Source organism: Flavivirga aquatica (assembly GCF_001747085.1).
Classification (GTDB): domain Bacteria; phylum Bacteroidota; class Bacteroidia; order Flavobacteriales; family Flavobacteriaceae; genus Algibacter_C; species Algibacter_C aquatica.
Map to the genome: position 1 here is coordinate 57,672 of NZ_MDJD01000034.1, position 115,343 is coordinate 173,014.

Annotated in this window: 94 protein-coding genes and 2 pseudogenes (1 of these 96 only partly in view); 68 read left to right on the forward strand and 28 right to left on the reverse strand. The window is 31.8% G+C overall.

Translation table 11 applies throughout. The features are described 5' to 3' along the window. Positions 1–366: 366 nt before the first annotated feature. A complete protein-coding gene (locus A8C32_RS06585; RefSeq protein WP_069829654.1) occupies positions 367–2,409 on the reverse strand; it encodes a sulfatase-like hydrolase/transferase in 2,043 nt (680 codons plus the stop codon). Positions 2,410–3,087: 678 nt separating this feature from the next. On the opposite strand from A8C32_RS06585, the gene A8C32_RS06590 reads away from it, so the two are divergent. From A8C32_RS06590 to A8C32_RS06635, 10 genes are all read left to right on the forward strand, one after another. Further along, positions 3,088–4,515 (forward strand): MFS transporter, encoded by a 1,428-nt coding sequence (locus tag A8C32_RS06590; protein ID WP_069829655.1) that lies wholly within the window; start codon positions 3,088–3,090, stop codon positions 4,513–4,515. A 127-nt stretch (positions 4,516–4,642) separates the two neighbouring features. After that, the gene (locus tag A8C32_RS06595; protein WP_069829656.1) at positions 4,643–8,164 is read left to right on the forward strand and encodes a nitrate reductase; all 3,522 of its coding nucleotides are present in this window, start codon (positions 4,643–4,645) and stop codon (positions 8,162–8,164) included. After that, a complete protein-coding gene (locus A8C32_RS06600) occupies positions 8,164–9,591 on the forward strand; it encodes a rubredoxin (RefSeq protein ID WP_069829657.1) in 1,428 nt (475 codons plus the stop codon). Before A8C32_RS06595 ends, A8C32_RS06600 begins: the two co-directional genes overlap by 1 nt. Before the next feature lie 234 nt (positions 9,592–9,825). Further along, positions 9,826–10,239, forward strand: a complete 414-nt coding sequence (locus tag A8C32_RS06605; RefSeq protein WP_069830175.1) for a response regulator — start codon at positions 9,826–9,828, stop codon at positions 10,237–10,239. A gap of 378 nt (positions 10,240–10,617) precedes the next feature. Then, positions 10,618–11,157 carry a heme NO-binding domain-containing protein gene (locus A8C32_RS06610; RefSeq protein WP_069829658.1) on the forward strand — a complete coding sequence of 180 codons (540 nt, stop codon included), beginning with the start codon at positions 10,618–10,620 and terminating at the stop codon, positions 11,155–11,157. After that, positions 11,157–13,253 (forward strand): PAS domain-containing sensor histidine kinase, encoded by a 2,097-nt coding sequence (locus A8C32_RS06615; RefSeq protein WP_069829659.1) that lies wholly within the window; start codon positions 11,157–11,159, stop codon positions 13,251–13,253. The genes A8C32_RS06610 and A8C32_RS06615 overlap by 1 nt, the downstream gene beginning before the upstream one ends. Before the next feature lie 4 nt (positions 13,254–13,257). Next, positions 13,258–14,391, forward strand: a complete 1,134-nt coding sequence (locus A8C32_RS06620; protein WP_069829660.1) for an FIST signal transduction protein — start codon at positions 13,258–13,260, stop codon at positions 14,389–14,391. Beyond that, positions 14,391–15,455, forward strand: coding sequence for a sensor histidine kinase (locus tag A8C32_RS06625; protein ID WP_069829661.1), 1,065 nt, complete (start codon positions 14,391–14,393; stop codon positions 15,453–15,455). Before A8C32_RS06620 ends, A8C32_RS06625 begins: the two co-directional genes overlap by 1 nt. Then, complete coding sequence (locus A8C32_RS06630; RefSeq protein WP_069829662.1) at positions 15,442–15,759, forward strand: histidine kinase; 318 nt, start codon at positions 15,442–15,444, stop codon at positions 15,757–15,759. The genes A8C32_RS06625 and A8C32_RS06630 overlap by 14 nt, the downstream gene beginning before the upstream one ends. Before the next feature lie 9 nt (positions 15,760–15,768). Next, positions 15,769–16,479, forward strand: coding sequence for a LytR/AlgR family response regulator transcription factor (locus tag A8C32_RS06635; RefSeq protein WP_069829663.1), 711 nt, complete (start codon positions 15,769–15,771; stop codon positions 16,477–16,479). A 370-nt stretch (positions 16,480–16,849) separates the two neighbouring features. On the opposite strand, the gene A8C32_RS06640 is transcribed toward A8C32_RS06635, so the two are convergent. Beyond that, on the reverse strand, positions 16,850–18,100 hold the full coding sequence (locus tag A8C32_RS06640; RefSeq protein ID WP_165605803.1) for a T9SS type A sorting domain-containing protein: 1,251 nt from the start codon (positions 18,098–18,100) through the stop codon (positions 16,850–16,852). A 386-nt stretch (positions 18,101–18,486) separates the two neighbouring features. On the opposite strand from A8C32_RS06640, the gene A8C32_RS06645 reads away from it, so the two are divergent. After that, positions 18,487–21,069, forward strand: coding sequence for a DUF6923 family protein (locus A8C32_RS06645; protein WP_069829665.1), 2,583 nt, complete (start codon positions 18,487–18,489; stop codon positions 21,067–21,069). A gap of 549 nt (positions 21,070–21,618) precedes the next feature. Continuing rightward, entirely contained in the window at positions 21,619–22,527 is a 909-nt protein-coding gene (locus A8C32_RS06650) for an IS1595-like element ISAlg2 family transposase (protein ID WP_069828596.1), read from the forward strand. Positions 22,528–22,942: 415 nt separating this feature from the next. Here A8C32_RS06650 and katG read toward each other — a convergent pair whose 3' ends face one another. The 3 genes from katG to A8C32_RS06665 all read right to left on the reverse strand — a co-directional run bounded on the left by katG (position 22,943) and on the right by A8C32_RS06665 (position 28,334). Continuing rightward, positions 22,943–25,219 carry a catalase/peroxidase HPI gene (gene katG / locus A8C32_RS06655; protein ID WP_069829666.1) on the reverse strand — a complete coding sequence of 759 codons (2,277 nt, stop codon included), beginning with the start codon at positions 25,217–25,219 and terminating at the stop codon, positions 22,943–22,945. 134 nt (positions 25,220–25,353) lie between these two features. After that, on the reverse strand, positions 25,354–25,854 hold the full coding sequence (locus A8C32_RS06660) for a hypothetical protein (protein WP_069829667.1): 501 nt from the start codon (positions 25,852–25,854) through the stop codon (positions 25,354–25,356). A gap of 422 nt (positions 25,855–26,276) precedes the next feature. Then, a complete protein-coding gene (locus A8C32_RS06665; protein ID WP_069829668.1) occupies positions 26,277–28,334 on the reverse strand; it encodes a tetratricopeptide repeat protein in 2,058 nt (685 codons plus the stop codon). Positions 28,335–28,485: 151 nt separating this feature from the next. On the opposite strand from A8C32_RS06665, the gene A8C32_RS06670 reads away from it, so the two are divergent. The 4 genes from A8C32_RS06670 (at position 28,486) to A8C32_RS06685 (ending at position 31,821) form a co-directional block, all read left to right on the forward strand. Continuing rightward, entirely contained in the window at positions 28,486–28,764 is a 279-nt protein-coding gene (locus A8C32_RS06670; protein WP_069829669.1) for an STAS domain-containing protein, read from the forward strand. Positions 28,765–28,790: 26 nt separating this feature from the next. After that, positions 28,791–29,093, forward strand: coding sequence for an STAS domain-containing protein (locus A8C32_RS06675; protein ID WP_069829670.1), 303 nt, complete (start codon positions 28,791–28,793; stop codon positions 29,091–29,093). Then, entirely contained in the window at positions 29,077–30,327 is a 1,251-nt protein-coding gene (locus A8C32_RS06680) for an oligosaccharide flippase family protein (RefSeq protein ID WP_069829671.1), read from the forward strand. The genes A8C32_RS06675 and A8C32_RS06680 overlap by 17 nt, the downstream gene beginning before the upstream one ends. Before the next feature lie 276 nt (positions 30,328–30,603). Continuing rightward, entirely contained in the window at positions 30,604–31,821 is a 1,218-nt protein-coding gene (locus A8C32_RS06685) for a glycosyltransferase (protein ID WP_069829672.1), read from the forward strand. A 245-nt stretch (positions 31,822–32,066) separates the two neighbouring features. Here A8C32_RS06685 and A8C32_RS06690 read toward each other — a convergent pair whose 3' ends face one another. Genes A8C32_RS06690 through A8C32_RS06700 form a run of 3 tightly spaced genes read right to left on the reverse strand, consistent with a single transcriptional unit; the run spans position 32,067 to position 37,884 of the window. Continuing rightward, positions 32,067–33,584, reverse strand: coding sequence for a glycoside hydrolase family 2 TIM barrel-domain containing protein (locus A8C32_RS06690; protein ID WP_069829673.1), 1,518 nt, complete (start codon positions 33,582–33,584; stop codon positions 32,067–32,069). Continuing rightward, positions 33,581–34,795, reverse strand: a complete 1,215-nt coding sequence (locus tag A8C32_RS06695) for a hypothetical protein (protein WP_069829674.1) — start codon at positions 34,793–34,795, stop codon at positions 33,581–33,583. The genes A8C32_RS06690 and A8C32_RS06695 overlap by 4 nt, the downstream gene beginning before the upstream one ends. After that, positions 34,795–37,884, reverse strand: coding sequence for a hypothetical protein (locus A8C32_RS06700; protein WP_069829675.1), 3,090 nt, complete (start codon positions 37,882–37,884; stop codon positions 34,795–34,797). The genes A8C32_RS06695 and A8C32_RS06700 overlap by 1 nt, the downstream gene beginning before the upstream one ends. Before the next feature lie 178 nt (positions 37,885–38,062). Here A8C32_RS06700 and A8C32_RS06705 point away from each other — a divergent pair, with 178 nt between their 5' ends. Continuing rightward, entirely contained in the window at positions 38,063–39,256 is a 1,194-nt protein-coding gene (locus A8C32_RS06705) for a response regulator (RefSeq protein WP_069829676.1), read from the forward strand. A gap of 93 nt (positions 39,257–39,349) precedes the next feature. Beyond that, positions 39,350–39,838: a glycosyltransferase gene (locus tag A8C32_RS06710; RefSeq protein ID WP_069829677.1), complete on the forward strand. Its 489-nt coding sequence runs from the start codon at positions 39,350–39,352 to the stop codon at positions 39,836–39,838. A gap of 66 nt (positions 39,839–39,904) precedes the next feature. Here A8C32_RS06710 and A8C32_RS06715 read toward each other — a convergent pair whose 3' ends face one another. The 13 genes from A8C32_RS06715 to A8C32_RS06775 all read right to left on the reverse strand — a co-directional run bounded on the left by A8C32_RS06715 (position 39,905) and on the right by A8C32_RS06775 (position 51,293). Next, a complete protein-coding gene (locus A8C32_RS06715; protein ID WP_069829678.1) occupies positions 39,905–40,159 on the reverse strand; it encodes a hypothetical protein in 255 nt (84 codons plus the stop codon). Positions 40,160–40,287: 128 nt separating this feature from the next. Beyond that, the gene (locus A8C32_RS06720; protein WP_069829679.1) at positions 40,288–41,814 is read right to left on the reverse strand and encodes a hypothetical protein; all 1,527 of its coding nucleotides are present in this window, start codon (positions 41,812–41,814) and stop codon (positions 40,288–40,290) included. 371 nt (positions 41,815–42,185) lie between these two features. Then, entirely contained in the window at positions 42,186–42,851 is a 666-nt protein-coding gene (locus A8C32_RS06725; protein WP_069829680.1) for a hypothetical protein, read from the reverse strand. 633 nt (positions 42,852–43,484) lie between these two features. Then, the gene (gene moaA, locus A8C32_RS06730; protein ID WP_069829681.1) at positions 43,485–44,492 is read right to left on the reverse strand and encodes a GTP 3',8-cyclase MoaA; all 1,008 of its coding nucleotides are present in this window, start codon (positions 44,490–44,492) and stop codon (positions 43,485–43,487) included. Positions 44,493–44,536: 44 nt separating this feature from the next. Beyond that, the gene (moaCB, locus tag A8C32_RS06735) at positions 44,537–45,448 is read right to left on the reverse strand and encodes a bifunctional molybdenum cofactor biosynthesis protein MoaC/MoaB (RefSeq protein ID WP_069829682.1); all 912 of its coding nucleotides are present in this window, start codon (positions 45,446–45,448) and stop codon (positions 44,537–44,539) included. Between the two features lie 99 nt (positions 45,449–45,547). Next, positions 45,548–46,342 carry a cation efflux transmembrane domain-containing protein gene (locus A8C32_RS06740; protein ID WP_205635376.1) on the reverse strand — a complete coding sequence of 265 codons (795 nt, stop codon included), beginning with the start codon at positions 46,340–46,342 and terminating at the stop codon, positions 45,548–45,550. Between the two features lie 133 nt (positions 46,343–46,475). Next, positions 46,476–46,919 carry a molybdenum cofactor biosynthesis protein MoaE gene (locus A8C32_RS06745; protein ID WP_069829684.1) on the reverse strand — a complete coding sequence of 148 codons (444 nt, stop codon included), beginning with the start codon at positions 46,917–46,919 and terminating at the stop codon, positions 46,476–46,478. Positions 46,920–46,966: 47 nt separating this feature from the next. Beyond that, entirely contained in the window at positions 46,967–48,076 is a 1,110-nt protein-coding gene (moeB, locus tag A8C32_RS06750; RefSeq protein ID WP_069829685.1) for a molybdopterin-synthase adenylyltransferase MoeB, read from the reverse strand. Between the two features lie 67 nt (positions 48,077–48,143). Further along, positions 48,144–48,377, reverse strand: a complete 234-nt coding sequence (locus A8C32_RS06755; RefSeq protein ID WP_069829686.1) for a MoaD/ThiS family protein — start codon at positions 48,375–48,377, stop codon at positions 48,144–48,146. Continuing rightward, positions 48,361–48,945, reverse strand: coding sequence for a molybdenum cofactor guanylyltransferase (gene mobA, locus A8C32_RS06760; protein ID WP_069829687.1), 585 nt, complete (start codon positions 48,943–48,945; stop codon positions 48,361–48,363). Before mobA ends, A8C32_RS06755 begins: the two co-directional genes overlap by 17 nt. Positions 48,946–48,949: 4 nt before the next feature. After that, positions 48,950–49,690 carry a sulfite exporter TauE/SafE family protein gene (locus A8C32_RS06765; RefSeq protein ID WP_069829688.1) on the reverse strand — a complete coding sequence of 247 codons (741 nt, stop codon included), beginning with the start codon at positions 49,688–49,690 and terminating at the stop codon, positions 48,950–48,952. A 74-nt stretch (positions 49,691–49,764) separates the two neighbouring features. Beyond that, positions 49,765–50,103, reverse strand: a complete 339-nt coding sequence (locus A8C32_RS06770; protein WP_069829689.1) for a winged helix-turn-helix domain-containing protein — start codon at positions 50,101–50,103, stop codon at positions 49,765–49,767. A gap of 11 nt (positions 50,104–50,114) precedes the next feature. After that, positions 50,115–51,293, reverse strand: coding sequence for a molybdopterin molybdotransferase MoeA (locus tag A8C32_RS06775; protein ID WP_069829690.1), 1,179 nt, complete (start codon positions 51,291–51,293; stop codon positions 50,115–50,117). A 128-nt stretch (positions 51,294–51,421) separates the two neighbouring features. Here A8C32_RS06775 and A8C32_RS06780 point away from each other — a divergent pair, with 128 nt between their 5' ends. From A8C32_RS06780 to A8C32_RS06890, 24 genes are all read left to right on the forward strand, one after another. Beyond that, positions 51,422–51,652, forward strand: a complete 231-nt coding sequence (locus A8C32_RS06780) for a hypothetical protein (RefSeq protein WP_069829691.1) — start codon at positions 51,422–51,424, stop codon at positions 51,650–51,652. Positions 51,653–51,664: 12 nt separating this feature from the next. After that, the gene (locus A8C32_RS06785) at positions 51,665–53,992 is read left to right on the forward strand and encodes a molybdopterin-dependent oxidoreductase (RefSeq protein ID WP_069829692.1); all 2,328 of its coding nucleotides are present in this window, start codon (positions 51,665–51,667) and stop codon (positions 53,990–53,992) included. 187 nt (positions 53,993–54,179) lie between these two features. Beyond that, positions 54,180–54,872, forward strand: coding sequence for a nitrate reductase cytochrome c-type subunit (locus A8C32_RS06790; RefSeq protein WP_069829693.1), 693 nt, complete (start codon positions 54,180–54,182; stop codon positions 54,870–54,872). After that, positions 54,862–55,488 (forward strand): cytochrome c3 family protein, encoded by a 627-nt coding sequence (locus A8C32_RS06795; RefSeq protein ID WP_069829694.1) that lies wholly within the window; start codon positions 54,862–54,864, stop codon positions 55,486–55,488. The genes A8C32_RS06790 and A8C32_RS06795 overlap by 11 nt, the downstream gene beginning before the upstream one ends. Positions 55,489–55,526: 38 nt before the next feature. After that, complete coding sequence (locus tag A8C32_RS06800; RefSeq protein WP_069829695.1) at positions 55,527–56,651, forward strand: 4Fe-4S dicluster domain-containing protein; 1,125 nt, start codon at positions 55,527–55,529, stop codon at positions 56,649–56,651. A gap of 330 nt (positions 56,652–56,981) precedes the next feature. Next, positions 56,982–58,199 (forward strand): sulfate reduction electron transfer complex DsrMKJOP subunit DsrP, encoded by a 1,218-nt coding sequence (gene dsrP, locus A8C32_RS06805; RefSeq protein ID WP_069829696.1) that lies wholly within the window; start codon positions 56,982–56,984, stop codon positions 58,197–58,199. 231 nt (positions 58,200–58,430) lie between these two features. After that, on the forward strand, positions 58,431–59,096 hold the full coding sequence (locus A8C32_RS06810) for a Crp/Fnr family transcriptional regulator (protein WP_240491704.1): 666 nt from the start codon (positions 58,431–58,433) through the stop codon (positions 59,094–59,096). Between the two features lie 209 nt (positions 59,097–59,305). Then, positions 59,306–59,734 (forward strand): globin family protein, encoded by a 429-nt coding sequence (locus tag A8C32_RS06815; RefSeq protein WP_069829698.1) that lies wholly within the window; start codon positions 59,306–59,308, stop codon positions 59,732–59,734. Between the two features lie 2 nt (positions 59,735–59,736). After that, complete coding sequence (locus tag A8C32_RS06820) at positions 59,737–60,546, forward strand: c-type heme family protein (protein ID WP_069829699.1); 810 nt, start codon at positions 59,737–59,739, stop codon at positions 60,544–60,546. Positions 60,547–60,638: 92 nt separating this feature from the next. Beyond that, on the forward strand, positions 60,639–61,118 hold the full coding sequence (locus A8C32_RS06825; protein WP_069829700.1) for a hypothetical protein: 480 nt from the start codon (positions 60,639–60,641) through the stop codon (positions 61,116–61,118). 8 nt (positions 61,119–61,126) lie between these two features. Next, on the forward strand, positions 61,127–62,155 hold the full coding sequence (locus tag A8C32_RS06830; protein WP_069829701.1) for a ferredoxin--NADP reductase: 1,029 nt from the start codon (positions 61,127–61,129) through the stop codon (positions 62,153–62,155). A gap of 21 nt (positions 62,156–62,176) precedes the next feature. After that, positions 62,177–62,884 carry a cytochrome c3 family protein gene (locus tag A8C32_RS06835; RefSeq protein ID WP_069829702.1) on the forward strand — a complete coding sequence of 236 codons (708 nt, stop codon included), beginning with the start codon at positions 62,177–62,179 and terminating at the stop codon, positions 62,882–62,884. Between the two features lie 172 nt (positions 62,885–63,056). Further along, positions 63,057–63,449 carry a hypothetical protein gene (locus A8C32_RS06840; RefSeq protein ID WP_069829703.1) on the forward strand — a complete coding sequence of 131 codons (393 nt, stop codon included), beginning with the start codon at positions 63,057–63,059 and terminating at the stop codon, positions 63,447–63,449. 434 nt (positions 63,450–63,883) lie between these two features. Next, positions 63,884–63,976 carry a hypothetical protein gene (locus A8C32_RS21440; RefSeq protein WP_432416491.1) on the forward strand — a complete coding sequence of 31 codons (93 nt, stop codon included), beginning with the start codon at positions 63,884–63,886 and terminating at the stop codon, positions 63,974–63,976. A 528-nt stretch (positions 63,977–64,504) separates the two neighbouring features. Then, on the forward strand, positions 64,505–65,899 hold the full coding sequence (locus tag A8C32_RS06845; protein WP_069829704.1) for a CmpA/NrtA family ABC transporter substrate-binding protein: 1,395 nt from the start codon (positions 64,505–64,507) through the stop codon (positions 65,897–65,899). A gap of 24 nt (positions 65,900–65,923) precedes the next feature. Continuing rightward, positions 65,924–67,030 (forward strand): ABC transporter permease, encoded by a 1,107-nt coding sequence (locus tag A8C32_RS06850; RefSeq protein ID WP_069829705.1) that lies wholly within the window; start codon positions 65,924–65,926, stop codon positions 67,028–67,030. 269 nt (positions 67,031–67,299) lie between these two features. Continuing rightward, positions 67,300–68,145 (forward strand): ABC transporter ATP-binding protein, encoded by an 846-nt coding sequence (locus tag A8C32_RS06855; RefSeq protein WP_069829706.1) that lies wholly within the window; start codon positions 67,300–67,302, stop codon positions 68,143–68,145. 12 nt (positions 68,146–68,157) lie between these two features. Next, a complete protein-coding gene (locus A8C32_RS06860; RefSeq protein WP_069829707.1) occupies positions 68,158–68,982 on the forward strand; it encodes an ABC transporter ATP-binding protein in 825 nt (274 codons plus the stop codon). 170 nt (positions 68,983–69,152) lie between these two features. Then, a complete protein-coding gene (locus A8C32_RS06865; protein ID WP_069829708.1) occupies positions 69,153–70,430 on the forward strand; it encodes an alginate export family protein in 1,278 nt (425 codons plus the stop codon). A 402-nt stretch (positions 70,431–70,832) separates the two neighbouring features. Beyond that, positions 70,833–71,486 carry a hypothetical protein gene (locus A8C32_RS06870; protein ID WP_069829709.1) on the forward strand — a complete coding sequence of 218 codons (654 nt, stop codon included), beginning with the start codon at positions 70,833–70,835 and terminating at the stop codon, positions 71,484–71,486. A 385-nt stretch (positions 71,487–71,871) separates the two neighbouring features. Further along, on the forward strand, positions 71,872–73,599 hold the full coding sequence (locus tag A8C32_RS06875; protein WP_069829710.1) for a type VI secretion system Vgr family protein: 1,728 nt from the start codon (positions 71,872–71,874) through the stop codon (positions 73,597–73,599). A gap of 10 nt (positions 73,600–73,609) precedes the next feature. Then, a complete protein-coding gene (locus tag A8C32_RS06880) occupies positions 73,610–74,968 on the forward strand; it encodes a hypothetical protein (protein WP_069829711.1) in 1,359 nt (452 codons plus the stop codon). Positions 74,969–74,981: 13 nt separating this feature from the next. Then, positions 74,982–79,223, forward strand: a complete 4,242-nt coding sequence (locus A8C32_RS06885; RefSeq protein ID WP_069829712.1) for an HYD1 signature containing ADP-ribosyltransferase family protein — start codon at positions 74,982–74,984, stop codon at positions 79,221–79,223. A gap of 1 nt (position 79,224) precedes the next feature. Continuing rightward, positions 79,225–79,509, forward strand: a complete 285-nt coding sequence (locus A8C32_RS06890; RefSeq protein WP_123803347.1) for a DUF6881 domain-containing protein — start codon at positions 79,225–79,227, stop codon at positions 79,507–79,509. Positions 79,510–79,750: 241 nt separating this feature from the next. On the opposite strand, the gene A8C32_RS06895 is transcribed toward A8C32_RS06890, so the two are convergent. Next, positions 79,751–80,092 carry a helix-turn-helix transcriptional regulator gene (locus A8C32_RS06895; RefSeq protein WP_069829714.1) on the reverse strand — a complete coding sequence of 114 codons (342 nt, stop codon included), beginning with the start codon at positions 80,090–80,092 and terminating at the stop codon, positions 79,751–79,753. A 163-nt stretch (positions 80,093–80,255) separates the two neighbouring features. On the opposite strand from A8C32_RS06895, the gene A8C32_RS06900 reads away from it, so the two are divergent. From A8C32_RS06900 to A8C32_RS06930, 8 genes are all read left to right on the forward strand, one after another. Next, complete coding sequence (locus tag A8C32_RS06900; RefSeq protein ID WP_123803349.1) at positions 80,256–80,441, forward strand: SymE family type I addiction module toxin; 186 nt, start codon at positions 80,256–80,258, stop codon at positions 80,439–80,441. A gap of 4 nt (positions 80,442–80,445) precedes the next feature. Continuing rightward, the gene (locus A8C32_RS06905; protein WP_069829716.1) at positions 80,446–82,863 is read left to right on the forward strand and encodes a CHC2 zinc finger domain-containing protein; all 2,418 of its coding nucleotides are present in this window, start codon (positions 80,446–80,448) and stop codon (positions 82,861–82,863) included. Positions 82,864–83,035: 172 nt separating this feature from the next. Then, positions 83,036–83,914, forward strand: a complete 879-nt coding sequence (locus A8C32_RS06910; protein WP_069829717.1) for a tyrosine-type recombinase/integrase — start codon at positions 83,036–83,038, stop codon at positions 83,912–83,914. Further along, positions 83,856–84,692, forward strand: coding sequence for a tyrosine-type recombinase/integrase (locus A8C32_RS06915; RefSeq protein WP_069829718.1), 837 nt, complete (start codon positions 83,856–83,858; stop codon positions 84,690–84,692). The genes A8C32_RS06910 and A8C32_RS06915 overlap by 59 nt, the downstream gene beginning before the upstream one ends. 845 nt (positions 84,693–85,537) lie before the next feature. Beyond that, positions 85,538–85,909 carry an RHS repeat-associated core domain-containing protein gene (locus tag A8C32_RS19850; RefSeq protein ID WP_083253304.1) on the forward strand — a complete coding sequence of 124 codons (372 nt, stop codon included), beginning with the start codon at positions 85,538–85,540 and terminating at the stop codon, positions 85,907–85,909. Further along, positions 85,890–86,309, forward strand: coding sequence for a hypothetical protein (locus A8C32_RS06920; RefSeq protein WP_205635377.1), 420 nt, complete (start codon positions 85,890–85,892; stop codon positions 86,307–86,309). Before A8C32_RS19850 ends, A8C32_RS06920 begins: the two co-directional genes overlap by 20 nt. A gap of 11 nt (positions 86,310–86,320) precedes the next feature. Beyond that, positions 86,321–87,004 carry a hypothetical protein gene (locus A8C32_RS06925; RefSeq protein WP_069829720.1) on the forward strand — a complete coding sequence of 228 codons (684 nt, stop codon included), beginning with the start codon at positions 86,321–86,323 and terminating at the stop codon, positions 87,002–87,004. 60 nt (positions 87,005–87,064) lie between these two features. Next, positions 87,065–87,526 carry a DUF2947 family protein gene (locus tag A8C32_RS06930; RefSeq protein WP_069829721.1) on the forward strand — a complete coding sequence of 154 codons (462 nt, stop codon included), beginning with the start codon at positions 87,065–87,067 and terminating at the stop codon, positions 87,524–87,526. Positions 87,527–87,815: 289 nt separating this feature from the next. On the opposite strand, the pseudogene A8C32_RS06935 reads toward A8C32_RS06930, so the two are convergent. Continuing rightward, positions 87,816–88,379: pseudogene (locus tag A8C32_RS06935) on the reverse strand (IS1595-like element ISAlg2 family transposase); the annotation flags it as partial. Positions 88,380–89,079: 700 nt separating this feature from the next. Here A8C32_RS06935 and ltrA point away from each other — a divergent pair. Further along, positions 89,080–90,288: a group II intron reverse transcriptase/maturase gene (gene ltrA / locus A8C32_RS06940; RefSeq protein ID WP_165605804.1), complete on the forward strand. Its 1,209-nt coding sequence runs from the start codon at positions 89,080–89,082 to the stop codon at positions 90,286–90,288. Between the two features lie 88 nt (positions 90,289–90,376). Here ltrA and A8C32_RS06945 read toward each other — a convergent pair. Beyond that, a pseudogene (locus A8C32_RS06945) lies at positions 90,377–90,724 on the reverse strand (transposase); the annotation flags it as partial. 441 nt (positions 90,725–91,165) lie between these two features. Beyond that, complete coding sequence (locus A8C32_RS20905) at positions 91,166–91,336, reverse strand: hypothetical protein (protein ID WP_205635378.1); 171 nt, start codon at positions 91,334–91,336, stop codon at positions 91,166–91,168. Between the two features lie 49 nt (positions 91,337–91,385). Between A8C32_RS20905 and A8C32_RS20910 the strand changes: the two genes are divergently transcribed. Continuing rightward, positions 91,386–91,532: a hypothetical protein gene (locus tag A8C32_RS20910; protein ID WP_205635379.1), complete on the forward strand. Its 147-nt coding sequence runs from the start codon at positions 91,386–91,388 to the stop codon at positions 91,530–91,532. 651 nt (positions 91,533–92,183) lie between these two features. Here the strand turns inward: A8C32_RS20910 and A8C32_RS06955 are convergent. Further along, a complete protein-coding gene (locus tag A8C32_RS06955) occupies positions 92,184–93,944 on the reverse strand; it encodes a fascin domain-containing protein (protein WP_069829724.1) in 1,761 nt (586 codons plus the stop codon). A gap of 602 nt (positions 93,945–94,546) precedes the next feature. Here A8C32_RS06955 and A8C32_RS06960 point away from each other — a divergent pair. Then, complete coding sequence (locus A8C32_RS06960; protein ID WP_069829725.1) at positions 94,547–96,265, forward strand: T9SS type A sorting domain-containing protein; 1,719 nt, start codon at positions 94,547–94,549, stop codon at positions 96,263–96,265. Positions 96,266–96,385: 120 nt separating this feature from the next. Here the strand turns inward: A8C32_RS06960 and A8C32_RS06965 are convergent, their stop codons facing one another. Further along, on the reverse strand, positions 96,386–96,784 hold the full coding sequence (locus A8C32_RS06965) for a hypothetical protein (RefSeq protein WP_069829726.1): 399 nt from the start codon (positions 96,782–96,784) through the stop codon (positions 96,386–96,388). Between the two features lie 542 nt (positions 96,785–97,326). On the opposite strand from A8C32_RS06965, the gene A8C32_RS06970 reads away from it, so the two are divergent. From A8C32_RS06970 to A8C32_RS07030, 13 genes are all read left to right on the forward strand, one after another. Then, positions 97,327–98,094 carry a helix-turn-helix domain-containing protein gene (locus A8C32_RS06970; protein WP_069829727.1) on the forward strand — a complete coding sequence of 256 codons (768 nt, stop codon included), beginning with the start codon at positions 97,327–97,329 and terminating at the stop codon, positions 98,092–98,094. Positions 98,095–98,119: 25 nt separating this feature from the next. Further along, a complete protein-coding gene (locus A8C32_RS06975) occupies positions 98,120–99,415 on the forward strand; it encodes a S8 family peptidase (RefSeq protein WP_069829728.1) in 1,296 nt (431 codons plus the stop codon). Between the two features lie 10 nt (positions 99,416–99,425). Continuing rightward, positions 99,426–100,529: a helix-hairpin-helix domain-containing protein gene (locus A8C32_RS06980; protein ID WP_069829729.1), complete on the forward strand. Its 1,104-nt coding sequence runs from the start codon at positions 99,426–99,428 to the stop codon at positions 100,527–100,529. Positions 100,530–100,543: 14 nt separating this feature from the next. Further along, complete coding sequence (locus A8C32_RS06985) at positions 100,544–101,527, forward strand: hypothetical protein (protein WP_069829730.1); 984 nt, start codon at positions 100,544–100,546, stop codon at positions 101,525–101,527. A 23-nt stretch (positions 101,528–101,550) separates the two neighbouring features. Further along, positions 101,551–102,561 (forward strand): hypothetical protein, encoded by a 1,011-nt coding sequence (locus tag A8C32_RS06990; protein ID WP_069829731.1) that lies wholly within the window; start codon positions 101,551–101,553, stop codon positions 102,559–102,561. An 18-nt stretch (positions 102,562–102,579) separates the two neighbouring features. Then, on the forward strand, positions 102,580–104,784 hold the full coding sequence (locus A8C32_RS06995; protein ID WP_069829732.1) for a hypothetical protein: 2,205 nt from the start codon (positions 102,580–102,582) through the stop codon (positions 104,782–104,784). Between the two features lie 144 nt (positions 104,785–104,928). Further along, complete coding sequence (locus A8C32_RS07000) at positions 104,929–105,207, forward strand: hypothetical protein (RefSeq protein ID WP_069829733.1); 279 nt, start codon at positions 104,929–104,931, stop codon at positions 105,205–105,207. Then, positions 105,208–105,951, forward strand: a complete 744-nt coding sequence (locus A8C32_RS07005; RefSeq protein ID WP_069829734.1) for a hypothetical protein — start codon at positions 105,208–105,210, stop codon at positions 105,949–105,951. A 34-nt stretch (positions 105,952–105,985) separates the two neighbouring features. Then, positions 105,986–107,374, forward strand: a complete 1,389-nt coding sequence (locus A8C32_RS07010) for a hypothetical protein (protein WP_069829735.1) — start codon at positions 105,986–105,988, stop codon at positions 107,372–107,374. Between the two features lie 15 nt (positions 107,375–107,389). Further along, positions 107,390–107,992, forward strand: coding sequence for a hypothetical protein (locus tag A8C32_RS07015; RefSeq protein ID WP_069829736.1), 603 nt, complete (start codon positions 107,390–107,392; stop codon positions 107,990–107,992). A gap of 6 nt (positions 107,993–107,998) precedes the next feature. Continuing rightward, entirely contained in the window at positions 107,999–108,670 is a 672-nt protein-coding gene (locus A8C32_RS07020) for a lysozyme (protein WP_069829737.1), read from the forward strand. Between the two features lie 59 nt (positions 108,671–108,729). Beyond that, a complete protein-coding gene (locus tag A8C32_RS07025; protein WP_069829738.1) occupies positions 108,730–110,037 on the forward strand; it encodes a D-alanyl-D-alanine carboxypeptidase family protein in 1,308 nt (435 codons plus the stop codon). 124 nt (positions 110,038–110,161) lie between these two features. Beyond that, entirely contained in the window at positions 110,162–111,697 is a 1,536-nt protein-coding gene (locus A8C32_RS07030) for a YifB family Mg chelatase-like AAA ATPase (protein WP_069830176.1), read from the forward strand. A gap of 587 nt (positions 111,698–112,284) precedes the next feature. Here A8C32_RS07030 and A8C32_RS07035 read toward each other — a convergent pair. After that, a complete protein-coding gene (locus A8C32_RS07035) occupies positions 112,285–113,193 on the reverse strand; it encodes an IS1595-like element ISAlg2 family transposase (RefSeq protein ID WP_069830177.1) in 909 nt (302 codons plus the stop codon). 147 nt (positions 113,194–113,340) lie between these two features. On the opposite strand from A8C32_RS07035, the gene A8C32_RS07040 reads away from it, so the two are divergent. Both A8C32_RS07040 and A8C32_RS07045 read left to right on the forward strand, forming a co-directional pair. Further along, positions 113,341–114,474, forward strand: coding sequence for a DUF2891 domain-containing protein (locus A8C32_RS07040; RefSeq protein ID WP_069829739.1), 1,134 nt, complete (start codon positions 113,341–113,343; stop codon positions 114,472–114,474). After that, positions 114,471–115,343, forward strand: partial view of an Nramp family divalent metal transporter gene (locus A8C32_RS07045; RefSeq protein WP_069829740.1) — the 5' portion only. The gene runs 360 nt beyond the window's last position; only the first 873 of its 1,233 coding nucleotides appear in the window; it begins with the start codon at positions 114,471–114,473; its stop codon lies off the right edge, out of view. The genes A8C32_RS07040 and A8C32_RS07045 overlap by 4 nt, the downstream gene beginning before the upstream one ends.

Consider the following 115,343-nt stretch of genomic DNA (forward strand, 5'->3'; position numbering starts at 1 on the left):
TCATTTTTGCTTTCAATATTTTAAGTAGTTAAGATTGTTCATTTGTTTTTCATGCCAGATGAGGTTTTTTAATAGTTTCATTTAGTTCTTTTCAATTGGCTGTTAAATAGTTTTTTTTCAATATTTTCCTTTTATAATGATATTGTGTTATGCCTTTAAAATTATGAAGAAAATCATGAGTAGAAGACATTTTTCAGTAAAAACAGCAAAAAAAGATTAAAAAGAGGAAACCTTATAATTGTATAATTATAATTAATACTGGAGTTGATCTTTATATTATTTTAAAAGATATACAAAAAAAGTGGTTGGAATTTCTTCCAACCACTTTTACCTACTTTGAAGGTAACCTTTTTATAGTTAAAAAAATTATTTTTTAACTATTTTTCTTGGTTTTTGAGGGTTTCCATCTACACTAGTCTTAATAATATAAAGACCATTAGAAAGACCTGAAAGATCAATTTTAGATGCTTTAACATCAGAGAAAACAGCTTGTTTAACAACTTTACCATCTAATGCCATAATTTCAATGTCTAATTCAGCAACTTCCTTAGTGAAATTGAAATTAATGAAGTTATATGCAGGAACAGGAGAAATTGTTAATTTGTTACCGTTAGCTAAAAGCTCATCTGTAGCAGAAAATTTAGTATCGTTTTTAGCAGTAGAAATTTTTCCTAAAGAAAAAGTATTGTCTTTTATAGCATTACCTTGTGCATTAGTACGTGATGCATCTTGGTATCTAGGCATGTTTTGGTTATCCCATTTGTCTTGTATACCTCTACAGTTATCAAAAAATTGCGGTTGTTTATGTTGTTTTGCTAATTCTTGAACTTGAGGAACTAATCTGTTGATTAATTGTGTAGCTTCAGTTCTACGAGAACTTCTTAAGTTTGTTGATTCACTAATATCTGTAGATAAATCATAATATTGCCAATCAGCTCTACTTTTACGAACTAACTTTTTGTTGTGATTTCCTGGAGTGTTATCGTAAATAGATAGGTTACTAAATCCATTAAAGTGACGTAAAACGTATAATGGTTGATCTCTAGCTATTAATTTGTTTTGACGTAAACCAGGTAATGCATTTTCTCCATCTAATCTTGCGGGTATAGGTCTTCCAGCTGCAGCTAATAAAGTTGGATAGATGTCTAAAGCAGAAATAGGGAAGTTATATTTTCTTCCTCCTCTAATATTTCCTCTTGGCCAGCTAATAGCAAAAGGTACACGGAATCCACCTTCATTTAAACTTCCCTTTCCTTCGTCTAATGGATAGTTTACACCACCAGCACTAAATCTTTTCCCACCATTGTCACTTAAAAAAATAACGATCGTGTTGTTTTTAGCACTTCCACCATCTCTGTTGCTGTTAATTTCATCTAAAATCCTACCAACACCTTGATCCATAACATCTACCATGGTAGCGTAAGTAATACGGTTTTCTATTAATTTGTTGATTTCAGTATTTCTATTAGCAGGGCTTGCATCTCTTACGCTTTTTGCTTTTAAAATATCTGAACTGTTGCGCAAAGCATTTCTAAAGCCAGGGTGTCTGCTTAAAAATGAGTTTTTTTGAGCTACAGAAGCTTGTAATGGTGTATGTGGCGCGTTATAAGCTACATAGGCTAAGAATGGGTTGTTGCTTCTTTTTCCTTTACGAATAAATTCGATAGCTTCATCAGAGATAGCATCTGTGATATAACGACTTTCATTAGGTAGACCAACTCCGTTTTTTTCTACGTATGTTAGGTATTCATTAACAGAACCTTCTCTTTTGTTTTTTATAGCATTTCTATATATAGCGTTAGAGCTAGTAATATCTTCTGGGTTATCTCTTAAGCTACCACTATTATCGTAGTCAAGTCCAGCTGGAAAATATTGGTGTCCACCTCCACGGAATCCATAATATTCATCAAATCCACGGCCTTGAGGACTGAAACGTTCAGCTTCACCTAAATGCCATTTTCCTAACATATAAGTGTTGTAGTTTGCTTTTTTTAAGGCTTCACTAAAAAATTCAGCATTGTTAGCATTAGAAACACCAGTATGTTCACCATCACAATTAACACTACGTACAGGAAGATTAAATTGAGAACCAATCTCGTGGGGGTAACGTCCTGTTAATAAACCGGCTCTACTTGGTCCACAAAACGGGTGGATAGCGTAAGCTTGTGTACAAATAACACCGTTAGCTGCAATTCTGTCAATATTTGGTGTTTTAATAACACCTAGGCTTGCAGGAGCAACAGCACCACCGCCACTTCTGTTCATACGATTAAAACCTATATCGTAATAACCTAAGTCATCTGCTAAAATTATTACTACATTAGGTTTTTGAGCATAACTACTAAAGCATAGTAGGCATGCACAAAAAAATAAAACTTTAGGGAGTTGTTTTTTTAATTTTGTTTTCATTGTTTAAATTTTTTATTATACAAATTTTAAAGTAACAAATATATTAACTTTTGTAAGTTTAGTATTATTTTAACAGTAGTATTATTATTTGTTTTTAAATGAAAGATCCTAACTTGCTTATTTTTAAAGAATTATGTTTATTGAAGGAGATTATTTATTCTTGTTTGGGTTTTTCGGTCTAGTATTAATTTTTTTGAATAGTATTTTGCAAATAAATTTAAACGTTTTTAAAGTATTTAATATGCTGTTTTTTATCCAAGGGTCTTTAAATACAGGATATTAAAGAAGTATGGTTATAAATATTATATATACTAAAAGTTATATTTATAGAGAGAACTGTATGTAATTATAGTAAATAAAAGATGATGTATATTAAAAAGTAAGGCTTATAATGTAAATTGAAACTTGATAGCTTCTAGACATTAATATTTGTTGTTATTTCCAATTTTAGGCTTTAAAAATATGATTTTTATACAAAATAGGATGCTTATTTTAGATATAGGTATATTAAAATATTTTTGTTTTTACATCAATTTGCATTTTTTTTCCTGTAATTTATCATATCCTCAAAATCACTATTATGTAATTATCAATCTAATATTTATTAAGTATTACGTATTTTTTATACTTCTAAATTAAGTATTTATACTTAGTTTTGTGCATATAAAAGTATGTATTATGAAAAATTCAACACAAGCAAAAGCTACAAAATTAAGTTTATTAGATTTTAAAAATGTATCCACTCGTACGTTTTGGATTACATCTATATCTTTCTTTATGTGTTTTTTCGCATGGTTTGGTATTGTTCCATTTATGCCAGACGTAGTTAAAGATTTAGGTTTAACTCCAGATCAAAAGTGGAACTCAATTATTTTAGCGGTTTCGGGAACTGTATTTGCGCGTTTGCTTATAGGTAAATTGTGTGACAAATATGGACCAAGATTATGTTATACATGGTTATTAATGTTAGGAGCGATTCCTGTTATTCTTTGTGGTTTAGTACAAACACCATTACAGTTTTTAGTATGTAGATTATTTATAGGTTTTATAGGAGCATCATTTGTGATAACACAAGTTCATACCTCTTTAATGTTTGCACCTAATATAGTTGGTACTGCAAATGCAACATCTGCAGGTTGGGGTAATTTAGGTGGTGGAGCTAATCGTTTAGGAATGCCTATAATAGCAGCAGCAGTTATAGCTTTTGGAGTAGCAGATGCAGAAGCTTGGAGATATTCGATGGTGGTAGCAGGTATTATTTGTTTTTTAATGGGTATTGTATATTTCTTTTTTACACAAGATACGCCTAAAGGTAATTTAAAGGATTTAAAAGCTTCTGGAGAAATTATAGAAGGTAATAAAGATCAAATTGGATTTTTAACAGTAATTAAAGATTATAGAATTTGGATTTTATTTTTAGTATATGCTGCTAGTTTTGGAATTGAATTAACGGTTTATGGTACTATGGACGATTATCTTCAAAATACATTTCAATTAGAGCGAGTTACTGCTGGTAATATTGTATTATCTTTTGCATTAATGAACATATTTGCTAGAACTTTAGGAGGCTTTTTTGGTGATAAATTTGGGAAATTAAAGGGCTTACGTGGTCGTGTTTTGTTTTTATCATTTATATTAACAGTACAAGGAATTATGTTAGTTACATTTTCTTTAATGACAAGTATTATAGTAGGGTTCATCTTTTTAATACTATTTAGTTTAAGTGTTCAAATGGCTGAAGGTGCTACGTTTTCGGTAGTGCCATTTATAAATAAAAAAGCAATTGGGGCTGTATCAGGGATAGTCGGAGCTGGAGGCAATGTAGGGGCCTTTATAGCTGCTATTTTGTTAAAGTCAAAATCGGCAGTAGCAGAGAAATCAGCAATTGTTGCTAGTGAAGGTTTAGGAGAAGAAGTTATTAAAAATGCACAAGCAGTGGCATCATCGGCGGCTGTTTCTCAAGGTTATTTGTTAATTGGTTGTGTAGTGCTTTTAACAGGAGTAATAGCTTTAGCAATTAAGTTTTCTAGTGAAGATGAAAAAATAGCAGATATAGAATTGAAAAAATCATTAGAAGATTTAATTCCTGTGCCTGTAAAAAGTTAGTTAAATAGATCCTGTAATTATCAATTTCATATTATATGGTTGGTTTTTTACAGTATTCAGAATAATAAAAAACACACTTGTTTAGTGTTAAAAAAATAGTTTAATTCGGTACAAAACGCTGTTGGAAATGATTAAAAAAGAAGTAAAAACAACTTGTTCCTACTGTGGTGTTGGATGCGGTATTATTATTAAAAAGGACAATAATAATAAAGTATTTGTCGAAGGAGATAAGGATCATCCAGTAAACAAAGGGATGTTATGTTCTAAAGGTATGAATTTGCATTATGTTGCAAATGATACATCAGATAGAATTCTTTATCCAGAAATGAGATGGAGTAGATCACACCCAAGAGAGCGTGTAAGTTGGAATGATGCATTAGATAGAGCAGCAAGTGTTTTTAAATCTATTATAAAAAAGCATGGGCCAGATAGTGTTGGTTTTTACGTGTCTGGACAAAGTTTAACAGAAGAATATTATATAGCAAACAAGCTAACTAAAGGCTTTTTAGGAACCAATAATATTGATACGAATTCACGTTTATGTATGAGTTCTGCAGTGGTTGGTTATAAAAAAACATTTGGAGAAGATAGTGTACCTATTTCTTATGCAGATATTGAGTTAGCAGATTGTTTTCTTATTACAGGAGCAAATCCAGCATGGTGTCATCCTATATTATTTAGAAGATTAGAAAAGCATAAAGAAGAAAACCCAGATGTAAAAGTGATTGTTGTAGATCCTCGTAAAACGGATTCTGCAAACTTTGCAGATATACATCTTCAATTATTACCTGGAACAGATATAATTCTTTATAATGCGATTGGACGATGCCTTTATGAGCGTGGTTTAATTGATGAAGATTTTATAAAAAATCATACAGAAGGTTTTTCTGCATATAAAGAACAAGTTTTTGATACCTCTATAAAGAAAGCATCAAAACTTTGTGGAGTACCAGAAAAAGATATTAGAAAAGCAGCAGATGTTATAGGGCTTTCAAAAGGTTTTATAAGTATGTGGGCTATGGGGTTAAACCAAAGTGTTGTAGGAGTTAATAAAAACTATGCACTTTTAAATTTGTCTCTAATTACAGGGCAAGTAGGGAAGCCAGGAGCTGGGCCATTTTCTTTAACAGGACAGCCTAATGCAATGGGAGGTCGTGAAGTAGGAGGGATGGCAAATTTATTAGCAGTTCATAAAGATTTACAAAATGAAGAGCATCGTCGTGAAGTCGCTCAGTTTTGGGGGGTAGATAAAATATCTCCTAAACCAGGGTTAACGGCTACCGAAATGTTTGATGCACTTGAAAGTGGAAAATTAAAAGCCATTTGGGTTGCTTGTACAAATCCATTAGTGAGTATGCCTAATGCGCATCGTATTGAAAAAGCGATGGAAAATGCAAAGTTTGTAGTTGTTCAAGATATTTCTCATAAATCTGATACCGTTGCATTTGCAGATTTAGTATTGCCAGCAGCAGGTTGGTTAGAAAAAGAGGGTACTATGACGAATTCAGAGCGTAGAGTTTCTTATTTACCAAAGGAAATTGAAGCTCCAGGAGAAGCAAGACCAGATGTTGAAATATTCTGTGATTTTGCAGAGCGTATGGGTTTTCGTGGTTTCAGTTATGCAAATGCAAGAGAGATTTATGATGAGTATGCATCAATGACAAAAGGAACCAATATAGATGTGTCTTTTTTGAATTATGAAAGATTAAAAAACGAAGGAACATTTCAATGGCCAGTTCCAGAATATCGTCATTCGGGAACTCCAAGATTATTTGAAGATAAACAGTTTTACACGCCATCTAAAAAGGCTATTTTTAATGTGCCAGATCATATTGAAAACACATCTGTTCTATCAAGTGAGGCATATCCTTTAATATTAACAACAGGACGTGTTAGAGATCAATGGCACACCATGACTAAAACAGGAAAAGTATCGCGTTTAAAAACGCATTACCCAACACCTGTATTAGAAATTAACCCTATAGATGCTAGCTTATATAAAATAAAAGATGGTGATGTTACCGAAATTAAGGGAGAAAACGGCATAGTACGTGTAAGAGCAAAAATAACAGAGAACATAAAAAAAGGTGTGGTGTTTTTACCTATGCACTGGGGGAAACAATTACAAAGTAATTTAAATCGTACTAACAATTTAACCAATACACATGTAGATCCTTTATCTAAAGAACCTGATTATAAATACACAGCAGTTTCTGTGTCTAAGTATAAAAAATCAGTTGAAAAAATTATTATAGCAGGAGCAGGAGCAGCATCATTTAGGTTTATTCAAAATTACAGAGAATATAATGAAAGTGATGAAATTCATGTTTTTTCAAAAGAATCAAATCTCTTTTATAACCGTGTTTTATTACCAGAATATATTACAGAAGAGTTAAGTTGGGAACAGCTTCTTAAAGTTAAAAAGTTAGAATTAGATAAGCTTAACATTAATATTCATCCAGAAACACTTATTTCTAAGATAGATTCTGATGCTAAATTTATTACAGATAGTAATGGAGATAAGCATACATTCGATAAGCTTATTTTAGCTACAGGTAGTAGAGCCTTTATACCAAAGGATGTTCAAATTGATTTGCCAGGTAGGTTTACTATGCGAGATAAAGGTGATGCAGATAAGTTTAAAGCTTATTTAGATGCGACTAACTTACCGCCAGAAGAACAACATGTTGTTATAGTTGGTGGTGGTCTATTAGGTCTAGAGTTAGCTGCAGCTATGAAGCATAAAAATGTAAAAATTACTATAATTCAACGTGCTTCTAGGTTAATGGAACGCCAATTAGATAAAATATCAAGTAAACTATTGGCTTTAGATGTGCAAGAAAGAGGGATTCAAATTTATTTTGATAATGAAGTAAGTACTGTTTTCGATGATGAAGATACAGGAGAATTAACAATCAATTTAAAAAGTGGAAAGTTTATTACCGCCAACGCAATAGTTTACGCAATAGGTACCAGACCAAACATAGAAGTAGCTAAAGATAACGGTATTAAATGTAGTCGAGGTGTTATTGTGAATCAACATTTACAATCATCTCATCCAGATATTTTTGCTATTGGTGAAATAGCAGAATTTAAAAATCAATTATTTGGAATTACATCTGCAGCAGAAGAACAAGCTGGAATTTTAGCAAATTTTATTGCGGGAGACATTAGCTGTGCTTATAATGGATCAGTTTTAATGAATATTTTAAAATTTAATGATCTTAACTTATGTAGTATAGGAGAAATTAATGTTCCGGAGAATGATGATAGTTATGAAGAAGTTGTTTTTACAGATATTTCTAAGCGTTATTACAAGAAGTGTATCGTAAAAGATGATTTACTCATTGGAGCGGTTTTAATGGGCGATAAAAATGAATTTGCCGAGTTTAAAACTATGATTGAGAGTAAAATTGAAATGTCCGATAAAAGGGAAACTTTACTTAGAGGAGCTTCAAATGATGAACCAGTTTTAGGAAAATTAGTCTGTTCATGTAGTCAGGTTGGTACAGGAAATATTGAAGATGCAATAGCAAAAGGCTGTACAGATTTCACAGAGCTTTGTAATAAAACAGGAGCAGGCTTAGGTTGTGGAAGTTGTAAAACAGAAGTAAAAGAAATACTTAATAATACAAAAGTATTAGCATAATGAAAGAACCATATAGATTAAGAATAAATGGAGGTGTATTGTCTCCTGGTGAATTAAAATATATTTGTGAAGCAGCAGAAGGTTTAGGTTTAGATGCTATTTCTTTTGGTTCTCGTCAAGATATTATTTTTCCTGAAAAAATAGATAAAAGTAAGTTTGATGAGTTTAGTAAAATTCAATTTATTAAGCCTAAAAGAGACGGTATAGAAAATATTGTGTCTTCTTATGTTTCGGCAGATATTTTACCTAGTACTTCATGGCTTACAAGTGATAGATATTTATATGTTATAGAACAATTTAAGCATAAACTTAAATTAAGGTTAAATATTACAGATCCTAAGCAGCGTTTAGTACCATTATTTACAGGAAATATTAATTTTATTGCTTCAGAGCATGAAGATTATTGGTATTTATATGTTAGACTTCCAGAATGGAAAAAAACGCAAATGTATCCTGCACTCATATATAGTTGGGATATGGATAAGATAGAATTGGCTATTGAAAATATTTTACAAGAAGAGCCAGAAACTATTGAGACCGTTTTCGAATTAGTAAGTGATGCTGTAGATACTAATAATCGAACAGTAGATAAGCCTCTTGAAGTCCCATTTTATCCATTTCCATATTATGAAGGCATGAATCGTTTTGGAGATAAATATTGGTTGGGTTTATATTGGAGAAATAATAGATACGATTTATCCTTTTTAAAAGCGATGTGTGATTTATGTGCCGAAAATAAAATAGGAAAAATATCAATTACTCCATGGAAATCTTTTATAGTAAAAGGGATTCCAATAAGTTTTAAATTGCAATGGGAGAAGTTTTTAGGAAGCTTTGGTATAAATGTTCGTCATTCAATGTTAGAGTTAAACTGGCATTTACCAGTTAACGATAAAGAGGCATTAAACCTAAAAAAATATTTAGTAACAAACTTTGATCAAAACGATATTAGTACTTATGGTCTTACTTTTGGAATTGCAAATTATGAAAGTAAATCTTATTACTTTACATCAGTAGTAATTGAAAAAAATAAACAACCTGAGCTTTTAGGTGATTTTGTTATTCGTGATACATATAATTTGTTATATGCTAAAGATTTTGATCCTAATACACGTGAGTATATCATGCATGTGCAAGATGTGGATAAAGTAGAATTACCAGGCTTACTAATGGAATTAAGTAAGTTGTATTTTGAACAACTAGGAACTGAAAGGGAAGAAGTAAGGCTTTCAGAAATTAAAAAAGAAAGTATTGAAGAAGAAGTTTATCAATGTACAGATTGTTTAACAGTTTATAATGAAAAATATGGTGATATTACTCAAAATATAGCGCCTAATTCATCTTTTGAGAGTCTACTAGAAACTTATGAGTGTTCACTTTGTGAAGCACCTAAAAGTAGCTTTAAGAAAAAAGTTTTGGTTAAATAGTAAGTTGTAAGAATAATAAATAAAAGGTTATATTACGACATTTAATGTAGTAATAGCTAAAGAATAAATGGTTAAAAACATATTCTAAGTCAGCTAAAAAATACTTAAACCATTAATCGATACATAACAGCTATTGAGCTACACTTAAATTCAGGTTAACGAAGTCTATTTAAAGTCTTTATTATTTGTTTTATTTTCATGTCAAAATTAGATATCCTCTCAAACAAAATAGTCATGGAAAAAAAATTAAATATTCTTTTAATAGAAGACGATATGATTGAAATTATGAAATTGAATAGAACAATTTCATCATTAGACCTTAAGCATAAGATCATAGAAGCCAATAACGGAGAAGATGCTTTAAAAATTCTACAAAAAAAAGATGAATTACCACATATTATTTTATTAGATTTAAATATGCCAAAAATAAATGGTATAGAGTTTTTAAAAATACTTAAGAACGATGATGTTCTAAAATACCTTCCAACCATTGTTTTAACGACATCTAGTAATCAAAACGATTTATTAGAGTGTTATAAAATTGGTATTGCAGGTTATGTTTTAAAACCTTTAAAATATGAAGATTACGTATCTAAACTAGAAAAACTACTAGCTTATTGGAGTATTAACGAACTGAAACAAATTTAAATAAAGGCATAGTTTAATAGCATTCTTATACTTAATTTCAAATAAATATAATCTCGAATGGTTTGTAAAATTACTAGTTAATTTAAAACCTAAAGGATTTGTATTTCTCTCCTTACTTGTAAATTTTCAAATTTTCACATAATTAAGAATTTACTTACAATTTTTTATTAAATTTACACAAGCATAAAATAAATTAAGGACAGAGTTTTTTTAATATTTTCAGAGAATATGTATTAAAGAAACATTTTTCAATAATTATTTCAATTAACAAAAAATATTTGGATCACTATGAATATAGTGTTTTTTAATTATTTAAAAGGAGTCTTTTAGATACTTTGTATATATGTGGAATTAACTTGATAATAAAAATAAATTTGAATGAAGGGTATAGTTTTTACAGAATTTTTAGATTTAGTTGAGGATAAATTTGGTTTAGAAATGGTTGATAAAATTATTAATGAATCTAATTTAGAATCAGAAGGCATTTATACTTCTGTTGGCACTTATAAGTTTTCAGAAATGCTCCAATTATTACAACACTTAAGTGCAAATACAAATATTACTATTGATGATTTATTATTGGTTTATGCTGAGCATTTTTTTAATGTCTTAAAAGATAGTTACCCTGGGCTTTTAGCATCTTATAAAGATCCTATTGAGATGCTGGCCTCCATAGAAAATCACATACATGTTGAGGTAAGAAAAATTTATCCAGATGCAGAACTCCCAACATTTGAAATTTTAGAAAAAGAAGAACATTCGTTAATAATGATTTATAAATCCAGTAGAGCTATGCATCATTTTGGATTGGGTTTAATGAATAAAACTTTCGAGCATTTTAATTCGACAGCAACTATAGTTATAGAAAAGATAAAAGAAGACGGAACAGAAGTTAAGTTTATTATTAATAAAAATTAATGAGGCAAGAACATACAGATATACTGCAACGTGCTTTAAAAAGGGAGAAGGCTGCTAGAAAACAAGCAGAGAAAATTTTAGAGGATAAATCTCTAAAACTTTTTAATATTTCTCAAGAGTTAAAAGAAGCTAACGGGAAATTAGAATATCTTCTAGAAGAGAAAACATCACAATTGAAAGGTGTTTTCGAAAATATTAATGATGCTTATTTAATAATGGATCTTTGGGGTAATGTATTAAAAATGAATGATATCGCTATAGATCTTTTTGGATATGATATAACTACTGAAAAATTAAATGTCACAAGTCTTATTTATAAAGAAGATGCAGATTACGCATTTGTGTCATTTAAAAAATTAAGAGATACAGGCTTTTTTTCTAACTATGTGGCTCGAGTTATAACAAAAAATGAAGTTATTAAATGGGTGCATATTAATGCGAGTGTAATATATAATAAAGATAAAAAACCTATAGCAGCTCAAGGAATTATAAGAGATATTACAGACAAAAGACATACTGCAGAACTAATAAAAGAGCAAAAAAAGGAGTTAGATGTTATTGTAGAAAACTCTTCTTTAGGAATTGTGCTTACTCAGGGAGGAAATATACTAAGAACCAATGAAGCTATGCAAAAATTATTGGGGTATACAGAACAAGAACTTTCAAAATTTAGTATTAAAAATATTACATTTAGGGAAGACTTTATAGGATCAAAAGATTCTATAGAAAGGATGGAATCTGGAGAAATAGATAATTTTGTAGTTAATAAACGCTATAAAAAGAAAGATGGCTCTGTGCTTTGGGCAAAAACAAATGTAAATGCGGTTAGAGATAATTTTGGAAACATTAAATATGAAGTAAAACTTATAGAAGATATTACAGTAGAGCGAGAGCGATCGTTAATTATAGATATTATTAATGATGTTGCAAAAGCAATACTTGGTAAAATAGATATTTTCGAAATAGCTTGGGAAATAACTAATAATATCGCAGAATATTTAAATACTAAAGATTGTGTGATTTATTTAGTAGATCAAGATAAACAAGTTTTAGAACAAATTGCAGCTTATGGAAAAAAGGTTAATAGTAGTAAGCAGATTATTAATAAAATTAGTTTGCCTATAGGCAAAGGTGTTGTGGGAGCGGTAGCAAAAACCGGAAAAGCAGAACTTATAAAAAATACAGAACTCGATAATAGATATATAGAAGATGAAGTAAAACGATTCTCGGAAATAACAGTGCCTATTATTAGTGACGGATGTGTTATTGGCGTTATTGATTCTGAGCATATTGAGAAAAACTATTATACAGAAGAGCACCTGCATACACTTGAGAGTATAGCTAACTTGGTAGCCATGCAACTAAAAAGTGCTATTAATTTAAGGGAAAGGAAAAAGGTCGAATCTAAAAATAAAGAACTTTTAAATAAATTAGCGAAAAGCAATGATGAGCTTCAGGAATATGCTCACATTGTATCACATGATTTAAAATCACCATTAAGAAGTATTAATGCTATAGTAAGTTGGATTAAAGAAGATAATAAAGGTAAAATCGATACTGTTAGTTTACAGAATTTTGGATTGATTGAAACCACTTTAGAAAAAATGGAGCAACTTATTTCGGATATTCTATTGTATTCAAGCGTCGGAGCAGATTTTACAGAAAAGCAAGAAATAGATTTAAATATTCTTTTAGAAGATTTGAAGAAAATCCTCTTTGTCCCAGAAAATATTAGTATTAATATCTTAAATAAAATGCCTGTTTTATATGGAGATAGAGTGAAGCTTCAACAATTATTTCAAAATTTAATTAGTAATGCTGTGAAATTTAATGATAAAGAAAACGGATTAATAGAGGTAGATGTACAAGATCAAAAATTGTTTTATTTATTTTCAATAAAAGACAATGGAATAGGAATAGAAAAAGAATATCACGATAAGATATTTAAAATTTTTAATGTATTAAATAAAAGTAAAGAGTCTACAGGTATAGGTTTATCTATTGTAAAGAAAATAGTTGACTTACATGAAGGCGAAATTTGGTTAGAGAGCGAACCCGAAAATGGAACAATATTCTTTTTTACCCTAAAAAAATGAAAAGATGAAAACAGTACAATTAAAAAGAAATAAAACTAACGATTGGAAATATGTAACAGAGGATATGCCATTAATAAAACCATTGGTTTTAGTTTTAGGAAATAGGTATATGCTAGAAAATAATATGATTTATGAAGATATTAAAGCATTATATCCAGATGGGCATATTGTTTTTGGTTCTACAAGTGGAGATATTACTTCAAATAGAGTTGATGATGAAAGTATTACTATAACAGCTATAGAATTTGAAAGGAGCCAATTTTTAATCAAAACGACTAATACTTTAAATTCAGATTTAGATAGTTATAAAACAGGAGTGAATTTATTAAATCAGTTTCCTGAAGAAGGATTGAAATATGTTTTTGTTTTGTCTGAAGGTAGTTTTGTTAATGGAAGTGAACTAACAAGGGGGATGAATGATTCAGTAAAAAAAAATATACTAATTACAGGAGGACTTTGTGGTGATGCAGCTCGATTCGAAAAGACTATAGCTTCATATAATGAAAGCCCCAAAGCAGGTGAAATTGTTGCTATAGGTTTTTATGGAGAATCATTAGAAATATCATTTTCTATACGTGGAGGATGGACTCCTTTTGGTCCAAGGCGTATAGTTACAAAATCTAAAGCAAATGTACTTTACGAATTAGATAATCAACCCGCTCTAGATTTGTATAAAAAGTATTTAGGAGATAAATCTAATGATCTGCCTGCAGCAGCATTATTATATCCGCTTAATGTAAAATCAACTAAAGAGAAACAATCATTTGTTAGGACTATATTAAATATAAATGAAGAAGAAAATACTATGATTCTTGCTGGCGATATTCCTGAGAATTCTAAAGTACAACTCATGATGACTAATATCGACAATATAGCAAACGCATCAGAGCAAGCAGCAAGACAAGCATTAGAGTTGAGAACAAATAAACCACAATTAGCATTACTAGTAAGTTGCATTGGGAGGAAATTGGTTTTAGACCAACGCGTAGAAGAAGAAATAGAAGAAGTTGTTGCTGTTGTTGGTAAGGATACAGCTATCTGTGGTTTTTATTCTTATGGAGAAATAGCCCCTTTTTATGGCGAAAATAATTGCCAATTGCATAACCAAACGATGACTATAACACTAATTAGTGAATAATGAACTCTTTACTCAAACGACAAATTAGGAAATATCTACCAGAAGAATTAAAGTTGTCTAAAGATTTAGATCCGTTTTTAGATGCTTTAAATAGATCATATAATAATTTTGATGAACAGTTTGTGATGCAACAACGTGCTATGACTATAAGTTCAGATGAATTATTTGATGCTAATAAACAACTTAAACAAGAAACGATAGCTCAAGAAGAAGTTATTGATAAACTAAAAAATGTTATAGAAAAGCTTAAGTTTTATGAGTTGCCAGAGCGAGAAAGGTTAGAAACAGTTGATTTAGATGGCTTGAAATTAGTAGAATTTATAGACAACCAAACAAAAGAAATAATTGAAATAAATAGACAACGAGATAAGCTTTTAGAGGAGTTAGCATACCAAAATCAAGAATTAAGTGATTATGCTCATATGGTATCTCATGATTTAAAATCTCCATTAAGAAATATAGATACATTAACAAGTTGGTTAAGAGATGATTATAAAGATAAGTTAGATAGTCATGCTAATGTAAGTATTAATCTAATAAGGAATAATGTAGAGAAAATGGATTCTTTAATTAGTGGTATTTTAGATTATTCAACAATAAGTAAAAATCAAACAGAGTTTTATGATGTAAATACTAAAAAATTATTTGATGATATTATTGCTATGATAGATATTCCATCTCATATTACTATAAAGCAATTATCAAATTTACCAGTAGTAACTGGAGATAAGTATAGATTACAACAACTTTTTCAAAACCTAATAGATAATGCTATTAGGTATAATGATAAAGAGGAAGGTATTGTAGAAATTGGTGCTAAAGATGTAATTGATCACTGGGAGTTTTATATAAAGGACAATGGTAAAGGTATAGATAAAATCTATTTCGATAAAATATTTAAAACATTTCAAAAATTAGAAAATGATCCAAAATCTTCAGGAATAGGATTATCTATAGTAAAAAAAATAGTTAATCTTTATGGCGGAGAAATTTGGTTAGAGTCTGAACTGGATAAAGGAACTATATTTTATTTTACACTAAAAAAAGAATATGGAAACACCTAACCTATCTTATATTAATAGTTTGTCTGGGGGTGATAAAGCCTTTGAAAAACAGTTAATTACTATTATAAAATCTGAATTCCCAAAAGAAAAGGATGTCTATTTTAAAAACATAGAATCAGATAATTTTACAGAAGCATCAGAAAATGTACACAAAATTAAGCATAAAATTAGTATTTTAGGGCTTGAAAAGAGTTATGCAATCGCTGTAGATTATGAAAATAATTTGAAAACCAGTAATTTAGAAGGTAAAGTAGACTTTGAAACCATTTTGCAACTTATAACAGATTATTTAGTGACCCTATAATTTCATTTTATGGACTGTATTATTATTGATGATGAGGCAACTGCTAGAGCTATTATTATACAACTTTGTAGTAACAATTGTAGTTTAAATATTCTTGAAGAATTTTCAAATGCAATTCAAGCTATTAAATATTTAAATCAAAACAATATAGATCTTATCTTTTTAGATATACACATGCCAGATTTTACAGGATTCGATTTTATACAGACTATAAAAAATCCGCCAAAAATTATTTTAACAACTTCAGATGCTCAATTTGCTATAGAAGCTTTTGAGTATGAGTGTATTGTAGATTATTTAGTTAAGCCTATAGCTTTACCTCGATTTCAAAAAGCGATTAAAAAGGCAGAAGCTAAAGCATCAAAACCAATTTTTAGCCAATCTTTGTCTGCGTTAGAAGAGGAGGAAGCTACAATTTTATATGTTAATATTGACAGACGTTTAATTAAAATAGATATTCCTAGTATTTATTTAATTGAAGCTAAAGGCGATTATATAAATGTAAAAACTGAAGATAAAAACTATACAGTACACTCTACTTTAAAAAAAATTGAAGATAAATTACCAGATAATTTATTTTTAAAAATACATAGATCATACATTATTAATGTTCATAAAATAGTTGATATTGAGGATAATAGTGTACTTATTAAAAAAGATGTTATTCCTGTTAGTCGTTCCAATAGACCAGAATTGATGAAACGTTTAAATTTATTGTAAACACTCAAATTTTATGTTCTTAAAAAGAAACATAATTCAAATTCATTCTATTCATTTCGAAATTTTTTAGTATAATATAATTTTAATTCTTCCAGTATTTATAACAACTTATCTTTTCATAAAGAACTCATTTTTTGACTTTTTCTATTTCCTAAAAAATGTCCAAAATTCGCCTATATTTCAGTTGTTTTCTCATGCGTAGCTATGCCTTTTAAAAATAACCTTATTTGAACAAATTTTCACTCATTTTCGGTTAAAAATATAAAGTCAAGATGAGTTCAAAATTGAAAATATAGATTATAAAAAATAAAAGCCTTTCTATTTCGAATAGAAAGGCTTAATTGATAAAAATGTTTAAATGAATGTTTTTTTAATTAATAGCTAATTTTAAATTAGTTATTTCTCCTTGATTGTCAACTTTAATATTATATAGGCCACTATCTAAGTCAGATACTCTTAATCTTAATTCATTAGACTTATTTGCTTTTCCTCTTTTTACCGTTTGTCCGCTAGTTATACTTGTTATTGTTATTTTTGATTTAGACGGAGCAGTAATAGTAACAAAATTGTTGGCAGGGTTTGGAGTAACACTAACATTGTTGTTTCCTCCGTTATTGTTGTCTGTACCATCTTTTTTCCAAACTCTTATGTAATCAACATACATCGATGTAGGCATTTCGCTTAAACTTTTTTGAGCCCTACTATTTGTTTCTGGGTTAATAGCATTAAAAACATTACCTAGAAAGCTAACAAAAGGAACTCGTAAACCTAATGATGCGATTACATACATTGGATTATCACTCCAATTAGTATTATTTAAAACTTTACCAACACGAATTCCATCTACATAAAAATATAATTTGGTAGGTGTGATTTCACAACCATAAGTATGCCAATTTTGTGTAGGATCGAATCCTAAGTTATATTTATTAAGTTGATTATCTCTAGCTTTAGCTTGCTTAGGCCTAAACCAGTCTCTACCAAAGCTAGCTTTTTTAACTAAGTGTAAGTTAGATTCGGCATCATCAATTAAATCTTGCTTTTCTATTCCTGCAGGAGCATTTACATCGTAATCAAATTGTTGTAGTTCAACCACATCAATTTCAGCATAAACAGTTTCTCCAATTGGTTTACTATCAAAAAATTTGCTATACAACCAAAATGATGGACATACCCCTCGTCGTTTATCTAAGTCAGCAGCTTGACTTGCGTTTATGTCTGATCCATGAATTTTAGCTTCAACATAACCAACAAAATTTTTTGGTAATTGTTGGATTGTTTGTAAGCATCCACTATTAAAATACGTGTTGTTAGCTGGTATATTATTTGCGTTTTGGCGAATTGTAATTTGTGCTGCACTTTGACTTTTAAAAGAAGTTATAGTGACATTCGTATCGTTATTCCATTTCCAAGCTTTTGTATTTGGTAAATTTTGAGTTTTGCTCCATTTACTCCAATCTATATTACTAGCATTAAACTCATCAGAAAAAGCTGGCATTAAGTTCCATTTATCATTTGGGTTTGATGTAGTTCCATTAGGAGTTTGTGCTATACCGTTATAAAAAGTAAAGTTAGCAATTAATATTAAAATAATTTTAATAGTAGGTTTCATTCGTTTCATTTTAGTTTTAGTTAAAGGTAACGGGTTCATTTTCTTTTTATTATAAATATGTATGATTTTTATTAATATAAATGTTTTTAAATCTTATTTTTATGTAGGTAAAGTTGTGTTTTTATGAAAAATATATTTAAGGTTTTTTATGGATATTTTGTTATAATTCATGAGCATTATATAAATAGAAAAAGACGAAAACTGTTTCGCTTCAGAGAAGTGCTTTTTTGTTCGGCAAAAAATTAACATGGCCCATATGTATAATTAGGAAAAATAGAATACATTCTAACTAACCAATAAATTAATCCATTCGTCTATACTTAATTATCACCCATCGAAAATTAAATTTTGGGATTGTTTATTAGGATAAATTTGTGATATAAAATAAGCCTGTCATGAAAAAAGCACTACTATTATTATTAATTTGGAACTTTAATCTTAATGCACAAGACACACCGTTTAATTGCGACTATAATGCTTATTTATTCCAGTATAACGATGTGTATGCCATAGATTTAGCATCGGGTAATTCGTATACAGTAGCTACAGACGTTACTGAGGGAAATATTAATGCGGCAGCATACAATCCAGCAGATGGTTTTATATGGGGCTCACTTAGCACGCCGTCAAAATCTATTGTACGTATAGGAAAAGATTTTAATACAACTGTTTTTTATGTAGATGAGTTACCAACTAGTGGTCGTTATGTTGGCGATATTAGCGCAACAGGTATTTACTATTTAAAAGGAGGAGGTACAACTTATTATGCTATTAATTTAGATCCTACTTCTGCAAATTATGGAAAACATATAGCAACTTTGAGTTTATCTAAAAGTATAAGTAACCATGATTGGGCATTTAATGCTGTAGATGGAAAATTATATACAGTAGAAAAAAAAACTAATATTTTATATAGAATAAATGCCGAAACTGGAGCAATGCAAAGTTTGGGAGAAGTACCTATCCTGTCGGGTTTAAATTATACTTATGGTGCTGTATATTTTGATGCTTCTGGACGTTTTTACGTATCGGCAAATCAAACAGGAACTATTTATGTCATTCAAAATGTTCAAGATTTAGATGGAGTTAATACTATGGAGTCTAATTTGTTTGCCTTTGGACCATCGAGTTCTCAAAATGATGGAGCTCGTTGTCCAACAGCACCTGTACCACAAGAAGATTGTTCTAATGGAATTGACGATGATGGAGATGGGCTAGTAGATTGTGAAGATCCATCATGTTCTGGTTATGCAGCTTGTCCTGTTATTGCAGCACCAACTTCTACAGCAAATAGCGGTGGTTTAGAAAGTAACAATAGATTATCCGATAAGATTAATAAACGAAACTTTAATAGATCAAAAAATAATTATAAATTCGATGTACAAAAAGCAAAAAAGTTTTCGAAAACATCACATTACGGTAAAAAATCTAAAAAAGCAGGTATACAATTAGCAGATTTTATTCCATTAGATATCCTAAATGAAGATAATGTTATAGATTCGTCTCCAAAAGATTTATTAAATATTACCAATGCTACCGATTTATATTCAGTAGATTATATAAGACAAGGAGAGGCTGTAGCATCTGTTCTGTTACTTAAAACTGATAAAGGAGTTTACGAACATACAAAACACATATGCGACAGGTTGTTAGGAGCACAGTTAATTTCGGTTTCTACTATAGAAATAAGTGAACAAAGGTTTATAAAATCACTAATTAGAAATGTTGATGGATCATTAGAATTTGTGCTAAGTTTCTCAGCTAAAACTACAAATAATGATACTGGTTTTGGAATTGAGAGTCATTGGAATTTAGATAAATATGAAAGCAACGTACCATTTTACAACTTTCAAATATGGTCAAACTCTTTAGATGATTTATTACGTCTAGGAGAAGAAGTAATACAATTATTAGATGTTCAAAAACCAATTTCAAGTTATAACAATTCAGAACCGCCAACAGTATTTGTTAGAAAAGGAAAATATCATAATGGAAAATTAGAGTTACAAATAATAAATACCAATAGAACTAGTAATATTGTTTTCGATGGGGGCTTAAGAGCTACCGAAACAGAAGGGGTAGAGCAAGTGTCGTCTTCAATAGATTTAAACGGAAACTATATTTCTAATATAGAAGTAGATGCAGGAAATCTTTTTGATATAGGTTTTAGAATAGGGAATGGTATACAAACTCCAGATGATTTATTTATGTCTGATGGACCATGGGGAGTTGATGATGCAGCGCCAAGTACAACTATTACAAGTTATACAATTGAAACAAATGACGAACAATTTAATGATGATGAGTATGCTGTAGAACGTAATATAGAATTAGTAGCTAAAACTAGTGAATATGTGGCAGCTTACAGAGCATTAACACCAAAGTTTAATCCTATAGATTTTTCAGATTATAAAAGTTTTCAATTAAAAGCTAAAGGTACTGGTAAATTAATAATTAGATTAGTAAAAAAAGGAATTAGTAATTGGGAATCTCAATATAAAGCGTCTATAAAACTTACTGAAAACTTAAAAGAATATAGTATTCCTTTTTCTGAATTTACCTCAATTACTGGAACACCAATAACATTAAACGATATAACATCTGTAGTATTTACTATGCTAGCAGAAAGTGGCGAGGTAGAAACTAAAGAAATGACTTTACAGCAATTACGTTTTTCAAAAAACACAACACTTTCTGTAGAGACCTATAATGAAAATAAGGTGTTGGAACATACTTTTGCAAATCCAAACCCTATGGCATTAAGTACAAATATTCATTTTACAGCTCTAGAGTCTCATAAAGCAAGTTTAAAATTGTATAATCAACTAGGAGCATTAGTGAAGCAGGTTGATTTTGAAGTAACACAAGGCGAAAATAAAATAAAATTAGGCAGACAAGGCTTAAGTTCTGGATTGTATTTCTGTAAAATAGAAGGGAAAACAAAAGATTATAGAAGTGTAAAACTACTTATAAAGTAGGAATAATGAAAATTGAGGGATCTGGAAATACAATGGTAATACATATGTATATATTGAGTACTGTTGAAACAGATTGATTTTTAAATCAAAATGTTTTAGTCAAATGTCTCTCACGGTCTTAAAGACAAAAATACATGCTGTGTTTAAGGTTTACTCAAGCAGATATATTGCCTGCTTTTCAGATACCCTCACTAACAGAATGATTAATAGCAACTAATCTTTATTAAAAGGTAAAAGACGTATGTTTTTTTACCTTTTTTCTGTGTAAAAAAAAGGAGATATAACTATATGTTATTGAAAATCATCAATTGTTGTTTCATTTTAAAGACGAAAAACGTCTTACTCATCACCGAAAATATATAGTGAACGCGAACAACGTTTCCAGTATTTTTAATACCTCTGGAATATTTTTTGATTCCTGCTAAGCTAAAAGGTATTGACCATTAGTCAATGGGATAGAAAAAGCTATTAAATCTTTTTTATACTATTTGAATATCCGTAATTGCTAATAATTGATTAAAAATGCTTATTTTGTTAAAAAAACAAGTCATGAATATTTTTAGTTTTACCGCCCATTTTGATAGTGAAGAAGCTTGTCGTACTCATTTTAAGCAAGAAAGAGATAAGATAGGAGTTAAATGCCAGCGTTGTGGTCATACTCATCACTATTGGATAAAGGCTGTTTGGAGCTATGAGTGCAAATCTTGTAGAGCCCGTACATCTTTGAGAAGTGGTACTATTATGCAAAATTCTAATCTATCTTTTATGATATGGTATAAGACAATGTTTTTGATGACTACTACCAAGAAAGGATTTTCTTCTAAAGAAATCCAGAAACAGCTTGGTTTAAAAAGGTATGAACCTGTCTGGGCGATGGTTCATAAACTTCGTAAAGCAATGGGTAACAGAGATGCTCGCTATACTTTAGAAGGTATGATTGAAATGGATGAAGGTTATTTTACGGTCGAATCTTCTGAAATAGAGCAACAAAAAGGAAAAAGAGGTCGTGGTGCAGTAGGAAAGCAAAACGTAATGATAATGGCAGAATCCACTCCCTTAGAAGACCCGAAAACCAACAAGAAGGATCGCCAATGTCGCTACTTTAAAGCCAAAGTGCTGACAGATCATAAGGCTGATGGTGTAAATGATACTGTTAAAGAGTCTTTAGACGAACAAAGCATTGTTTTTACTGATAAAAGTACTTCATATGTTGATATTGCTGATTTTGTAGAACTACATATTAGTGAAAAATCAGATAAACAAACTACTAAAGAGACCTTGAAATGGGTACATATTACCATAAGCAATGCCAAACGAAACTTACTTGGAAATTATCACAAAATTAAAGGCAAATACCTACAACTCTACCTAAACGAATTTGTTTACAAACTCAATCGAAGATATTTTGAGGAAAAACTATTCGATAGACTAGTAATAGCTGGAATTACTGGATTATGAGTAAAAACGGATATTCAATATACTATTAAGTAAATCTAAAGTATGTCTTTTAGAATTTAAGATTTTCTTTATATATACTAAAAAAGGATAACTTCCTTGTTTGTTGAATAGTTGTTGCGTTTTAATGAAGTGATTGTATAATGTTTCAAATTAAAAAAACCCTCAAAATCTAGCGATTAAGAAGGTTTTAATAATTAAAAATGGGGAATTGAATAGATATACTCTAAAAATAATTGAATCTTAAATCTAACATGTCTATCAATTCCCCACTTTTGTATTCTTCTTATTCTGTTTCTGAAGTGTATAACCTCAATAGTTATGAATAAGACTATTGAAAAATTTTAAACTCAAAGCCAATAAAGCATTCTAATTTGCTCAAGCTAAAATTGATTCAACTAAGGAGAGGATAATTAAATTATTTTAGATCAAAGCGATCAAGTGTCATTACCTTTGTCCAAGAGGCAACAAAATCTTTTATAAACTTCTCTTTTGCATCATTACTAGCATAAACTTCAACCAAAGCTCTTAATTCGGAATTTGACCCAAAGATAAGATCTGCACGAGTAGCTGTCCACTTTAATTCTTTTGACGTTCTATCTCTGCCTTCATATTTTTCTTTTGCATCAGAAACGGCTTTCCATTCTGTACGCATATCTAAAAGGTTAACAAAAAAATCATTTGTTAAAGTTCCTGGATGTTTTGTAAAAACACCATGTCTAGAGTTGTCATAATTTGTGTTTAAAACGCGCATACCACCCACAAGAACAGTCATTTCAGGAACTGTTAATGTTAACAATTGCGCTTTGTCAATAAGTAGCTCTTCGGTGGTTAAAGTATATTTTGTTTTTAGATAATTTCTAAATCCGTCTGCCATTGGTTCCAGTAATTTCATAGAATTTATATCGGTTTGTTCTTGTAAAGCATCCATTCTGCCAGGAATAAAAGGAACTTTAATAGGGTACCCTGCTTTTTTTGCAGCTTCTTCTATGGCTACTGAGCCTCCCAGAACAATTAAATCTGCAATAGAAACTTTCTTACCTTTTGCATTAAAATTGCTTTGAATTTTTTCTAAAGTTGTTAAAACACTATTCAATTGTTTAGGGTTATTAACCTCCCAGCTTCTTTGTGGTTCTAATCTTATGCGAGAACCATTAGCTCCACCTCTTCTATCTGAATGGCGAAAAGTTGATGCAGAAGCCCATGCTGTGGATACTAATTGGCTGACAGTTAATTCAGAATTCAAAATACGTGATTTTAAATAGGCAATGTCTTTTGCGTTCACTAACTCATGATCGACTGCTGGGATTGGGTCTTGCCATAAAAAATTTTCCTTTGGAGCTTCAGGACCAAGATAGGTAGTTCTAGGTCCCATATCTCTATGCGTTAATTTGAACCATGCACGTGCAAAAGCATCATTAAATTCTTCTGGATTCTCAAGGAATCTTCTTGAAATTTTTTCATAAATTGGATCAAATCGTAATGAAAGATCAGTCGTTAGCATTGTTGGTTTATGTCTTTTTTCTGAATCAAAAGCATCTGGAAATATTTCTTCTGAGTCCTTTGCTTGCCATTGATGAGCTCCTCCTGGGCTTTTAACCAGTTCCCATTCATTATTAAGTAAGTTAGCGAAAAACGTATTATTCCATCTGGTAGGCGTTGCAGTCCATATAACCTCTAAACCAGTAGTAATGGCATCTTTTCCTTTTCCTGTTCCATAATCACTTTTCCAGCCAAGGCCTTGTTCTTCCATAGTAGCACCTTCTGGGGCAGGGCCTAAATGTGAAACATCTGCAGCACCATGTGTTTTTCCTAATGTATGGCCTCCTGCTATAAGGGCTACTGTCTCTTCATCATTCATTCCCATACGTCCAAATGTTTCTCGTATATCTATAGCTGCAGCAACAGGATCTGGTTTTCCGTCTGGCCCTTCTGGGTTAACATATATAAGTCCCATTTGAACAGCGGCAAGAGGCTTTTCAAGTTCACGATCGCCAGTGTATCGTTTTTCGCCTAACATTTTTGATTCTGACCCCCAATAGACGTTACTTGCAGGTTCCCACACATCTTCTCTACCTCCTGCAAATCCAATGGTCTTAAACCCCATTGATTCAAAAGCAACATTTCCAGTAAGGATCATTAAATCTGCCCATGAGATTTTACTACCATATTTTTGTTTAATAGGCCAAAGAAGTCTTCTTGCTTTGTCCAAATTGCCATTATCTGCCCAACTATTAAGTGGTGCAAAGCGTTGTTGTCCTTCTCTTGAACCTCCACGGCCATCTCCTGTTCTATAAGTACCTGCACTATGCCATGCCATACGAATAAATAATCCTCCATAATGGCCATAATCAGCTGGCCACCAGTCTTGAGAATCTGTCATTAATGCAGTTAAATCTTTTTTTAATGAATTATAATCCAGACTATTAAATTCTTCTTTATAATTGAAGTCTTCATTCATAGGATCCGACTTTGATGAATGCTGTCTCAGCACACTTAAATCAAGTTGATTAGGCCACCAATCTCTATTAGTTTTCCCATCGTTACTTACATTAAGGCCTCCTGATGGCCCTTCTGAAGAGAAACCGAAAGGGCATTTGCCCTTTTTGGCAGAATCTCCTTTGGTTTCATTTTGTTGGCATCCAGTAAGGATGAGTGCCACAAGGGTTAGGGTTATTAAAAATGGTTTTTTCATTTGTGTTTTCTTAAATTAATTAAATGGTTTTATTACTAAATTTGTTGTGGATTCTAACTTGAAAATAGATAACAAGTGAATTTTTTTATAAGCAAGATTTATTTGTTTGTCTTTTTTTATGAAACGAGTATTTTTTAGAAGCCAATACCAAAGTGCAATGCCGTAGTAATAGATACTTCTTGATTATTGCCTACTCTTAAGGGTAATACGAATTCTGCAAAAACATTAGTTTTTCCAATAAGAAACCCTTTATTCAAAAGTGGAGTGATTCCATACCTTCCACTTTTAGTCTCAAAAGCAATCCTATTTCCAAACGTAAGTTTATTACCTATACCCCACAATAAACCAGGGTGAATTATTAGTTCGTTTACAGAGCTATAATTATCCCTATTAGAACCAATAAATGGAACAAATTCTAGATCAAAGGCGAATTTTTCGTTTTTCCTTACCGTAATACCTATGGGGAATCCAATGGTATACGGGTCAAAACCATCAGAAGTTTCTCCGTCTTGAATAGTTATTATTGGTTGGACAAAGCCAAAGTGACCGCCAATAGAATTTTGTGCCTTAGCACTGTAAGTATTTAAACCTATAAATAGAATACTTGTAATAAATAAAAATGATTTTAAAGTCATAATATTAATAATTTGTGTGTGTGTTATATTAATGAATATCTGATTTCTATAATGTTACTTTATAGGTATAAGTTTAATGTACGTGCAACGAATTGATTTTTTATTCTAATACTCAGGTTTGTATAATATGGTTTTGGTTGGATTAACTTCAATTTAAAAATTAGATAACCTCAAAGTTCATACAAATTTCAAAAAGATGAAAAAACACCTATATCATTAATTAATTACAACTATACAAGTAAGATTATACGTTCAAAATTAGAATAATAAATATGAGTAATATGTTAGATATCTAACATATTAAGTTATATAATTAGATTATATCTGCTCTAGAGTAGTACACATGATAATGCCTGTTTGCAATTGGTAGCGTTAAGAATAAGACTTAAAAACTGAAGAAGTTTATATAAAACTATAGGCCACTATCTAAATATAGGGCTATTAAATAAGTACCATTTAAAGCGCAAACCAATTTCTGTAAAAGTAAAACCAGCAGCAGTAGCAGAGGCAATATTACTTTGGGTTCCATAAATATTAAATACGGAACGTTTAGAAAGCTTATAACCCAATTTTCCTTGAATTCTATAGGTGTTTTGTTTTTCATTATTTTCAATAAATTGAAACCCAGTAGCCGCAGTTAACTCATAAAACCAAGCCTTAGATTTTGTAATAACTTCATCTTTAATCAAGTTTACAAAAAGCTCTGTAGCATTAAATTTTTCAGGACTAAAATAAATAGAAGGGACTTGATTTTTAAAAGTAATGTATTGATAGTTTAAACCAGCCTTTAGCGATGGTTTACTAAGTATATTATAATATAATGAAGTAAATAATAGGTTTCTATTATTGTCATCATTTTGAAAGGTGTAAAAATACTGTGTGAACCATCCTAAATTAAAGTTTGAGTTAATATTATAGTTAGCATAAAGATTATTCATAACGATTTCGCGGTCTAATAAATCGGCATTAAAATTTTGTATTTCGCGTTTGTAACCAATATCTAAAATATGTAGTTTAATTGGTTTAATATTAAAAGATAGATCTGTTAACAATTGAGTATAATCATCTGTATTTGTTTTTGCGGCAGTAATACCAGCACGACCTTTAAACGTAATATTGGGTAATAATTGATAAGCTAACCCCAATGATGCATTATTAGAGGTCGCTTCATTATTCGTTATTTTATTACTAGTAGTTCTATATTGATATCTAGCTAACCATTTAAATCTTATTGATGTTGGAAACTCTAAATCGACTTGTAAAGATATAGATTCGTTATCTCCATTATCTTGGGTATAAGCAGCTTTTGTTTCTAAAAAAGGCGTAAAACTCATGTTTAAGTCTTTAATAAAATTTGAGGCATCCTTTTGTTTATCATAAAAACGTAATGTATTATTTGCAGATTGGTACGCTTCATTATAAAAACCTAAAGCTTTTAAAGCATTAGCTTTACCTAGATTACCATCAAAGGATGTACTGTCATTTTCTAAAATATGATTGTAATCGTCTATACTTTTTTTAAAATCATTTTTATAAATATTTAAAGTAGCACGTAAGGCTAAAACCCAATTTTCGTTAGGTGTTTTGGTTATTAAAGTATCAATAGTTGTTTGTGCTTCTTTATATTTTTTATTCCATATTAAGGCTTGTATGTAACGTTCTTTAGTTTGTTTTATAATAGTTGTATCTGCTAAATTAACAAGAGAATTATAGGCATTTTTACTAATTTTTAAAGCCTTTTTTTCTTTTCCTTTTAAATATTTTACTAAAGCTAAACCGTTTAGAGCAATAGTTTTATTGTTTGGGTTATTACTTATGGTATTATAAGTAGTTTCTGCTTTATTGAGCTCGCCAGAAATTAAATAGAGATTAGCTAAATTAAGTAAGGTGTCTTTATCATCTTTAAAAAGCGATAAATTTTCCTTTAAAAGTTTTTCGGCCTCAATGTAGTTTTGCTGTTGCTGGTTTTTATAAGCATAACCTAAATAAATGTATTTTTTAGAAGTTAATGCATTTGGGTTTCCTGGTAAAACAGCTAAGGCTTTGTTTACATAAATTAAAGCGTCTTTATATATTTTAAGATTCGATAGGGTATTGGCATATCCTAAAAGCGCAGGAAAGCTTTTATCATGTTCCTTAATTAAACCTTCGTAATATCCTTTGGCGGCATTGTAATTTTTATTCCAAAGTAAAGACTCGGCATAATTTAATTTTATTTCAAAATCGGTGGGATAGGTTTTTAGTAGTTGAGTAAATATAGATACAGCTTTTTTAGAATCACCATCTAAACCTATAGCACGTCCATAACAAAGTTTAGCAGTTTTATTATCTGGATACTCTTTTAAGATAGTTTTAAAAAAAGATACAGCAGTTGCATATTTGCCCGTTTCAAGATAGTTAAATCCAGTTTGCATATCTTGAGAAAACACAGAAAATTTTATAAATAAAGTAAGTAATCCTATGGTGTATTTAAGGGGCATATTTTCGGTTTTTATCTAAATGCAAGTTAGTCATAACAATTGAATCATTCACCTACAGAAAACTGCAATTGAACGAAATTTATGTCACTTTCATTGATTATTATAAGATCTTTGAATATAAAAAGTTAAAGCAGATTAATAATTAGAAATTATGGCACTTAAAATCACTCAGCAAAGAGAAATTTTTTTAGTAGAAGGAACTCTAAATATGCTTACCGCATTAAACTTTAAAAACCATGTTGAATCTGTTATGGAACATTGCGATGATTTGGTTATTGATATTGATAATGTAACAGAAATTGATAATAATGGAATGGAAGCAATAAGATCGATTTACGAAAAAACATTAGAGAGTAACAAAAAGTTTTATGTTGTTGGAGCAGGATGTAAAGAAGTTTATGATGATTTATGTGTAAATAACGCAGTTTAATTAAAGTAACCCCAAAACTTAATATTATGGACTTCAAAATAATAAACAACAAAGGTATTTTTGAAATACACGGAGATTTTACAAATATACAGACTAATCAAGTAGCAGATTATTTTAGTAATTTATTAGATAAGTATTATGAGATTATTATTTGCCTTAAACAAGTAGATAAAATTGACAATACAGCTATAAAAGTAATTAGAAGTATAGCAGCCAAAGCTAGAAGGCGTAGCAAAATATTATTTGTATTAGGTAAAGAAAATGAAAACATTACTAAACAATTAAAAAAAGCTAACCTTAACATTTATAAGAATGACTACGCTAATTAATGGTTTAAAAAGAAAAGTATCTTCAGAACAGTTTTTTATGATAAGTGTTTTGGCTGTGAATGGTGGGAATTATTTGTATAATTTAATTCTTGGTCGTCTCTTAGAACCAGCACAATTTTCTGACGCAGCAGTTTTAATAACATTTTTATTAGTTTTGTCTTTTGCAGCTATGACATTTCAATTGGTAACAGCTAAATTTTCGGTGCTTTTTGAAAATCAATTATTTAAAAGTTTTATCTCAAGAGTTTATAAAAATGCCATAGTAGTTGGTATTGTATTGGGGGTTCTTATCATACTTTGTTCAAGTCAATTACAAGAATTATTCAATACATCTTCATCAAAAATGTTTGTTGTTTTTGGTTGTGGCGTACCACTATATTTTTTAATGAGTGTAAATCGTGGTATTTTTCAAGGTAAAAAAGAGTTAAAATCATTATCGACAACATATCAGGCAGAAATGTTAAGTCGTTTGTTGCTAACAATAGGACTCATTTTGTTATTTAATATAGAATCATCTGTAGTTATTGCAATAGGCATTTTAATATCTTTTATTTTTGGTTTGTTACCATTTAAGTTTAAGAATATAATATATAAGAACTCATTATCAATAGGCGAAGTAGATGTTAAAGACATAAGAAATTTTTTTATAATAACAGCATTTTATGAGCTCACCCAAATTATTATAAATAACAGCGATATTCTTTTAGTAAAGCATTATTTTGAACCTCATGAAGCTGGGTTGTATGCATCTTTAGCATTAATAGGAAGGATTGTGTATTTTGTAGCATGGATGTTTGTTATGTTGTTATTACCAACAGTAGTTAAGTTAAAAAAAGAAGGCAAAGAAACAGCTCCAATATTATTTAAGTATGTAGGATATATAGCAGCAATTTCGATAACTATTATAATAGCTTGTGTTAGTTTTCCAGAAACAATTATTAATGTGCTATTTGGATCTAATTATACCAGTATGGCACCGTTATTATGGAAATATGCTCTAGCTACATCTATGTTTGCCATATCAAATATTTTCGCTTATTACTATCTGTCTTTAGATAAGTATGTGCCTGTAATTATATCTGGTGTATTTGGCATGCTACAAATGGGACTTGTAATAGTATATCACAATAATCTAGAACAAGTGGTACACATGCAAATTATAGCTATGGTTTTACTATTAGTTATACAAATAACAGTTTTTAAAGTAAGTCAATTAAAATTAAAAAATGCTTGAAACAATTAAATTACGCTATAAACAGGTTTTATTATTTTTCTAATAAAGGGAATAAAAAAATCTAACTATCAGTAATATAATTACTTACATATTAAATAAGCTATAGTTGAATAAAAAACGCTTTAAGAATAGATTTAAAAACCGTTTTATAACGCGTGTTCAGTTTAATCTATAGAAAATAACCACTCATCTACAGTAAGTATCGACTTATCTATAACTAATCGAATTTAGATTTTAAAACCGTGAAATTTATACTATAATTAAAAATTGAATATTATGAAATTAGCAATCGTAACTGCGTATCCCCCAAGCAAAGTAACATTAAACGAGTACGCATTTCATTTAGTAAAACACTTTAGACAAAAAGAAAGTATCACAGAACTCATTTTATTAACCGATACTACTAAAGGTAAAAAAGATATAGAACTTATAGAACAAGGGTGTAAAATAACGATTAAAGAATGTTGGACATTCAACAGTTATTTAAATATAGTAAAAGTTAACAAAGCAATTAATAAAACTAAGCCAGATGCTGTATTGTTTAATTTACAATTTATGAAATTTGGTGATAAAAAAATAGCAGCCGCTTTAGGTTTAATGTTACCATGGGTTTGCAAGTTTAAAAAAATTCCGAGTATTGTTTTATTACACAATATTCTTGAAGAAGTAGATTTAGGAAGCGCTGGGTTTACAAATAATAAAATGATGCAAAAACTATATGGCTTTATAGGAGCTACCCTAACAAGATTGATACTTCAAGCAGACACAGTTGCTGTAACCATGCAGAAATATGTTGAAATTTTAAAAGCAAAATACAAAGCTAAAAATGTGAAATTAATTCCTCATGGAACTTTCGAAATATTAGAAGAACCTAAATATAATATGCCTTTGGAACCTTTTAAAGTGATGACCTTTGGTAAATTTGGAACTTATAAAAAAGTAGAAGGATTAATTGAAGCTGTAGAGTGTATTAAAGAATATTCAAATTTAAATTTGGAAGTTGTTATAGCAGGAACAGATAACCCAAATACGCCAGGGTATTTAAATTCAGTTAAGGAAAAATATAATCATGTGAATGGAATAACTTTTACAGGTTATGTAGAGGAACAAGATGTCCCAAAATTATTTAAAGAGAGTGCAGTAGTTGTATTTCCTTATACTTCTACAACAGGAAGTTCTGGAGTGTTACATCAAGCGGGGAGTTATGGTAAAGCAGTTGTTATGCCAGATTTAGGGGATTTAGCACTTTTAGTGAAAGATGAAGGGTATAGAGGTGAATTTTTTGAGCCAACAAGTGTAAGCAGCTTAGCTTCTGCCATTCAAAAAATAATTATAAATAACGATTATAGAGTGGAATTAGAAAAAGCTAATTATAAGGCAGCTACGGCTTATCCTATGTCTAAAATTACAGATATATATATAGAAACTTTTCAAACCATTATAAGAAAAAAATCTAAAGAAAATTTAGTAAAAGCAGAAGAAATCATTTTTTAAATATATATATAAAGCGAGTTTAGTCTCTCCGTTTTGGATTTATAAATCCAAAGCATTCTTGAGCTCGCTTTTTCCATGGAAGTTTTCAGAAAAAAATAATATTATTAATGATTAAAGAGTAGAATTATAAAAGACTAATTATAGGTCGTATACAGTTTATTCTATACCTAAAACCACACGTATATTTAGATAGCTCTCAAACTTTTCAGGAAAAAACTAATAAAATTTAGTAATACCCAAAGAAATTATTTTTTAGAAATATATATGAAAGCGGACTTAGTCTCTCCGTTTTGGTTTATAAAACCAAAGCACTCTTGAGCTCGCTTTCTCCATGGAAGTCTACCAACGACTTCTTTAGGTATTTCACTAAAGTCGTATAAAGTCCATGACATAGCTTGTATATTATTTTTATAAAATAAGTTTTGTGCTTTTTGATGATAATTGGCTTGATCCTGTTCTGAATGACCAACAGGATTCCAAAGACCCTTATAAGAAGACAAACCAAACTCTGTTATTGCAATAGGTTTATTAGGAATTTGAGTTTGTAATTGCACATATAAAGCCTCTAAATCTTTTAAGTCTTTATAATAATGAAATGAAATTAAATCTAACTTTTCATTAAGTATTGTAGCACTTTCTATATTAGACCATCCAATAGTAATAGGATGCTTTTTGTCTATCGATTTAACTAAATCTATAGTCACGTTTAACCAAGAAATAACTTGTTCTTTTCCTCTCGATTTAAAATCTAAATTAGGTTCATTTTTAATATCCCAAGCTAATAAAGCATTGTGGTCTTTTAATGCTGTAACAAGGGTAGAAGCATGATAAAGATTAAGTGTCCAATTTAAAACCGAATAATCTCCATAAAAATCGAATAAGGTAACAACTACTTTTAATTTTTGAGTTTCTGCACAGTCTAATACTTGGATTAGTTTTTTTAGCTTTTCGGTATTAATATTAGCCTTTCCAAAATCTTCGTAAGGCACAAAAATCCTAACACTATTTAACCCAGAGTCTTTAATAATTTTAAAGTCTTTCGATATAATTTTTATATCAAATTTGTCACCATACATATCCCATGGAGATGCTTGTGGATAATAGTTTATACCGTTAATAACTGTAGTTGTATTTAAAGCAGGTGTCGTTTTTTTTATATAAGGTTTACTTTTTTCCTTTACTATATGTCTTATACGCCAAAAGCCATCCTCTAAAAGTAGAATGATTTTATAAGTCGATTTTTCTGTGGTTTCTAGAATAATAGTTTCGTTTTCATAGATGCGCTTATATTCAATCACATCTCTATCTGTAATAACTATAAGTTGCCCATCTTCACTAAAAAATTCAAGAGTAGGATTGTGTTCTAAAGTCGTACTCTCAATAGAAGTTTTTTTAGAGATATTAAGAGCAACAAAATTGAAAAGGTTCTTACGTGCATGGTCTGTGTAATAGTCGTCAATACCATTAGTAGTGTTTGTTTTTAAAGCAACATGTTTTACATACCAAGCATCTAAATAATCATTTTCAAGAGCATTTAAGGTTTGCTCATCCATAGGTCTACCTTCATTATTTAATGGAGACCATTCTATTTTAGGAAGGTATTGGTCAATCTTTTTAATTTCGGTATGTAGCATTTTACTTCTGTTTGCTCCAGTGTTTAAATAACTGTATAAACTACTAATACCAAATAGTATAAGTGTAATAACTCCTATGTATGAAATAAGCAATATACCCCGGACTATGTTTTGGTTAATACGTATCATAGTTTTACATTTTTAAAGGTTTTAACTAAACCAGCAGTTTTAATATTCATGGTATAAATACCATGAGGGAAGACATCTTTACTTAATTTAAAAGTAGTGTAACCTTCAAAAGTACTTTTTAAAAGTGTATTTATTTTTTTGTCATTTTTATAAATAGATAATGAAACTTCTAAACCATCGGGGATCATTTGATTCATAAAACTTTTAAGGGGGCCAATGGTAATTGTTCTATTGTTTTTAGAAAAAATAACTTCAAAATCTAAAATAGCTTGTTTGTAGCTTAGCGAAATCTCATTACTTTCTGCCATACCATTAATAAAAGCTTTTACAGTCCATAGGTTTCCTTGATCTGGATGAATCATTTTGGCAGCTGCCACACCATTAATTGTTGTACCAGCAGTTTTAAGGATGTTATTTGAAGTATTAGTAATAAAAAATTCGACATAAGTGCCATCACTAACTATGTTTCCATATTTATCCCTTATAATAGAGGTGTAAAAAGTTGTTATTTGGTTACCATCTGCATAATCATGATTGCGTTGATGAGAAATAGTAAAGTCTATTGGAATAGCAGGTAATACATTAATGGTATACTCTTTTGAGTTCTTGGTTAAACATTCCGAGCTAATCAATATTCTACCTGTTTTAATTTCCGAATAGATGTTTTTATAACCAATTAAATTTTTTGAATATACTAAGTCAAGGCTTTTGTTTGCTAAAAATTGATGTTTTACAGTAGTTGGAGTGCCATCTTTTAATGGGTTATCGTAAGGGTCTGTAGGGATGACAACAAACATACTATAATCTGTTCCTCCAGCTTCAATACTAGGAGGGCCTAAATAAGTTTCTAAACTGGCAACAACCTGCTTTGGGTTTATGTTAAACTGCCCAAATATTGAATGGTTATTATTGAGAAGCATCCAAGTTACAATGCCAGATTTTAAACTTATTACTTCTGGAATGGAGTAGTATAAAATATTATTTTCCAACTTAGGTTTAATCGTGGTACTACCGTAACTATTACTAATATATATAGTTGGCATTGATTTACTGTGGGACGAAAATTTTAAAATAATAGAGCTACCTGCTGTAAATTCGGTTTGAGTGGTGAGCAATTCAAGTTTATTGGTAGCCTCATTATTTTTAACTGAAGCTTTATACGATAATAATGGCATGGTTAAAATGAGAAGATATATTAATTTTATTTTCATTAATTCGGGTTTCCTATATAAGTGTTAATTTCTACTTTTATAAAGCTATAATACTTATGTTGTATTGGTTGTAGTAGTGTATTTGTGTGGTTTATAATTCTATTTGGTACAATTTTATTAGAAATAGCTTCATTAGGAAGGCCGTTTACAAAACAATTTTCCATGTCGTTATTTATAATTTTAATACAATTATCTTTTATAATAGGATACTCAAAATATTGTTGTCGTTGCTGCCTTATGCCTTCTTTTAAGAATAAATGATCTACCCAAACCATGGTTTTATTTTTGTTATAGTATGTAATGAGTAACTGCGGAATGGTAACTTCTTCTAAACCAGAATTAAATAGCTTTCCTGTAATATAATCTGTTGAAAAATTTAAGGTACTTAAAGCGGCACCTTTATAAAGGTCAGATCCAGAAACATTACCAGCAACCTGTAAATTGAACTTAGTAGGTTGTTCTTCAAATTCTATAGGTGTAAACTCATCTGGATTAAAGGTTTTAGGAATTGAGTCTTTTGTTTTTGACCAAGCAATACCTTCAAAATTAATTTTAAAAGAACTCACTTCTTTAGGCATTAATTTATGTTTTACATGATATTTTGCATTGTAGGTTGCCAACTCTTTGTTATCATCATTATACAACGTGCCTTTTAAAACCACATCGGCAGGAACATTATCTATATTTTGTACTTCACCTATTATTGAATAACTCGCATTGTTTTTTACCAATTTTGCAGAAAGAATTTCTAAAACAGGTTGTTTTAAAACATCTTCATGGTGTGTTTGTTCTGTAGTTATTCGTCGTCTTCCTTGATTAAAGTAACGTGTCAAATTATCTGAATACAATTGATCTGGAGGTAAATCCAAGTCAATATCATCTGGTTGAATAAACCATTTGTTTTTTATTTTGATTAAAGATTTGTATTCGGTTTTATTAATTTTTTCTAAAGGAGTTATCCATTTCGTATTTACTTGTAAAGTAGCTAAACTATCTGTTTGTGATAAGGTTACAGTTTCTATAGCATCTAATTTAGCATAAGAACTTAACAAGCCATCTGTTACAGATATTTCTAGCATATATTGTGCGATAGGAATATTGATATTTGGATTAATAAGACTATAAGCTTTTTCAAAAATTTTAAAATCCAAGGCATCATAATAGGCTATAATAGCATTTTCGGGCGAATGATGCGAAACATTTTTAATATAAAACTTATAGACGCCATAAAACATAATTATAGCTAAAATAACAGACCAGAGGTGTGTTATTTTAAGTAAACTTTTTGAAAATTTAGTATAGTCATTTTTAAATTTTAAGTACACAGGAATAACTTTCCTTTTTGTCTTTAGCATTCTAATCCAAAGCAATTGAATATTTAATATAAAAGCAATAATTACAGTTGAAAAGGGCATAATACCCCAAAGTATTTTTTGCCATCTAGCAACATCATCTTTTGGCAAAATAGATGAAATTGGAGGCACGTTTAGTTTTTCCCATACCTGAATTCCGTTTTCCAATTGCCGTAAACGTTGCCAACCACAGAAATACAAAATAGGGTCATAAAACTTATCGTTAGAAAAAATGTATTTGAAGTTATATTTTTCTGGAGTCGTTAAAAATTGTTGCAAAGATCCAATACCTTCAACACCTTTAAATTTCGAATTTTCTAAACGTTCAATGGGACGTGTAGTGAGTTCTGGAAGTCGTCTAGCGGAGTGGTAATTACCATCTACGCTCATACCATTAGTTTGCGCAGATAACCATGCCATTTGGTCTCCAAAACCTAAAGTCATATATCGCCATTGGTCATGATCGTCTTGGTTTAGGAAATTAATTATAGGTAACATTTTTATTTTCTGAGGTTGAGAAGGCCTAAAATAGCCTAAACTCATAGTGAAAATAGTCATAAATAAAAATAGACCAGCAAGTAAGCCACCAATTAATCGATGGTAAATAGAACCTAAATGTTTTTGGATAAGTGTTTTTAAATCGCCTTCTACAAAGCGATACGTAAACTCACCAAATAGTGGTAATGACATAATGGAAGCCCAAAGCGTAAAGCGGTCTAAAGTTAAAATGTTAAAAGCCGTATCGCCAAGAAATAGTTTAGGAATAGGCGTTGTACCCCCAGTTCCTAAAACAGTAAGTATAGTTATAGATAACCCAAAAAATAAATAACGCTTACTATAATACCTATAGAATATATAAGGTAAAAGTATGAGTAATATACCCCAAGGAATTAAAAAGAAGACAAGTCCAGATGAGGTGACTTCTAAAAAATTGTCACGAGACCCATGAGGTATAGGTACCTGTGTAATGGGGTTGTTTTTAGAGTTAATCCAATAAGGTAAAATACACCCAACTATAATAACAAGAGAAAGTATTCCAAAGGTTACAATGCGTCTAAAAAGTTTGAAAAAACTTTTTAAGAATACAATAAAAGTAATAGCCTTTGCAGAATCTGTTTGCTCTCGAGAAACATCCATAAGAACCATACCAATTAAAGGGAAAATAAAAAAGATCATTCCAAAAATTGGGGTTACATGATGCGAGGTTACTGTTACAGATATTAATGATAAAGCCGTTAATAAATAGCGATACTTTCCCGTTTTTAACCAGAGGTAAATTTCTGGTAAAGCATGCATTAATATAGAAATGCCAATAATACTAGGTAATTGTCCAAATACATGGAGTGTTTCAACAAAAGAAGATGATAAAACAGCTAAAATGGCAGCATAACCAGCTACAGTCCTATTAGAGGAAATTAGTAAAGAAAACCTATATGCACCTGTAATAAATAAAACGATACTAATTAAAGCAACTGTAAATAAACCAAATTTCACCCCTCCAATGAAAGAAAAAGCAGCAATAGCTTGATGGCTTAAAGGAGGATAACTCATTACAGTAAATCCAGTATACCATTTATAACTCCAGGGTTCGAACCAACTATTAGCATAATGATCTGCAAAAAATAAATGTATTAAGGCGTCATAGGTAGTTTCTAAAGTAAAGAATATAGAAGTACCATGAAATGCTAAACCTATAAGTAGGGCTATAATTAAATATTTGTTTGATTTTTCTTTCATTAATATGTAGTAAAAATATGATAATATAAATATAAGTAATTAAAATTGAGACACTAATTTTAGTTATCGACAGAAAACAGCTACTCGTCTAAACAAAGCAAGAGGTTTAACTAAATATTAACTTTAAAGTATATTTGCTCTATACATTTGTAATATAACTAATCACAAAACATTAATTATGAAAGTTTTAGCGATAGATGACCAGCAGTTAGTTTTGTTACCATTACAAAAAAGATTAGCAGAATTAGGATACGATGTGAAAATTGAAACAGATCCTCATAAGGGTATTGAATTATATGATACTTTCAATCCAGATTTAGTTATTGTTGATATTAACATGCCAGGTATTTTGGGATTAGAAGTCGTAAAGCATATTAGAGCTTCAAAACAATCAAAGACATCAATTATGGTTTTATCAGGAAATACAGATGATGAGATTATTACTGAAGGTTTTGACTTAGGAATTGATGATTATATGAAAAAACCATTGAGCTTAAACGAAGTCTGTGCTCGTGTAAAAAGGTTAATAGGAAAACCAGAATCAGAAAATGTAGTAGAAAATACAGATAATGTAATTATTGAAAAAAGATGTGTTGGAGTGGTTATTCCTTGTTATAACGAAGAAGAGCGACTATTGAGTAATGAATTTACTGATTTTGTAGACAAACATTCGGGGTATCGTTTGTGCTTTGTAAATGATGGCAGTAAAGATAAAACATTAGAAGTATTAAATTCTTTAAGACAGGAAAGAGAAAATTTTATAACCGTTTACGATTGTGAAAAAAATGGAGGTAAAGCAGAAGCCGTTAGATTAGGCATGCTGCATATGGCTAAGTATGAAGATTTAGACTATATAGGCTTTTTAGATGCCGATTTATCTACAGACCTATCAGATTTTGATGATTTGGTAACAACTATTGAAAATTCCGATTTTAAAATAGTAAGTGGTTCTAGAATTAGTAGAATGGGAGCTAATATTACTAAAGAATCTGCAAGAGAAATAATTAGTTTAACCATAAACTTTATTATTAGAAAAATATTAAAGATGAATTTTAAAGACACGCAATGTGGTGCTAAGATTTTTCATAAAGATGTTATTAAAGTTTCGTTTGATAGAAAATTTGTTACAAAATGGATTTTTGATGTAGAAATTTTTAAGAGAATGACAGCTTTTTATGGAATAAAAGAAGCTAAAAGATTAATCTGTGAAAAACCATTAAAACGATGGATTCACGCAGATGGTTCTAAATTATCAATGAAAGATTCTATGAAAATTATTGGTCAATTAGTGCAAATAGCATGGGTTTATAGAGGAGGAAATAAAAAGAATAAGAAAAAACATCAACTTGAACTAAATGAGGTAAGAGTATAGCTTGTATAAGCTAGAAATAATTTAGTAACAGTAGAGAATAATTACAATGAGATTATAAGAAATGTAATTATTAAAATGCATTAAAATAAATAGATGAAAATCGGGATTATAATAATATTTTATAACAATGCCTTAGATATAAATGAAAACCTATTTGAAGGTGTTTCGAAACTTGAAAAAATACAATTATGTCTTGTGAATAATGGAAGTAAAGATGAGACTTTGGAAAAATTACAAGAATTAATTGAAGTTTATGAATTAAAAAATTCTATAGTAGATATTAAACAAAATAAAGGTAATGATATGGCTATAAAAGCAGGAGTAAGATACCTTTTTAATGAAAATAATTTAAAACATATTGGATATATTAATATAAATAAATTTAATAAAACAATGTCTTTATTTGAATTGTTAAAAGCAATGCAAAACCATAACGATTTAATTATTCAGCATAAAATAAGGGGTACCAAAAAATGTCAAAAACAAAAATCTCTCGCTAAAAATATATTTTCTATTATGGAATATTTAAGCCATTTAAATATCAAATTAGAAAGTACTCAAGTAAATGTGATTGGAAGTTAGTTATATAAGTAGGTTGGGTTATACCAAATGTATTTCGCCATTTTGAAATACATTTGGTATTTTAGTTTAAAAATTTTCAAAAGCGTAAAGTTTTATTTTGGTTTCCATTTGTAACTTTAACTTTATATGTTTTTTAATAGCCTTATTTTTAGTGTATTTTATTGAATAGGTATTACTTTTAAAAAGCCATTTTGGATATTTTTTAGATATAGCAATTCTTAAATTAACAGGAAGTTTAATATTTTTAAATACTTCTTTACTGGATAAAATATCTCCATTAAACTCATCTTGACTTTTTGTTTTTAACCGAAAATGAGGCAAAATTTGTCAAGATAAAGTTATTTTTAAAGAGTATAACATTGCTACGCATTAGAAAATAACTGAATGAGCGAATTTTGGACATTTTTTAGGAAATAAAAAAAGTCAAGATAAGTTCATAGAATAATAGTTTATTGATTAAGTGCTAAGTTTTTATTTTTTGATGTAATAAGTTTTTTATCATCTATTAAGTTACCTTGAATACTCCAAGTAAAATCTAACTTAACATTGTTTTTAAAATAGGGTGCATTTAAATCAAAATATTGATTTGTAATATATAAATGGCTAGAACTATTAGAGGTTGTAATTCCTGGTATATATCGAGCTTGGCCATGACAACTCATACAATTGGTTTGCATGCCAAACAAGTTTAATTGATTACCAACTCTTTGGTCGATATTATAAGCTTGAACAAATTGATTTCCTGTTGAAAACGTTCCTCCAATAGCAACATCATCCTTAATAACTTGAAACGGTCCAAACCCAGCTTCAAGGTAAGGATTATAAGCATATAATGAATTTGCATTTTTTCCAGAACCACCAAAATAAGGTTGTACCGGTTTTACCATACTATAGGCAATAGACATGGCGTAGTGTTTTGAAGCACCATCTAACTGTTTAGGCCTTTGGCTAGCTATGGTTTCTGTACTAGGTTTAAAAGGATTATCTGGATTTGGAGACCACCAAAATGATTGCCAAGTCCATCTTTTAGTTTCTCGAGTGGTAACGTGCATAGCTTTAAGAATTAAAAAATCACCAGTTTTTATATTTCTAGATTTAGCGATTGTTGAATCTGCTTTAAAGTGGATAAATTCATTAACAGAAAAAATAGACTTATCTTTATCTGTTTTTCCTGTTAGGGTAACATAAGCAAAATAGTTCCAAGCATCTTCTCCAAATTTTCGTTCTGGATTGTTTTGTTCACCAGGCCATACGGCTATTTTATAACAGTCACTACATTTTTCTTTAGCTAAATCGGCATCAGTTAAAGGATCGAAAATAGGTTTTAATACAACGCCACTAGTTGGGAAATCTTTTATTTGAGGAAAACGAGCCCCAGATTTACTAATAGCGTTTAATTTACTTTTTAAGAATAATTTATTATCAAATATATGATTTGCCGCAGAAGGATCATATTTAACAAAACTAACAATATCTCCAGTAGAAGTATTTAAACCTTTACCTGTATGAAATTGACTTGGAACCTTTAATTTACCACGAGTTCTTTTTATGTTTTTTAAAGTAATCTTATTTTTATTTAGAAGTTGATCTGTTAATGCACCTTTTATATCTTCAGGTGTATACCAAGTTTCAAACCTTCTTAATTTTTGATTATCATAAGTTTCACTGGTAAAAGCCGTTAAAGCTTCCCAAATATCCCAACCATGGTTAATTATTTCAGGATTATTTTCAAAATGACCAGCTTTTACATTATTATATTTAGGGTTGCTAATCCATTTATTTATTATAATGGAATCCGTAGGAAATAACATACCACTAATTAGTTTTTTAGGCATAGGAATAGCCTTAAAAGAAGCTTTAGATGTTGCGATAGCTTTGTTTTTGACTATATGTTCTGCATTATCTTTTTTTTCATTACAACTAGTAAATAAAATACTTGCGTATATAATGATGGTTGCTAAGTTTTTGATTTTCATTGGTTATTAAGTTTTGAATTGATAGTTAGTTTTTCTTAAAACCAAAAATAAGTGATGACAAGAAATTATAAACAGGTAGAAACACGTGTTTTTAAAATAATGATTTATAGGTGTTTGAGTTGCTGTTTAACTGCGGAAGCGACTATGTGGAATGAGAAACAAATGACAAGTATTAAGACTTGTCATACGTGTATTTGTTTGATGTAGTTGTTTACTGAATTATATTTATTTGCAGATATTCAATTTTATAAAAACCAAGATCACGTATTAGTTATATAAAATTTAAATATCTCTTTTTAATTTAATCTGAAAAAATTCATGTTTATTCTAAAAACTATGAATTTTTGAGCTAAAAAAGGAGACTACAATGGTTAAAAGTTGGCTTTAATAAATTGCGCCATTTGTGGGTCTTTTTGCTGGATAGTTTTTCTATTAAAAGGATGACGTTTAGTACTTCCTTTAGCAAAGTATGCTTCTACGCTTGTCGCCAAATATTCAGATCTACCTTGCATTACTTTTGCACTATTAGGATATATTTTCTTTTTTCTAGCATTAGCCATTAGAGCCTTAAGGGTGTTTTTCTGCTTTTGAGAAAGGTGCTTGTGTTCATAAAAATGAGCAAGTTCATGAATAACGAAATTAATATTACGATTATCTTTCACAAATTGATTATAATCATTCATAACTACTCTTTGATTAAAAGGCTCATATAATAAATCTCTGAAACCAATGTCTGTAGCTAGATATATTGACTTGACCTTAGTCATTTTAGTAATTGATGAATTTTTAAGGCCAGAAGCATATAATTGATCTATCCTTTGTTTAACGTATGATATAGCGTTTGCAGGAGTTTTATTATCAGTAATTAGTTTGAAATTACGATATTTTTGATCTTTGGAGGTTATACTTAAATCGGTTTCTTCAAGAGAAGTTACTTTTTGTTCTACATTTTCATCTAATAGATTTTCATCTTTGTCACAACTAATTGTGAAAATTGTGGCAATCATTAATAGGGTTAATAATTTGATTGTTTTCATGATTTTTAGTTTAGTACTTAATTAATATTTAACGTGATCTCGGTTTTAGTTGTCTATTTAATAGTTTGTTGTAATTATAAATGTAAGACTATGTGTTGTTTATTTGTAAGATTGTATTTATCACTAAAACCCTTACTTAAAAATTGTTTTTATTTTTTTGTGTTGAAAAAGTATAACAGACTATAAAGAAAAGTGCTTTTAAAAATGAAGTCGATTCATATAAAGGATTAATTTTTGATATGTGTTTTTTCGTTTAACACCATTTTGGATATAAAATGGCTATAATTAAATTTGATAGATTTTTCGTTAGTTTAAGGCATGAAATTTAGTCATAGATTTAGTCATTATAACTAAATTTATAACGAATAAATAGTAAAAAAGAAACTAATTAAATGAGGTGTTTTATGTTCGAAATGGGTTTAAATCTCTCGTTCATAAATTCCGTAACTATGCTATTTTAGTTGCGTATTTTTATATAAAAAATAACGACTGGGGTATTCTGATGCTAAATTCTTATAAATGAACTCATCTTAACTTTTTGTTTTTAACCGAAAATCATGAATTTTTCGGGTATCCATTTCTTGTTGAAATTCATCGTAATTTCAAAGAATAAATGGTATTAATATATTAAGTCTACCCTCCAATAGTAATCATACTTCTATTATTATTGTGAAGTTTTGGTTCTTGCAATTTCTTTAAAGTATCCATGCCACCACGGACTTTAAATTTTGCTTGAACAGCTTTTTGAATTACAGGTTCAATAGATTTTCCTTTACGCAGTGTGGTTAATAAATCGGATTCTGTAGATGAAAACAAACAATTTTTTAATTGTCCATTTGCTGTTAAACGCAATCTATTACAAGAATCGCAAAACGGATTAGTAACCGAGCTAATAATAGCAAAACTACCTTTGTAGCCTTCAATTTTATAGTTTTTAGATGTGTCGTTTGGAGCGTCTTGCAAACGTTCAATGTTTTCTTTAAGAAAAGAAGCATTAACATACTCCATAACCTCGGCATAAGAAACCATTTTACTCATATCCCATTTATTGCCATCAAAAGGCATAAACTCAATAAATCTTACCGAAATAGGTAAGTCTTTAGTGAAATTAATAAAATCAATAATTTCATTATCGTTAAAGCCTTTCATTAAAACAGCATTCACTTTTACAGTAAAACCTTCTTTAACTAATAAGAGAATGTTATTGTAAACTTTTTTAAACTCATGTCTTCTGGTAATGTGTTTAAATTTGGCAGCATCTAAAGAATCAAGGCTTACATTTATTTTATTAACATGATTAGCTTTTAAAACATCAATAAACTTATCAATAATAACAGCATTAGAAGTTATTGATAACTCTACAGGTAGCGTTGATAGTTTTTCCAAAATAGTTGGAATATCCTTTCTAATTAAAGGTTCGCCACCAGTTAATCTAATTTTAGTAACGCCATTATCTACAAAGGTTTTAGCAATGGTATAAATTTCCTTATAAGTCATTAAATGATTTTTAGGGGAAAGTTTAACTCCTTCTTCGGGCATACAGTATGTACAACGTAAATTACAACGCTCAATTAATGAAATACGTAAATAAGCATGGTCTCTACCATGTAAGTCTTGTAATATGGGCTTTTCAGTCTTCATTATTCATTTTTAATTCTTCATTATACATGATGCTCAAATAGAAATTAGTCGTGTCTTGCACCTTTTAAAATTCTGAAAATATGTAAAACCGATGGAAATATAGCATCCATAGATTCTTTGGCTCCATTTGTAGAACCTGGTAAAGCTAGTACTAGAGTATCTTTTATTGTGCCAGCAACACTTCTAGATAACATGGAATAAGGCGTGCGATCTTGTCCGTAGTTTCTAATGGCTTCTTCAATACCTGGAATTCTTCTATCTAATAATGGTAATAATGCTTCTGGTGTTACATCACGCCCAGAAAGTCCAGTACCTCCCGTGTAAATAATTAAATCGACACCCTGTTCTTGATAAAGTTTGGCTTTATCTTGAATATCATTTATCTCATCAGGAATGATAATATAATCAGAAATTGCGACATCACAAGATTCTAATTTTTCAATAATAGCTTTTCCTGCTCTATCTTCCTTTTGTCCTGCCGAAATAGTATCGGAACACACAATAACTGCAGCTTTTAAATCTTTTCTAAAACGATCTTTAAAATCAGACTTGCCGCCTTTTTTATTCAATAGCTTGATTTCATGTATTTCAATGCCCTTATCAATAGGTTTTAACATATCATACATGTTTAAAGCAACAACACTAGCGCCATGCATAGCTTCAACTTCTACACCCGTTTTATAAATGGTTTTTACTGTAAATAATACCGTAATCTCTAATCCGTTTGTGACATATTCAACACCAGTAAATTCAATAGGTAAGGGGTGGCAGTCAGGTAAAATATCTGGTGTACGTTTTACTCCTAATAACCCAGCGGCTTTACTCATAGCAAATACATTTCCTTTTGGAACCGTATCGTTTTGAATAGCTGTTATAGTTTCTGGTTTACTAACTTTTACAACAGCTTGTGCTACAGCGGTTCTTAGTGTTGTGTTTTTATGTGTGATATCGACCATTTTCGATTAAATATTTTTTATTAATTATTTATTATTAGTGCTTTTCGTAAAATCGTTTTTAGCTATGTTTTATACATGTTATTGTGATTAGGCTTTCCATCATTTACTTAATTTAAGTATTCGAAACGCACCTTGAATTACTAACACAAAAACAATTGTTCCTATTATTAAATCAGGTTTATTGGTATTTAGCCAATTAACCAAAACTCCTGCAATTATTACTCCTAAATTAATAATCACGTCATTCGAGGTGAAAATCATACTTGCTTTCATATGTGCTTCTTCTTTGCTTTTTGACATTTGTAAAATGTAAAGACAAATTCCGTTTGCCATAAGTGCAAAAATTGAAACGATAATCATTGTTGAAAAATCAGGAAGTTTCTCGTCTCCAAAAAACCTCTTTAAAACTTCCACAAATCCAATAATGGCAAGTGTGATTTGAAAATATCCCGCAAGTTTTGCAATCCGCTTTTTCTTAATCAACGTTCCACCAACTGCAAACAAACTAATTCCGTAAACAAAACTATCCGCAAGCATATCTAAACTATCGGCAACAAGTCCTATAGATTTTGAAATTAGACCTGTTGTCATTTCGATGATGAAAAAAGCGAAATTAATTACAAGAACAAACCAAAGTAGTTTTTTCTGATTAGCATTTTCTTTAAAATCCTTTTGATCGGTCTGTTTGGTTGAAATTTTCTTTCCGCCTAAATTCAGTTCGATAAGAGACTTTTCGATTTGATCGATTTCTCCGTTGTGAAAAACGATCAATTTTCGATTTGGAATGTCAAAGTCCAAATTAACAATACTCGAAATCCCATCCAATTTCATTCGAATCAGATTTTCTTCTGATGGACAATCCATTTTGGTGATTTTAAATATTGTTTTATACACTCGGTTTATTGATTTTTAAGCATTAACCACAACTATGAACTAAAAGAGTTGGAGTTAATCCAAACATTCACTTTTTCAAAAGAAAGATGCTGGTCATGTTTTGTAACGTTTCAACAATTAAACAAAAGCATTTTTAGCTATTTACCTTCCATTGATGTGATTCATCTTCAAAAATTTCTTTTCCAAAAACAGGAACATCGGCTTTTATAGCTTCAACAATATATTCTAAAGCTTTAAAAACAATTTTGCGTCTTGGTGATGATACAAAAACGAATAAGCAAATTTCTCCTGCTTTTACAGTACCTAAACTATGGTAAATGTGCATACAGGTCAATTCGAATTTATCGAAAGCAGCTTCACGGATTTCATGAAATTTAGCATTAGCCATGTCTTCGTAAGCCGTGTATTCTATAGCTGTAACTGTTTTATCGTCTATAACATCGGCGCGAACCTGACCTAAAAAGATATTATGAGCTCCAATACTCGTTTTAGTTTGATGTTTTGCAATAGAGTTCCCAATAAATTCTGAGGAAATTGCGCCTTTTTGAAATACGTTTTTATGTTTTTTTTCTGTCATGATTTTTTTTATTTTTAGAGTCATTGCGAGGTTACGAAGCAATCTTTTTATTTTGGAGAGATTACCTCAGTCGTTCCTTCTTCGCAATGGCGGTTATTTATTTCAATAATTTCTACAGCTCCTTCCTTAACACTAAAGCAATTCGTAACATTTAGTTCTTGCAATAAGGTAACAGCTCGTTTACTTCGTATTCCAGATTGACAAAAAATAGCTTTGTCTTTTGTTTTGTCAATCTTATCTATGTTGTTTTCTAATTCACTTAAAGGGATATAAGTTACAGGTAAAGTATCTACTTTAGGTTGCTCGTGGGGTTCCCTAATATCTATAAATTGTATACTTTCCTTTAAGAGTATCTCTTCAATAGAAATAACTATAGGTGTAATTTCACAATTGAAATCGACTTGTTGTTTATTAAAGTTTTCTTTGTCTTTTAAAACGGAATCAATAATTTCCTGAGATCGTTTAACTTTTAATATAGAATTCTGTAAGGTAAGTGCATTGTAACACAGTAATTTTCCAGAAAGCGTATCACCAAGTTCTAATATTATTTTTAAAGTTTCGTTAGCCTGCATACATCCAATAATTCCGGGTAGAACACCTAAAACACCAATTTCTGAACAATTAGGGGCTGTTCCTGCCTCGGGAGGCGTAGGGAATAAGCAACGATAACTTGGTCCATTTTGATAATTGAAAACAGATACTTGTCCTTCAAATTTATAAATAGCACCAAAAACCAGTGGTTTATTAGTAATAATACAGGCATCATTTACCAGATAGCGTGTTTCAAAATTATCGGTGCCATCAATAATAATATCATATTGATTAAATAAATCGATAGCATTGCTATGAGTTAACTTTTCAGGATAAGTATTTATTGAAATGGTATCGTTTAAATCTGCTAAGCGTTTTTTTGCAGCTTCAGCTTTATTTTGTCCTAAAGATGATGTTCCAAATAATACTTGACGTTGTAAATTAGAGGTTTCAACTACATCAAAATCTACAATACCAAGAGTTCCAATACCCGCTGCGGCTAAGTATTGCAAAATAGGGCAGCCTAATCCGCCAGCACCAATAACAAGTACTTTGGCATTAGAAAGTTTGTCTTGACCTTCTTGTCCTATTTCAGATAAAATTATATGTCTACTATATCTACTCATAATTCTTGTATTCCTTTATTAAGACTCTGCTATATGTGATATTTAATCAAATCTAGATCACATTTTATCATCCTCCTGCAAAAGGTGGTAATAATGCGATTTCTGTCCCTGTTACTTTAGCTTCAATAGAAACTAACTCTTGATTTTGGGCTACTTGAAAATCTTTATCTTTTAGTAAGGTATATTTATTATAAAGGATATCTAAAAGTTCAGAAACTAAAGTTCCTGAGAATTCTAAAGATTCTTCTTTCTGTTGAGTAACTTCAGCTATTTGTCCAAAATATTTAATATCTATTTGCATTTTCAACGGCTTTTAATTGTTCGGGTGTATTTACATTCATAGTACATATATTATTTACAGAATCTAATGTTATGTTTTTTACACCACAGGTTTTTACAGCAACACGTAAACGTCTTTCTCCTTTTTGTAATAAATTATAAAACGTAGTCTTGCATTGTTTTTTATATAGAGCTATTAGTGGCATGGTTTTACCAATGCTTTCAATTTGAATGATATTAGTTTCAAAATGGATGGTACGCACCAATTTTTCTAATATATCTGTTTTTATTAAAGGAATATCGCAACTTAAAATTAAATTATAGTTTGTTTTAGAGGCTTCTAATCCAGAATATATACCAGCTACAGGGCCAGCATCCTTTATAAAATCGGTAACACGCTTAAAACCAAGTGTATCGTACTCTGGATGATCTGAAACGATTATAATTTCAGACACTAAAGGCTTTAACGCATCAATACTGTATTGAATAAAAGGTTTTTCGTTAAGTAATAAAAAGCCCTTATCCGTTCCCATGCGTGTGCTTTTTCCACCAGCTAAAATAATTCCTGTTATGTTTTTTTTATCTATCATTATTTTATGTAAAAAATAATTTTACGCAGGCTATAATAAGTACAAAGGCTAAAATATACCGTAGCTTTTGATTGTTTATTTTTTTACTTCCGTAGTAACCACCAAAAACACCTCCAATAAGTGCTATGGCTACTAATAAAAAAGATTCTTTTTCCAGTGTAACACCGCTACTTAATTGACCAATAAGTCCAGATACCGAATTTACCCAGATAAATAAGGCAGAAACGGTTGCAGCTTCTTTCATTTTTCCCCAGTGTAATAATAGAATTACGGGGCTTAATATAATACCTCCACCAATACCAATGAGTCCAGAAAAGAACCCTATAATACCGCCTACAACTATACCTTGCCATGGCTTTACGTTTTTAATATAATTGCTTTCTTTTCCAAAAACATTCAGCATTTTTAGTATAGCGAATATGAGTAAAACGGCTAATATCTTTTTATAAATAGAGGCATCAACTTCAATCGTACCACCTACAAAAGCTAAAGGTATTGAAGCAATAGCAAAAGATAAAAACAGTTTTTTATTAAAATAACCTGCTTTATAATAGTAATAGAAAGATATACCTGCTACAAAGATATTAAGTAGAAGGGCAGTAGGCTTCATAGATTCTGGAGCAAATGAAAACAAAGCCATAAGCGCTAAGTAACCACTCGCACCTCCATGACCAACACTAGAATACAGAAAAGAAACTATGGGTAAGATTAATAAAAAGAGGTATATGTTTTCGTTTTGCAGCATGAAAAGTACTTAAAGTTTTAAAGTGTGCTAAAGTATTTAAAGGTAAAATTATCTGTAGTTGTATATGTTTTGGGTTATAAATGTTTAATTTTCTCAAGTTGCTGATCTAAAAAAGCCCAACAGTTTTTATTAATATCATCAAAAGCCATTACTAAGGATTTTCCATAGTCTGTTAATTCAGCACCGCCACCGCCTTTACCACCAATATTATTTATGGTAACTGGTTTTTTAGCCGATTTGTTTACCGAGTCTAAAAGCTGCCATGCTTTTTTATAAGATATATTTAAAGATTTTGCGGCTTTAGATAGCGAACCTGTTTCTTGTATAGCTTTAAGTAAATGCACACGACCTTCTCCTAAAAGTACATTGTTCTCAGATTCTATCCATATTCTACTCTTAATTTTATAACTCATAAATAGTTGTTTTAAGCAGGTAATAAAATCACTTCTACAGTATCTTTTTTCTCAATTTTCACTATAGTTTCAGGTACAAAAACCAGAGCGTTAGATAGTGCAAATGTTTGAAGCATGGAAGAGTTTTGACCTTCCAAAATTTCGACTTCATCAGTATTATAAATTGCTTTTAAAAACTGAGGGCGATCTCCTTTTTTTTCAAAATTTGATTTAGATATCGCTTTAACACGAGGCAATTCAATAATCTCACGATTCATCATTTTTTGTAGTGCTATATTAACGTAAACATAAAAGCAAGTTAAGGCAGCAGCAGGATTTCCTGGTAAAGCAAAAATAAGCGTGTCGTCTTTTTTTCCAAAGAATAAAGGTTTCCCCGGCTTTTGTTTTACTTTATAAAAAATGACTTCTGTTTTTAATTCTAAAAGTGCTTTTCCAACAAAATCATAATCACCAACCGAAATACCTCCAGTAACAATAACCAGATCATTATCTTGTATTACAGACTCCAGTTTAGCTTTTGTTTTTTCATAATCATCTTCAATTTTATGAATCGAAATATCATAGAATTTTAAATGATATAAAGCATTTTGAAGCATGGTAGAATTGCTTTCATATATTTTACCATGAGTTAAATTTTGACCAGCTTCTACAAGTTCATTACCAGTAGTAATTATGGCGATTAATGGTTTTTTATATACAGAAACGGTTGTAATACCCAAAGAGGTTAAATAGCCAACAGCAGCTGGTGTTAATTTTGTGTCCTTTTTTAAGGCAATGGCTCCTTTTTTAACTTGTTCTCCTAAAGGTCTTATGTTATGATTTATAGGGATATGTTGTTCAATAGTTATTTCTTTTCCATTAACGCGTACCTTTTCTTGCATCATAATGGCGTTAGCCGAATCTGGAACAGGAGCGCCAGTAAAAATCCTCACCGCATCACCTGGTTCTAAAATGGGTTGGTGTCCATCTCCTGCTTTTATTTCATCTATTAAATTATAAGATAAGCTATCATGTAAATTAAGCGCATAGCCATCCATAGCAGATTGCCTAAAAGGGGGCATGTTTATAGGTGAATTAATATCCTTGAATAAAATATAACCACCAGCTTTTACTACTGGTTTTATGGTTTCTTTTAAAAGTGGTTTACTATGGTTTTTAACTGCTAAAATAGCATCTTCTACAGAAATCATTTGTGTTTTTCGTTATGTTCTAGCAAATATAGCGAATTCATTTTTTATTGAAACATGATTTTTATCAGTTTTTTTTCTGCTAAAAAGCAGGAGATTTACACTTAAGAAAATCAAGAAAAGAAAATTGAATGCCTATTAAAAGCTATTTAGCACATCCTCATAATGGTAAAAAAGAGATTCTCACTAAGGCTATAAATGCTTTAGAGCATTGTGAAGTCATTCCAGCTGAGAATGAAAATTTACTTATTGTAGTTACCGAAACCGACAATAAAGAACAAGAAGACCTTTTAAAAGAAAAAATAGAAAACATTGAGAGTTTAAAATTACTTGCTATGGTTTCTGGGTTTAATACAAAATAAAATAGTTTATATATGTACACGTCTTTAACCAATAGAAGAAGTTTTATAAAGAAAATGGCAATTATGTCTGCAATGACAGCCGCAGCTACTATGTTTCCTGGAATATTATTTGCAGAAGAGCAAGAGGAAAAATTACCAAAAGGCGGAAACTTAGATTGGAAAAAAGCACCATGTAGATTCTGTGGAGTAGGATGTGGGGTTTTAGTAGGCGTAGAGAATGGTAAGGCTGTAGCGGTAAAAGGAGACCCAAAATCGCCTGTAAATAAAGGACTGTGTTGTGTAAAAGGGTATCATTCTGTAATGTCTATTTATGGAAAGGATAGATTAACTAAGCCATTAGTAAAGAAGAACGGCAAGTATGTAGAAACATCTATGAAGGAGGCTTTAGACTTAATAGCTTCTAAAATGAAGACTACTATAAAGGATCATGGTAAAGATGCTGTTTCTATTTATGGCTCTGGACAATGGACTATTCCAGATGGATATGTGGCATCAAAGTTATTTAAAGGTTGTATAGGTACTAATAATGTAGAAGCTAATGCGCGTTTGTGTATGGCTAGCGCAGTTACAGGGTTTTTAACATCTTTTGGTTTGGATGAACCTATGGGGTGTTATGAAGATATAGATCATGCCGATGTATTTATTCTTTGGGGGAATAATATGGCAGAAATGCATCCTGTATTATTTTCAAGGTTGTTAGATCAACGATTAAAAAGAGGTGTGAAAATTATAGATTTTGCTACCAGAACCACACGTACAAGTATGGCGGCAGATAAGTCTATTATTTTTCAACCTCAAACAGATTTAGCGGTTGCTAATGCTATTTGTTATGAGATTATAAAAAACGGATGGGTAAATAAATCCTTTGTAGAAAAGCACTGTAGTTTTAATAAAGGGCTTACTAATATGGGATATGGACTTGAGGATAAGTACAAGTTTAAAGACAAACCAGAAAAGATAGATTTTGAAGCTTATAAAACGTTTTTAGAAGATTATACTCCAGAAAAAGTAGAGCGTATATCTGGTGTTTCAGCTAAAGACATTAAGTATATGGCAGCTTATTATGGCGATCCTAATAAGAAAGTCATGTCTTTATGGTGTATGGGGATGAATCAGCATACACGAGGGACTTGGATTAATAACTTGGTATATAACATTCACTTATTAACAGGTAAAATATCTACACCAGGTAACAGTCCATTTTCATTAACAGGACAACCAAGTGCTTGTGGTACTGTAAGGGAAGTTGGAACATTAACACATAAGTTGCCGCATGGTGTGGTTATGAAAAAAGAGCACCGCGAGCATGCTGCAAAAATATGGGATGTTCCTGTAGAGAATATAGATCCTAAACCAACCTACCATACCGTTGAAATGTTTAGGGCTTTGGATAGAGGTGATATTAAATTTATGTGGATTCAAGTAACAAATCCTATGGTAACTATGCCTAAACTAAAGCGTTACAGAGATGCTTGTAAAAAGGAAGGACGTTTTATAGTGGTCTCAGATATTTATCCAACGCCAACTACAGATATTGCCGATGTTATTTTACCATCTGCCATGTGGATTGAGCGTGAAGGTATGTATGGTAATTCTGAACGACGTACGCAGTATTTCGAACAAATGATACAACCGTCTGGAGAAGCGATGAGTGATACTTGGCAAATTGTAGAGGTAGCTAAACGCTTGGGTTACGAAAAACAATTCTATTATAAAGAAGAAACACATATAGAAGAAATATATAACGAATACAGAAGGCACCATGAAGGTAAAAAGCATGCTATGGCTCCTTTAGAAGTTTTAAAAACACAGCCAGGAGCACAATGGCCTTATGTAGATGGTAAATCTACAAAATGGCGTTTTAATTCGGAGTATGATCCTGCATGTAGTAATGGAGAAAAGTTTCATTTTTATGGCAAACCAGATGGTAAGGCTGTTATATGGCAACGTCCTTACGAGCCTGCGCCAGAAGTTCCAGATAAGGATTATCCGTTCTGGTTATGTACGGGGCGTGTTATAGAGCATTGGCATACAGGGTCTATGACGCGTAGAATACCAGTGTTGCATAAAGCCATGCCACATGCTTATGTGGAGTTAAACCCTGAGGAGGCTAAGCAGATGCAAATAAGAACAGGAGATAGTGTTAAGTTAACCACAAAGCGTGGAGAGATTATTTTACCAGCTTCGGTTAATGAAAGAGGTGTACCAGAAAAAGGGCAGGTATTTGTGCCGTTTTTTGATGAGAATATGCTGATTAACGATATTACATTAGATGCTTTTTGTCCTATATCTAAACAACCAGATTATAAAAAATGTTCTGTTAAAGTAGAAAAAGTATAATTATGAAATACGCATGTTTAAAACTGTTATTATTAATTATAATGTTTAGCAAGCGAATGACATCTAACAATTGTGTAAAGGGCTTGGAGACAAGTTTAAGAAACATTTGTTTAAAAAATATTTTGATTTCGAGGCTAGCTTCGGAGCATTTAAATCTCGATTATCGAGTAAAATTAAATATCATTAGATGAAAAGACTAGGTATCATATCTTTATTCGTCATACTATTTATGGCTTTTATAGCTGTATGGAATATTAGTTATCAATCTGGAATGGAAGAGGCTTATATTCCAGTTGAAAACACCAACCCCATTTCTTTAATTCCTTCCGAAACTGGTGTGTTTACACGATCTAAATATGCTTTGGATTATGTAAATATGCCTGTTGATGAGCAGCATCAACGCGTATTAAAAAATTACTATAAAAATAGAGCATTTCATGGTGCGCCACCTAGTATTCCACACCCAGTAGAAGATGAGCGTAATATGGGAGATAATAGTTGCTTAAAGTGCCATCAAAATGGTGGGTTTGTTAATAAATATGATGCTTATGCTCCAGTTACCCCACATCCAGAAATGATTAATTGCAGGCAGTGTCATGTACCGGAACATACAAAACAATTATTTAAAGAAACTAATTTTTATAAAGCAGATCCACCTGAGGTAGGAGTTAATAATGCATTACAAGGAAGTCCGCCTGTGATACCTCATCAAATTCAAATGCATGAAAATTGTTTAGCATGTCATGCGGGACCAAGTGCTCCTAAAGAGATTAGAGTATCCCATCCAGAGCGGGTTAATTGTAGACAATGTCATGCGTCAAATAATAAAGAGACAGAAGATATTGGAATATTTAAAAGAACTAATAATAATGAGCAATAGACCAGTTATGAGTAGACTAATTTATCTTTTTGTTTTATTACTAATTGTTTTTTCATGTAAACATGATGAGGGAGAATACCATAGTGTTATAGATAGAATTGAGGCAGAGAGTGAAAATTATCATGGTACTTCAATATCATCAGAAAAATATATAGAGGGTATTGAAACTATAGAAATTACCGAAGGTGGTCATACATTTTTAATACCAGAGCGCAAGGGGCAAATAAAATTGTATGCTTGTACAGAGTGTCACACTAAACCGTTGTCTAAAATGCAAAGTAAAGACGTTAAAAAGGCGCATTGGGATATTAAGTTGGCACATGCTAATAAAAACACCATGAATTGTATTACTTGTCATAACCCAGATAATATGAATAGTTTAAAAAGTTTGACGGGTAGCGATATAGATTTTAATAGGAGTTATAATGTGTGTAATCAATGTCACACCAAACAATTTGAAGATTGGAAAGGTGGTGCTCATGGTAAGCGCATAGGTGGATGGGCTCCTCCTAGAGCATCTATGACTTGTGTTAATTGTCATAACCCGCATAAGCCTCATTTCGAATCGAGGTGGCCAGCGCGTTTTAATACACAAAAAGTAAAGGAAAGAGAATAGGTATAATACTAATTAATAGTATTAATAACAGTTTAGGTATGAGCAGTGAAAATAAAAAGTGGTTTTCGTTAAATCTTGGTAGAAAAAAAACAGAAATATTTGGATCTTGTGGTTGTGGAAAAACTTCGGGTGGTTGTGGTGGTGCTTCAAGTACAGATCAAATTAGCAATGAGGACTTTGATAGAGAGGTGCTTGCTGCAATTGGAGAAGAAAGAAAAAAAGATGGATTCGATCAGGTTTTTAATGTCAAAATGGATAGGCGAACTGCTTTTAAAAAATTAACTGCAAGTTTAGCAATTGGTGCTGGTGCTATAAGTACGTCTTGTAGTGTAATATCTGGAGATGATACTAAAGAAAAGGCACAAATAGATTGGGAAGAGCAATTTAAGGGGAATTATAAATTAATGACTCCTGAGGAGAAGGGTGCTACTGTAGAGCGTTTGGTGCGTTCGTATCAATTAAGAACTGGGAAAACAATTAGTATGTCCTCTAAAAATGCAGAAGAAGATGTCTTGTTTGGATATGCTTTTAATATTTCGAAATGTCAAGGTTATATGGATTGTGTAAGCGCTTGTGTTGAAGAGAATAATCAAGACAGGGATTCGCAAATGCAGTACATTCGAATTCATGAAATGAAGGATGGAAAGGGTTTTAATTTTAATGAAGCAGATGATAATTATTACCATGAAGTGCCTGCAGAGGGGCATTTTTATATGGGTACACAGTGTTTTCATTGCGATAATCCGCCATGTGTTGAGGTGTGTCCTGTACAGGCTACTTGGAGGGAAGATGATGGTTTAGTGGTTGTTGATTACGATTGGTGTGTGGGGTGTCGTTATTGTATGGCAGCTTGTCCTTACGATGGTAGACGTTTTAATTGGAGTAAACCAGAAGTGCCAGAGACTGAGGTTAATAAAAACCAGCATTATTTAGGTAACCGAATGCGTAAAAAAGGGGTGATGGAGAAATGTACTTTTTGTGTGCAACGTTCTAGAGCTGGTAAGAATCCTGCTTGTGTTGAGGCTTGCCCTACGGGTGCTCGTATTTTTGGGAATTTATTAGACCCAGATAGTACTATTAGATGGGTTTTAGAGAATAAAAAGGTGTTCCGATTAAAAGAAGATTTAGGTACGGAGCCTAAGTTCTGGTATTTTATGGATTAGGATGTTTAATTGTTGATTTGTTTAGTTGTTGAATAATGTAAAAAAGGATTAAGCAATTTAACATATAAATGATTACGTATAGTTATTGGTTAGTATGTTGAACTGTTTAATTGTTGGTTTTGTTGAGCGTTTAAAAGGATATTATTAAGGAATAATCGATTAAACAAAATCAACAGTTAAACAAATAACTATTATACATAACGTAGCACGCGTTAGGGATAGTAGTGAAAAGCCCGCAGTGAGGTACGAGCGAGGACTTGTAACGTATAGCCCGACCCTTGTGGTAACGCCCAAAGTAAAAGAAGATAAAGTTTTATAACATAAGTTTATATGCGACGATTTAAAGTTTTTGGAAGTTTAGTAAAGGATAGTTTAGATACCATAACGCATGGATCTAGAAGGTATCATATTTGGATGGGAGTATTAACTTTTATGATGCTTGCAGGTATGTATTGTTATTCTATTCAATTAAGTGAGGGCTTAAGTGTAACAGGTATGGCAGATCGAGTGAGTTGGGGGTTATATATCTCTAATTTTACATTTTTGGTAGGTGTGGCAGCGGCTGCAGTTATGCTGGTTATGCCTACTTATGTTTTAAAGGATATAGATTTTAAGCAGGCGGTGCTTATTGGAGAAGGTTTGGCGGTTTCTGCGTTAATTATGTGTTTGGCATTTGTGGTTGCAGATATGGGAGGGCCTTCGGTTTTATGGCATATGATTCCTGGTTTTGGGGTTTTTAATTTTCCTAATTCTATGCTAACATGGGATGTGTTGGTGTTAAATGGATATTTATTTTTAAATATTACTATTCCATTATATATTTTATTTAGACATTATCAAGGTAAAGAAGCAAAGTCTAAAGTTTATGTGCCAGGCGCTATTTTGTCTGTATTTTGGGCTGTTGGAATTCATTTAGTTACTGCTTTTTTATATCAAGGTTTACAGGCGAGACCGTTTTGGAATAATGCATTATTAGGGCCTCGATTTTTAGCATCTGCATTTGCAGCTGGGCCAGCTTTAATTATTTTGGTTTTAGCTATTATTAGAAGTTGTACAGAGTTTAAAGTTCAAGATAAAACCATAAAAAAAATAGCTTTGGTGGTTACTGTGGCTGCTCAAATAAACTTAATTATGCTAGTGTCGGAGTTGTTTAAGGAGTTTTATGCACCAACACACCATAGTGAAAGTGCTTATTATTTGTTTTTTGGTTTACATGGTAAGCATGCATTATTACCATGGATTTGGACGGCAATTCCTTTAAATGTATTGGCTACGGTTTTATTAACGTTTCATAAGCTTAGAAATAATTTTAAAGTTCTTTTCTTTTGCTGTTTTATATTGTTTATAGCTATTTGGATAGAAAAAGGCTTTGGACTTATTGTACCTGGTTTTATACCTGGACCTTATGGTAAAATAGCAGAATATATGCCTACAGGTATTGAAATAGGGGTAACGTTGGGTATTTGGGCGCTTGGAGCCTTTGTATTTACAATACTTGCTAAAACAGCAATTGGTATCGAATTAGGAAATCTTCGATATAAAAAGTAAAGCTTCTTTATAATTTTAATATTTAAAGCCGATAAAAACATTAATTGATCAATTTCTGTTCATGTTTTTTGTTAGACTCTCAAAAATAATGTTAGAAAGATGAGAACTAAGTATTATTACGTATTATTGTAATGAATATTAGTTTTTATGTCTTCAACAGCAGTACATATAAGGTCAAAAAAAAGATTGTTTAACGATGTCTCTTGTAAGTCTTGTCAGAATGAAAGATGCTTGATTAAAAGGAATTTACATGCTATTTCTTTATCTAAATTTGTAGAAAATAAGAATACTTTAAAATGCAAAAAAGGACAGCAATTTATAATGGAGGGTGCTCCTGTAAATGGTTTGTTTTTTATTTTAAAAGGTACTGTAAAAGTTTTTAGAACAGGCATAAATGGACGGGAACAAATTGTACGGTTTGCTAAAGAGGGAGAGATTATAGGACACCGTGGCTTTGGAACTGAAGAACATTATTCTATTGGAGCTATAGCTATACAAGAATCTGTGTTATGCTATTTCTCAAAGGATGATTTACAAGAAGCTTTAGTAGAAAATCCAAAGTTTACTTACGATATGATGCTATTCTATGCTAATGAACTTAATAGGAGTGAGAATAAAGTTAAGTCGATATCTCAAATGACTGTTAGGGAGCGTGTTATAGATACATTGTTGTATATATATAGAAAATTTGGAGACTTAAAAGGTTTTTTAAATCTTCCGTTAAGCAGAAGGGAATATGCCGATTATGCGGGTACAACCGAAGAACAAGTTATACGAGTGTTTTCTGCACTTAAAAAAGAAAAACTTATTACCGCCCAAGGTAAGAAAATTGGTGTACCCAATACACAACTACTTAGAAAAGAAATTAGTGAACATAACTACTTTTTAGATAGCTAATAATTTTTGTTAATACCTGTAATTCTTTAAGTTAAATAGATGTTACTTAGGAGTAATATTAATTTACTGCGTTTTGATAGTTTTTTATATGTGGTAAAAGACTATTTTCAACTGTATTATTTCATAATTAATTTGAGAACTAGCTTCTATTTTTGTGAAGAATAAGTATTAATACTTATTTTTTGTAAAACAACCAAATATATAAGATTATGGAATCAAAAACTATCGCCCTAGTTCAAGAATCGTTTGAAAAAGTAAAACCAATAGCACCAGCTGCAGCGGAAATTTTTTATAATAAATTATTTGAATTAGACCCGCAGTTAAAACCATTATTCCCTAATAGTGAAGGTGAAATGAAAGAACAGAGAAACAAACTTATGAGTATGTTGGGTGCTGCTGTAGCAGGGTTAAGTAATTTAGATGCGCTTATACCTATTCTTAAGAATTTAGGTAAAAGACATGTGGATTATAAAGTAGAAGCTTTTCATTACGTTACGGTAGGTGAAGCGTTAATAGGAGCTCTTGAGGTTGGATTAGGTGATGATTTTACACAGGATGTAAAAGAAGCGTGGGCTAATGTTTATGGTGTTATCTCTAATGTAATGATTGAAGGTGCTTACCAAGATATAAAAATGTAATTATGAAGATAATATATAAGACCTTAATGTTAATTGGAACCACTGTATTAGTTTCATGTGGTGGCGTTCCAGAAGAGAAATCGGCAACAAAAGGAACTGAAAATATTTTTTCTGTAGAAGAAGTTTTAGAAATGGTTGCAAAAGAGAATGATGTAACCAGAACATTATATACTAAAGCTATTGTTGGTAAAGGGAAATCTCAAGGGATGAAATTTGATGAAGATTGGAGAAAGGATGATGTAGAGGCAGGGCCATTACCAGCTCTGTTTCTAAGAGGTGTAGCAACAAGTATTAGAAAAAGCCCTATACCACTAGGATTGTATTTGGGCTCTGATTTTCCTGTGAATGCAGCAAATAAATTTGAAGGAAAACAGGCAGATTTATTTGATAAAATCAAGAAAGACCAAAAGCCTCAGTTTTTTTATGATGAAGATCAAAAATTACACACAGCTATGTTTGTAGATATAGCAAGTGCTGGTGCATGTGTAAGTTGTCATAATGATCATCCTCAAACAACAAAGTCCGATTGGAAATTGGGTGATGTTATGGGAGCTACGACATGGCAATACCCTAAAGATTCATTAACGTATAAAGAAACTGTGGAAGTTTTAAACTCGTATGCTAAAGGCACAGTAGATATATATGTAGAATATTTAAATGAAATTGAAGCTTTCAAAGAAAGTGAGAAACCAGAAATAGGAAATAAATGGCCAGCTGAGGGTAATTATTTACCAACAGCAGAAGTTTTTCTTGATAGTGTAAAGAAAATATCGTCGTATGAAACGATGAAACACCTTATGGTAACAAAATAAGTTTAAGTGTTGATTGCAGCTTTGCTCATTTCGTTATAGTTATGATATGGGCAAGTTGCTAATTATTTTTTTATTAAAATTATTGATAGTTTATGGTAATAAATAACAAATCCACTTGGGTTGGAGTCGTATTACTTAGTGCTTTCTTTTTGCAATTTTTTTTTAAGTTAGAATGGGAGTGGTTACTTGATCTCCAGCAGCAAGAAATGTATAAACGCTGGTCTGGATTAGCTTTGGCTTTGTTTCTTGTGTTTCAATGGTTATTAACAGCAACACGGGTTATTAAAAAACTCAGGAAATATGCGATGTTGGTATTAAATCTTCATAAATGGTTAGGGGCTTTAAGTCCTTTGTTTTTTTATATACATAGTGTCTCTTTAGGGTATGGTTATTTGTTATTACTATCATATGTGTTCTTTTCAAATACTTTATTAGGTTATTTTAATCTTGATGTTATAAAAAGCAATAGTGATTTATTGTTTAAAGGCTGGATGATAACTCATGTGGCACTATCTGTAATAGTTACAATTATGATGGTGTTTCATATAATTATGGTGTTTTATTATAAATAAATTAAGATATGAAACTTTTAGTAAAAGATATTATAGAAGAAACCAGTGATGCAATAAGTATATGTTTCAAAAATGGAAATTTCTTTAAAAAATTAAAATATAAACCAGGACAATTTTTAACTATTCATGTACCTATAGATAAGTTAGTTAATAAGCGAGCTTATTCTTTTAGTAGTAACCCGTATACAGATAAGGATTTAAAAATTACTATTAAACGAGTTGATAAGGGCTTGGTTTCAAATTATCTGCATAATAATCTCAAGGTAGGTGATAAATTAGAAGTTGACGACCCTGCGGGTTCCTTTTTTATTGAACCAGAAAGTAAGGCAAAAAAACAATATGTGTTGTTTGCAGGTGGTAGTGGAATTACTCCTATGTTTTCTATTGTTAAATCTATTTTAACCGAAGAGAAGGATTCTAATATATTATTGGTTTATGCAAATCAAACAATAGCATCAATTATTTTTCATGATGAAATAAAAGCTCTTGAAAATCAATACCCAGAAAGGTTTTCGGTTGAGCACATTATTTCTGCAAATAAAGAGTCTCAGGCTAATTATCATTCAGGTTTAGCTACTAATAAGTTATTAGGAGAGATTTTTGCAAAACATCAATTATCCTATAGCGAGCATACCTATATGATATGTGGTCCATTTGGTTACATGGAAAAAATAAAAGCTATTTTAAAAGAGAATGGAATTCAAAGAGAAAAAATAAAAATAGAAGTTTTTAAAATGCCAGTAGTAAAAGTTACAGGTAAAAAACTTTTAAGTGAAGTTACTTTAAAAATTGAAGGAGAAGAACATCAAATAAAAGTAAGAGGAGATAAATCTATATTGCAACAAGCGATGTCTAATAGTATAGTTATTCCTTATTCATGTCGATCTGGTATGTGTTCTACTTGTAAAGCAAAATGCGTATCTGGCGAAGTGAAAATGGTTGAAGGACATTTGTTAACGGATCGTGATGTGGATAATGGAGAAATACTTACATGTATTAGTTATCCTGTAAGTGAGAAGATTGTTATTGAAATTTAAATCTAAAGTATCTATAAAAATATGTTTAAGATAAGTCCGTTACGTAAAAGACAATTTTTTGGTAGTATTATTGGTGTGGTTTTAGGAGGGACTATGTTTTATCTATTAACCTTGAATAGTACAGATGAGTATGTTTCTATTGGACCTATGAATACAGGGCATGAAGATTTATCGTGTTTTGCTTGTCATGCAGATGCTAAAGGAAACTTGCTACAACAGGTTCAATCTAATATTTCTTATGCCGTAGGAGCTAGGGAGGAAGGTGTCGATTTTGGAACACAAGATGTTACTGTTGATAATTGTTTGCAATGCCATGATAGACCAAATGATAGACATCCAACTTATCGGTTTTCGGAGCCAAGATTTAAAGAAGCTGTAAAACACATAGATGCTACTACTTGCATTACCTGTCATACAGAGCATAAAGAAGAGCGTGTGTCTGTGGCTTCAGTTAATTATTGTATGAACTGCCACCAAGATTTAGAAATAGAAAACGACCCTTTAGATAAGTCTCATAAAGAATTAATAAGTAAAGAATCATGGTCTACCTGTATACAATGCCATGATTTTCATGGTAATCATAAATATGATGTACCTAAAAAAATGTCTGATACTATTCCAATGGAGGCTATTCAGAATTATTTTGATGGAGGAGGCGATCCATATAGTCAGGATAAAAAATACATCGCTTTATCGCTAGAAGGCTGGTTAAAAACCTTAGATAAATAAGATTTGTCTTGTTATTTTTTATTTATTAATGTATTATTTGCGGAGTATAAGGTATTTTTTTTATTACAATTAAATAGATAGTTGTGGTGATTAGGATAAGTTCATATCTATTAATTAAACTATTAATGTTACTTTTGAAACATCAAAATATTTTATCCTCAACTTTTAGTTTATGCCATACCAAGATGTGTTTGTTCTTTTCTGGGAACAAGTAAAAGAAAGTTTTCAAGAAGGGCGTTTTGCTAAATTAACAATGGCAAAAACTATTGGTAAGCCTAATTTAAGAAATATATTTGTTAGACCATTATCTTCTGAAGATGACTTTAAGGTTTTAGTGAAATTACGTTATCAATCCAGAGATACCGAAGATGAGGAAAAGGAGCTTACATTAGATGAGGCTTTTGTGTTTTTGAAACCATATCTAAAAACCTCTTTTTGGTCTGTTCTTTTATTTACCACAACAAAGGATGTTATTTTCAAAATTAATAAAAAAGGAGCAGGAAGCATTACCGAGGGTTCTCCAACATTTCGAGATGTTAGGGAGGCTAAGAGTGATGTGAGGTAGTTGGGGTAAATTCGATAGACTATACTTTTTTTAACACGTTATTGCGGAGGAGTAAGCGACGTGACAATCTGTTAATTTATAATTCCAAGCTAAAAGTATTTCTTATCAGATTTATAATATCAACAGTTATTTAACGGCTTCTATTCCTAAGCTACTTATTTAATCCATAGAATTCCCCGGCGCTCTGCGTTGGGTGTTTCGTAAAGATATGTATTTTTAAAAATATGAGTGAGCATATTTTCAAGAGTCATAAGAAGAGTTTGTTGCTATATCATTTTGTTTTTCCCATCAAGTATGGCAGAGATGTACTAACTAAAAAAGTATGTTCAGGATTGAAAGGGATCTGTCTTGAAATAGAAAAGCGTTATGAGATTCATTTTTAGGAAATCGGACTAGATGATAATCATGGCCATTCTCTTATCCAGAGTGTTCCGATGATTTCGGCAAAGAAAATAGCTAAGAACTTGAAAAGTATAACTGCAAAAGATATTTTTCGACTTCATCCAGAGGTCAAGCAAAAGTTATGATGGGGTGGTAAATTTTGGTCAAGTGTTTATCATGTAAACACGGTAGGTCAATATGCCAACGAGGAAGTGATTAAGAAGTATTTTGCAAAGTCAAGGATTGGGGGAAAGTAAATACAGGGTAGTTTACAAGAATCAACTGCGTTTGTTTTGATACCTCATACGCTCTGCGTCGAAGTAGTTCATTCTAAAGAATACCTTGAGAGTTTATTCCAGAGATAATTTAATATTCTAAGTCATTTCGACCAGTAGGGAGAAATCACATAACCCAAATCGCATAAAACTAAGTACGTATGTACCCATTATAAGTACTATATCAAATAAACTACGTAGACAAGTTTGTATGTATTCTTCTTATGCTAATAATTTTTTTTTCAGTTTGTTAAAGTTAAAACCTGTTTTTTAGCAGTTTTAGATATGGGTTAAAAAGAGGTTTCGACATGGTGATAATCATAAAATAGAATTAGGACTACTTATATATTTGCAAAGTAAATAAGTATTATTACTTAGAAATAATTAAAAACTATTAATATGAAATCACTAATTACCAAAACATCATTATTGTTTTCTTTCTCAATATTATTTTTTTCTTGTGGAGGAGGTGATAAAAAGAAAACAACGGCAGAAGCAGTTGTAGAAAAGACATCAAAAACAAAAACCTTGGATGTTGAAAAGCCACAATTAACATTTGGGTTTATAAAATTAACAGATATGGCACCTTTAGCCATAGCAAAAGAAAAAGGGTTTTTCGAAGATGAAGGGTTATTTGTTTCAGTGGAAGCACAATCTAACTGGAAAAATGTTTTGGATCGTGTAATTGATGGTCAGTTAGATGGTTCGCATATGCTAGCAGGGCAACCAATTGCAGCAGGAGCAGGTTTTGGTCGTCAAGCAGAATTGGTAACACCTTTTTCAATGGATTTAAACGGTAATGGTATTACGGTATCTAACGATGTTTGGTCTAAAATGAAACCAAATGTACCTAAAGGAGCCGATGGAAAACCAGTACATCCAATAAAGGCAGAAGCTTTAAAACCTGTAATTACAGAGTATAAAAATTCTGGTAAAGCCTTTAAAATGGGGATGGTATTTCCGGTATCGACACATAACTACGAAATACGTTATTGGTTAGCAGCAGCGGGAATTCACCCAGGGATGTATACTGCCGATAATGTTCAAGGACAAATTGATGCCGAAGTTTTACTATCTGTAACACCACCGCCACAAATGCCAGCAACACTTGAGGCAGGAACAATTTATGGATACTGTGTGGGTGAGCCATGGAATCAACAAGCTGTATTTAAAGGTATTGGAGTGCCAGTAACAACAAATTATGATATCTGGAAAAATAACCCAGAAAAAGTATTTGTAATGACAAAGAAATTTGTTGAGCAATATCCAAACACAGCAGTAGCAGTAACAAAAGCTTTAATTAGAGCAGGTAAATGGTTAGATGAGCCAGGAAACAGAGCAGAGGCTGTAAAAATATTATCTATGTCTCAATACGTAGGTGCAGATGAAGCTGTATTAGCAAACTCTATGACGGGAACTTTCGAATTCGAAAAAGGAGATAAGCGTGAGATGCCAGATTTTAATGTATTCTATAAGTACAATGCAACATATCCGTTTTACTCTGATGGTATTTGGTTTTTAACACAAATGCGTAGATGGGGACAAATTCCAGAAGCAAAACCAGCAGATTGGTATGCTAAAACGATTAAAGATATATATAGACCAGATATCTGGAAAAAAGCAGCAGAGTTTTTAGTAGAAGAAGGGCATATTCCAGCAGGAGATATTCCAACAACAGATGGTTATAAGCCAGTAACAGCAGATTTTATAGATGGAACAACTTACGATGCTAAAGATCCTATTTCATATATCAATAGCTTTAAAATAGGAAACAAGGATAAAGCAGTACAATAATAAATAAAAGATAAATAAGACGTTATGAAGCAAAGTATAACATTAGGTAAAGTAACCAAATTTATGGGGCTAGGGTTTTTAAGTACTTTAAAAGATCTATTTACCGGTAAACTAGGAAAAGAAGATTTTAAAAACTTTTTGCGTAAAGCAGTTGTACCGCTTGCTTCCATACTATTATTTATTGGTTTGTGGCATGCAGGAGCTAAGGCTCTATATAATAGAGAGGCTAACTTTAAAATAGAAAAGGCGCTTACAGATCAAGGAGAAACAGCGGCAGAAGCTATGCGTGCATGTATTGCATCTGGAGATGTAAGTTGTAAACCTAATACTTTGCCATCTCCTGGCCAAGTGTGGGATTCTTATAAGTCTTTATTAAGAGATCATAACATAATTAGTGCAGATAAAGCGGCATTTATACAAAAAACTGCCGCTTTAAATGCTAAACGAATAGCGGCAGGTAAAGCAGCTATTACCTATACGGGTAGACCCTCATTTATAGACCAAATTATAATGAGTTTAAAAACAGTATTTGCAGGGTTTCTATTAGCTTTAGTTATAGCTATTCCATTAGGTATATTTATAGGATTAAGTCCTACTTTAAAAAGTGCTTTTAACTGGTTTATTCAAATTTTTAAACCTGTATCTCCAGTAGTATGGTATTTGTTAGTGTTTATGATTGTAAAAACTATTTTAATAGACTCTAACGACGATAGTTCATTTATTATTTCATTTATAAGTGTGGGTTTATGTTCTATGTGGGCAACATTAGTTAATACAGCAATGGGTGTGTCATCTGTAGATAAAGATTATATCAATGTTGCAAAGGTTTTAAAGTTAGGACCATTTCAAAAAGTATTTAAAGTTATTTTACCATCTTCTTTACCTTTAATCTTTACAGGTTTAAAAATTACTTTATCTGTAGCATGGATGGTATTAATTGCTATTGAATTATTAGCGCAAAGTCCAGGGTTAGGTTTATTTGTTTGGGAAGAATTTCAAAATGGAGCAAACGATTCTAATTCAAAAATTATTGTAGCTATGTTTGTTATAGGTATTATTGGATTTTTATTAGACAGAATTATGTTAACCATACAAAACGCAGTGTCTTTTGATAAGAATGAAGGGATTTAATGGTGATGAGGAAGTTGTATGGGAAAAGGAGTTAGTAAACAGGAAGAGATTGTTAGGTTTATCGAGAGACTGATGATTGTTGACTGGATTGCGTTAGGGATAGCAGAGGAAAGCCCGCAGTGAGGTACGAACGAGGACTTGTAACGTAAAGCCCGACCCTTGTGGTAACGCCCAAATAAGGATGGTTTGTTAAACTGTAGAATCGTGTAAATGAAACAAGCGATTAAATAAGTTAGCAAATTAACAATTCAACTAATAAACAATAAAAAATGGCATATTTAGAATTAAATAACATAAATAAAACATATGGTGAAAGCGATAGTGCTACGCAAGTACTTTCTAATATTAACTTATCTATAGAAGAAGGTGAGTTTGTAGCTATAGTAGGTTTTACAGGTAGTGGAAAAACAACCTTAGTAAATCTTATTAATGGATTGTTAGAGCCAACAAGTGGCGAGGTATTATTTAAAGGCGAGCCCGTTTCTGGAACCAGCCATGAGCGTGGCGTTATTTTTCAGAACTATTCGTTGTTACCATGGTTAACAGTTGGGCAAAACATTTTAATGGCAGTAAAAGAAGCTTTTCCTAAAAAAAGCAAAGTAGAGTTAAACGAAATAGTTGCAGATTATGTAGAGATGGTAAGTTTAACGCCAGCAATTAATAAACGCCCAAAAGAATTATCTGGTGGTATGCGTCAACGTGTTGCTGTAGCAAGAGCTTTAGCTATGAAGCCAGAAATGATTATTATGGACGAGCCTCTTGGTGCATTAGATGCTTTAACACGTGGAAATCTTCAAGATGAAATATTAAACATTTGGGGAAAAGATAAGCGTACAGCATTATTAATTACTAATGATGTAGATGAAGGACTTTATATGGCAGATCGTATTATTCCGCTAAAACCTGGGCCAAAGGCAACATTAGGACCAGAATTTAGAATTGATATTGAGCGACCAAGAGATAAAACCGAGTTAAACGACAACCCAAGTTATAAGAAAACCAGAAATGCTATTATAGAGTATTTAATGGATATTGGTAATGCCCGTAAATCTGAAGCTAAAGCAGAAATTATACTTCCAGATTTAACACCAAAAGATTTTGTTAACCAGTTTTAAAAAGCCGAAATTATGAGTAGTATAATAAAAGAAACAAGTCGTGCAACACATAATGGTGTTTTTCCTTCTAACGAGGTTATGTTAGATTTAAAACAACTTAAAAAGGTGTACCCAACACCTAAAGGAGATTATGTGGTGTTGGAAGACTTAAATCTTCAAATTAGAAAAGAGGAGTTTGTTACCATTATTGGACATTCTGGTTGCGGTAAAACAACCATGCTGTCAATGATTGCTGGATTAAACGAAATTTCGGGAGGACATATTTCGGTATTAGGAAAACACATTAAAGGCCCAGGACCAGACAGAGGTGTTATTTTTCAAGCGCCAAGTTTAATGCCATGGATGACATCACTTCAAAATGTATTACTAGGCGTTAATCAAGTGTTTCCAGATGCTACAAAAGCGCAACGTAACGATATAGCTAAGTATTATTTGCAAAAAGTAGGTTTAGAAGATGCATTTAATAAAAAAGCCAGCGATTTATCTCAAGGGATGCAACAACGTGTGGGTATAGCAAGAGCCTTTGCTATAAAACCAAAAGTTTTGCTGTTAGATGAGCCTTTTGGAATGTTAGATTCGTTAACGAGAGGCGAATTACAAGATACTTTAATTGAAATTTGGAATAAGGAAAAAATTACAGCAGTTATGATTACGCACGATGTTGATGAGGCTATTTTTTTAGCAGATCGAGTTGTGATGATGACTAGCGGACCTAAAGCGAAAATTGGTGATATTTTGGATATTAATTTTGAAAGACCAAGAACGCGTAAAGCGGTTTTAGAAAATGATAATTATTACGAATACAGAAAGCATTTAATAGACTTTTTGGAACATTAAAAAGAAGTACAATCACTATTATAGATAGTAGAATAGTGTCAATTTAAGTAAATATGATATTTGTCATAATTAGATAGTAATTTCACTAATATATTTGCTAGAAACGGGGATAAATTTTAGTAAAAAAGTATTTACAAAATTAAAAAGAATAGTAATTTAAAATTAAAAAAATGAAAAAACAATATTTATTAGTAGGGGTTTTGGTATTTATAATGCAATTTGCTCAAGCACAATTTACTTTGGATGGTGAGTTAAGACCTAGAACTGAGTATAGAAATGGATTTGGGAGTTTAATTGCAGACGATGCCGATGCAGGTTTTGGTATCTCTACAAGAATGCGTTTAAATGCTGGATATACTACAGATGCATATAAGTTTTATGTTAGTTTACAAGATGTTTTGGTTTGGGGAGAAAACAGACAAATTTTACCATACGATCAAAACAATTCTTTTGCTGTATTTCAAGCATGGGCAGCCATTAATTTAGGTGAAGGATTTTCTACTAAATTAGGACGTCAAGTGATTTCTTATGATGACCAAAGAATATTTGGAGGGTTAGATTGGGCACAACAAGGACGTAACCATGATGCAGCGTTATTAAAATATAAAAAGGATAAGTTTATAATAGATGTTGGTTTAGCATTTAGTCAAGATTATTCAAATCCTACTGGATTTCAATCTGTAGGGACAGGGTACAATACTACAGGGTTCTTTTCTTATAAATCGATGCAGTATTTATATTTAAAACAAGCTTGGGAGAAATTTTCAGGGAGTTTATTATTGTTAAATAATGGTTTTCAAGAGTTTGATGTAGATGATGCTCCAGATGGAACAAGCAATTTACAAACTTTAGGAACACATTTAAATTATAAGGCAGGAAACTTTGGTCTTGCAGTAAATGCATTTGTGCAAACAGGAAAAAGACAAGGTAAAGTAGATGTAAAAAGTGCGTACCTTTTAGGTTTAGATGCAACATATAAAGTATCTCCTAAAGTAGGTTTAGGAGCAGGTGTTGAAGTTATTAGTGGTAATGATGAAGATCCAGGAGAAACTGGAGCGTTCTTTCCTTTGTATGGAACCAATCATAAATTTAATGGATTTATGGATTACTTTTACGTAGGTAATCATGGAAACTCTGTAGGTTTATTTGATGTTCACGTAAGCGCTAACTTTAAATTAGGTGAAAAATCTAGCCTTTTAGTAAAAGCATTAAATTTTAGTGGAGAAAAGGAATTACCTAGTGGAGAAAAATCTTTAGGAACAGAACTAGATCTTGTGTTTTCTCAAGGGTTTAAAGGGTATACTTTAAAGTTAGGGTACTCACAAATGTTTGCTAGCGATGGTATGTATGAGCTTAAAGGTATTACTAAAGATGCTGCTGCAGATATACAAAACTGGGGATGGGCTATGTTAATTATAAAACCTAAATTTTTAAATGGAACAAAATAAGTTGAGTGACTAGCCTATTTTAATTTTCCAATTAAAAAAATCCCGCTTTTTGCGGGATTTTTTTATGTATTAATAGTAAGGCTTTAAACATTGTTTAAGTGATTTCAATAGTATAAAGATCGTTTTGTAGCAAAGAGTAAACTGTCATGCTATAAAAGAGAAACTTACTGAATAGATAGTATAACAAAAATGCCTGAAGATTTATCGAGATTTTTGTCTATAATATCATGGCAAAAAACGTAAATAGATAAATTAAAATTGACAGGAACGAATGTTTTTTCTTTATTTTTTTATAATTCATGAATTGTAGGTAGAATACCTGATTATTATACGAATAAATTTTTTTTATGTATGAAAATAAGTCATTATATTAGCAACAGCTATTAATAATGAAAATAAAATATGTTTGAACTTCGCCCCGGAGAAACATTAATACATAGTGAAAGAAACCTACCATTAATAGGTTTGTTTGGAACAAGCGCAAATAACGCTTATAATTTGTATTTTACCCAAAATGACTCCTCCAAAAATTACACCCTTATTATTTATATGGATATCCAATTTATCTTTATTTCAAGTAAGGATGAAGAATGGTCTACTTACGAAAAAACAACATTTATAGATCAATTTAAAGAAGACATGCAAGTGGTATGGGGAGGAAAATTAATAAAAACCCTTGAGGATGTTAGTTTAGTGTATAACGAAGTCCGTTTTAATACAGGGGAAGAAGGTCATTCTGTAAATAAACATTGGGAAATTAAAGTAAGAAAAACTGAAAAAGGAAAAGTTTCTATAAGCTATATAAATCCAACTACAGGAGATGTGCAATTAGATAGTGATGATTTTATACCAATATATAAAGGACATTTTCCTGTGCAGCGCATTATGGTGGATGAATTTGGGCATATATTAGGCTTAAATGATGAATATAAGCAAGGTCTCTTTGTTGAAGATTACTTGTCTATAATAAATACGGGAGAACCACTAAAAGATAGGTGTCAATCATCAGGATGGCTAGAAGAAAGCGAAACAACAACATTAAAAGAAAAATTATAAGAACAAATTAAAGGTCGAATACAAGAACAAATCAATGAGTAAAAAAATAGTTTTTATTGTTTTAACGAGCATGAATCTGTTTTTTCGAGTTGTATAAATACAGAACAAATAGTACAATCTCAATTTATAGAAGTAGAATACTTTAAAGTAGACAGATTCAAAAGTTTTTTTAAATATGAGTCCTTGACTTTTAATGTATAGCATCTTTTAGAACTTGGAGAAAAAATAATACTTAATAAAGCCATTTAAAGTTGGTCAAGACCCATTGATATACAGTATAAATATAGAGAATTACAAATAAGACAGTACTGGAATTAGTTAATAGCAAACCAATTAATTCAGATAATGTCTGGAGATTATATTTTGAATAAAAAAATACAATACAATGAAAGTTAAAACAAGTTTAAGTATTGACGGAAAACATATTGATTTATTTCGTAAAATACGTCTCACCCAACAAATAAATGACCATCATTCTTTTGAGATTATTCTCGACCAAAATGTTATTGAAAACGAAGGCGGTCATACCATTGATAAATCGAAAGAATGGCTTGGTAGGCCAGTTGTAATCTCTTTTGATGAAAAAGAATTTTTAGGTGTTATAACAGATATAGAGTTAAACCATGCAAATGGCCATAGTGGGCAACTTGTAATAAGTGGTTTTTCCAAAACCATATTATTAGAATCTGGAAAACACATGCAATCATGGTTAGATAAAACCCTAACTAATATTGTAACAGAAGTAGTAGATGCAGCAGGTATTGAAGCAGAAATAGCACCAGTTTTTAAATCAAAAATTGAATACCAATCTCAATATAACGAAACTCATTTTCAATTTATACAAAGATTAGCCAAACAATACCATGAGTTTTTCTTCTATGATGGGATTAAGCTTGTCTTTGGCAGGCCAAGTGCAGAATCACCAATACATGTAGAATATGGTAAAGACCTTTCTAATGTAAATATTAGTATAAAAACAAAACCCAATAGGTCTAATGTATTTTCTTATAATTCTTTAGACGATTTAAATAACGAGACAACAACCAAAGATGATGTTGCAGGGCTTAATGAGTTAGGCATGCATGCTTTTAATACATCGAATGAAATTTTTAAAATAAAAACAAATAATATAGCTCCTGCACGTGTTTCCGATAAAAGCCAGATAGAAGCACACATTAAAAATTTACAAGCAGAAGCAGTAGCATCTTTAAGTACGCTTACAGCACGTAGCCAAAAGCAAGGCCTAGGAATTGGAAGTGTAATAAAAGTAAGTTCCGCTTTGGCAAACGGAAAAAGTTTTGATATTAAAAATTATGGCGAGTACCTAATAACCGCTATAACACATACCGTTATAGGTTTAGGGAATTATAGAAATTCTTTTGAGGCTATTTCTTCTGGTGTAGAAGTACTACCAGCTCCAGATGTAGATATGCCAGTTGCGCATGCACAAATAGCCACTGTATTATCTAACGAAGACCCAAAGAAAAAAGGACGGGTACAAGTAAAATTTCAATGGCAAAAAAATGTCATGAAAACAGGGTGGTTGCGTGTTATGTCTCCAGATGCAGGTAAAAGCGATTTAGTAGGAACTAATCGTGGTTTTGTGTTTATTCCAGAAGAAGGCGATACCGTAATGGTAGGCTTCCGTTATAACGACCCCAATAGACCTTTTGTAATGGGGAGTATGTTTAATGGTACAACAGGAGCAGGAGGTAGCGATGCTAATAAAATAAAAAGCTTAACAACACGAAGTGGTGCAACTATTACTATAGATGATAACGAAAGTAAAGGTAAAGTAACCGTTAGCGACCCAAGTGGTAATACCATTACACTTAATGGAGACGAAACCATTACCATTTCGGCACCAAAAAGCATTACCATAAGTTCTAAAGAAATTAATGTATTAGGAAAAGATAAAATACATTTAGAAAGTAAAGAAGTAACTATTGTAGGTACAGATAGTATTAAAAACTCAAGTGACACTTTAGTTGAAACACAATCGCCAAAAATATCTACAAGTTCTGATGCTACAGAAATTATCGCCACCAAAACAATAGATATACAAGGTGCGAAAATAACAAATTTAAAAGGTGACATTGTAAATTTAAATTAAGAGACCTTTAATGAGTAACGAACACAACCCCATTGCACAACGTATTAATTTACTTCAAGATTTATGGATACAACAACGTTTATTAAAACCCAAAGCTCAATTTATACGTTGGTTAATTGACGAACCAGATGTACCATTGGTAAACGGGTTTTATAAATTAGAATCTTCGCCTTATGGTAAAATAGATGAAACTTTGGTTGTTATGCTTACAGATTTTGATACCATAACAACGTTTTCCTATGATTTAGCAAAAGATTGGTTAACGGCATATAAAAAAGATGCCGAAAAATATCCAGAATTACAATGGCCAGATTTTGAATTGTTACATGCTTCATTTAAACAAATAGATAAAGAGAACACAGAAGCATCAAATGTTTTTTTAGTAGAACTATTCACTAAATTTAAAACCTACGAAGGCAAACAAACACCCTTATTTATAGGAGTGAACCCTAGAAAGGTTACAAGTTATAATGAGTTATGTGTTTGGATTTGCAATATTATAGAACAATTACCACAAAATATAGGCCTTTTAGTAACAGACTATAAAGCCAATAACTTTTATGAAGCCGTTTTTACTAACAAAGAAGCCCTTTTCGAAAAACAAACCATTAGCTTAAAAAACCAAAACATACAAGGAGCATATACCAAGTTAATGACCCAAGGCAACCCTAACGACCCAGAAGTTGCCTTTAGAAAGTGTATGATAAAAATGGGAGAGGCAGCCACTAAAGGCCATCAAGAAAAACTTATTAATTGGGGCGAAAAAGGACTTAACATAGCCAAACAAACCACAAATTTATCTTTTTGGGCATCGGCACACCTTATATACGTAGGTCATTTATTTGGTTTTAAAGATACCCCGCGTATTAACCATTTATTAGATAAAGGCATAAAAATAGGTCATAAAAACCTAGAAGACAAAGCCCTGCTAGGCGTTACTCTTCAACTTTACAGCTATAAAGCAGCCTATTATAGTTTTATAAATAAAAAAGAAGACGCCCTAAATTGGTTTTTAAAACAAGCCACATTAGCACAAGAAAACAACGAAAACTATATCACAGTAACAGCATATAAAAATGCCATTTTATTAGCAGATCAAAATAAAAAAATAAGTGAGATGCAAGACATTATTCCTGTAGCTTTTCAAACAGGTTATGTTATAGAAGATGATACCTTAAAAAACACAGAGTTTGCATACATCGCAAGCTATTATGTAAACATGTTGCATGAAAAAGAAGAAGAAACACCTCAAATAAAAGCCGAGTTAGAAGCTATAAATAAACGCATGTCTCATTTATTTGGAGAAACATGGGAGCACCAAGCAAAAGATTTAAGGAAGCAAATAAAAGACAAAGAATTAGTATCATAATACCCCAATCACTATGTTATTAGCAGATAATCATTTTACACCAGTTGTAGGTTTAGATGTTCACTTTACTACAGTGCCGCCTTTTAACCCATTTCACCCTTTTATAGGCACCATATTAGACCCTATGGATTATATTCCATTTATAGGAGCTACGGTACATATTAATGGATCAAAAAGAGGCGTGTCGGATACCAGTGGTGTATTAGTAACACTATTTCATATTCCATTAGTAGGTGCTTTTGCAGCAGCCCCCATTATAGGGCATGAAAGTATGAATTTTTTTGCTAGCGAAACTGTATATGCAGACGGAACGCGCCTTAGCCCTAAAGGCTATATGGTAATGAGTTGTAACGATATAGGTGTGCCATTATCCTTATCGCCAGGAAAAAAGAAATTCACAAAAATAGTACCCACCGTATTCGCACCAACATCATTTTCGTTATCTATACCATCTGGAAAACCCGTAAATGTAGCGCCACCTTATAGTCCAGATATCATGGGGATGATTACTGGGTTAGCCATGAGTTTTGGTTTTGGAGCCATTATGCGAAAAGCAGGTAAACTTTTAAACAAACTCGCTAAAAAAATAGGTAAAGGCCCCAATAAATTAAGCAAATGGCTCTGTAAATTAGGTTTCGAGCCCATAAACCTTGTAACAGGAGCAGTAGTATACGAAGGTGTAGATTTTGAGTTGCCAGGTCCCATACCATTTGCATGGGAACGCGCCTGGTATTCAGACTCAGATTATAAAGGCATGCTTGGTCATGGCGTACACTGTAATTACGATCGCTCCGTAGACTTTTTCCCAGAAGAAGAAGCTCTTGGGCTTCGGTTTGATGATGGTAGAATGCTATCCTTTCCGCTTTTAGATTATGGCGAATCCTTTTACCTTCGTCAAGAAAAAATAACCCTAACCAGAGCCCAAAACGGGCATTTTGTAGCCTATTCACATACCGAAGAATTACACTATCATTTTGAGCATGAAGTAACAGATAATAGTTACAATACCCAACAATACAAGCTTACTAAAATAGAAGATTTACGAGGGTTTAAAATACAATTTATTTTTAAAGATAATCGAGTAACACAAATTATTGATGCCGCTAATAGAATATTATCTTTAGAGTATACTCAACAAGGTTTTGTAAGCCAAATATATTTAAAAACCAGTATAAGAAAACAACTTATGGTGGCTTACCAATACGATGAGTTGGGTAATATGATAACCATTACAGATACCCTTGAGCAAAGTACCATAATGGCATACCAAGACCACCTTATGGTTAAAAAAACCGACCGTAATGGGCAAGCCTTTTATTGGGAATACGAAGGCGATGGCATAAATGCAAAATGTATCCACACATGGGGCGATAACGGTTGGCAAGAAGGACGCATAGCCTACCATACCAACGAAGGTTATAATATAATTACCGATGCCAATGGCATAACAACCTACTATTATTATACGCCCGAAGGTTTGGTAACCCAAATAAAAAATGGCGAAGGCGATAGCCAATATATGGAGTATACTGAGTTTATGGAACCCTATAGAGATATAGACGAAGAGGGTAATGTGACTGGTTATACCTATAATGAGCAAGGCAACCAAACCAGCATTGTATATCCAGATGGCTCAACATCGCAATACATGTATAACGACGATGGGCGTATACTAATAACAGTAGATCCCGAAGGTAATAAACGCAATTATACCTATAAAAAAGATAAACCCCATTTAGTAAATAGTATTGTAGAGCCCGATAATAGTATAACGACGTTTGCCTATAACGATAATCAACTCGTAAGCGAAGTAAAAAATAACTCTAAAAAAAGCAGCTTACAATACGATGCACAATACAATTTAAGTGCTTTTAAAGACCAAGATAATAATACCACCACATGGGTATACAACCATTTAGGGCAAGTTGCAAACATAAGTACTAACGGCAAAACCCAACAAGCCTTTACATACGATGCCTTGGGGCGTGTAACTCATGTAACTAATAATGGAGAAGAAAACACCCAATTAAAATACAATGCCTATAACGAAGTTATACAAGCCTTTAATAACAAAATAAATATAAAATTTGCATATACTCCGCTAGGTAGCTTACAGGAACGCGAAGAAAACGGTACAAAAGTATTTTTTGGCTACGACAAAATGGAGCAGCTAAAAACAATTAAAAACGAACACGACGAAACCTACACTTTTAAGCGTAATAAAAATGGTGAAATAATTACCGAAACAGGTTTCGATACCTTACAAAGACATTACAGGCGAGATCGAGCAGGTAAAGTTATAAAAGTAGAACGCCCAAACAACCAATTTACAGAGTACGAGTATAATGCACTTGGGCAGATAACCAGAACCGAATATAGTGATGGCACTTGGGAAACCTTTTCTTATAATAAAAACGGACAGCTTATAGAAGCCCGTAATGCTCATAGCGCCGTTATTTTAGAGCGCGATATAATGGGGCGCATCACCCAAGAAAAGCAAACCACAGGTATTCCTAATGAAAAAGGATATACCGTACAAAACACCTATAACGCCAATGGTAACCGTACAAAACTCACCTCTAGCTTAGGTGCCAACATAGAAAACCAGTACAATACCCAAGGACAATGTATAAGTACCAAAGCACAAAACGGAGATAACCAATACCAAGCCCAAATGACTTATAGTCCTTTAGGGCAAGAAATAGAACGCCTAGTAACTGGAGGCATAACCTCTAGTAGAACTTACGACGAAGCTGGTAGGCAACGCACGCACCATGTACATGGAAAAATACGAAGCTACCGCAATACCAGATATACCTGGAATCCCAACCACCAGTTAAAACAAATACTAGACCAAACGGTACATAACAATACCCAATTTACATATAATGCCTTTGGTAGTCTTGCAAGCGCACAATATGGAGACGAGAGTTTCGATTATAAATTACCAGACGAGGTAGGTAACCTATACAAAACCAAAGAAAAGGACGATCGCAAGTACGCCAAAGGCGGTCAATTAATAGAAGATAAAGATTGGCATTATTTGTATGACGATGAAGGGAACCTTATTAAAAAAACTAAGAATAATACAGCTCAAATATTAGCTCATTTTAAAGAAGAAACAGAAAATACAACGCCTGTAAAAACCACGTGGATAGATAGGTTGTTTGGTTATACTGGCGAACCTAAAAAACCAGATTTAAAACCAAAAACATCAAAAACCCACTGGCAATATGGCGAATGGTTTTATACATGGCAAGCTAATGGTATGCTACGTAGTGTAAAAGACCCCAAAGGGAAAACGACCTCATTCGAGTACGATGCATTAGGTAGGCGAACAACGAAAATAAATCTTGCGAAAAAAGAAATAAACCGCTACATTTACGACGGAAACGTTCTTTTACATGAGTTTAAGTATAATCTAAGCGAAAGGCCTAAAGTAGTGGCTAACGATGTTGGTCAACTTGCTTTAAATAAGGAAGAACCAACAGAAAATCTCATTACATGGATATTCGAAGAAGGATCTTTTGTACCGCAAGCAAAAATAGTAGATGGAGAAACTTATAGTATAATAAGTGACTATTTAGGCACTCCTATACTAAGTTTCGATAGTAAAGGGAAAAAAGTTTGGGAAAGAGAACTTGATATTTATGGTAACTGTAGAAAAGGAGATAGTAAATTTATTCCTTTTCTTTATCAAGGACAGTATTACGACCCCGAAACAAACCTTGCCTATAATAGGTTTAGATACTACGATCCTGATACTGGTGGGTATATTTCGCAGGATCCGATTGGGCTTGCAGGTGGAATGCCTAATATGTATGCTTACGTTCACGATAGTAATAGTTGGATAGACCCATTGGGATTAACTGGTTTTGAACCAACAATGGATTTAGGGATAGCTCCTGAAGGAACTAAATTATATCATTATACAAATAAAGCTGGAATGGAAGGAATTATAAATTCAGGAGAAATTTGGCCTTCTATTAAAGCTCTCAATCCAAAAGATGCTAGACTTGGTAATGGACATTATTTATCCGATATAGTACCGGGCACTAAAACACCTAGTCAATTGGCTTCTTCATTTATAAGAGTTCCAAATAAATATAGATTTACCCATTTTATAGAAATTGATGTGTCTGGTTTGAGAATACATCAAGGTTTAAATCGAAAAGATATATTTGTGATTTTAGGAGAAAATAATTTGGATGTTTCAAATAGAATAACGGATAGTGGTAAAGTTAAATGTGGGTAGTATGAGATACTATAGAATAGATTGGATTCATAAATGGAATGATGAATACCCCTATTGTTACTATATTCAAATAGGTAGTGATAATTATGAGGTTAGAAAATTAGAGAAATATCAAGACGGTAGAATTTACTATGCTACTAATAAAGAAGAAAAAGAAACATTTTTATCTTCTGAACCTTTTCGCCCTAAAGATTACAATTCTGAGGACGAAAACGAAATTATAAAATGCGTAGAAGTCTCTAAAGAAGAATTTAACGAAGAATGGGCAAATAAATCGAATTTTTAAAACACAGAACGACATAAAAACAAAAGACCACGGCTTCTGCTGTGGTTTTTTATACTCAGAGCTAGGTTTTTCGTTCCAATACCAAAAAGTTATTAACAATTACCTTTTCCGCTTCGACTCCTTTATTCGTGGGCGTTTCCGTCCGTTTTCTTTCTTTTTCATTTTCCCTCGCTCGTGCTAGTGTACCGACAAAGAGTAAAAAAGTAAAAAAGAATCCATAACATGACTGTTGTGGATTTTTTTATTTATAAGCTAATCTGGCTTTAGAGTCTCTTAAAAAAGTATCTATTACATTAAATAAAGTAGCTCGTGTTTGTTGGTCAAGAGATTCTATGTCTTCTAATCTCTTTATTGTTTCTTTATCATAAGTCGAGTGCTTGCCTTTACCTAAAAGAAAATCTACCGAAATATCAAAAACATCAGCTAATTTAAAAGCGACCTCAATTGATGGTAAATTATCATTACGCTCATATTTACCAATCATGTCTCTAGAGGCTTCAATGGCTTTAGCTAGATCAGTTTGAGACCATCCTTTTTGCTTTCTTAGTTCAATAATACGGTTTCCAATGTTTAATATGTTCATCAAATATGGGTAATGTTTACAATGTAAATACAAAAATAGTGAATATGATTAAACAAAAAAAGCAAGTGTTATTTTGTTAATTAAGAAACATCTCCTACATTTGTTGCTAATGTTACACAAAAATTTTTTTCAAACTTTTTTTAACCATAAAAACTATTCCTCCATGAAACCCAGAAAACTCACATTACAATCTGAAACCAGACACCGTTTATATAGACAAAGCTCCAGAATCTACCCCAGCTTAAAACTTAGCGGTAAATGGTTAAAAGATTGTGGGTTTAGTCCACAGGATAAAGTGCAAGTTACAGTAAACCATGAAGTTTTAATAATCGAGCTTATAAAAGATTAAACCTATGGATATCCAGAACATCAAATCGCAACTAACGATAACCGAAGTATTAGCCTATTACAATTTACAGATAAAAAAGAAACATGTAAACTGTCCATTCCATGAGGATAAAACCCCCAGTATGCAAGTGTTTTTAGATAGTAACAGTGTGTATTGTTACAGCGGTAATTGTAGTAAAAGCGGAAAACCCATTGATGTTATAGATTTTATCATGCATAAAGAACAAATCACCAAACACGAAGCCATAAAAAAAGCAGCATCCTTTTTACACCAAGACACAAAAGAAAACACCATACAAAACACAAACCCACTAAATAAGACTTTTAGTATTCTAAAAAACCAACTCACCAGAAGCCGAAACGCTACCGCTTATTTACAAACACGAGGATTAAGCAAACTCAAAGCCGTAGGCAGTAACCACCGAAGTGGTAACGATAAAATCCAATACAAATACCCACACTTAAAAAACTGTCTTGTTTTTCCATTAAAAGACTCTAAAAACCAAATCGTCTCTTTTTATGGACGAAGCTTTAAAAACGATATCCGCAACACCCATTTTTACACCAGTAATAGGCAAGGGCTGTACCCAGAATATCCAAATTTAGAAACGCATCACCTTATATTAACCGAAAGCATTATCGATGCAGCTACACTAGTATTACACGCCAAACTCCCTAAACACACCCATGTTTTAGCCTGTTACGGCACTAACGGTTTTACAAAATCCCATACCGAAGCAATAAAGCAATTAAAACAACTACAAATTATAAGCATCTTTTTTGATGGCGATACCGCAGGACACAAAGCCTCAGTAAAACTACAAAGCCAATTACAACAAGCCTTTACAACACTAACCATACAAATAATAGACACCCCAAAAGACGAAGACATTAATAGTTTATGGATCAATAACGAAAGTCAAGAACTCTTTACCCATTATTTACAAACAAAAATACCAGCTGCAGAAAAGCAACCTGCAGACAACACCAAACCAACTATAACCTTAACCATAAAAGGCAGTGTTAAACATTTAGGAGACAGTTTAAAAGTCACTCTACAAAGCCAAATAGAACAAAAAAGCATCATCCAAAAACTAGATGTATACGATTTTACAGCCCTACAAAAACATGCCAAAGACGCCAGTAAACGACTAGAATTAAGCGAAGACCTTATTTTAAAAGCATGGCAAGATTACGTACCAACTTTGGAGCAAACCCAAACCAAACCCACAACACCCCAAAAGAAACCCTTAGAAAAAGCCACACAAGAACAATGCATAAGCTTTTTAAAAGACCCTAATCTATTACAACGCATTAATATAGCCATAGAAAAAGTAGGAGTTGTAGGCGAAGAAAACACCAGACTACTATTATTTATCATCGCCACCAGCTACCAAAGTAAACAACCCTTACATGGGCTTATACAAGGCTCATCAGGAAGTGGAAAAACCAAACTCCTACAAAGTATTTATAACCTCATTCCAAAAGAAGACAGTAAAAGCTTTACCCGCGTAACAGAAAGTAGTTTTTACAACTATAACGAAGAAAGTCTAAGGCATAAACTCCTATGTTTTGAAGATATAGACGGCTTAAAAGAAGAAGCCTTATTAGCACTTAGAGAACTACAAAGCAATGGCAAACTAATAAGTAGTACCAGTCAAAAACAAGAAAGCGGAAAAATACAAAGTGTAGAACGCCTAGTAAAAGGCCCTATCGCCAGCTTAAGCTGTACCACAAAAGGCGATTATTACGAAGATAATATAAGCCGTTGTTTTGTAGTGGCAGTCGATGAAACCGCAGCACAAACCCGAAAAATAATTAACTACCAAAACCAACTAGCAAGCGGGAATATTAATTTAAAAGAAGCCACAAAAACCAAATATTTTATAGCCAATTGCTTGAGACAATTACAACCCTGCCAAGTTGTAAACCCATATGCTACAGCCATACAACTACCTCAAAACATACACAAACTTCGTAGATTACATAGCATGTATCAAGTACTAGTCGCCCAAATAACCTACCTGCACCAATACCAAAGAAAAAAAGACACACAAGGCAGACTCATTACCACACCCCAAGATTTACAATATGCCTGCGATATATTACTAGACAGTATTCTATTAAAAATAGACGAACTCGATGGCAGTCTACGCCAATTTTATGAAGCCTTAAAAACCCATTTTAAACCCAAAGGAGAAACCTATACCTTTAACCGTTTTGAAATCATGCAAAAAACTAAAATAAGTAAAACTCAATTACATAGAAACCTTAATAAATTAGTAGAACTCGAATACATACAACAATATGGTTATGCTAACAGAGGTTACACCTATAAAATAGTGCATTGGGATCAATACGATGTTTTAAAAGACAAAATTCAAAAAGACCTACAAGCACAAATTAACACTATAAAAAGCTAGTGTTCCAATACTATGGAATGCCAGAAGGAACACCAGAGTATCTGTTTATCAGTATTTTATAGCTGTCGTTCCAAAAGCATGGAACACCAGAATTAGTATTAATAAATTCATTATTAGTATTTTATATCTATTATAAGTTTGGTGTTCCAAAAAATCTTAAAAAGAACAAGAGATGCATTTAATAAAAGCCTACTTAAGTTACCTAAACACATTAGGATATAGATCCACTACAATCTATTCCAAAGGACAACGATTACAACACTTTAAAAGCAGTATAGCAGAAAAAGACCTATTACAAGTCACATTAAAAGACATTACAAGTTATTACAAATCATTACAAGCAAGTAAACCCGAAGTTCAATTAAAAACCATAAACACCTATATTTTAACCCTAACACAATTTTATGATTGGGCATGTTTACTAGCCCTAATAAAAACCCATCCCTTAAGTCACTTCAAGCTATTAAAAACCAAAACAATACATACAAGAAAACCCATACCCATAACTACAATTAAACAACTCTATAAAAACTGTAAAACCCCAGAAGAAAAACTACTACTCATATTTTGTTATGCCTGTGGACTTCGACTCTCAGAAGTTCAAGAGCTAAAAGTAAAAGACATGCTTTTAGATAAAAATATGATTATAGTACAATCAGGAAAAGGTAATAAACGTAGATACATACCCTTAAAACCAAAACATATAAACTTTATAAAACACTATATAATTACCAATAATAAAGCACCAATCGATTATATATTAAGTCAATCCAACCAACAATTAAGCCCTTATTTACTACGTAAAACCTTAAAACAGCAACAAAAGAGAATCGGTTTAAGTAAACCCTATTTTAGTCTGCATCACTTACGTCATAGCATAGCCAGTCATTTAGTAGATCATGGCGTAGCCATACAATTAGTGCAACACTTTTTAGGACACGGGTCTTTAGAAACCACACAAAATTATGTAAAAACCACAACAATACTACACTATGGAACATCTAAAACACTGGGAAATAAAATACAAGACCTACATCGGAAAAACCTATAAAACCTATATCAAACAATTTATAGAAACCGCAAATTTTAATATACAAAAAGCCACTTATAGCGATATTATAAAGCATATAGAAACCCTTAGAAAAACAATACACCATCCTAAAATAATAACGAACAAGCTTTTAGCCATTAAGAAATATTACAGCTGTTTATTAGACTTAGGCATTCTAGAAACCCACCCCTGTTACAATCTAAAACTCATAGATAAAGTCGATAGAAGTCTAGCTATAGAAACCTTTTTTAGCGACAGCGAATTAGAATACTTCTTAAAGAGAGACTTACCAAGCCTACCCAAACTAAAACTAAGGAACAAAATAATACGACAATTACTAGTCTATCAAGCCCTAAGCGTTAGCGAACTGGTAAACCTAAAAGTTGAAAATATAAATCTAGAAAGCTGTAAAATAACCATAGAAAACAGTAGAACATTACATTTAGAATCCCCACAATTATTACCCTTAAACACCTATTTAACAAAAGATCGAAAAGTATTAAAACAAAACAAAGCAACCGATATCTTATTACTCACCAAAAACGGCAATAAAATAGATCAAACCCGATTAAGTGAAACTATAAATTATAAAACCAAAAAGCGATTTACCCCAAGAATACTAAGGCAAAGCGTAATTTATAATCTACTAAAAAACGGCAATGATTTACGCCAGGTGCAACTCTTTGCAGGACACAAATACATAAGTTCCACAGAGAAATATTTATCCAATAATCTCACCGAATTACGCCATGAATTAGAAAAAAAACATCCCCTGTAAAACGCCCACGCCCAATAAATCCAGATTTTTGCCAAAAAAAGCAAAAACCCCCTGTCTTTATTGGGCTTCCAATCCCGCCGCATCACCCAAGCAAAGTAACATAATAGGAGTTATAATACTTCTTTTTTGGTAGCCCTATCGGGCGCATTTTATATAAGCGTAATTATAACTACTATTATGTTAAATTGCCGCTTAAGCCATTGCGCTTTTTACCGCCGCTTCTGCCAGCGCACTAGGAATCCATATTTATTTACTTCGTAAGCCACCGCACCGCATTTGCACAAAAAACCTACGCAAAAAGACATCAAGCAAAAAAGCTTGCTTTACTTCTTTGCTTGTTTTTTTGTACAACTCGTTCCAGCGTTATCATCTGACGTTCCGTAGCCACTTGGGCTAACATTTTAAAAACCTAAAGATTGCTTTTGCGCTTAAAAAAAATCCACCGCCTAAATCTTTAGTTTTTTAAAACGTTTTAAAGCTTAGCGGAAGCAGTTGGCAAATGCGGCAGAGTTCCGTTAAGTTTTAAAATGTTAGCCCTTGTGGCGATTGAACAAATGAAAAAAAGTACCTAGTGCGCTGGCAGAGGCGGGCTATTTTACATAGTTGTATTATGTTACAGAAAGTGAATGAATGTTGGCATAATGCACAATTATGTAAATATAGCTTTGGAAATATCCGCACTGTTATTCTGTAATCTTTTTTCTTCAAATGAAAGGAAATAATATGTACATTTGAGACTAAATAAAGAAACGTTCTTTGATTTGCTTTTAGTTGTTTAGACTTGTTTTTACTTGTAATCTCGTGAGGCAAAAGTTGTATTTACCTCTGAAAAGTGTACAGATTTTATATTCCAAGGACAGTATTACGACCCCGAAACAAACCTTGCCTATAATAGGTTTAGGTATTACTCGCCCGATACTGGTGGGTATATTTCGCAGGATCCGATAAGGCTTAGTGGGGGTAATCCTAATTTTTATGCATATGTTAAAGATGTTAATCGTTGGATCGATCCATTTGGATTAACAGGAGAATTAGTTTACCAACTAATAGGGAAAAATGGTGTAAATTATTTTGGTATAACAAGTAGAGATGCTTTGACCCGTATGAATGAGCATATAGCTGATGGCAAAATATTCTCCAGATACTGGTGGGTATATTTCGCAGGACCCGATTGGGCTATGGGGACAGAACCCAAATATGTATGCCTACGTCTCTGATAGCAATATTCAAGTAGATATTTTTGGACTTAATGTAAGTACAGGAGCAGGGCGAACACACGTGAAATATTCAGGAATTAAAAACGGGAAACCTTATCACGGCTACGCAAGTGCACCTAGTGATTTAGGACTAGAAGCCGATGAAATTATTGATAGACGTTATGGTGGTGATTTCAGCGATTTTGATGTTACCCCTGAAGCTGACTTTAAAGGAGAAGGAGTAAAAGGTAAACAAACAGCAAGAGGATTAGAACAACGAGGATTTGAAAAAGATGGAGGATTGAAAGGAACCTCCAACAAACAAAATCCAGTAGGTCCAAATAACAAAAACCGACAAAAGTATTTAGATGCAGCCGATGCCCATAACAAGAAAAAAGCGAAGGTAAAAGGTTGTCATTAACAATTAAAAATATGGCAAAACGAGCAACACCTTGGAAAGAGGGAAAGGTAATAAGTATAGAAACACGTAAAGGAGTATTTGTAATAGCACAAATGCTTAAACGTCCTTATTTACGATTTTACAATGCTTTTAGGGAAGATGAAAATTGGGGAAAAGTTGATGTAAGTATTTTTGATACACTTTTCACAAAGGGGATTACAACAAAAAGTTTTTTAAAGCACAGTAATGTTTCTGTTGTAAAAGATGCCATACCCGATACTGATAGAGAAGATTCCAAAACTTGGATAAAAGGTTATTCAGGAAATCGTAAAGTTAAAGTTTGGGAAGGTACAGAAGATGAAGAGGAGTTTTATATTTTAGGTTCAGAAGTAGGTGGAAGCCTTGTAGATAGAGATATATATAAATCAGGAGGGTACGACCATTCAAGTGGGCTTTTTGATAAAATCATTATTGAAGATATACCTCTAAATGCAGATGATATTATAGACAATCACGAAACTATGGGTTTAGGTGTATTCCCTTTAACAAATGAACGATTATATCAATGCTATAAAGCAGGAAAAAATGTTGACCCAACTAAAGATTTGAAATTTAATCGAGAAATCCCTAAAGATTATAAAATAGCCATTGAGATTATGTCAGGTGGTGGTGGAAAGGAAAATAAAGAAAGAATTTTAGATACTTATTTTCGATAACCCCCGCTGGTGCTAGTTTGTAACTAGTACCGACAAAGAGTAAATAAGAATCCATAACGTATGGCTACAACATTTAAAAAATTAAAAGAATTTCCATTAGGCTGGAGATTTACAGATGAAAGATATAATCTTATCGAAGAAATTCATTTATTGGATTTCTCAATTTTTGATGAAAAAAAGTCTAAAAAAATATGGAAGACATTAACAAACTCTAACAAATACCACATAGCACAATTAGATACTTCTTTTTTGAAAGACTTAAAAAAAATAGGTAATTATTGTTTAGATAAAGATTATAGTGAAGGGATTGAAATACTCAATAAAATTAACGTTTTAGACAAAGATGATAGAATTACTGTTTTTTGGGGAGGTAAAAATTCGATTGAAGTAAGTTGGAAAACATTTGTTTTATATTGGGATGATTTTTGTTACCCTAGTGATGATAATTTAATTGTTTGTAAGGAAAAGAACGTTTTTATAGTTTTTCAGGATGAATTTATAAGTTTATATAAATTGGACTGAAACATGGTAAGATATATAGGTTTTTAACTCGTGCTAGTTTGTAACTAGTACCGACAAAGAGTAAAAAAATAAAAAAGAATCCATAACATTACTGTTGTGGATTTTTTTTGTTTAAAAAAAGAGAACTATAGATAATGAATACGTTATAAATAGTTTGTTTTATATATGAATGTTTGTGAATTTTGTAACCAAGTTTGCTTAGTGTTAATTTTTTTTAAATAAAGAAACTATAACATAAATTTTATAAGTCCAATAAAAGCTAAAAATTTTTTTGAATATCCGTTTTTACTCATAATCCAGTAATTCCAGCTATTACTAGTCTATCGAATAGTTTTTCCTCAAAATATCTTCGATTGAGTTTGTAAACAAATTCGTTTAGGTAGAGTTGTAGGTATTTGCCTTTAATTTTGTGATAATTTCCAAGTAAGTTTCGTTTGGCATTGCTTATGGTAATATGTACCCATTTCAAGGTCTCTTTAGTAGTTTGTTTATCTGATTTTTCACTAATATGTAGTTCTACAAAATCAGCAATATCAACATATGAAGTACTTTTATCAGTAAAAACAATGCTTTGTTCGTCTAAAGACTCTTTAACAGTATCATTTACACCATCAGCCTTATGATCTGTCAGCACTTTGGCTTTAAAGTAGCGACATTGGCGATCCTTCTTGTTGGTTTTCGGGTCTTCTAAGGGAGTGGATTCTGCCATTATCATTACGTTTTGCTTTCCTACTGCACCACGACCTCTTTTTCCTTTTTGTTGCTCTATTTCAGAAGATTCGACCGTAAAATAACCTTCATCCATTTCAATCATACCTTCTAAAGTATAGCGGGCATCTCTGTTACCCATTGCTGTGTGTCCTGCGTTGCTTCGGGAAACAATTTGGTAAAATAGATTATGAGCAACAAACTGTAATTGAGATGAGAGGCTCATTTTTTTTCAGGAACGAGCTTGATAAAGAAAATCAAGAAGGACTCACGCAAAGAAAAAGAAAATGAGAATTGGTCTCTCGACTGGGATGTTAGGCATATCAGTCAAACCGCCTTATGGGGCTTGCTTTTCACGGGTTGGTCTTGAGCGATAAGGTAAAAGGCGCTACCATTTTTGTATTATGAGTAGTATGCTATGGTGGGAGTAAAGAAGCTGAAAGAGAAGAGATTTAACCCTTGTAGAAGTGTCGTAAACAACTTTAGTATTGTCAAAATCGAGGGATGGGCGGTCTTGCGAGAGAGAACTTGACGGGAGTAACCTATGTATTGGTCAAGTGGCAATCGGCATAAAGAGGGCAGGAGGTTTACTAGATGGCTCAATTACGGAACAGGAGAAGCTAAATAATAGTGCAAAAATTCCATAACCCCGAAGGGCAAGGAAGAAAGTAGCGATACTATTATTTAGTGGCGGATTAGCCCGTAGTAGTGAAGAAATATTTGTAATGGATATGGAGCGAAGGGGCTGACTTAACAGTTTTAATTTGTATTACAACTAAGATTTTTTTTTTAGGATGATTTTCAAGGAGAAACAAAAGTCGCAACCGATATCAAAGCGACAGGTAATGGAAGCCTTTAAAAAGGTACGCAGTAACAAAGGCGGATCAGGAGTTGATGATTTATCAATTAGAGAAGTGCAATCACGCCCTATTAAATATTTGTATCCTGTATGGAATAGATTGGCAAGTGGTAGTTATTTTCCAAAACCTGTACGCGAGGTAGAGATACCCAAAACAGATGGTCGTATAAGGAAGCTAGGTATTCCAACGGTGCAAGACCGAACGGCTCAAATGGTAATTCGAGAGGAATTAGAACAGATTGTGGATAAACAATTTAGTAAAAATTCCTTTGGTTATCGTCCAGGTAAATCATCGCATCATGCCATTAAACAATGCAGGAAAAACTGTATGGAGATGGATTGGGCAATTGATTTGGACATCAAGAGTTTTTTTGATGATATAGACCACACATTGATGCTTCAGGCATTAGGTCATTTTACCAAGAAGAAGCACATTCACTTGTATGTAAAACGTTGGTTGGAAGCATCAGTCCAGAAGAAAGATGGCACAATACATCCACGAATCAAAGGCACCCCACAGGGAGGAGTAATCAGTCCATTACTGGCAAACATCTTCCTGCATATAGTTTTTGATAGTTGGATAGAAACGCACCATCCCGAAGTAAAGTTTGAGCGTTATGCAGATGATATTATTATTCATTGCGATAATTTCAAACAAGCCCTGCGGACTTTGGAAGCGGTAAAAGCTCGATTATTCCAATGTAAATTGGAGATAAAATCGGGTAAAAGCAATATCGTTTATTGCAAACGCAACCAAAAGAAGCATCCCCCATTTAAGGTTCATTATGTAACATTCGATTTTCTAGGATTTACATTTAAGCCACGAATGGTAAAGGGTTACTTTGGTAATTTTCATTTGGGTTTTACACCATCTATTAGTCGTACGAGTCAGAAACGTATCAATCAAACCTTGTTTAAGATGAAACTCCATCGTATGGTTCACTTACGCCTGTTAGATTTGGCAGGCATTATAGCAGATAAAGTACGGGGTTGGATTCATTATTACGGTAAAGTTAGAATGAGTGAATTACATTATGTGTTCCGTTTCCTGAATAAGCGACTTGCAAAATGGGTACGCAACAAATATCGGAGATTTAGGCGTAAACATTGGTTTGCAGCTTACAAATGGTTACAGGAAACTGCTAAGCAGTACCCAAATATGTTTGTACATTGGCAATATGGATTTACACCTTGACTTGACTTGTTAAGAAGAGCCGTATGATGGGAGACTATCACGTACGGTTCTGTGAGAGGTTTAGGGGTGAGATTCCCCTTTACCTACTCGACTTACGAAGTTTATGAACCATCGCCCAGACAGGTTCATACCTTTTTAAACCAAGCTGTTTCTGGATTTCTTTAGAAGAAAATCCTTTCTTGGTAGTAGTCATCAAAAACATTGTCTTATACCATATCATAAAAGATAGATTAGAATTTTGCATAATAGTACCACTTCTCAAAGATGTACGGGCTCTACAAGATTTGCACTCATAGCTCCAAACAGCCTTTATCCAATAGTGATGAGTATGACCACAACGCTGGCATTTAACTCCTATCTTATCTCTTTCTTGCTTAAAATGAGTACGACAAGCTTCTTCACTATCAAAATGGGCGGTAAAACTAAAAATATTCATGACTTGTTTTTTTAACAAAATAAGCATTTTTAATCAATTATTAGTAATTACGGATATTCAATAAAATTTTTCAAATATTCCATTATGGTATAGGTTTTAGTCACTTATTTAGCAAACGCTTGCAATTTCTACAGTCCTTTTAAAAAAGAACGTCCCTTATAAGGGAATGTGTTGATATATAGTACATTATATTTATAACTAAAAAGCACAAAAAGATAGAACAGTAAACTTATATTTTCAATATTATTAGAGGCGAAGTGGTAATGTACATGGAATGGGAAATAAAACCATAAGTGTTTCATTTTTAGTGATTGTAATGTTTTCTGATAGATGAAACATGATGGCAAATAGTTCTAATTAATTTCAGTAGATAATTCATTATAAAAGTAAAGGCTGTTCTACCGAACAGCCTTTACTTTTTATTGTAAAAATTTATATTAATTAGTTATTTGTAACTATTTGAATAGATTTAGTCCATCCGTTACCATTAACTATTAAAACATACATTGTGTTACTTAAGAAATTACTATGTGATGCCAAATCAACAATAATTTGATTACAACCTTTATTAATGTTTAATTCTTTTAAAGGTCCAGTTATGTTTCCTTGCATAGTATAGAATGCATATGTAATTTTTTGATTTTCATTTACAGATGCATCAATGATTAAATTACCAACATTTGAAACAGGGTTAGGCAATGCCGTTACATTATATTGCACTTCCGAACAAGGGTCTAGAGCTTCTTCAACATATACTGTAACAGAGTATTCTGCAGAACAATTTCCTTTAGTTATAGTTACATTGTAAGTTGTTGTTTCTGTAGGAGAAACAGTTCTTGAAGCATTAGTATCTCCATTATCGATCCATAAATATGAATCCCCATTAGAAGCAATAAGTTCTGTAGATTCACCTACTTTAATAGTTGTATCAGATCCAGCAGTTGCATGCTCTAAAGAATCATCAACAAAAACTTCAATAACATGTGTCCCTTGGCAACCATCTACAACAGAAGTAATTCTAATCCAAGCTTCTTCTGTAGGACTAACAGTAATAGACTGTGTCGTTTCTCCTGTAGACCATAAGTAGCTTTCGGCAGGTGCAGCCGTTAAGGTTACTTCTTCTCCTTTACAAATAGTTATGTTGCTAGGTCCTTCGTATATAGTAGGGAATTTAACTGTTACAGTAGCTTGATCTGTAGCAGTACATCCTTGATCGTTTGTAAGTGTTACAGAGTAAGTTGTTGTACTTTTAGGGTCAACCTCAATAGATTTTGTTGTTTCTCCTGTAGACCATAGAACAGTTCCTTCGCCAACAGCTGTTAAAGTAGCTGTAGATCCGAAACAAATTTCTTGATCTTCTACAATTACCTCTGGTTTGCTTACAAGAATCTCGATAACATGAGTTCCTTCACAACCATCAACAGTAGAGTTAATTCTAATCCAGGCATCTTCTGTAGGGCTAACAGTAATAGACTGTGAGTGTTACAGAGTAAGTTGTTGTACTTTTAGGGTCAACCTCAATAGATTTTGTTGTTTCTCCAGTAGACCATAGAACAGTTCCTTCGCCAACAGCTGTTAAAGTAGCTGTAGACCCGAAACAAATTTCTTGATCTTCTACGGTTACTGAAGTAGTGTTTACTGTTACTGCAACTTCATCTAATGCTTCACAATTTCCTTTAGTTGATGTAACAGTATATGTTGTTGTAGTTTCTGGACTTACGGTTATTGATGCAGTAGTTTCACCAGTAGACCATAAAATGTTTCCTTCACCAATAGCAGTTAGTGTTACACTTTCTCTTGCACAGATTTCTTGATTTTCACCAGCATCAACAGAAATAGTGTTATTCTTAATAATATGAATACCTAAATCTACAAGGCATTGATGATTTCCCCATTTTATTTTCGCATCGTATTCTCCTGCAGCTAAATTATCAAATGTGTATGTTGTTGAATTATCCGTGACAACGACATAGTTCTGACCTCCATCAATAGAAAATCTAATTTTAGTTCTCGTAGGGTGATCGTTAAAATTAAAGGTTATTTTTCCTGTATCACTATTACAATCTATGTTTGTAACAACAACGTCTGCTTCTGGAAATTCTTTAGCATGTATATCTACAACATTAGAATATACTACTTTGTCTGTATATTTTAATTTCGCTGCTCTTCTATACCAAAATGCACCAAACTCTTTAAAATTTGGTAAGTATTTAATGCCATGAGCATCTTGAATATTTTTCCATTGTCCACCCATTTCTTTTTTAACTTGCCATTGGTAAACAATTTTGCCTCCGTTACTAGCATAAGCTTCCGTTCCGGTTAATTCTTCTGGTTGAAAAGGACCACAATTAATTTGTGTTTTAGATATTGTACCTGGTTTACAATTAACTACACAATCGTCTTTAGCGTGTATATCTACAACATTAGAGAAAACGTACTTATTCGTTCCTTTTCTTTTAGCAGTTCTTCTATACCATCTTGATCCTAAATTAGCAAAAGGAGGAAGAAAGTTAATTGAGTTAGCACCTTGAATACTTGTCCAATTACCATTCATATTCTTTTTAACCTGCCATTGGTAAACAATTTTGCTTCCGTTACTAGCATAAGCTTTTGTTCCAGTTAATTTTTTAGGCTGAAAAGACCCGCAGTGTTTTTGTGTTCCATATATTTTTCCTGGAGTTACAGTAACAGTCGTATTCAAAATTTTGATTGAGAATTTTTCTCTCCAAGAAATATTATAATTGCTACAAATTAAAGTATTGCCACTATTTTTGGTTTTTATGTATTTCCCATTATTACCTTTAAGAGCAATAAAATTGTTTCCAATACTAACAACTTTAAACTTTTCCCATAAACCTAGTTGAGTTCTATTACATTGAATAGGCTTAAGTCCATTTTCAGAAGAAACATATCTACCATTGTTTCCTTTAAGAGCAATAAGTCCATTACCAGCATTAACAACAGTAAATTTTTCCCATATGCCAATAGAATTTCTATTAGCGGTCATTGCTTTAGTTCCGTTTTCTGATGATAAATATTTGCCATTCATAGCTTTAATAGCTACCGAAGAACCAATAGGTAATAGAGGGTTTGTTGTTACTGTTTCAATTTTAGCATTATTCGCTATAACTGAAGAGGTATAAAGTAAAAATGTAATAAAAAAAATACAAACACTACGTAATTGCGCATGTTTGTATTTTTCAAAAGTAGTTTTTGTCATAATTAATGTTTTTGAATTGTGAATTGTGAAGTTTGATATGTAATATAATACGTCTAAAGTTTTTTTTAATTAAAAAATCAAAAATACACTATTAATTGTATGAATTTATTTAGGAATTTAAAAAAACGTTAAAGTGCAAAATGCATCTTTAAAAGGCTAAAATACCTTGTTATTTGGCGTTTTTTTATGTATGAATATTACCTCTTTTAATATTATAAATAATAATAAACCATTGTAATTAATCTAGTAGTATTTTTTTATTTTTATAAAAGAGAATTATAAGTAATACATGTGTTTTATTGGTAACGTTTTTAATAGTTTTAATCCTAGAATCTATAGTAAAAAGATATACTCTTGTTTATCTTTATAAAACAAGTAAGTATACTTTGATTAAAAAAGAATGTCGTTAGTTATTATCTTTTTCTCGTGTTAGTTTATAACTAATGGTAAAACAGTTAAAACACCCTAAGTGAAAAGGTAAAAACACGATTATATATTCATCTGTTCTAATTTAATTTTGTCGAAAGAAATATTCTACAATATGTTTAACTAAAAGCCCCAAAAAAAAAAGCTAGTTAGGGAAACAAAAAAACAATTAAAACATGAAGAATCATTACAAACAAATGTTAAGCATTTTATGCTTTTTAGTTACTTTATTTTTTACTCAATTAAGTACAGCACAGGTTAATCTTGTAAAGAACCCAAGCTTCGAGCAAGGGGCTATACCAAATGGTGTAAGTGAATTACATTTTGCTACCTATTGGAGTCATTACAAGGGGGAATGTATCCCTAATAATCCTAATATTCAAAGCACATTTAAAAGTTCAGATTTATTTGATGAAAAAAGTTTGTCTCCACAAGTGGGGATTCCAAATAATAAATTCACTACTTCAGCAGGATTGCCAGAAAGAACAGGTAAAAAAAGATATGCAGGAATATATACGGCTGTATACCCTCCAGCATCAGCTAGTGACGAAAGGATAAGGGGAACGTTAGCTAATAAATTACAAGCAGGTGGTTATAACTTATCTCTTTATCTTGCCAGAGCCAAAAACTTTTATGGAGGCTCTAATCCGCAGTTAGACCCTGTGAATTATTACAATGTTGAAGTTGTACTTCGTAAAGGTAATTCTTGCTCGCAAAGTAAAATTATTTATAGCTCTCCAAGTGTAACTAATTTCCAATGGCAACAGTATGGGACTTCATTTGTTATTACCCAAGCAGAAGCAAATATATACGATAAGGTAGAGGTAAGGTTAAAAATATGGCCTTTGGAAAAAATGGGGAACGATAATGCTAGAGCCATTTTGATAGACGATGTTAGCATTTCTCAAGTGGTTTGTAACTTGAATACAGCATTTTCTGCTAATATAACATGTCATGTATCGTCTAATACGGTATCTATTAATGTGAGTAATAATGGGACTAACCCTAATGGTGTAGCACATCAATATGAAATATTGGAAATGAGTAGCCTTAGTATAGCCGATGCTAATGTTATTAGTACACTTGGACATGTAAATGCAGCTTCAGGGTCATATAGTGTTCCTAATGTTGGTGGGAAATATTATATGATTAAGCATGGGGTGTGGACAGCAACTTGCAGCTGGAAAGAGCAAAGAAAAGTACTTGAAATACCTTTTTCTTTCAATGGAGCAGTAAACTCGAACTTTAGTGGAGATCTTAACACACCATCTAGTGGATCGCCATATATTAAGGTAAAATCAACAATGATTAATACCACAAGTAATTGGATTGTGTTTAAAAATACCGTAAATACTTATCCAAATCTTTCATCATGGAGCTTACATACGCTAGTTAACTCTAGTACGCCAACACATAACTATAATGTGCCAAATGTACAGCATGGTATGTTCTATTTGGTAAGACATATATCAAGAACTAATTGTTCTCAAATTGATTACACAGATAAAATTTTCTATGTATTTGCAAAGCATAACGTGTCAGGTCAAGGAAAAAGTGGACTTAGTTACAACCTTGTATCAGAAAAGAGATATGAAGTTTCTGAAACTGAGCACAAAGAAAGTGTTGAAAAAGTAAGCCGTATGAAGCAAGAAACTAATAAAAATCAATTGATACAGTTTTATTCTAATTCTTCTAGAGATCAGGTGTTTATAAAAGGTGATTTAAGCCTAGATGGAGCTCAAGTAGATGTTACTAACATATATGGAAAAACAGTTTATAGTAATATTTGGATAACGGGTGACTTTATAAATGTTAGTTCATGGAACAAAGGGATTTATATTGTGAGAATTAAGACTGAAAAAGAAATTATTTCCAAAAAAGTAGTAATAGAGTAGTTGCATTTAGTTTTTCTAAATAGATACGCTTTAATGCCTCTGTTCGTACTATTATTAAATATAAAGTAAGCAATAATAAATTAAGTAAATCCGCAACAGTTATGTTGTGGATTTTTTTATTTAATTTAAATCGTGAATACCAGGTTTAAGCTGTTGTTGTATAATAAAACGGTTTTGGGTTGCCTTAGACGTTTTATCGTAATCACTTTTAAAAATTAAAAGCAAAACACTTTTAGGGTTTTCCAGACCCATATCATAAAGCATAAGTAAATCATCTGGGTTTTTAAACTGAGCTAAATAAGCTTCTCTATTGCCAATCATAACATCTAATAATGTGATAATAAGGGCTTGTGTTTTTTCAGGAATATCTTCTTTTTCACTATCGCCATGTAATAATGGTCTGTACACATCGAAGCTATGTATATCGTCTTCAATAAATACCACAGACTTAGCAACAGATTGTTTAATTAATTGTTCTGCATGGTAAGTAAGAGCATCTGTAAAGTGTTTGGTTCTCATTAATTATTAAATAAAAGTTTATTTTCATTTTTAAATCTCTTAATCAACTAAACTCAAAGAGATCGTAAATATTTATCGAGCAAGTTAGTAATATTTTTAATACATATGTTTAGTAATATATTAATAGAGTTTACTTGTCATGTTTTTAGCTCTAAGGCACTTGCTATCTAATTTTCATATTTGGTATCGGTTTTTATAAAAAGAGATTGTTTTCTTTATTTTAAATTAGTAAAACTTGCATTATGCATTGGAACTTTATCACGAAGCTTTTTAGATGCAATAAATTATGATGTTTTTTATGTTTTAGCACAGTACCGCGAAGGTTAAACTTAAAATGTGATAAAACAGTATGTTTCTTATAAACCAGAAATTGTAATAAATTTTCCAATACGTAATACAGGGTGAAAACCTATAAAGAAAGGGTGTTTTTCCTGACGCCTTTAATAACTCTCTTAAATACATTTGTATAGTGTCTTACGGTGTATTTACTTACTAATTAAACTAAAGTGAATCACAACCTTAATTGTTAAAACCTTTAAGAAATGATAGCCCCAGTTTTTAATAAGAATAATAAACAAATAGTAACAAGCATGCAGTTAAGTACAGAGCATGTTGTGCTAGATATTTTACACATAGGAAAGATTTCTAATTATCTTCAAGCTTTTTTTGAGACGGTTAATATTACTTTTAAAACTATTAAAATTAAGGAGTTAAATGCTGGTTTTGATATTGTTTTAATAAATAACGATAGCGACACCAAAGAGGAGCTTCCCAGTGCTGTAAATGATACGAAGTTGAAAGTGATATACACTAAAACAAAATCGTTTCTTAATAGAGGTACAGACTTTATCGATTCTTCTCTTATCCCAGTACTCCTAAAATACCTTTTAAAAATAAAGAGAAGCTTTCACGTATTAAAAGATATTAAGAATAAAAATAGTATAGATATTTTTTTAAGAAAAGTAGAAGATGTTATCGATGAGCATATAGACGACCATTCACTTAACATGGAACGCTTAAGTTATTTATTAAGCATGAGTAGAAGCGCGTTTAGTAAAAAAATAAAAGAATATACAGGACTTAAACCTACAGAGTATGTTAATGAATATAAATTAGAAAAAAGTAAACATTTTTTAATAATTACAAATTGGCAGGTTAGTAGAATTTCCGATGTTTTGGGGTTTTCGTCACAGCATTATTATTGTCGATTATTTAAGAAGAAAGAAGGGGTGAGTCCTTCTCAATATCGAATTAATAAAAGAAAACCCAATAGTGTAAAATATAGACTCAATAGTTCAAAAGAAAATTGAAAAAGTGAAATAATTTTATCAAACAATGAAACCACATCTAATCATAAAGCTAAATAAGATTAATCAACCTCCTCAATTTAAATATTGGGAAAACTTGATTAGTAATAAAGAAGGTGTGAGTAAAAATTTTATACCAACTATAGATCGTATTATTCGAGATAAGTATAATATAGAATTTATAGTAAGTAATAATTATAAGTCAAAAGAAGTACAATGGTCTGAAAAAGAATTAAATAATGGTTTAAATAGAGTTTATCGTTTAATATTACTAACAAATAATCCCAATATACCCCAAGACCTTTTAGAAGAAGTTCAAATTTTACCAGAAGTAGCTTTTGTAAAAAAAGGACAAATTATAACAAGTGAAATTCCAGATCAAGACTATTCAAATTCACAAGGTTTAAGCTCTAAGTATGTCGATAACTCTATTTACTTAAAAGAAGCCCATAACATAACTATGGGGCATCCTAGTATTAAGATTGCAGTTCTAGATACAGGTATTGAAACCAATCATTCAGAATTTACAAATCAGTTTAAATACGATAAGGATTTTGTTAATATTATTGATGGTGCCACACAATTTGTAGGCGATTTTCTAGATATGGACGATGTACCAGACGATCTCGTGGGACACGGCACACATGTAGCAGGAATTATAGCCTCAAAAGGACATAAAATGCCAATAGGTGTTTCACCAAAATGTCAAATTATACCCATTAAAGTTCTTGGCGCTCTAAAAGACAAAGAGCAGGTTGTTGGAGCAGGATTAATTGACGATATAGATGCAGGTATAAAATACGCTGTAGATAAAGGAGCAGATGTTATTAATATGAGTTTAGGTATAAAACATGAAGATGGCGGATTGCCTCATGAAGATGTTATAGCCTATGCATTAGACAGTGGTGTTAGTGTAGTAGCAGCATCTGGGAATGATGGTAAGAATGATAAATATTACCCAGGAGCTCTTAAAGGTGTAATAGCTGTTGGGGCATCAGACTACACAGGAAATGTGGCGCCATTTTCAACATTTGGAGGTCATGTTTCTGTAACAGCTCCTGGTGTAAATGTATATAGTACTTTCTTAAATAATGGTTATGCGATGTCTTCGGGTACATCTCAAGCATCTCCTTTTGTAAGTGGTGCCATAGCATTACTTAAATCTTATGCTAAAGAAAGAGGGAAAAATATAAAGCATGAAGATATCATCTACATTTTAAAACAAACATGCGATAAATACTCAAATAGATATAAAGACGAAAAATCAGGGTTTGGTAGAATAAACATACTCGATGCCTTAAAAATGTTACAGTATAATTTATAAAAGTAAGATTATGATAAAAAATGGAACCTTTAAAAATGTAATAGGTAGTAAGCCATTGGCTCCTACATATTATAAAAAGATTGACAGGACTAGTGATTTGCTTCAGTCTGTATCTGCATCTACCATATCCACATTTAATTTACTGGCTTCTAATTATTTTATAGCACCATCATCGGTAACATTCGATGATATGGTAGAAGAAGCTATTTACGAATTAAATACGCTTGTTACAAAAATGGATCCTCCTTCAAAAGTGGACATTATAACAGAAAGTATATTGCAAAATGGTATCGATAATTCAAGTAATAAGAAACATGCCATTAAAGCATATTTAGAAAAAGAAAAGTATACAGGGGTTTTAGTTAAAGTGGCATCAAAATTAAATGCATCGCGATTAGATGCATTTTCACGTGCCGTTTTATCCGAAGAAGGTGTGTTTTTCTATCTCGCTTACCGTGCTATTATAGGGCATGAGGTTAAAGATGTAGCTGGTATTTCTGCCAAGATATTGGATGCATTAGGGGTTGTAAAATCATATATTAATGTAGCGCTTGTAGGTAAAGTAATTGCTTCAGAAAATTTAAATGTTTTTGGTAAAGAGAAAACAGCTATTGAAAATCATTTTTCAGACAGAGAAATAGGATATAATTCGGGACAACCTCAAAAAACGATTTCAGATTATATCGACAAAATAAAAAGCGGTGGCAGTCTTTATAAACTGGTTATGGACTTTATTACCAGTGGTAAAGTAGATTTAAAGCGTGGTACAAATAAAGATGTACTCGCTCAAAAAATGGTCGATTACTTAACTCGCATAGGTTATGTGCATAACGAAAACACAACACCTCCAACCCAAAATCCAGATCAAGGAGGAAGTGAAATTGCAGACGATTTTGATAAAGCAATAAAAGGTATTGGACCAAAAAACAATAAAAAGTTTGAAGCCGCTGGTATTATTCGTTTTCATCAATTAGCAAAACATGACAATATAAGCTTGAAAAAAGCTTTAGGAGAAGAAAATAGTGTTTTTGATTACTCAAATATTATAGAGCAAGCAAGACTTATTTCAGAAAGTAAATTTGAAGAGTTAATCGCATTACAAAAGAAAATTTAATAAAACATAATATTATGAGCACAGATGCAATTTTATGGCATACCCTGAGTGAGGTTCTTGAAAGCTCTGGAAATGTTACAAGAGATCCAGTTAAGAATGTGTATTATGATGAGGTCAATAATTTTGATCATGTCAATTCATTTCAATTTTTAGATCCTCTTAATTTACCAGGAGGCACTATTAATACTGTTAATATTCAAAATGCCGCTTCTTTATACGCCATCATGATTCTTGGAGATGAAATGAATATTTTTGGAGTTGCAGATGCCATTCTTAAATATGTAACCATGGGTAAAGTTGATGTAGAGTCTACAACAACAGCAACGCGTTTATACAACTACATGCAATTACGAGATAACAGAACGTCTTTCGATGAGCGCTCCATGTGGTATAAACAAGTTTTTAATATAGGTAACGGAGATACTGTATCGGATATGGTAACAAACGAAGGATTTCTTCCACTATGGGAAACTTATATGGGAGAAGTTATTAAATACATAGATAAGTATGAAAGTGCAGAAGATCCATTACGGGTATCTAAGTCTGGTATACACCAAGTTGTAACAGATTTACAGCATAATTTATCTAGAGCAGCAGCAGGTATGGTAAAAATATTTGTACCAGAAATGTATGCGCACCTTGAAGATGCTATAGGTATTATTAATGCCGAAGAATTGAGGGATCAATTAGGTCATGGTATATCCAGAGATTTATGGAATATTGTTGAAAGTGTTAGTGCAGAAGAATTTAATTATTACCCTAATACATCTGCATTAAGAACTATTGCAGATTCGGCAAGAAACATCATTTTAGATATAGCACAATATAACCAAGCGACATTTAGCGAAGATCAATTTCAAGCTATGGTTGGACGTGTAGAGGCTTTTGTTATTGCTCAAAACCAATTACAAGGCAGTAGCCATGATAATGATAACGGAAGTGATTACCAAGATGATATGGACGAACTCCAAACAGCCGAAGATAATTGGGACTTTTAATCCATAAAAACACAAATTAAGTTATGAACGACCCGAATAAAATAAAAGATATAGCACGAAATCGTGCCCGAGATATACTAGCAGGTAATGAGACATTTAAGCATATGAATGTTGAAGACCAGAAGAAAATGTATATCAGTGTAGTCGAAGATCAAATAGAAGCACTTAGAAATAATGGGATTAATGAAGGGCAATTATCTAAGGCAAAAAAAGCATCAGACGATATCAATGACAAACGTCATGAAAAAGGATTTGAAGATGGGGTAGATGCTTTCGAAGATCTTGTAGATTCTGTAGATTTTCCCTTATTCGTAAAGGATTTATTGAAATCTGTTTTCGATGCGAATCTTAATGTTATGCATGAGCAAACACAAGATTATATTGCTTTAATGAAAGCAGCAACATCAGAATTATCAAAATTTATAAAGTCGATCGACGATACTGCAGCATTTGCATATTTGGCAGAAAATAAGTCTGATGAATTTGGGGTTATCATGGAAGAAGATGCCGATGGTAATGAAACCATGCAATTAGGAAACCCAAATGGAGAAACTGTAGATATAGGAGATAATCAAGTTAAGGCACAAATTATGGATGCCAAGATTAAAATGGCGCAAGAACAGCGTGCCATACTTCGAGATATGGTAGCGGCAGGAACATCTAAATTGGTGGTAGAAAAAGGAGTTATTGAAGCTGAAGTTAATTTTGAGTTTAAAGGCAAGCGTACAGGAGAGAAAAAAGATAAGGCGCTTGAAAAATCATCGTCGTCGTCGGGAACATCAAAGCGTGTAGGTACTGGGTTTTTATCTAAATTGGTAGGTAATGCGAATTATGGTAATACTAAGAGCAATCAAACTACAAAGTTTAGCGTGTCGAGTGCAAAAAGCACATCTGAAGACGAACTTAAAGCAAAACTAAGAGGTTTTGTAAAAATTGAGTTTAAAACAGATTATTTTAAGTTAGACAATTTCGCAACGATGTATGGAACACCATCAGACAAAGAAAAGCAAGCTGCTTTACCATCTGGAAGTTAATATTTATTAAGATGATTTATGGCTCTGGCATATTTAAAGTATAAAGGACAGGAAGATAGTCATTATGTATTTCATGCAGATACAGGGACAGCTAAATTCTTTAGGTATGTATTGGGCGAAAAAAGCATCAAGTTACGTGTAGGTAATAGCGATACTATACGAGTTGTTTCTGGAAACAAAAAGGCATCCAGTTTGTTTAAGGTTAATGAAACTTTACACAGTTTAAGGAGTAGTTTCCCTTTAAAGATACCAGAACATGAAGTGACAGAAGGCATTAAATATATTCAGTTATATAGTTTTAACGATGCTAATAATAAAGCGCCAACAGTTTCAAAAATTCTAAGGTTAATGCCTGTAAGAACCCATAATTCTGAATTTGCAGGAATAACATTGTCATTAGAAACACAAGAAAAACCAATTGCAAAAAATTATAATACGATGCAAAATATTCAATTAAAAAATAAAGCATTAAATTATCATGAACCACCACTAAGTAAGGTGATGTTTTGGAATGCATTAGTTGGAGCATTACCAAGTTTATTGCAACAGGCAGCTCCAATTCTAGGCAGCTTATTAGGGAATTTAAATAAAGGAGGTAATAATAATAATAATAATAATAGCCAACAATCTAATGATATTACCAATAAGGTTTTAGAAGTACTTCAAACTCTAACTAAGCTTAGTAATCAAAACACCGAACAATCCACAACACAATCTTTTAAACAGTTAAGCAGATCATATAACATATTACCAGAAACCTTATTAGGGTTACAACCTATACTAGAAAAAACATTAACGCCAGAAGCGGTAGAAGCCATTGGAGATTCTCCTCAAAAATTATTTTTAGCCATTAAAGATGCTGTTTTAGTAACAGAATCTACAACTAGAAAATTAGGTAAAGTACCTGTATCAAAATCATCTTCAAAATATAGTAATAGCAAGTCAAACTTTTCGAAAGCAAAAGTAGCACCAGCCTTATTAGCAGCTTTACCAGCATTAATGCCAGTTATAGAGAAAGCTTTAAACCCAGAACTTATAGAAGCGGTAGGTAATCAACCCGTAAAATTATTTAAAGCTATTGGAGATGCTGTTCTTAAAATGGATGAGCAAGAAATAAAGCATTTAGAAGCTATAAATCCAGGAGTAGACTCGGCAAACGATATAAGTACATTGCTTCAAGGCATGAGTGTTTCTCATGCGCTTTATCAAGAAGACCTTATTAAATATAACCTTATAAAAGACCTTAATTTAAATGTTTTAGGAACAAAGACTGTGTTTTTTAAAAATAAGAATAGAGTGTTATATGCCAAAAACACGCGAATTTTATTACCATTTAGTATTACAACAGATCATGGAGAACGTTTAAGTAAGATAATACCACGCTCGGTAATTCAAATTCTTATTAAAGATGCAGAAACGATGAAATTGGTATTTAGAAAAACAATTAAACTTGTAGATATTGACTTATCTAAAGATATAGATGAAGCATTTATTACAGAAAAAGAAAGTGAAAGTATCCCTTGTAATACAGAGTTTAAATTGGAAATTTCATATATCTGGAAATCTAAATCAGGAAAGAATATTGGAGTTTTAAAGAATCAATACATTCACTTTATTAAAAATGTAGTTTACGATAGAATAGGAGAGCGTATTGGTGATACTATACCATTTAATAATATAAATATACACAGAAAGTTTTGGCATAAAATATGGGACGGAGGCTATTCAAACAGTTTACGCTGGGAAGTGGTGTTTGATGTTCAGTATATTATGGCATTAAACACAAAAGAAGCAGGCATTGCTAAAATGGAAACTAAAACAATGCAGGTATCAGATAATATAAACGAGGTTACAGAGTACCCTAAACGAAGACAAATACATGCACGCCTTAAAAGTGGTTTCGAATTAAGTTTTGAAGCGATTAATCAAGTGCTTCAAATTTTAAATCAAGAACCGTTAGATGCCGAATTATTGTATGTTTTAAAACGTAGTGATGCTAAAAAATCATTCTCACTATCGGCAAGGTATCGTGCAGAGATGAAAGGAAGAGCAGGAGATACATCGACACTTTGGACATATCCCGAATTTGCACTTCGGAAATTACATGTGTCAAAGGTTGAAAGTATAGATAGTTATGGGCAAGTTATTTCTATTATGCCACAAGAGCATGTTATAGCTATGCCAGAAATAATTCATTTTATAGGAACAAAATCCGAACATTAATCATGGAAAATAAACTACCAGATTTATCAAAAATGGCATCAAGTACACTTGATATGGAACCTATTTATATAGACGGACAAAAGATACTTTTTGATAAAAAAGTAATGCTTATGCCAGTGACGCTGGAAGAAAACAAAAATAGTTATGAGTGATAATACAAATGAAGACTTTATTGACTTTAGTGAATTTATAGAAGAGTTCATTTCAATAGACACATATATGGAGTCGCATTTTGAGCATCAAACAGTAACCCTGCATGTCGAAAAAATTACGACAGAAACACCTTGTCAATTACATGTTGAGGTTGATGATAAAGGCGAAGTAAAACTAGGAAGTATACCGCCTCTATATTATGTAGAGACCTCTTTTATGCCTGTATTTCATAACATTAAAATAAATTTTGAATTAGAAGAAAATAATTAAATGGCCACTGCAAATAGATCATGGAATCTTGAATCGTTTTTAGATTCATTAATTGTTGAGCTTGACAAAGCAAGAGAAACACTTGCTATTAAAGCTATTAACAAGCCCTTGACCTATGCTGTTAAAGATGTTAATTTAGAAATGCAACTGTTTCCAAGTTTTGATGGAGATAATGTTAAGTTTATAACGGCACAACCCGGACAAGAGGGTGCTTCTAAAATAGCCATTCAGTTAGGATCTATAACAGATCAACAGATTAGAAAAACAACAAAAGAGCCCAATACAGCTCAAGATGTATCTATAGATTTAATAGATGAAATAGATACAGATACAAAGAATACGCTTCGAAAAATAGGAGTAACCTCTGTAAATGACTTAGATAAAATACAAAAGAAGAATGTTGATTTACTAAAGGCAAGTAATAAGAAAGTAGATTATGGTAAACTAGCAAGTCTTTTAAATAAAGCACGCCGTACAGAAAATCCACCAAAAGTGGGTAATGTAAATTTTAATATAAGTAGAAGTACATCTACTATTAATGTAGAGGGCGATAATTTAATTTTTGATGAAAAATACACGCCAGTAGCAGTGTTTAATGGAGAAATGGTAAAGCTTACATCGGCATCAAAAAGTAATCTTCAAATACAAATTAATGCAGATAAAGTAAAAGAAGAAGATAACGAGCTTATTGTTGTGTCTGATCCTTATACAGTATTTAAAATGAAATTAGACAATAATAATTAATAAGGTTATGAGAAGATCATATAAAAGTTTTATAATGAGTGTAACAGCAAAACATTCAGAAAAAGCCAATGAAGAGGAGTTTATAAATGATAAAAAGTCTGTTGTTCCTAATAAAAAAGTTATCGGGAATAAAAAAACAATAGTTATTTCTCATTATGACGATAACCAGCCAGTTTCATTAAGTCTGCCAGAGAGTTTATGTTTTAATGAAGAGTTAAATGAAGCAGAAGAACCTCAGGAAAAACAATCAGTAAATGTATCATATCAATCCTCAGTTTACAATGATGGTATTGAAGATGCAGTCATATTAAGTGAACCACCATATACTCAAGCTAAAAATTTAGAGCCGTATAGTGATGCAAATAGTTATTTTGAAATAGAGCATGAAGCACTTCAAGAAAATAATAATAAACCCAAAAAAGAGTTAACCACTAAATCTTTAAATATACCATTTCAAGAACATAAACATGAAGAATCTATAACGCTTCAAGAAGTTCAAAATAATGAGTCTCAACCAATAGAAATACCTCAATTAAGTGAGGAAGAGAAGTTAGCAGATAAAAAGTTTGAAGATGATTTACGTTCTATTTTAGCACAAAAGCAAACAAACGACAGACAAAGAGAACAAGGGAATCCAGCTGAAGCTGAAAAGAATAAAGATCATGGTATAGCAGATCCGTCAGACGAAGCATTTAAAAAGAAATTAAATGAGAGGCATGCTATTTTCGATCAGATAGCTCAGAGTATGCAAATGGCAAATACTTATGATTTTGGAGCTATAGCAATGAGTAAAAAACTGGATAGCCTAGAGGAAGAAACAAATGAAGATTTTACTCAGAAAATTCAAGATCTTTTAGAGGAAGATAAAAAAAAGGATAAACCATCGTATGCAGGAAAAAAAGAAGATGAGGATAAAGTTTTAACGGAAGATTTTTTAGAAGATATAAATAAACTTAATGAACTGTCTGCGGTACAATCCAAAAAGAAGGAACATTTTACAGAAGACGCGATTATTTTAGAAGATTACTCAATACCAGAAAATAAAGATGTGAATAAAACTAATAGCCCAGTAAAAAAAGTCAATTTATCAAAACAGTCCAGTTTTGATAGTACAATAAGTATCAAACATCGTTATTTAAAAAGTAGAGTATTTAGTGTAACAGATGGCACTGTAGCTGTTACTATAGATTCTAATTGGATTCCAGAAGATTGCTCTAAACATACTCATCTTAATGTAACATTAACTCAGGATATAGACTGGGAGGTTGATTCTGAAAAAGCGACGAAAAAGTTTAAAATAGGTACGGCAGACACGCAAACTTGGTCAGGTTTGCCTTCAGGTAATTATTATTTAACATTCTTTTTTATAAATAATACAAATCCACATTGCGAATTAAGAGGCACAGTAAAAGTAATCACATAATTAAATTTAAGCATCATGAATAATAATAGATTTTTATTTTTAGAAGAAGACCTTAAGGTGTTTTCCGAGCAACCTAGCAAGCTTATACATAAGAAAAAGTATTCTACTCAAAAAACTCCAGCTGCAGGTGTTGCGCTAGCCGGAGCAGTTATAGCAGGTACTGGTGTGGGGTGGCAAATTTTTGAATTTGCTTGGGCACATACAGAGGGCGATATAAAAGTGAAACTAGCCAGAATGGAAGGCGCAAAGCTTCCAGGAGATGATAAGTCTTTTCAAAACAAAGGCACTTGGAAAAAGAAAACAGTAAGAATATATGAAAAAGATGGAAGTAGAATTGGTGATGAGATCTCAGCAAAATTTGATTTATCATTTAAATACAATGGTTATGGTGTTGGGTATATCGATATGGATCATGTAGAGTCTAATGATGCTGTTGCGTTTGGTTTAAATGTTGAAGCTAAATTAATGGCAGATCCTAATACCTATATATCAAATAATGGAGGTCAAGATATGGCTATGGTAGAAGTTACCTTTAATTACCGCTTTACGCATTCATTTCAAAATGATCTTATAAAAGTAAAACGTCTAAAATTATACGGAGACGGCACAGTAATTTAATGTATTATGAGCAATCGATTTCATACACTATTTAACGCACCAAAAGAGCGCTTGCAATTTACTCGAGAGTTGAGTCGGGAGGTTGTAAAGAGTAAACGCGCTAACAAAACGAAAGCGCAAACTATGTTTGTACCCAGTTTAAAGGTGTATTCAGCAAGTACTAATTTATCAAGAATTGCTATTAAAAACTATAAAACAAGTACAAAAGGTATAGATTTTATTAAAGCATGGGAAAAGTTCGAGCCTACAGCTTATAATGATTCCGAAGGCTATTGTACTATTGGATATGGACATTTAATAGCAAAGAATAGGTGCGAGGATATAACACTTCCAGATGAATTTAAAAATGGAATAGCAGAAGGAGAAGCAGATAAGCTTTTTAAAAAACGTCTTACTTCCTATGAGAATGCTATTAAAAGAGACATTACGGTACCACTAAGCCAAAACGAATTTGATGCTTTAGTGAGTTTAGTTTTTAATACTGGAGGGAATTTTTTAAATACAGGAGGAGCAGGAGGTGGCGAAACTAAAATAAAAAAACATATAAACGCGAAGCGTTATAATGCTGGTGCAAATGAAATAGCAGATGTTACTAATGGAGGAGTTTCTGGTTTAGTAAAAAGAAGAAAAGCTGAAATTAATATGTTTAAAAATAATATTTATGATGCAAGTCATTAAAGAGGAATTTCAGTAATAAGATTCTAAGAGAAGTTCGTTAATTAAAAGATTATAGAGTTATGTTAAAGTATTCAAATATTAATAGGTTTTCGGGAGCTAAAACGACCCGAAAAAGTACACAAACACCAAGAAGAAAACGAAATACAATTTCTTTAGGAGAATCTGCTCAAAATTGGACGAACTCTTTTAATTATTTAGAGCCAGAAATTATTGAGCCTAAAATGAAATATAGTGAACAACATACATTGGAAGATGGTCGTGTGGTATGGAATGGAGCAACTCAAGAACAGCTAAATTTTATGCAAACGGTTTATGATATAAATTATACCCGTTATTCTCGTAGAGGTACACCGTATCCAGAACTTTCTAGCAATGAGTTAGAAACAGTACTAGGGAATTATAAATTGAGAAAAGAAGCTTCGCCAAAGTTTAAAGCACTTTTAGAAGCTGCCAAAACAGCAATAAACAAAGCTGGTGTTGATGTGAAAATAGCACTAAATAGTGCTTATAGGTCACCTACACATCAATTTAATTTGTGGATGGATTATTTCCCTAATTACTATAATGAAACACAAGATCATCGTGCATCTTTAGAAGGTGGGCAACATGGAGATAAAGCAGCACAATATTTAGCAAAATATGTAAGATCTAGAATTTCTACACCAGGATTTAGTAATCATAATAATGGACTTGCTATTGATATTAGAAATACAGAAAAAGGAGAATATATAAAAAATAAAACGAAAGCTATATGGATTGAGAAATGGAAATCTAGTTGGCTTTGGACTTGGTTAGTTGCAAATGCTAATACCTATAATTTTTATCAAGAAACAAGTATTAACGAACCTTGGCATTGGGTTTTTAGGCAAGATGCTAATCATTTAACGTCGTCGCAAAGTAAGTATGGTAGAGCGTTAGATAAAAGGGTGTTAAAACTTAAGGAGCGTGTGCCAAATATGAAAGAATATGATGTTGTTGGCAGAATATCGGGAAAAATATTAAGAGGCACTCCTGAGTTTGATGAGCTTATTAAAAATGAAAATCAGAAAATTGTTTTTAAAGATGAAGAAGGTACAGGAGCAGATCATTATATGACCAGTAAACTAAGTGAAAAATTAAACCTGCTAGCAGATCTTGTTATTCAAGAATGGGGAGCAAATATTAAACTTCGAGTAACGGAAGCTTGGGATGAAGATAATGAGCATGCCTCTAAAAGCATACATTATGAAGGACGTGGAGCAGATATAACAACAAGTGATAGAGATAGTTCAAAATTAGGAAGATTAGCACGATTAGCGGTAGAAGTAGGTCTCGATTGGGTGTTTTATGAAGACAATAGCCATGTACATGTGTCTATGAAAAAGTAGTTTAAGAATAATGTAAACTCTTGATTTTTTGAGTTAAACATGATAATAGTTGGATAAATAATAAAACTTAAATTTTGCTCCAATAAATTTTATTTTCTTACGTTTAATGAAGATAAATTATCATATGCTTAAAAAAGTTTTTGGGAGCGCCGTTTTTGGTGTGGAAGCCACAACAATAATTGTTGAGGTAAATGTAGATTCAGGAATAGGTTATCATTTGGTTGGATTACCAGATAATGCTATAAAAGAAAGTAATTACCGCATTGCAGCAGCGCTTCAAAATAATGGTTATAAAATTCCAGGAAAAAAGATAACCATTAATATGGCTCCAGCCGATTTAAGAAAAGAGGGGAGTGCTTATGATTTAACTTTAGCCATTGGTATTCTAGCTGCTTCAAAGCAAATTCAAGCAGAAGATTTAGATAAGTACTTAATTATGGGAGAACTATCGCTTGATGGTGGTTTACAACCCATAAAAGGAGCATTACCCATTGCTGTTAAAGCTAGAGAAGAAGGTTATAAAGGCTTTATTTTACCAAAGCAAAATGCAAAAGAAGCCGCTATTGTTGATGGATTAGATATTTATGGTATAGAGAATATTAAACAGGTTATTAATTTTTTTGATAAAGGAGACGCTCTAGAACAAACTATTATAAATACCAGAGAAGAGTTTTATAAAAACTTAGACTTTCCAGAATTTGATTTTTCAGATGTAAGAGGGCAAGAGGGAATTAAAAGATGTATGGAAATTGCTGCAGCTGGAGGACATAATATTATTTTAATAGGTCCACCAGGAGCAGGTAAAACGATGCTAGCAAAACGATTACCTAGTATTTTACCACCTATGACTTTGTATGAAGCCTTAGAAACTACAAAAATACATTCTGTAGTAGGTCGAGTAAAAGATACTGGACTTATGGCACAACGTCCGTTTAGAAGCCCGCATCATACTATTTCAAATGTAGCACTTGTTGGTGGTGGAAGTTACCCACAACCCGGAGAGATTTCCTTATCACATAATGGTGTTTTGTTTTTAGATGAATTACCCGAGTTTAAAAGAGAGGTTTTAGAAGTAATGCGTCAACCCTTAGAAGATAGAGAGGTTACTATTTCCAGAGCAAAATTTACAGTTACTTACCCTAGTAGTTTTATGTTGGTGGCCAGTATGAATCCTAGCCCAAGTGGTTATTTTAACGATCCAAACGCACCAGTAACTTCAAGTCCAGCCGAAATGCAACGTTATTTAAGTAAAATATCTGGACCTTTATTAGATAGAATAGATATACACATTGAAGTAACTCCAGTTCCATTCGATAAATTATCTGATGATAGAAAAGGAGAAACCTCTGTAGATATAAGAAAGCGTGTTACTAAAGCGAGAGAGATTCAAACTGAACGTTTTATGTCATCAGATGTTGTGCATTATAATGCACAAATGAATACTAAACAAATTCGTAAGTATTGTGTTTTAGATGATGCTTCAAAAGAGCTCTTAAAAACGGCCATGGAGCGATTAAATTTATCTGCTAGAGCTTACGACAGGATTTTGAAAGTATCCCGAACTATCGCAGATTTGGAAGGTGTTGCTATGGTTAATGGTTCGCATATTAGTGAAGCTATTCAATATAGAAGTATGGATAGAGAGGGTTGGTTGGGGTAATTGGTTTATGTTTTTTGTTAGAAGGTACATTAATTAGCTAATAAAGAAATTTTATTATTGATTCTCGTCTTTAAGTATATTTCCAAGCAAGAAAAGTATTCAAATATGGAACTAGATGTACAACTTTATTACTTACCCTTAACGCCACTAGCAAATGCTAACGGTAACAACATACTATACCCGATCCGGGGAGAGAAGTATTTAAAGTTGTTTATGAGTTATTAAATTGGATTTCAAAAATTACTGGATTCACATATAATGAAATTAATATTATAGTTTATTTCATCTTTATCCCATTTATCTTTATCTATTTGATAGATAAAATCTTTAAAATAAATTATTTAAAGATAGGATATGGAATAATACTATTTCTTTTTTTGTTTTTATTCCAGATTTTAAAAGTTTTTCAAATCAGTTGTTTGATAAATCGGTAGATTTTTTAAACTGGTTTGAAATAGTAGGATAGACTATGTTCAGGCATCGGTAGTTATTTGTGGATAGTTCCAATAATTATTTTTTATATTTTAGTTAGATTGAATAAAAAAGAAGATTAAAGTATAAAATTTTTCTTGAATATCCGTTTTTACTCATAATCCAGTAATTCCAGCTATTACTAGTCTATCGAATAGTTTTTCCTCAAAATATCTTCGATTGAGTTTGTAAACAAATTCGTTTAGGTAGAGTTGTAGGTATTTGCCTTTAATTTTGTGATAATTTCCAAGTAAGTTTCGTTTGGCATTGCTTATGGTAATATGTACCCATTTCAAGGTCTCTTTAGTAGTTTGTTTATCTGATTTTTCACTAATATGTAGTTCTACAAAATCAGCAATATCAACATATGAAGTACTTTTATCAGTAAAAACAATGCTTTGTTCGTCTAAAGACTCTTTAACAGTATCATTTACACCATCAGCCTTATGATCTGTCAGCACTTTGGCTTTAAAGTAGCGACATTGGCGATCCTTCTTGTTGGTTTTCGGGTCTTCTAAGGGAGTGGATTCTGCCATTATCATTACGTTTTGCTTTCCTACTGCACCACGACCTCTTTTTCCTTTTTGTTGCTCTATTTCAGAAGATTCGACCGTAAAATAACCTTCATCCATTTCAATCATACCTTCTAAAGTATAGCGGGCATCTCTGTTACCCATTGCTTTACGAAGTTTATGAACCATCGCCCAGACAGGTTTATACCTTTTTAAACCAAGCTGTTTCTGGATTTCTTTAGAAGAAAATCCTTTCTTGGTAGTAGTCATCAAAAACATTGTCTTATACCATATCATAAAAGATAGATTAGAATTTTGCATAATAGTACCACTTCTCAAAGATGTACGGGCTCTACAAGATTTGCACTCATAGCTCCAAACAGCCTTTATCCAATAGTGATGAGTATGACCACAACGCTGGCATTTAACTCCTATCTTATCTCTTTCTTGCTTAAAATGAGTACGACAAGCTTCTTCACTATCAAAATGGGCGGTAAAACTAAAAATATTCATGACTTGTTTTTTTAACAAAATAAGCATTTTTAATCAATTATTAGTAATTACGGATATTCAAAAAATTTTTAAAAGAAACTCATTAATTAACTATGGTAATGTATCATTTGTTACTTAATTTATATAACTAATTCTTAAGTTTATAATATGAAAAAATATATACTAATTTCTATAACAGCTTTAATATTAAGTTGTAATACTTCTAAAAAAGAGGGACAAAAAACAAAAATAATAAAGGAGCCAATATTAAACACTAATAATAACCCAATTTATGGCATTCCAAAATTAGATTTAAAAGGTGCTAATACTTTAGTAGAATTACCATTGCATTGTATAAATACCGAATACCCCAACAGGTTATCGCAAACCCTTGGAGGAGATGAAGATTTAAAATCACCAAGTACATTACATCCGGCTTTTTATGGATGTTTCGATTGGCATTCTTCGGTTCATGGGCATTGGAGTTTAGTAAGTTTGTTAAAGTCTTTCCCAAATATTGATAATGTAGAAGCGATTAAACAACGACTTCTTAAAAATATTTCTAAAGCACATATAGAAGCAGAGATTCAATATTTTTATGGAAAACATAATAAGTCTTACGAACGGACTTATGGATGGGCTTGGTTATTAAAACTGGCAGAGGAAATACATACTTGGGATACTCCAGTAGCTAGAGTATTAGAAGAAAACCTTCAACCATTAACAAATTTAATTATTGAAAAATATATAGCATTTTTACCAAAGCTAAATTACCCACTTCGTGTAGGAACTCATACAAATACTGCTTTCGGGTTATCCTTTGCTTATGATTATGCTCAAACAACCAACCATGAAGCTTTAAAAGCTGCAATTAAAGAAAGAGCTACTTTTTTCTTTTTAAAAGATGAAAATTGTCCAATGTCATGGGAGCCAAGTGGAACAGATTTTTTATCCCCTTGTTTAGAAGAAGCCGCTTTAATGAAGCGGCTATTATCAAAAGAGGAATTTAAACCATGGTTAGATGCTTTTTTGCCTGAGTTAAAAGATAAAAATTTCACTTTAGAAACTGGAAAAGTATCAGATAGAACAGATGGTCATTTAGTTCATTTAGATGGTGTTAATTTTTCGCGGGCATGGAGTTTAAATAAGATAGCAGAAGGGCTACCAGAATACAATCACTTAAGGTTTATTGCAAATAATCATATAAATCATTCATTACCTAGTATTGTAGGAGATAGTTACGAAGGAGGGCATTGGTTAGGTAGTTTTGCTATTTATGCGTTGAATTCTACAAAAGAATGATAAAAGCATGGTTTAAAAACATAGGTCCAGGTCCGTTAGTAGCAGCAGCATTTATAGGTCCGGGTACAGTTACAGTTTGTACACTTGCAGGTGTAACTTTTGGGTATGCATTGCTTTGGGCGATGTTATTATCAATAATAGCAACTATCGTATTACAAGAAATGTCCGCTCGTTTGGGGATTATTTCTCAAAAAGGTTTATCGGAAATTATTAGAACAGAAATCAAGAACCCTATAATTAAAGGTGTTGCCGTTTTGTTGATTCTTTCCGCTATTGTTATAGGAAATGCAGCTTATGAGGCAGGAAATATTAGTGGAGGTGTTTTAGGTTTAGAAGCGATTATTAATAACCCTAATTTTAATATAAATGGACTTTCTATTAATACGTTTAGTATTGTAATAGGAGTTATAGCTTTTGTACTATTATATATAGGGAATTATAAAGTATTAGAGAAAGTTTTAGTATTGCTGGTAATTTTAATGAGTTTAGCATTTTTAATAACAGCTATTATTGTAAAGCCGAATGTTACAGATATTATAAAAGGTATATTCGTACCTAAATTTCCAAAAGATAGTATTCTAACAGTTATTGGGCTTATTGGAACTACAGTAGTACCGTATAATTTATTTTTACATGCAGCTTTAGTGAAAGAGAAATGGCATGATACTACCGATTTAAAATTTGCTAGAAAGGATACGATTATAGCTGTGGTTTTAGGCGGATTGGTGTCCATGTGTATTATAATTTCCGCAGCTTCTATTCAATCCCAAGATATTTCAAACGCATCAGATTTAGCAAAAGGATTAGAGCCTTTATTTGGAAGTTTTTCTAAATATTTTTTAGCAATAGGTTTGTTTTCTGCAGGAATT

What these genes read in the sequence shown, in the direction of transcription:
- A8C32_RS06585 (WP_069829654.1), bottom strand. Translation starts at nt 2,409, where the DNA reads ATGAAAACAAAATTAAAAAAACAACTCCCTAAAGTTTTATTTTTTTGT.
- A8C32_RS06590 (WP_069829655.1), top strand. Translation starts at nt 3,088, where the DNA reads ATGAAAAATTCAACACAAGCAAAAGCTACAAAATTAAGTTTATTAGAT.
- A8C32_RS06595 (WP_069829656.1), top strand. Translation starts at nt 4,643, where the DNA reads ATGATTAAAAAAGAAGTAAAAACAACTTGTTCCTACTGTGGTGTTGGA.
- A8C32_RS06600 (WP_069829657.1), top strand. Translation starts at nt 8,164, where the DNA reads ATGAAAGAACCATATAGATTAAGAATAAATGGAGGTGTATTGTCTCCT.
- A8C32_RS06605 (WP_069830175.1), top strand. Translation starts at nt 9,826, where the DNA reads ATGGAAAAAAAATTAAATATTCTTTTAATAGAAGACGATATGATTGAA.
- A8C32_RS06610 (WP_069829658.1), top strand. Translation starts at nt 10,618, where the DNA reads ATGAAGGGTATAGTTTTTACAGAATTTTTAGATTTAGTTGAGGATAAA.
- A8C32_RS06615 (WP_069829659.1), top strand. Translation starts at nt 11,157, where the DNA reads ATGAGGCAAGAACATACAGATATACTGCAACGTGCTTTAAAAAGGGAG.
- A8C32_RS06620 (WP_069829660.1), top strand. Translation starts at nt 13,258, where the DNA reads ATGAAAACAGTACAATTAAAAAGAAATAAAACTAACGATTGGAAATAT.
- A8C32_RS06625 (WP_069829661.1), top strand. Translation starts at nt 14,391, where the DNA reads ATGAACTCTTTACTCAAACGACAAATTAGGAAATATCTACCAGAAGAA.
- A8C32_RS06630 (WP_069829662.1), top strand. Translation starts at nt 15,442, where the DNA reads ATGGAAACACCTAACCTATCTTATATTAATAGTTTGTCTGGGGGTGAT.
- A8C32_RS06635 (WP_069829663.1), top strand. Translation starts at nt 15,769, where the DNA reads ATGGACTGTATTATTATTGATGATGAGGCAACTGCTAGAGCTATTATT.
- A8C32_RS06640 (WP_165605803.1), bottom strand. Translation starts at nt 18,100, where the DNA reads ATGAAACGAATGAAACCTACTATTAAAATTATTTTAATATTAATTGCT.
- A8C32_RS06645 (WP_069829665.1), top strand. Translation starts at nt 18,487, where the DNA reads ATGAAAAAAGCACTACTATTATTATTAATTTGGAACTTTAATCTTAAT.
- A8C32_RS06650 (WP_069828596.1), top strand. Translation starts at nt 21,619, where the DNA reads ATGAATATTTTTAGTTTTACCGCCCATTTTGATAGTGAAGAAGCTTGT.
- katG (WP_069829666.1), bottom strand. Translation starts at nt 25,219, where the DNA reads ATGAAAAAACCATTTTTAATAACCCTAACCCTTGTGGCACTCATCCTT.
- A8C32_RS06660 (WP_069829667.1), bottom strand. Translation starts at nt 25,854, where the DNA reads ATGACTTTAAAATCATTTTTATTTATTACAAGTATTCTATTTATAGGT.
- A8C32_RS06665 (WP_069829668.1), bottom strand. Translation starts at nt 28,334, where the DNA reads ATGCCCCTTAAATACACCATAGGATTACTTACTTTATTTATAAAATTT.
- A8C32_RS06670 (WP_069829669.1), top strand. Translation starts at nt 28,486, where the DNA reads ATGGCACTTAAAATCACTCAGCAAAGAGAAATTTTTTTAGTAGAAGGA.
- A8C32_RS06675 (WP_069829670.1), top strand. Translation starts at nt 28,791, where the DNA reads ATGGACTTCAAAATAATAAACAACAAAGGTATTTTTGAAATACACGGA.
- A8C32_RS06680 (WP_069829671.1), top strand. Translation starts at nt 29,077, where the DNA reads ATGACTACGCTAATTAATGGTTTAAAAAGAAAAGTATCTTCAGAACAG.
- A8C32_RS06685 (WP_069829672.1), top strand. Translation starts at nt 30,604, where the DNA reads ATGAAATTAGCAATCGTAACTGCGTATCCCCCAAGCAAAGTAACATTA.
- A8C32_RS06690 (WP_069829673.1), bottom strand. Translation starts at nt 33,584, where the DNA reads ATGATACGTATTAACCAAAACATAGTCCGGGGTATATTGCTTATTTCA.
- A8C32_RS06695 (WP_069829674.1), bottom strand. Translation starts at nt 34,795, where the DNA reads ATGAAAATAAAATTAATATATCTTCTCATTTTAACCATGCCATTATTA.
- A8C32_RS06700 (WP_069829675.1), bottom strand. Translation starts at nt 37,884, where the DNA reads ATGAAAGAAAAATCAAACAAATATTTAATTATAGCCCTACTTATAGGT.
- A8C32_RS06705 (WP_069829676.1), top strand. Translation starts at nt 38,063, where the DNA reads ATGAAAGTTTTAGCGATAGATGACCAGCAGTTAGTTTTGTTACCATTA.
- A8C32_RS06710 (WP_069829677.1), top strand. Translation starts at nt 39,350, where the DNA reads ATGAAAATCGGGATTATAATAATATTTTATAACAATGCCTTAGATATA.
- A8C32_RS06720 (WP_069829679.1), bottom strand. Translation starts at nt 41,814, where the DNA reads ATGAAAATCAAAAACTTAGCAACCATCATTATATACGCAAGTATTTTA.
- A8C32_RS06725 (WP_069829680.1), bottom strand. Translation starts at nt 42,851, where the DNA reads ATGAAAACAATCAAATTATTAACCCTATTAATGATTGCCACAATTTTC.
- moaA (WP_069829681.1), bottom strand. Translation starts at nt 44,492, where the DNA reads ATGAAGACTGAAAAGCCCATATTACAAGACTTACATGGTAGAGACCAT.
- moaCB (WP_069829682.1), bottom strand. Translation starts at nt 45,448, where the DNA reads ATGGTCGATATCACACATAAAAACACAACACTAAGAACCGCTGTAGCA.
- A8C32_RS06745 (WP_069829684.1), bottom strand. Translation starts at nt 46,919, where the DNA reads ATGACAGAAAAAAAACATAAAAACGTATTTCAAAAAGGCGCAATTTCC.
- moeB (WP_069829685.1), bottom strand. Translation starts at nt 48,076, where the DNA reads ATGAGTAGATATAGTAGACATATAATTTTATCTGAAATAGGACAAGAA.
- A8C32_RS06755 (WP_069829686.1), bottom strand. Translation starts at nt 48,377, where the DNA reads ATGCAAATAGATATTAAATATTTTGGACAAATAGCTGAAGTTACTCAA.
- mobA (WP_069829687.1), bottom strand. Translation starts at nt 48,945, where the DNA reads ATGATAGATAAAAAAAACATAACAGGAATTATTTTAGCTGGTGGAAAA.
- A8C32_RS06765 (WP_069829688.1), bottom strand. Translation starts at nt 49,690, where the DNA reads ATGCTGCAAAACGAAAACATATACCTCTTTTTATTAATCTTACCCATA.
- A8C32_RS06770 (WP_069829689.1), bottom strand. Translation starts at nt 50,103, where the DNA reads ATGAGTTATAAAATTAAGAGTAGAATATGGATAGAATCTGAGAACAAT.
- A8C32_RS06775 (WP_069829690.1), bottom strand. Translation starts at nt 51,293, where the DNA reads ATGATTTCTGTAGAAGATGCTATTTTAGCAGTTAAAAACCATAGTAAA.
- A8C32_RS06780 (WP_069829691.1), top strand. Translation starts at nt 51,422, where the DNA reads ATGCCTATTAAAAGCTATTTAGCACATCCTCATAATGGTAAAAAAGAG.
- A8C32_RS06785 (WP_069829692.1), top strand. Translation starts at nt 51,665, where the DNA reads ATGTACACGTCTTTAACCAATAGAAGAAGTTTTATAAAGAAAATGGCA.
- A8C32_RS06790 (WP_069829693.1), top strand. Translation starts at nt 54,180, where the DNA reads ATGAAAAGACTAGGTATCATATCTTTATTCGTCATACTATTTATGGCT.
- A8C32_RS06795 (WP_069829694.1), top strand. Translation starts at nt 54,862, where the DNA reads ATGAGCAATAGACCAGTTATGAGTAGACTAATTTATCTTTTTGTTTTA.
- A8C32_RS06800 (WP_069829695.1), top strand. Translation starts at nt 55,527, where the DNA reads ATGAGCAGTGAAAATAAAAAGTGGTTTTCGTTAAATCTTGGTAGAAAA.
- dsrP (WP_069829696.1), top strand. Translation starts at nt 56,982, where the DNA reads ATGCGACGATTTAAAGTTTTTGGAAGTTTAGTAAAGGATAGTTTAGAT.
- A8C32_RS06815 (WP_069829698.1), top strand. Translation starts at nt 59,306, where the DNA reads ATGGAATCAAAAACTATCGCCCTAGTTCAAGAATCGTTTGAAAAAGTA.
- A8C32_RS06820 (WP_069829699.1), top strand. Translation starts at nt 59,737, where the DNA reads ATGAAGATAATATATAAGACCTTAATGTTAATTGGAACCACTGTATTA.
- A8C32_RS06825 (WP_069829700.1), top strand. Translation starts at nt 60,639, where the DNA reads ATGGTAATAAATAACAAATCCACTTGGGTTGGAGTCGTATTACTTAGT.
- A8C32_RS06830 (WP_069829701.1), top strand. Translation starts at nt 61,127, where the DNA reads ATGAAACTTTTAGTAAAAGATATTATAGAAGAAACCAGTGATGCAATA.
- A8C32_RS06835 (WP_069829702.1), top strand. Translation starts at nt 62,177, where the DNA reads ATGTTTAAGATAAGTCCGTTACGTAAAAGACAATTTTTTGGTAGTATT.
- A8C32_RS06840 (WP_069829703.1), top strand. Translation starts at nt 63,057, where the DNA reads ATGCCATACCAAGATGTGTTTGTTCTTTTCTGGGAACAAGTAAAAGAA.
- A8C32_RS21440 (WP_432416491.1), top strand. Translation starts at nt 63,884, where the DNA reads ATGATTTCGGCAAAGAAAATAGCTAAGAACTTGAAAAGTATAACTGCA.
- A8C32_RS06845 (WP_069829704.1), top strand. Translation starts at nt 64,505, where the DNA reads ATGAAATCACTAATTACCAAAACATCATTATTGTTTTCTTTCTCAATA.
- A8C32_RS06850 (WP_069829705.1), top strand. Translation starts at nt 65,924, where the DNA reads ATGAAGCAAAGTATAACATTAGGTAAAGTAACCAAATTTATGGGGCTA.
- A8C32_RS06855 (WP_069829706.1), top strand. Translation starts at nt 67,300, where the DNA reads ATGGCATATTTAGAATTAAATAACATAAATAAAACATATGGTGAAAGC.
- A8C32_RS06860 (WP_069829707.1), top strand. Translation starts at nt 68,158, where the DNA reads ATGAGTAGTATAATAAAAGAAACAAGTCGTGCAACACATAATGGTGTT.
- A8C32_RS06865 (WP_069829708.1), top strand. Translation starts at nt 69,153, where the DNA reads ATGAAAAAACAATATTTATTAGTAGGGGTTTTGGTATTTATAATGCAA.
- A8C32_RS06870 (WP_069829709.1), top strand. Translation starts at nt 70,833, where the DNA reads ATGTTTGAACTTCGCCCCGGAGAAACATTAATACATAGTGAAAGAAAC.
- A8C32_RS06875 (WP_069829710.1), top strand. Translation starts at nt 71,872, where the DNA reads ATGAAAGTTAAAACAAGTTTAAGTATTGACGGAAAACATATTGATTTA.
- A8C32_RS06880 (WP_069829711.1), top strand. Translation starts at nt 73,610, where the DNA reads ATGAGTAACGAACACAACCCCATTGCACAACGTATTAATTTACTTCAA.
- A8C32_RS06885 (WP_069829712.1), top strand. Translation starts at nt 74,982, where the DNA reads ATGTTATTAGCAGATAATCATTTTACACCAGTTGTAGGTTTAGATGTT.
- A8C32_RS06890 (WP_123803347.1), top strand. Translation starts at nt 79,225, where the DNA reads ATGAGATACTATAGAATAGATTGGATTCATAAATGGAATGATGAATAC.
- A8C32_RS06895 (WP_069829714.1), bottom strand. Translation starts at nt 80,092, where the DNA reads ATGAACATATTAAACATTGGAAACCGTATTATTGAACTAAGAAAGCAA.
- A8C32_RS06900 (WP_123803349.1), top strand. Translation starts at nt 80,256, where the DNA reads ATGAAACCCAGAAAACTCACATTACAATCTGAAACCAGACACCGTTTA.
- A8C32_RS06905 (WP_069829716.1), top strand. Translation starts at nt 80,446, where the DNA reads ATGGATATCCAGAACATCAAATCGCAACTAACGATAACCGAAGTATTA.
- A8C32_RS06910 (WP_069829717.1), top strand. Translation starts at nt 83,036, where the DNA reads ATGCATTTAATAAAAGCCTACTTAAGTTACCTAAACACATTAGGATAT.
- A8C32_RS06915 (WP_069829718.1), top strand. Translation starts at nt 83,856, where the DNA reads ATGGAACATCTAAAACACTGGGAAATAAAATACAAGACCTACATCGGA.
- A8C32_RS06920 (WP_205635377.1), top strand. Translation starts at nt 85,890, where the DNA reads ATGTATGCCTACGTCTCTGATAGCAATATTCAAGTAGATATTTTTGGA.
- A8C32_RS06925 (WP_069829720.1), top strand. Translation starts at nt 86,321, where the DNA reads ATGGCAAAACGAGCAACACCTTGGAAAGAGGGAAAGGTAATAAGTATA.
- A8C32_RS06930 (WP_069829721.1), top strand. Translation starts at nt 87,065, where the DNA reads ATGGCTACAACATTTAAAAAATTAAAAGAATTTCCATTAGGCTGGAGA.
- ltrA (WP_165605804.1), top strand. Translation starts at nt 89,080, where the DNA reads ATGGAAGCCTTTAAAAAGGTACGCAGTAACAAAGGCGGATCAGGAGTT.
- A8C32_RS20905 (WP_205635378.1), bottom strand. Translation starts at nt 91,336, where the DNA reads ATGCAAGGAAACATAACTGGACCTTTAAAAGAATTAAACATTAATAAA.
- A8C32_RS20910 (WP_205635379.1), top strand. Translation starts at nt 91,386, where the DNA reads ATGATTAAATTACCAACATTTGAAACAGGGTTAGGCAATGCCGTTACA.
- A8C32_RS06955 (WP_069829724.1), bottom strand. Translation starts at nt 93,944, where the DNA reads ATGACAAAAACTACTTTTGAAAAATACAAACATGCGCAATTACGTAGT.
- A8C32_RS06960 (WP_069829725.1), top strand. Translation starts at nt 94,547, where the DNA reads ATGAAGAATCATTACAAACAAATGTTAAGCATTTTATGCTTTTTAGTT.
- A8C32_RS06965 (WP_069829726.1), bottom strand. Translation starts at nt 96,784, where the DNA reads ATGAGAACCAAACACTTTACAGATGCTCTTACTTACCATGCAGAACAA.
- A8C32_RS06970 (WP_069829727.1), top strand. Translation starts at nt 97,327, where the DNA reads ATGATAGCCCCAGTTTTTAATAAGAATAATAAACAAATAGTAACAAGC.
- A8C32_RS06975 (WP_069829728.1), top strand. Translation starts at nt 98,120, where the DNA reads ATGAAACCACATCTAATCATAAAGCTAAATAAGATTAATCAACCTCCT.
- A8C32_RS06980 (WP_069829729.1), top strand. Translation starts at nt 99,426, where the DNA reads ATGATAAAAAATGGAACCTTTAAAAATGTAATAGGTAGTAAGCCATTG.
- A8C32_RS06985 (WP_069829730.1), top strand. Translation starts at nt 100,544, where the DNA reads ATGAGCACAGATGCAATTTTATGGCATACCCTGAGTGAGGTTCTTGAA.
- A8C32_RS06990 (WP_069829731.1), top strand. Translation starts at nt 101,551, where the DNA reads ATGAACGACCCGAATAAAATAAAAGATATAGCACGAAATCGTGCCCGA.
- A8C32_RS06995 (WP_069829732.1), top strand. Translation starts at nt 102,580, where the DNA reads ATGGCTCTGGCATATTTAAAGTATAAAGGACAGGAAGATAGTCATTAT.
- A8C32_RS07000 (WP_069829733.1), top strand. Translation starts at nt 104,929, where the DNA reads ATGAGTGATAATACAAATGAAGACTTTATTGACTTTAGTGAATTTATA.
- A8C32_RS07005 (WP_069829734.1), top strand. Translation starts at nt 105,208, where the DNA reads ATGGCCACTGCAAATAGATCATGGAATCTTGAATCGTTTTTAGATTCA.
- A8C32_RS07010 (WP_069829735.1), top strand. Translation starts at nt 105,986, where the DNA reads ATGAGTGTAACAGCAAAACATTCAGAAAAAGCCAATGAAGAGGAGTTT.
- A8C32_RS07015 (WP_069829736.1), top strand. Translation starts at nt 107,390, where the DNA reads ATGAATAATAATAGATTTTTATTTTTAGAAGAAGACCTTAAGGTGTTT.
- A8C32_RS07020 (WP_069829737.1), top strand. Translation starts at nt 107,999, where the DNA reads ATGAGCAATCGATTTCATACACTATTTAACGCACCAAAAGAGCGCTTG.
- A8C32_RS07025 (WP_069829738.1), top strand. Translation starts at nt 108,730, where the DNA reads ATGTTAAAGTATTCAAATATTAATAGGTTTTCGGGAGCTAAAACGACC.
- A8C32_RS07030 (WP_069830176.1), top strand. Translation starts at nt 110,162, where the DNA reads ATGCTTAAAAAAGTTTTTGGGAGCGCCGTTTTTGGTGTGGAAGCCACA.
- A8C32_RS07035 (WP_069830177.1), bottom strand. Translation starts at nt 113,193, where the DNA reads ATGAATATTTTTAGTTTTACCGCCCATTTTGATAGTGAAGAAGCTTGT.
- A8C32_RS07040 (WP_069829739.1), top strand. Translation starts at nt 113,341, where the DNA reads ATGAAAAAATATATACTAATTTCTATAACAGCTTTAATATTAAGTTGT.